The following is a 115343-nucleotide window of genomic DNA, read 5'->3' on the forward strand; positions in this document are numbered from 1 at the left end:
CTCCTCCTGCTGCAGCGCTTTCCAGTCGCCCAGTCGGGTCACTTTGCCCTCTTTGTAGGTCATGGTGCCGTAGGTGTTACCGCTATAGCGCTCATCCACGATTTCAACGCCAATCGCCAGCGCGCCACAGGCTCCCAGCTTCTCGGCAATCGGCACGACCAGATGCTCGCCGCTGGCAGAGATAATCATCACTCTGTCGCCGCGCGCCCGGTGCCACTCAATCCGCTCGCGCGCGGCCGGATAGACGCGGGGCAGGATATCGCGCTGAATGAAGCGGCGCACCCAGCCTTCAACGGTCAGCGTCGCCATACCCGCCAGTGGGGAGAGCGTTTTGTTCATATACTCTTCAATCGACAGCGTACCGGCATAGTACTGATTCATTAATGCCTGTTCCTGATCAATCAGTTCGCTGGGGGCGAATCCCTGTGATACCAGCCAGCGCAGCCACAGGCTGGTGCTGTCTTCACAAATGAGTGTTTCATCAAGATCAAAAAGGGCTAAGTCCATGGTCGGTCTCCTCGGCTGACTGGCTTTCAGGTTAACTGATATTTGTGACGGGCTTAACTCTTCTGCGAAAAATCGGAATTTAACTCAGTTTTTATAGCGACAGAATCCCGGAAAACCGGCGCGCGCGCGGCGCTTATGCCAGGGTTACTCTACTAAACTCTAAAAAACTTTACGATTCGGCGGTTTTTTTCGCTGCCGGCAACGGTTAGCGTTTGAGTGAGAATTTTCTGCCCCTGGAATTTCGATTTAACAAGGACAATCCGGCCAAGCCCATGACAAACACTCGCTTCTCATCTCGCCTGCGGCACTTTGCTGCCACCTCATTACTGATTCTTGCTCCCATCAGCGTTTTTGCTGAGCAGGCTCCTGCCGCGCCCGGCATTGATGCTAAAGCGTGGATCCTGATCGACTACGCCAGCGGTAAAGTGTTAACCGAATCCAGTGCCGATCAGCGTCTCGATCCCGCCAGTCTGACCAAGATGATGACCAGCTATGTGGTTGGTCAGGCGATCAAAGCGGGCAAGATCAAACCGGATGATCTGGTCACCGTGGGACAGGATGCCTGGGCAACCGGGAATCCTAAGCTGCGCGGCTCTTCGCTGATGTTCCTCAAACCGGGCGATCGCATTCCGGTACATGAGCTGAATAAAGGAATCGTGATCCAGTCCGGCAATGACGCCTGTATTGCGCTGGCGGATTATGTGGCGGGCAGTCAGGATTCGTTTATCGGTCTGATGAACAACTATGTGAAGGCGCTGGGACTGCAGAACACCCACTTTATGACTGTGCATGGTCTGGATGCAGAAGGGCAGTACAGCACGGCGCGGGATATGGCGCTGATTGCTCAGGCGCTGATCCGCGATGTGCCGGAAGAGTACGCGCTGAATAAAGAGAAAGAGTTCACCTTTAACAATATCCGTCAGATCAACCGCAACCGTCTGTTGTGGAGCACCAACCTCAAGGTGGATGGTATCAAAACCGGACACACCTCCGGTGCGGGCAATAACCTGGTGGCTTCCGCGACGGAAGGCGATATGCGTCTGATCTCGGTGGTACTCGGCACCGCCAGCGATGCGATTCGTTTCCGCGAAAGTGAAAAGCTGCTGACGTGGGGGTTCCGTTTCTATGAAACGGTGACGCCAATTAAAGCGGATGCACCGTTTGCGCAGCAGCGCGTCTGGTTTGGTGACAAGAGTCAGGTGAATCTGGGCGTGGCGAAAGATGCCGCGCTGACCATCCCGAAAGGGCAGATGAAGAATCTGAAGGCGAGCTTTAAACTCAATGCGCCGCAGCTTGAAGCGCCGCTGAAGAAGAATCAGGTGGTCGGCACCATCGACTTCCAGCTGGATGGCAAAACGATCGAGCAGCGTCCGCTGGTGGTGCTGCAGGATGTGCCGGAAGGCGGCTTCTTCAGCCGGATGATTGATTTTGTGATGATGAAGTTCAACGGCTGGTTCGGGAAGTGGCTGTCATAAGTGAGCAGGGACGCTGATGCGTCCCTGAGACAGTTGATTAGTGTGTTCCGTAAGCTGTAAGACAGAGCCTGCTCAGGGAACACGGTCAGATCGGAAAGACGCAAAAGCCGTCATCCCTGACATGCTCTGCCCGCGCCATCCATGGCGCGGGACGCTTTCCTCCTCTGCCCGTGTTCCCTTCGGGTTAAGCTTATCGATCGCTGTGAGATCCTGACTCAGGCTTATGAGCAGTCCCTTTATTAATTCTGTGTCCAGCCCTTACGAATCGGTAAAGCAAACAGCGCCCGATAGAGCGGGTTGATCACCGCCAGCATCCGCTCGCCATAGAACTGCCACGCCAGATGCGACGCCAGACAACTGAGCAGACCCACCAGGAACCCGCCCAGCATATCCATTGGCCAGTGAACGCCCAGGTAAACCCGCGACCAGGCGATAGCGCAACCCGCTACCATCAGCACCACACCCGACCAGAGGCGATGCCAGAAGATAAAGGCCAGCGCAAAGGTGAAAATCGTGGTGCCATGATCGCTTGGATACGAGTCATCGGCGGCGTGATGCAGGAACTGATAACCGTAACCAATGGCGAAAGGGCGGGGATGAGGCAACAGATGGCCGACACACCAGGAGATCGCCAGCGCATAAATCAGCGCCATACCGGTTTTCAGTACCAGCGCCCGCTGCGAAGAAACCTGATCGCGCGGTCCCCAGAGCCACATCGCCACAATTAACAGCGGCACAATGGCAATCAGGTCTTTAGCAATAAAGGTCGCCAGATGTATTAACCAGACGGGAGAAGCCGGTGTAGCATTGATGGCAGTAAACAGTGAGTGGTTCAGCTCTTCCATTTCGGGATAAATTCCTCAGCACAAATAGCTAACTTAACAGTCATCTATCCTGCTTTTTAAAGGGCAATTCGTCTACGGAAAGGCTCTGAATCTGATAATGAGTTGCACAATTGTTTAAGTTTTATGACCGTTTCGCGTCAGATTGTGGCGTCGTGGAGCGGGGCAGAGATGAAAAAAAGGCATAAAAAAACCCGCCGGGAAAAAGACCAGCGGGCTCCACAATTTGGGGATTTCAAAGAAAAGCAGTGGCACTTATTATGACTATCGCTTAACTATAAAGTTCTGGACGCAGGCAAAAAAATTTTATAAGGGCAATATCGGCCAGATAATCACAATCAGCGTCCCCGCCAGCGTCAGCAAAACGTTGGCGATGGCATAGGTCCCGGCATAGCCCAGCGCCGGAATGTTACTGCGTGCGGTATCACTGATGATCTCCATAGCCGGTGCGCAGGTTCGCGCGCCCATGATGGCCCCAAACAGCAGGGCGCGGTTCATCCGCAACACATAAGCCCCAAACAGATAGCAGATGATCACCGGAATCAGGCTCACCAGCAGACCGCACAGCAGCATCAGCGCGCCGTCGCTGCTCAGGCCGTGATTAATGCCGCTGCCGGCACTCAATCCCACACCCGCCATAAACACCATCAGCCCGAACTCTTTCACCATGGTGAGCGCGCCCTGCGGAATATAACCAAAGGTCGGGTGGTTGGCACGCAGGAAGCCGAGCATGATACCGGCGAACAGCAGGCCCGCCGCGTTACCGATACCAAAACTGAAATTGCTGAACTGAAAGGTGATCAGACCAATCATCAGCCCGACGATGAAGAAGGCGCAGAAGGCTAAGAGATCGGTCATCTGACTGTGAATCGCGATAAAACCAATGCGATCCGCCACGCTTTTCACCCGTCGTGCCTCGCCGCTCACCTGCAACACATCGCCTTTATTCAGCATGATGCTGTCGTCGATTGGCATCTCAATCTGACTGCGTATCACGCGGTTCAGGAAGCAGCCGTGATCGGTGAGGTTTAACTTACTGAGACGTTTGTTCACTGCGTTATGGTTTTTCACCACAATCTCTTCGGTGACGATGCGCATATCCAGCAGGTCGCGGTCAAAGACTTCTTTGCCGTTGCGGAAGCTGGGATCAAGCCGGGCGTGTGCGTCGGGATAGCCCACCAGCGAGATATCATCACCGAGCTGTAGCACCGCATCCCCATCGGGACTGGCGAGAATACCGTTGCGTCGGATGCGCTCAATGTAGCAACCGGTCTGACGATAGATGCCCAGCTCACGCAGGTTCTTGCCGCCACTCCACGCCACCAGTTCCGCACCCACGCGATAGGCACGAATCACCGGCAGGAAGACTTTACGCTGGCTGTCGGCATCCAGACCGCGTTCCCGGGCGATCTGCTGGGCGCAGGTGGGCAGATCCTGATGTTGCAGACGGGGCAGGTAGCGTGCGCCAAAAATCAGACTCACCAGGCCAATCAGATAGGTCACGGCATAGCCGAGACTCAACTGATCCTGCATCAGTGCAAGCTGCTTTGGATCGGTGATGCTTTGCCGCAGGGTATCGCCCGCGCCAACCAGCACCGGCGTGGAGGTCATCGATCCGGCCAGCATGCCAGCGGTAAGCCCAATATCCCAGCCAAAAAGTTTGCCCAGCCCCAGCGCCAGTAACAGCGCGCTGACCACCATGACGATGGCGAGCATGAAATAGTTTTTGCCGTCGCGGAAGAAAATGGAAAAAAAGTTGGGACCGGCTTCGACGCCGACACAAAAAATAAACAGCATAAAGCCCAGGCTCAATGCATCGGTATTGATCGTAAAGTGTTGCTGGCCTAATAAGAGCGAAACGACTAATACGCCAATCGAATTTCCCAGCTGAACTGAGCCAAGACGCAACTTACCCAGACAGAGGCCGAGCGCTAAAACGACAAACAATAACAAAATGTCATTTCCGCTTAACAATCCTGCGACGTTAATATTCACTGTTTAACTTCTTGTTTACATGTAAGCTATTGAAGAGTGGCCTGTTTTTCGCTATCGTGAGCAAGCCGTTGAGGTTCTGTTGTATCAACACTGCAAATGGAACCTTTACCGCGGCGCTATTCTAATCACAAAAATCTTTCACAGCCATTGGCTGTTTTCATTCGTTGCCACAGCGAACTGTTTCTTTTTATTTCCATCTGAACGCATCAGGGATATCAGCAGGTTATTGTCGGGGTTACTTTTAATCAGTGGGGTGGTATGCCGCAGCGTTCTTATCTCTGGACTACCCGCCTGTGCGGCGTGGTGCTATATAGTCTGGTGTTTGTTTTTACCTGTCATTTCTGGCAGGTCGGTCCCGGCCCGCTTCGTGGTCAGCCCGAATTACTGCTCTTTATGTTGCCCGGTATTGTGATGGCGTTGATGCAGGTGGAAAGCCCGTTAAAAAGCACGTTACTGATGGGACTCTGGGGAACGTTACTGGCAGCTCTGCTGTTAAGTAACAGCCTGTTTATTCACAGTAGCGGATTCTTCTTAGTCGCCTGGAGCCTCAGTGCGCTGTTCTGGGCAGGTTGCGGCGCGTTGCTGGTGCGGTTGATGCAGATTGTGATGGCGTCAATCAACTAAACGGTGCCGGTTGATTTGCCTCAGGCAGAGAGCAAAAAGGCGAGACAGGAAATCCTGTCTCGCCTTTTTCATTCCGGCTATCGGCGCTTACGCGACAAATCCCAGATTCTCTTTAGTCCATGCAGCAAACTCGGTGTAGCCACCGATATGTTTTTCGTCCACGAAAATCTGTGGCACGGTGCTGACCGGTTTGCCAGCGCTCGCTTCCAGGTCAGCTTTAGTAATGCCTTCTGCATTAATATCGACATACTGATAGCTAAAATCATCGCGCTCAGCGGTCAGTTTGTCGGCCAGTTCGTGGGCACGGACACAGTAGGGACAGCCCGGACGACCAAAAATAACAGCAATCATTGAGAACTCCTTGCAGCGACTATTATGTGATGTATATCACACAATGAAACAGAGAATGGCAATCATGATGCCCGCTCGTATCGCTTAAGGAAAGCAGGATTTGCCTGTTAGTCTGATGCCCGCACGCTATTGCCGCCCATTCAGGAAGCGTCTGAAATAAGAGCTTTTTCACGACGGTAGTCCGTGTATTCCGCGCAATTTTTGGGTTGTTGACCATAATTGACGCTCAGTTAGCCGCTAAGGCAGGAGGATGTGATGCAGAGTGTGGCCAGATTACCCCGGTTTGTGGTGGTGCTGGAGGCGGCTGGCGGCCTGATGATTTTAGGCGCGTTGCTGCTGATCAACCACTGGCTTCCGCTGCCAGACCTGGCTGACGTGAAAACGCTGGCTACGGTGCTGTTCATCGCTGGCGTGGTTCTGATGCTGCCTGCTGCCTGGCTATTAATGTGGCGCACCGCGAAAGCGATCGCGCCACAGCTGTTCAATCAGATTGATAAAAAAAGATAATATTGCTGGAGACTTTATGACACCGACCATTGATTTACTGTGCAGCCACCGTTCGATCCGCGCCTTTACTGACCAGCCGGTCAGCGAAGCCCAGCGTGAAGCGATTATTAATGCGGCGCAATCGGCGTCCACATCCAGCTTTTTACAGTGTTCTTCTATTATCCGTATCACCGACAAAGCGCTGCGTGACAAGCTGGTGACGCTGACGGGCGGACAGACGTGGGTCGCGGATGCGCCTGAGTTCTGGGTTTTCTGCGCTGACTTTAACCGTCACCTGCAGATTTGCCCGGATGCGCAACTGGGCCGTGCCGAGCAGTTGCTGCTGGGCTGCGTCGACACCGCGCTGATGGGACAGAATGCCATGGTCGCGGCGGAATCGCTGGATCTGGGCGGTGTATTTATCGGCGGCATTCGTAACAGCATTACGGAAGTGACCGAACTGCTGGGCCTGCCGAAATTTGTGCTGCCGCTGTTTGGTTTCTGCCTGGGGCATCCGGAATCAAAGCCGGACGTCAAACCGCGTATGCCGCATGCGATGCTGGTGCATGAGAATCGCTATCAGCCACTGGATCCGGCGGTGCTGGCAGAATACGATAGCCGCACAGAACTCTATTATCAGCAGCGCGACAGCAACCAGCGTAGCGAAACCTGGAGCGAGCTGATCCAGCGGCTGATCATTAAAGAGACGCGTCCGTTTATGCTCGACTATCTGCATCAGCAGGGCTGGGCCACGCGTTAATTCAGAAAGCGAGAGCAGCGATGAAGATAGCTATCCTGTCACGTGATGAGACGCTCTACTCCAGCCGACGGTTGCGTGACGAGGCCGCCGCGCGCGGCCACGAGGTACAAATCATCGATCCGCTCTCCTGTTATATGAATATCAATCCCGCCTCACCGGCGGTTCACTATTGTGGTGAGCCGCTGGGCCATTTTGATGCCGTTATCCCGCGCATCGGCAACGCCATTACCTTCTATGGCACGGCAGTGCTGCGACAGTTTGAGATGTGCGGCAGCTATCCCCTGAATGAGTCCGCCGCCATTACCCGCACCCGGGACAAATTGCGCTCGCTGCAGCTGCTGGCACGGGAAGGCATCGATATGCCGGTCACCGGCTTTGCCTCTTCGCCCGATGACACTGACGATCTGATCGCCATGGTCGGCGGCGCACCGCTGGTGGTTAAGCTGGTAGAGGGCACGCAGGGCATCGGTGTGGTGCTGGCGGAGACGCGTCAGGCGGCGGAGAGCGTTATTGATGCTTTTCGCGGCCTGAATGCCCACATTCTGGTACAGGAGTTTATTAAAGAAGCGCAGGGGCGGGATGTCCGCTGTCTGGTGATTGGTAATCAGGTGGTGGCAGCCATTGAGCGGGTGGCGAAAGAGGGCGATTTCCGCTCTAACCTGCATCGCGGCGGCAAAGCGTATCCGGCAGAGATTACACCGCAGGAGCGGCAGATGGCCGTGAAAGCGGCAGCCACGCTGGGGCTGGAAGTGGCTGGTGTTGATATTCTGCGCGCCCATCGCGGCCCGCTGGTAATGGAAGTGAACGCCTCGCCGGGTCTGGAAGGCATTGAAACCAGCAGTAACCTTAACATCGCCGCGTTAATGATTCAGCGGATTGAGCAGCAGGCTATCCCCGGGCTCCGTCCTAAAACCGCTGGCTGACACGCGCTTTTCAGCAGTTTTCATGGCATCGCCGCCCATTTTTCCGTAAGCTAAGTCGCCTGTTTATCACCCCACTGGGATTTTACGATGGATTCTCTTGTCGTTCCGGATATCGACCTGCTGCGTCGCTGGCTGGATCAGCAAAATATCACCTGGTTCGAATGCGATGCCTGTCAGGCACTTCATCTGCCGCACATGCAAAACTTCGATGGGGTTTTTGACGCCAAAATCGATCTGGTCGACAACGTCATTCTGTTTTCGGCGCTGGCTGAAGTGAAGCCAACGGCGCTGATTCCGCTGGTCGGCGATTTGTCGCAAATCAATGCCAGTTCACTGACGGTAAAAGCATTTATCGACATTCAGGATGATAATCTGCCGAAGCTCATTGTCTGTCAGTCAATCATCACCACTGCCGGATTAACCTTTGGTCAGTTCTCACACTTTATGAAACAGAGTGAAGAGCAGATCTCCATGGTGATCCTGGAAGCCTTTGCCAACAATCTGCTGATTGTGGGCGAAGAAGAAGAGCACGTTCCGGTGACCAGCGTTCATTCTGTGCTGCACTAAGCCCGACATGGTCGCCCACTAAGCCGTCCCTGAGACGGCTTTTTTATGCCCGCCATCCGCCCCCGCGATAATTTTTTATTCTGCACTTTGCCCTTTAACGCCAGATATTTGTCGTGGTTTATGCCATCAAAGCCGAACCTCATAGCTCAAACATGCATAAAATATCGGTTTCAGGCGTTTTTTACGCTGGGGTCTGGTGCAGTCAGACCGGGGGGGCTATGCTTGCGGGGCTGTAACAGGCGCGTAACTGCGCCTCAGCTATAGGATTTTGCTATTAAACTCCCGCTGAATAATGATTCATTGTGTCACTGACGTTTTGTCCGGAACGCAATGCAGGGATCTCTGGTTTGCAGCGTTGTAATGACCCGCTCAGGAGGATGGAAAAATATGTTCAACTCACGTCAGAAATGGCTGTCAGCTGTGGTAGCGGCTGGGCTGATGGCCGCGTCGGCCAGCAGCATGGCGGAAGATAAAACGCTGCACGTCTACAACTGGTCCGATTATATTTCGCCAGATACCGTGCCGAACTTTGAAAAGCAGTCCGGCATTAAAGTGGTCTACGATGTGTTTGACTCCAACGAAGTGCTGGAAGGCAAACTGATGGCGGGCAGCACCGGCTATGATGTCGTCGTGCCATCCTCCAGCTTCCTGGCACGTCAGCTGCAGTCCGGGGTATTCCAGCCGCTGGATAAGAGCAAACTGCCAAACTACAAAAACCTCGATCCAGCGCTGATGGAAAAAGTGGCGCAGCACGATCCGGGTAACAAATATGCCATTCCGTATCTGTGGGGCACCACCGGTATCGGCTACAACATCGACAAGGTCAAAGCCGCACTGGGTGCCGATGCGCCGGTCAACAGCTGGGATCTGGTGCTGAAGCCGGAAAACCTGGAGAAGCTGAAAAGCTGTGGCGTCTCCTTCCTGGATGCCCCGGAAGAGATTTTCGCCACGGTCCTCAACTATCTGGGCAAAGATCCGAACACCTCTGACCCTAAAGAGTATTCCGGCGCCGCCACTGACCTGTTGCTGAAACTGCGTCCGAATATCCGCTACTTCCATTCGTCGCAGTACATCAACGATCTGGCTAACGGCAACATCTGCGTCGCCATCGGCTGGTCGGGCGATATTCTGCAGGCGAAAAACCGTGCCGATGCAGCGAAAAACGGCGTGCATCTGGGCTACAGCGTGCCGAAAGAGGGCGCACTGGCCTTCTTCGATATGATGGCAATTCCGAAGGATGCGAAAAACCTCGACGGCGCATACGCCTGGCTGAACTACATCATGGATCCGAAAGTGATCGCCGATGTCTCCAACAAAATGAACTACGCCAACGGCAATAAAGCGTCGCTGCCGCTGATCAATGCCGACGTCCGCAACAACCCAGGTATCTTCCCGACGCCTGAAGCGATGTCGAAATTGTTCGTGCTGAAAGTCCAGGATCCGAAACTGGATCGTGTGCGTACGCGCGCATGGACTAAAGTAAAAAGTGGTAAGTAGTTCGTCCTTAACGGATTGACCTGTCACGCATCAGCAACAGAGGCGCAACCCCGGCCTCTGTTGTGCCATTTTTAGCGGCAAACTTTGCCGCAATGTTCCGCCTGGCTCCGGAGAGAACCCTTTGTGAACGATGCCATTCCCCGTCCTCAAAATAAAACCGCAAAGGCGTTAACGCCGCTGCTGGAAATTCGCAATCTGACCAAATCCTTTGACGGGCAGCATGCCGTGGATGATGTCAGTCTGACCATTTATAAAGGTGAAATTTTTGCCCTGCTGGGCGCTTCGGGCTGTGGTAAATCCACGCTGCTGCGCATGCTGGCCGGTTTTGAGCCGCCAACCAGTGGCCAGATTGTGCTGGATGGTCAGGATCTGTCGCACGTTGCTCCCTATCAGCGCCCGATTAACATGATGTTTCAGTCCTACGCGCTGTTTCCGCACATGACGGTGGAGCAGAATATCGCCTTTGGGCTGAAGCAGGATCGGCTGCCGAAAGGGGAGATCAACAGCCGGGTTGCTGAAATGCTGGCACTAGTGCATATGCAGGAGTTTGCTAAACGCAAACCGCATCAGCTCTCCGGTGGTCAGCGTCAGCGCGTGGCGCTGGCCCGCAGCCTGGCGAAACGACCGAAACTGCTGCTGCTCGATGAGCCGATGGGCGCACTGGATAAGAAGTTGCGCGACAGGATGCAGCTGGAAGTGGTCGATATTCTGGAGCGCGTGGGTGCCACCTGCGTGATGGTGACGCACGACCAGGAAGAGGCGATGACCATGGCGGGCCGTATCGCGATTATGAATCGCGGCAAGTTCGTGCAGATTGGCGAGCCGGAGGAGATTTACGAGCATCCTACCAGCCGCTATAGCGCGGAGTTTATCGGGTCGGTTAACGTCTTCGAAGGCTTACTGCGTGAACGTCAGGCAGATGGTCTGGTGATTGACAGTCCCGGCCTGATGCATCCGCTGAAAGTCGACTCCGATGTCTCGGTGGTGGATAACGTGCCGGTGCATGTCGCGCTGCGCCCGGAAAAAGTGATGCTGTGCGATGAAGTGCCTGCCGATGGCTATAACTTTGCGGTGGGTGAAGTGGTTCATATCGCCTATCTCGGCGACCTTTCTATCTTCCATGTCCGTCTGCATAGCGGACAGATGATCAGCGCACAGTTGCAAAACGCGCATCGCTACCGCAAAGGGTTGCCGACCTGGGGCGATGAAGTCCGCCTCTGCTGGGAAAGCGACAGCTGCGTGGTGTTGACGGTTTAAGGAGCGGCTATGAGCCAGATTTTCCAACGCGCCAAAGCGCCCGCCCGACTGGTCGGCACGCCGCTGCAGCGCTGGGCTACGCGGGTAAAAATGCAGCATGGCCGCAAGCTGGTGATCGCACTGCCTTATGTCTGGCTGGTGCTGTTATTCCTGCTGCCGTTTCTGACGGTGCTGAAGATCAGTTTCGCGGACATTGCGCGGGCGATTCCGCCTTACACCGAGCTGGTGAGCTGGGCGGATGACCAGTTCAGTATTGTGCTCAATTTCGGCAACTACTTGACGCTGACTGACGACCCGCTCTACATCGACGCCTATCTGCAGTCGCTGAAAGTGGCGGCGATCTCCACGGTAATCTGTCTGCTGATTGGCTATCCGCTCGCCTGGGCGGTGGCGCACAGCAAGCCGTCGATGCGCACCATTCTGCTGCTGCTGGTGATCCTGCCGTCGTGGACCTCATTTCTGGTGCGCGTCTACGCGTGGATGGGGCTGCTGAACAACAACGGTATTCTGAACCGCTTCCTGCTGTGGCTGGGCGTCATCGATCATCCGCTGGTGATCCTCTACACCAACACCGCGGTCTATATCGGTATCGTCTACTGCTATCTGCCGTTTATGGTGCTGCCGATCTACACCGCGCTGACCCGTATCGATTACTCGCTGGTGGAAGCCTCACTGGATCTGGGTGCGCGTCCGCTGAAGACCTTTTTCAGCGTGATTGTGCCGCTTACTAAAGGCGGCATTATCGCCGGGTCGATGCTGGTGTTTATCCCGGCGGTGGGGGAGTACGTGATTCCTGAACTGCTGGGCGGCCCGGACAGCATCATGATTGGCCGCATCCTGTGGCAGGAGTTCTTTAACAACCGCGACTGGCCGGTGGCCTCTGCGCTGGCGGTGATTATTCTGCTGATCCTGATTCTGCCGATCATCTGGTTCCATAAGCATCAAAACCGTGAAATGGGAGAGAAGGCATGAATAATTTGCCAACCATCCGATCACCCTGGCGTACCGGCATTCTGATTTGCTGCTTCCTGTTCCTCTATGCGCCGATGCTGCTGCTGGTGGTTTACTCCTTCAACAGCTCCCCGCTGGTGACGGTGTGGGAGAGCTTCTCGTTCCACTGGTATAACGTGCTGTTCCAGGACAGCGCGATGATTGACGCGGTGCTGCTGAGTCTGAGCATTGCCGGGCTGTCGGCCACCATGGCGGTGGTGCTGGGCACACTGGCGGCGGTGATCGTCGTGCGCTTTGGTCGCTTCCGTGGGCACAACGGTTTTGCTTTTATGCTGACCGCGCCGCTGGTCATGCCCGATGTCATCACCGGACTGTCGCTGCTGCTGCTGTTCGTCGCGATGGGCAACGCCTTTGGCTGGCCGAGCGAACGCGGCATGCTGACCATCTGGCTGGCACACGTCACCTTCTGTACCGCCTATGTGGCGGTGGTGATTAACTCGCGTCTGCGTGAGCTGGACCGCTCGATCGAAGAGGCAGCAATGGATTTAGGCGCCACGCCGCTGAAGGTCTTTTTCGTGATTACCGTACCAATGATTGCTCCGGCGATTGTCACCGGCTGGCTGCTGGCGTTTACCCTGTCACTCGACGATCTGGTGATCGCCAGCTTTGTGACCGGGCCTGGCGCTACCACATTGCCGATGGCGATCTTCGCCACTGTGCGTCGTGGCGTTAACCCGGAAATCAATGCGCTGGCTTCATTGATCCTGTTTGTGGTCGGTTTAGTCGGTTTTATCGCCTGGCGGTTCATGGCGCACGAAGAAAAACAGCGTTTAAGCGATATTCAGAAAGCTAAACGTGGCTGAAATCCGTAACCTTTGCCACTATATGAACGGGCCGGTTTAACCGGCCCGTTTTTCGATCAGGTGGAGTCACGGACTATGTCAGAAATCTTCAAAAGCAGCGCTACGCTCTCAGACGCACCGGTTCCGGTGACGGTTGCGGGCATTGCTATTATCGCGACTCGCTGCCTGAGCGTTCTGATGCTGGCAAACGAGCTGGGTTACAGCGAACTCGCCAACTTTGTGCACCGCAGCGCACAGTCCTGGGACTCTACACTCATCTTTATCGCCAGCCAGCTGATCTTCCTGTTCGAACTGCGCTGCGCCTTTACCCTGATGCGCGGCAGTAACCGTGGACGCTGGGGTTATGTGGCGACGCAGGGGGTTGTGCTGATCTATATGCTGTTCGCCTCGCTGGGCGGGATCTACCCGGAGATTTTCAGCATTGATGGCGACAATAACGCCCAGATTATCCACCACACCCTGTCGCAGAAAATCCCCGATCTGGTGGTGCTGATGCTGCTGTTTCTGCCTGCCAGCAGCCGCGCTTTTTTCAGGAAGCGATGATACAATCGCGCTCCGCCCGACCCCATCGTTAAGGCTTTACCATGCACTGCGCGCTTTATGACGCTAACCGTTGCCGCTCCTGTCAGTGGCTGGAAAAACCCTATCCCACACAGCTAGGCGACAAACAGTCGATGCTGGAACAGTTACTGGCTGAACAGCCGGTTGCGGTCTGGTTGCCGCCGGTGACATCACCGCAGCAGGCATTTCGTAATAAAGCCAAAATGGTGGTCAGCGGCAGTGTGGAATGCCCGGTGCTGGGCTTAATTCATCGTGATGGCGAGGCTGTCGATCTGTGCGATTGCCCGCTCTATCCTGCCAGCTTCCAGCCGGTGTTTGCGGCGCTTAAGCCTTTTATCGCCCGTGCCGGACTGACGCCCTATAACGTGGCGCGCAAACGCGGCGAGCTGAAATTCCTGCTGATTACCGAAAGCCAGCAGGGCGGCATCATGCTCCGTTTTGTCCTGCGCTCAACCGCCAAACTGGAACAGCTGCGCGCGGCATTGCCGTGGCTGCAACAGCAGTTGCCGCAGCTGGCGGTGATCTCGGCCAATATTCAGCCGGTGCATATGGCGATTCTGGAGGGAGAGGAGGAGATTGCGCTGACGCCTGCGCAGTCGCTGGCAGAAAACTTCAATGGCGTGCCGCTGTGGATCCGCCCGCAGAGCTTCTTTCAGACCAACCCGCAGGTGGCGAGTGCGCTTTATGCTACCGCGCGCGACTGGGTACGTGCGCTGCCGGTTAAGAGCATGTGGGATCTCTTCTGCGGCGTAGGCGGTTTTGGCCTGCACTGCGCGACACCGGAGATGGAGCTGACCGGCATTGAGATTAGTGCTGAGGCGATTAAATGCGCCCGACGTTCCGCTGAGATGCTGGGACTGGAAAAAGTGCAGTTTGCGGCGCTGGATTCTACGGCGTTTGCGACCGGACGCGACGCAGTGCCGCAGCTGGTGCTGGTGAACCCGCCGCGCCGTGGGATTGGTGAGGTGCTGTGTGATTATCTCAGCCAGATGGCCCCGGATTATCTGCTCTATTCAAGCTGCAATCCGCAGAGCATGGCGCAGGATATTGCCCGGCTGAGTGCGTATGAGGTTACGAAGGTGCAGCTGTTCGATATGTTCCCGCATACCGCCCATTTTGAAGTGCTGACGCTGTTAACCCGCCGTCAGCACTGAGTCCGGTAAAATCTCAGGAGTTACTCCGGGAACCATTTCTGATTAAGCTGCTGCCAGCTGCCGTTAGCTTTCAGTTCGGTCAGCGCCTGATTGAATTGATCGCGCAGCGCCGTATTGCCTTTACGCACCGCAATGCCCAGGCCGGTGCCAAAGTAATCTGCATCCGTGACATGTTCACCGACCGTGGCGAGATCCGGATTGGTCTTCAGCCACTGATTCACCACTGCGCTGTCGCCAAACACGCCATCCAGTCGGCCATTCTTCATATCCAGAATCGCATTCTGATAGCTGTCATACGCCACGACTTTCACTTCCGGATGCTTATCCTGCAGGTATTTCTGGTGGGTAGTGCCGTTTTCAACGCCGATGCGTTTGTCTTTCAGATCACCGAAGCTGCTGAATTTGCCTTTCTGCGCGATCACAATGGCGGAGTTAGCGTAATAGGGCTGGGTAAAATCGACCTGCTTGCTACGCTCAGCGGTGATATCCATGCCGGAAATGACCGCGTCATAGCGGCGGAACTTCAGTGACGGAATCAGGCTGTCGAAGGCGTTGTTGGTAAAGGTGCACTCCGCTTTCATCTGCTGGCACAGCGCTTTGGCCAGGTCGATATCAAACCCTACCAGATTATTTTCCCGATCGAGCGTTTCAAATGGCGGATAGGTTGCTGAGGCGGCGAAGCGAATTTTTTCTGCTGCCTGGGCGGTCATCGCGAGTGAGGCCAGCGCAGCGGCAATAATCCATTTTTTCATTTTATGATTCCTGTGATGTGGTCAGCCAGAGAAGGCGATACCCTGCCATAAAATGAATTTTTATGCAATTAGTGTGATTTTTCAGGCGAAAAGGGCGAGGCGCCTCGCCCGGATTTCAGTTACGCCGTTCAAAGGCCAGAGCGCGCTTTTCGATCAGGCGCATCATCAGCGTTAGCAAGCCGTTAACGCAGAGGTAAATCAGGCCTGCCGCGGCATAGACCGTGATGTCGTAGGTGCGGCCATAGAGCAACTGACCATGGCCCATGACTTCCATCAGGGTGATGGTATAGGCCAGCGAGGTGCCTTTAAACACCAGCACCACTTCATTGGAGTAGGAGGAGAGGGCGCGTTTAAATGCATACGGCAGCAGAATGCGCAGGGTATCTTTGCGACTCATGCCCAGTGCCGCGCACGATTGCCATTGTCCGGAAGGAATCGCCCGGACCGCACCGTAAAACAGCTGGGTGGTGTAAGCCGCGCTGTTCAGCGACAGCGCCAGCATCGCGCAGAGCCATGGCTGCGACAGTAAATGCCACAGCCAGGGGATCTGCTGGATCGACGGAAACTGACCCGGACCGTAGTAGATCAGGAAGATCTGCACCAGTAGCGGCGTACCGGTAAACAGCGTGATAAAGCCTTTTACCAGCGGATTAAACACCGGCGTTTTCAGCGACAGCACCACGGTGAACAGCAACGCGAGCAGCAGAGCCACCACCAGCGAGGCCGCCGTCAGCGTCAGGCTGGTGTGCAGCCCTTTCAGGAGTTCAGGCAGATAGGCCAGCATTAGCTGTTCCCCCGTTCAAAGCGGGTCGTGCGCAGTTCGATACGGCGTAACACCGCCTGACTGAACAGCGTAATCACTAAGTAGATCGCGGCCGCCACCAGGAACCAGGTAAACGGCTCCTGCGTACGGGTGGCAATACTTTTGGTTTGCAGCATCAGGTCATTAACGCTGATAAGCGAGACCAGCGCGGTATCTTTCAGCAGCACCAGCCACTGATTACCCAGACCGGGCAGCGCGTGCCGCCACATCTGCGGCATGATCAGCCGGAGAAAAATAGCTGACTTTTTCATGCCCAGCGCCTGTCCCGACTCCCACTGACCGACCGGCACCGCTTTGAGTGCGCCACGCAGCGTCTGTGAGGCGTAGGCGGCATAGAGCATCGCCAGCGCAATCACGCCGCACAGGAAAGGACTGACATCGAAGTTTTCAATCTGCATCTGAACCGGCAGCGTAAACAGCCCGAAGTTCAGCGTGAAACCGTCAGAGAGGGTGAGCAGCAGCTGTGAGGCGCCAAAATAGATAAACAGCACCACCAGAATTTCCGGCAAGCCACGGATCAGCGTCACCAGAGCGGTGCCAATCCACGCCAGCGGTCTCAGGCGCAGTGACTCCCAGCCAGCGAAAATCATCGCCAGCACCAGGCCAGCGATGAGAGCACAAACAGCAAGGCCGACGGTCATCCCGGCGGCGCTTGCGAGGGTCATCATTTCATTCATCAGAGATTACTGCTGGAACCATTTGCTGTAGATGGTTTTGTACGTGCCATCTGCTTTGATCTTATCCAGCGCGCCATTGAATTTAGTCTGCAGATCGGTGTTGCCGGTGCGTACCGCAATGCCCAGGCCAGTACCGAAGTAGGCTTTGTCCGTAACTTTGTCGCCGACGGCAGCCAGCGCAGCATTCTGCTTCAGCCACTCGTTGACCACGGCGGTGTCACCGAATACGGCATCAATACGGCCATTTTTCAGATCCAGCACCGCGTTCTGATAGCTGTCGTAAGGAACGATGGTGATGTCGCTGTGTTTATCCGTCAGGTATTTTTGATGAGTGGTACCGTTCTGCACGCCAACCCGCTTACCTTTCAGCGCTTCAACGCTGGCAACTTTGCCTTTCTGGGCAACAAACAGCGCCGAGTTGTCGTAGTAAGGCTTGGTGAACAGGACCTGTTTTTCACGATCCGGGGTAATATCCATGCCCGCCATCACCGCATCAAAACGACGGAATTTCAGGCTTGGAATCAGGCTGTCGAATGCCTGGTTGGTGAAGGTGCAGGTTGCGTCGATCTCTTTACACATTGCGTTGGCCAGATCGACATCAAAGCCCTGAATCTTGTTGTCCGCATCCACAAACTCAAAAGGAGGATAAGAGGCTTCGGTCGCAAAACGAATTGTCTGTGCCGCGGTAGCGCTCAGGCTAAAACCGGCAAGCAGTGCAGCAAGTACCATTTTTTTCATTGTTAGCATCCTGACTTAGTGCGAAAGATAGTGAGCAAACGCCTCGGTTTGCGGCTGTGTAAAGCGGCTGGCATCGCCCTGTTCCACAATGCGACCATTCTCCATGTAAACCACGCGGCTGGCCGTTTTACGTGCCACTTCCACCTCATGGGTCACAATCACCTGGGTAATGCGGGTCTGCGCCAGTTCGCGAATGATACTGACAATCTGTGCGGTAATTTCAGGGTCCAGCGCGGCCGTCGGCTCATCGAACAGCAGTACCTGAGGTTCCATCATCAGCGCACGGGCAATCGCCACACGCTGCTGCTGACCCCCGGAGAGGTGCAGCGGAAAGCGATCGCTGTAGGGTGTGAGCCGCAGACGGTCAAGCAGCTTGTCAGCACGGGCGCGGGCATCGCTTTTGCTGAGGCCCAGAACCCGGCAGGGCGCTTCGATCAGATTCTGCAGCACGGTGAGATGCGGCCAGAGATTATATTGCTGGAACACCATCCCGACGTTCTGACGCAGTTCGCGAATCGCGGCATCGGACGGTTTCTGAGTGAAGTCGAACTGATTGCCGGCAATCTGCAACTGACCTGAACGGGGCTGCTCCAGCAGGTTAAGCACCCGCAGCAGCGAACTCTTGCCTGCACCGCTTGGACCCAGCAGCACCAGGGTCTCGCCTTGCGGACACTCAAGGTTGATGTCGAACAGCGCCTGATGAGCACCGTAGAAGCAGTTTATTGCGTTTAGTTGAATACTCATGCGCCAGATTTGAATAGCTATTAGTGTCGCGGATTTTAACGTCACCAGAATAGTTATGCAAATAAGGTGGGTTAAAATTTGTAAAACAGCAGATAAACAGCGAAAGCTTAGCACAATATCATGCGCCGTCTGGCGTCAGCCCAGAGCCGGGAGGCGGGCGGTGGCAATAAAAAAAGCGCAGTCACCTGCGGAGACTGCGCTTTTCATAACCTTAAAATCTCAAATTATTTTTTTGATTTTTCAAGCATCTGGCTCAGGCTTCCACCTTCGGCATGGGCAGGGTTAGCCATGTAGCGCACGTCATCGACCACCCAGCAGGTGCCCTGATGGATCATCAGCACCTCATCCTGCCACTGCTTGCCGTCACGGCTCAGCTCGACCCGCAGCGGGATATTGCGCGCATCGCGATTCGGAATGGAGGAGGCATCGGCGACGCTGGCAGCGGTCGGACCCTGTGACAGGCTGGAGAAGAGATCGCCGTTACGCCACTGTGAGCCCGCGTTACTGCCGCTGGCCGCCTGCAGGGAGTGATAAAGCGCATCACTCAGGTAAGGGCGATATTTTGCCAGGGTGTTGCTGTCAGGCAGACCCTGTGTGGGCTGTTCGACACGCAGGTCGTAAAACTTCTGGGCTACCTGGTCAGGACCGCCTTCGATGCAGGGGGCGGTACGCGGGCCATTATCCTTAATCACTGGCTCAACGGTGGTACAGGCGCTGAGCAGCAGGGCCGCCGGGATCATTAGCGCAAACGCGTTGTTTCTCATCTCGATTTCCTTATGGTTCTCTGGCAAGGTGCCCTTTTTAGCATAGAGTATAGCCGTGCTTTTTAGTCGAAAGAGCCTTAGTCCGGTTTTCAACAAGGAGAATGCGATGAAATTTTCAACAACCCCAACACTTGAAGGTCACAGCATCAGCGAATATTGCGGCGTCGTCACCGGTGAAGCCATTCTGGGTGCCAACATCTTCCGTGATTTTTTCGCGGGCATCCGTGATGTGGTCGGTGGCCGTTCCGGTGCGTATGAGAAAGAGCTGCGCAAAGCGCGCGAGATCGCGTTTGAAGAGCTGGAAGAGCAGGCAAAAGCGCTGGGTGCCAACGCGGTGGTCGGTATCGACATCGATTACGAAACGGTCGGCAAAGATGGCAGCATGCTGATGGTCAGCGTCAGTGGCACGGCGGTGATCATTCGTTGAAACACGGGCTGTTGATGCTGCTGACACTGCTGCTGGCGGGCTGCCACTCCGGGATGGAATCCCGTGACGGCTATTGGGCCGATCTGCGGCATCCGGCGCAGGGCGCGCGACCGCGGGTGAAGGTGATTGTGATTCACTACACTGCCGAAGATTTTTCTTCGTCGCTGGCCACACTCACCGATCGAGATGTCAGCGCCCACTATCTGATTCCCCGCCAGCCGCCTCAGCGCGCCGGTAAAGGCGTCATCTGGCAGCTGGTGCCGGAGCAGCAGCTCGCCTGGCATGCCGGACCCAGTTTCTGGCGCGGCGCCAGTCGCATCAATGACACCTCGATGGGTATTGAACTGGTGAACCGGGGTTATCGGCGGACGCTGACCGGGCTCGAATGGCAGCCCTTTACCGCCGCGCAGATCACCACGCTGGAGTCGCTGGTGCGCGATATTGCCCGGCGTTACGGCATTCCACCGGAAAACATTGTCGGTCACAGTGATATCGCGCCACAGCGCAAGCAGGATCCGGGGCCGCTATTTCCGTGGCAACAGCTGGCGCAGCACGGACTCGGTGCCTGGCCCGATGCGGGTCGGGTGCAGTTTTATTTAGCGGGTCAGGATCCACACGCGCGGGTGCCCGTGCAGCCACTCATGGAAAGTCTGCAACGCTACGGTTATGCGGTGACAGCTGGGATGAGTGCGGCTGAGCAGCAGAAGGTGATTGCCGCGTTTCAGATGCACTTCCGGCCTGCGGATTATCGCGGTCAGCCCGATGCCGAAACCGCCGCGATAGTGGCCGCGCTACTGGAGAAATATGGCGCGGCGGAATAGCGGATTACTGTTGCAGAAACGCTTTCCAGTGGGCGAGAACCTGCTCCAGCGCCGCACGGTCAGCATCCAGATGGGTAACCAGTCGGGTGCGCGTTCCCACGCTGATTAACACGCCGCGTGCCTTCATCCACTCACCCAATGGTTTGACCTGGGCTTCCGGCACGGATACGAACAGCATGTTGGTCTGCTGATCGATGACGCTGACGCCCAGTTCATGCAACTGCTGTCCCAGCCAGGCGGCATTGTCATGGTCTTCCTGCAGTCGCGCCACGTTGTGTTCTAACGCGTAGAGACCTGCCGCGGCCAGAATACCGGTCTGGCGCATACCGCCGCCGGTCATTTTACGCCAGCGTCGGGCGCGCTCAATCAATGCCTCGTCGCCACACAGCAGCGAACCGACGGGCGTGCCCAGACCTTTAGAGAGACAGATGGTGAGGGTGTCGCAGTAGCGGGCAATCGCTGCCAGCGTGGTCTTCTGTGCGACTACCGCATTGAAAATACGTGCGCCATCAATGTGCAGCGCCAGCTTATGCTCGCGGGTAAAAGTCGACGCCTGTTCCAGATACGCCAGCGGCAGCACTTTTCCGTGATGGGTGTTCTCAAGACTCAGCAGGCGGGTGCGGGCAAAGTGAATATCGTCCGGTTTAATGGCGGCAGCCACTACGTCGAGCGGCAGGGTACCATCGTCGGCGGCCAGTACCGGCTGCGGCTGAATACTGCCCAGTACCGCTGCACCGCCCGCCTCATATTTGTAGTTGTGCGCCTGCTGACCGACGATATATTCATCGCCGCGTTCACAGTGGCTGAGCAACGCCACCAGGTTCGCCTGGGTGCCGGTGGGGAAAAACAGCGCTGCTGCTTTGCCGCTCAGTCGTGCAGCTTCCGCCTCCAGCGCGTTGACGGTGGGATCGTCACGGTAGACGTCATCACCGGTTTCGGCAGACATCATCGCGCTTAACATGGCGGCGCTGGGCCGGGTCACGGTATCACTGCGTAAATCGATCACCTTATGCTCCTGGATGTGGCGGAAGAGAAAAAAAAGGCGGGCATCGGGCCCGCCTGGATGGAACCTCTGTTTTACCGCAGCCAGTTGGTTTTCGCCAGTTCTACCACCTCATCCCCGCGACCATTCATGATGGCGCGCAGCATGTAGAGGCTGAAGCCTTTAGCCTGCTCCATTTTAATCTGCGGCGGCATCGCCAGCTCCTCTTTGGCGGTAATCACATCCACCAGCACCGGGCCATCATGGGCAAACGCCTGCTCCAGCGCGCCATTGAGTTCCGACGCCTTTTCCACCCGGATACCCAGAATGCCGCAGGCCTGGGCGATAGCGGCAAAGTCAGGATTCTCCAGCTCGGTGCCGTCGGTGAGATAGCCGCCGGCCTTCATCTCCATCGCCACAAAGCCCAGTACGCTGTTGTTGAAGATCACCAGTTTCACCGGCATTTTCAGCTGCGCCAGCGAGATAAAATCGCCCATCAGCATGCTGAAGCCGCCGTCGCCGCACAGCGCGACAACCTGACGATTGCGGTCGATCGACTGCGCACCCAGCGCCTGTGGCATCGCGTTCGCCATTGAGCCGTGGTTAAACGAACCCAGCAGGCGACGTCGGCCGTTCATCTTCAGATAGCGCGCCGCCCAGACTGTCGGGGTTCCGACATCGCAGGTAAAAATAGCGTCATCGCTGGCGTAGTGGCTGATCTGCTGTGCCAGATATTGCGGATGAATCGGCTGCTTGTCGTTGGGCTGCGCCAGTTCATCGAGACTTTTGCGCGCCTCGCCATAGTGTTTAACCGCACTGTCGAGATGTTTGCGATCGCTTTTGGGCGTCAGCTTTGGAAGCAGCGCCTGCAGCGTGCTTTTCACATCGCCGACATAAGCCTGATCGACGTGACAATGTGATCCCAGACTGCCCGGATTAATGTCGATCTGAATGATCTTCGCCTTTTCTGGATAGAAGGCGCGATAGGGGAACTGGGTGCCAAGTAACACCAGCGTTCCGGCATTCATCATGGCGTGGAAACCGGATGAGAACCCGATCAGGCCGGTCATGCCGACATCATAAGGGTTGTCATACTCGATGTGTTCTTTGCCGCGCAGCGCATGGACAATCGGCGCTTTCAGCGCTTCTGCCAGCGCCACCACTTCCTGATGCGCACCGGCACAGCCACTGCCGCACAGCAGCGTAATATCAGTGGCTTCGTTCAGCGTCTGTGCCAGCCGGGCCAGTTCGGCGGGCTGCGGCAGGACCTGCGGCAACTGAGGCGGATACCATTCTGCGCTCGCGCTTTCTGGCGCCGGTTTCAGCGCGATATCACCCGGCAGTACGACCACCGAGACGCCACGATTCAGAATCGCTTTACGCATCGCGATGCCCAGCACCTGCGGTAACTGCTCAGGATTCGAGACCAGCTCGCAGTAATGGCTGCATTCGCGGAACAGCTCCTGCGGATGGGTTTCCTGGAAATAGCCGCTGCCGATTTCGCTGGAGGGGATATGCGCCGCAATCGCCAGAACCGGGACGCGGTTGCGATGGCAGTCGAACAAACCGTTGATGAGATGTAAATTACCGGGTCCACAGGAACCGGCGCAGACCGCCAGTTCGCCACTGATATGGGCTTCAGCACCCGCAGCAAAGGCGGCGACTTCTTCGTGGCGTGTCGGCATCCATTCGATGGTGCCCATGCGATTAAGGCTATCGCTCAGGCCGTTAAGGGAATCCCCGGTGACGCCCCAGATGCGTTTTACGCCCGCGCTTTCCAGCGTTTTGGCGACCAGCGCCGCCACGGATTGTTTCATGCTCTTCTCCTTTGTCGGCCCGTCCTGAAGAGTGACGTGACCAGAACCGAAAAAAGAAGCGTAGACGACACGGCAGAAAAGCAGGCGTGAAAAAATGCGCTGGGCAAAGCTCAGCGCGTCTCAGAAAGGATTCAGGCAGAGAAGAGGGCGATCAGAATCGGGGCCAGCAGGCTCATCACAAAGCCGTGCACAATGGCGGCCGGGACAATCTCATTGCCGCCTGCCCGCTGCAGCACCGGCAGGGTAAAGTCCATTGAGGTGGCACCGCACAGGCCCAGTGCGCTGGAGCGATGGCGGCCAATCAGCGCCGGGATCAACATGATGGCGACCAGTTCACGCACCAGATCGTTGAAGAAGGCGGCGCTGCCGATGACCGGGCCAAAAGCTTCGGTCATCAGAATGCCGGAGAGCGAGTACCAGCCAAAGCCGCTGGCTAATGCCAGACCGGTCTTCAGCGGCACGCCCAGCAGTAACGCCGCTAACATGCCGCCGATTAGCGCGCTGACTAGCACGACGCTGGCGACCAGCATGCCGCGTCGGTTCAGGATAATCTGCCGCAGCGTCATGCCACTGCCACGCAGCTGAATGCCCACCAGAAACAGCAGGAAGATCAATGCATATTCGCTGGCGGTTGAGGCGTGGTGCAGCAGGGGCCACTGGGTCAGGCCAAGCACAAAACCGATGACGACGACGCCACACAGCTTCAGGGAGTCCAGCGCCATATGCAGCCGCGACGGCAACTTCTCCTGCCGATGCGCGTGCTGCCAGGGTGCATATTTTTCCAGCCCGCGCAGCGCCAGCAGGTTGCATAGCAGAATGCAGAACGCCGCCACCAGCGCGGTGTGAAACACCGCCAGCAGATTGCTGCTCAGATTGTCGAGAAAGGCCAGACTGATGCCCATAAAGAACAGAATGACGTAAACCATCCAGCCCAGCAGCTGATTCACGCGACGCAGGGTGGCGGTTTTACGGAACGGTAACAGCCAGCCGGCGATCAGCGGCAGCAGAATAATCAGAAGTCCGGAGTACATATCATTGCCATCCCTGGGAGAAGAGGCCACACGCTAGCGAAAAAGCGTAGCGGAGTAAACCCTGAGAAAGTGGCTTGACCGGCTGGCTGGCGACAACCATGCTGTTTATAAACTGAGGATGGACGCCTATGATTCTGGAACATATCGACATTCGCGGTTTCCGCGGCATCAATAAGCTCTCACTCCCTTTAACCCAGACCAATCTGCTGATTGGTGAGAATGCCTGGGGCAAATCCAGCCTGCTGGATGCTCTGAGCCTGCTGCTTTCGCCCCATGAACCAGCCTATGATTTTACCCAGGCTGATTTCCATTTCACGCCGGGCGATGTGACTGAACCGATGCGCCGTCTTTCGGTAGTGTTCCACTTTCGTGATGACGGCAGCGACCCGGATGCGGTGCTCTCGACCTTCTGGCAGCGTGATGCAGAGGGCCAGCGTCGGCTTTATTACAGCGTCAGTGCCACCTGGCGGGACAGCGGCATCGAAACCCGTCGCCGTTTTGTTGACGCGAATGCTCAGCTGTTGCCTGAGCAGAACTGCGCGGCGGCAATCGACCTGTTGCTGAAACGCTATCCGGTGCTGCGGCTGCGCGATGCGCGTTTCAGCAAACGGACGCGGAACAGCGCGCCGGTGTCACCGCCGCATCCGGAACTGCTGGCGGGGATGGAGACGCTGGCACGCGATCTGGAGCACCATCCGCAACAGCTCAGCGATGAGGTACTGCGACAGGGGCTGAAGACCATGCAGCAACTGATGCAGCATTACTTTCTGGTGCAGCCGCCCGGCGCGGGTGGCGAGACCCGGGCTCGGGATCCGCAGACGCGCGACGGTGTGCAGGGATGGCGGGCGCTGGATCACCTGAATCAGCTGATTGCCGGAACCGACTCCCGCAGCCGTCAGTTGATCCTGCTGCAGATGTTTACTCTGTTGATCGAAGCACGAGGTGACGTCCCGCTGGCCGCCGGGGCCCGGCCGCTGCTGCTGATTGAAGATCCGGAAACCCGCCTGCATCCGATTATGCTGTCTGTAGCATGGAACCTGCTGAAGCTGCTGCCGTTGCAGAAAATCGCCACCACCAACTCTTCTGAGCTGCTGTCACAGGTGCCGGTGGAAAACGTCTGCCGTCTGGTGCGTGAATCGTCGCGCGTAGCGGCCTGGCGCATCGGTCCGGAAGGGTTAAGTGCCGAAGAGAGTCGTCGCATCGGCTTCCATATTCGCGTTAACCGGCCTTCGGCGCTGTTCGCCCGTTGCTGGCTGCTGGTGGAGGGAGAAACGGAAGTCTGGATCATGAATGAGCTGGCGCAGCAGTGTGGTTACAACTTCGCGGCGGAAGGGGTGAAGGTGATTGAGTTTGCTCAGTCGGGCTTAAAGCCGCTGCTGAAATTTGCCCGGCGCATGGGCATCGCCTGGCATGTACTGACTGACGGCGATCAGGCCGGTAATAAATATGCCAGTACGGCACGCACGCAGTTACAGTTGGGCGATCCTGAGCCACGTTTTCTGACGCAGTTACCGGCGCTGGATATGGAGAATTTTCTCTATCAGCACGGTTTTCAGGATGTCTATCATGAGATGGCGCACCTGCCGTTAAACGTTCCGATGAGTTCCAGGCGTATTATTACCAAAGCGATTCACCAGAGCTCCAAGCCAGAACTGGCGATCGCAGTGGCTACGTCGGCGGCGGAACGCGGGCCGGAGGCCATCCCACCGTTGATGCGGCAGATGTTTGCCCGTGTGATTGGACTGGCGCAGGGCCAGGCGGACTGAGGCGTGGCAAAGATGAAAATGCCAGCGGCACTGGCTGGCATTTTTGGGTCACTGTTCAGAGGTGGGTTCAGTATCAGGCCACAGCCTGTACCTCAACAACCGGCACGATGAGGCTGGCGTGATTGCCTTTCGGACCTTCATGGACATCGAACTGAACCTGCTGGCCTGCCTTTAGCGTGCGGTAGCCTTCCATCTGAATGGTGGAGTAGTGCGCAAAAATATCTTCGCCACCGCCAACCGGACAGATAAAGCCAAAGCCTTTGGAATTATTGAACCATTTAACTGTGCCCGTCTCCATGCTTTTACTTCCCTCGCAAGACATTTTATAAGTAGGTGAGGTCTTTTAAGCTGTGAGTCGGATTTGATTAAAACTCAATCAGCCTGTGCAGGTAGAATGTAGAGAAAGCGCCGCTGGCGTCAAGCAAACCACCGGGCCAGGTGGGGAAAAAATCATCAAAATTTGAGGCAGTTAACGCTATTGCGAATTTTGTGATGCAGGTCGCGCAAGGGAATTGTTGAATAAATTTTCAGCAGCGGCCAGCAGCTTGACAGGCATGTTAAACTCTCAACATGTAGCCACTTAAAGGCTAAAAGCAAAATCTCAACGGAACACTATGGCAAACACAAACGACTGGCTTAACTTTGAACATCTGGCCGAAGATAAAGTACGCGAAGGGTTAAAGCCGCCTTCTATGTATAAAGTCATTCTGAATAATGACGATTATACACCTATGGAATTTGTTATTGACGTCGTACAAAAGTTCTTTTCTTATGATGTTGAACGTGCAACGCAGCTGATGTTGAAAGTTCACTATCACGGCAAGGCGATCTGTGGTGTATTTACTGCAGAAGTCGCCGAAACAAAAGCGGCCCAGGTGAACAATTATGCGCGGGAAAACCATCATCCGTTGCTGTGTACGCTGGAAAAAGCCTGAACCCGTCTCCATATAGGAAACAGGTAAGGGCGATAATTGGGGGAGGTGCCTAATGCTCAATCAAGAACTGGAACTCAGTTTAAATATGGCTTTCGCCAGAGCGCGTGAGCACCGTCATGAGTTTATGACCGTCGAGCATCTGTTACTGGCGTTGCTCAGTAACCCGTCGGCCAGAGAGGCACTGGAAGCCTGTACGGTGGATCTTGTGGCTCTGCGGCAGGAACTCGAAGCCTTCATCGAACAAACCACGCCGGTGCTGCCCGCCAGCGAAGAGGAGCGCGATACACAACCGACGCTCAGCTTCCAGCGCGTCCTGCAGCGTGCGGTTTTCCATGTCCAGTCATCCGGTCGCAGTGAAGTCACCGGAGCGAATGTACTGGTCGCCATCTTCAGCGAGCAGGAGTCGCAGGCGGCTTATCTGTTACGCAAACATGAAGTCAGCCGCCTTGATGTGGTGAATTTCATCTCTCACGGTACGCGCAAAGACGAGCCGGGCCAGGCGCCAGGCGCTGAAAATCCGGTTAACGAAGAGCAAGCAGGCGGGGAGGAGCGTATGGAAAACTTCACCACCAATCTAAATCAGCTTGCTCGCGTCGGTGGTATCGATCCACTGATTGGTCGCGATAAAGAGCTGGAACGAACCATTCAGGTGCTGTGCCGTCGCCGTAAAAACAACCCGCTGCTGGTGGGTGAATCGGGTGTGGGTAAAACCGCCATTGCAGAAGGTCTCGCCTGGCGTATCGAGCAGGGTGACGTACCGGAAGTGATGAAAGATTGCACGATTTACTCGCTGGATATCGGTTCGCTGCTGGCGGGCACCAAATACCGTGGTGACTTTGAAAAACGCTTCAAAGCGCTGCTGAAACAGCTGGAGTCAGACGAACACAGCATTCTGTTTATCGATGAGATCCATACCATCATTGGTGCAGGTGCCGCGTCGGGTGGCCAGGTTGATGCGGCTAACCTGATCAAACCGCTGCTTTCTGGCGGCAGAATCCGCGTCATGGGTTCGACGACCTATCAGGAATTCAGCAACATCTTCGAAAAAGACCGTGCTCTCGCGCGTCGCTTCCAGAAGATCGATATCACGGAGCCTTCTGTTGAAGAAACCGTGCAGATCCTGAATGGCCTGAAAACCAAATACGAAGCGCATCACGATGTGCGTTATACCGCGAAAGCGGTGCGTGCAGCCGTGGAACTGGCGGTGAAATATATCAACGATCGTCATCTGCCTGACAAGGCGATTGATGTGATTGATGAAGCGGGTGCGCGTGCGCGCCTGATGCCGGCCAGTAAGCGTAAGAAAACCATCAATGTCTCTGACATTGAAACCGTTGTGGCCCGCATTGCCCGTATTCCTGAGCAGAGCGTGTCAGCAACCGACCGCGATACGCTGAGAAACCTTGGCGATCGTCTGAAGATGCTGGTGTTTGGACAGGACAAAGCCATTGAGGTGCTGACTGAAGCCATCAAAATGAGCCGCGCCGGTCTGGGTCAGGATCGCAAGCCGGTCGGTTCCTTCCTGTTTGCCGGACCAACGGGTGTCGGTAAAACAGAAGTTACCGTGCAGCTGGCGAAAGCGCTGGGCATTGAGCTGCTGCGTTTTGATATGTCCGAATACATGGAGCGTCACACCGTCAGTCGTCTGATTGGTGCGCCTCCGGGGTACGTCGGCTTTGATCAGGGCGGCCTGCTGACGGATGCAGTGATTAAGCATCCTCATGCGGTGGTGTTGCTGGATGAGATCGAGAAAGCGCACCCGGATGTCTTTAACCTGCTGCTGCAGGTGATGGATAATGGCATGCTGACTGACAACAACGGTCGTAAAGCGGACTTCCGCAACGTGGTGCTGGTGATGACCACCAACGCCGGTGTGCGTGAGACTGAACGTAAGTCGATTGGCCTGATTCATCAGGACAACAGCACCGATGCAATGGAAGAGATCAAAAAGATCTTTACGCCAGAGTTTCGTAACCGTCTCGATAACATCATCTGGTTCAGCCATCTCTCACCAGAGGTGATCCATCAGGTGGTCGACAAGTTTATTGTCGAGTTGCAGGCGCAGCTGGATGCGAAAGGCGTGTCGCTGGAAGTCAGTGATGAAGCGCGCGACTGGCTGGCTGAGAAGGGCTATGACAAAGCGATGGGCGCACGTCCGATGGCGCGCACCGTGCAGGACAGCCTGAAGAAACCGTTAGCCAATGAACTGCTGTTTGGTTCGCTGGTGGATGGCGGCTCGGTGTCAGTGGCGCTGGATCGTGAGAAAGGTGAACTGACCTATCACTTCCTGAGTGCTGAAAAACGCAAAACCGAAGGCACTGTGCATTAATCACTTGCTGCAGATGTGAAAAAGGCCGGATTAAAATCCGGCCTTTTTTTTCGCTTCAAAATGCAGAGCGATGAGATTACTGCAAATTAGCGACTACGGAAGACAATGCGGCCTTTGCTCAGGTCGTACGGGGTCAGCTCAACAGTCACTTTGTCACCCGTCAGGATGCGGATGTAGTTTTTGCGCATTTTACCGGAGATGTGAGCAGTAACCACGTGTCCGTTCTCAAGTTCTACGCGGAACATGGTGTTAGGTAACGTATCCAGTACGGTACCTTGCATTTCAATATTGTCTTCTTTGGCCATCGAATCCTCTGGGTGTACTACCTTTCAGTTGAACCGGCAAGATAATGCCCAATTCAACGATTTATGTAAAGAACCGTCGGCGATTTTGCCAACGCTTTGCCGGGGTGCACGTCAGTCGCGCGCATCCGGTAAAATTAGGGTGTTTATGGTGACGTCTGCGGGGGATTAGCGGGCTAAGAATCTGTATCAACCGGTTACACGCGCACGATTGAAAACAGTTCCGAGAGTGCGTTGAGATTCCCAGCCTGGCAATTCCGGCTCGTTGTTGCGAAGCGCGGACGACATACCAAACTCGATTATTATACCACTTATGCGCCTTTATGTGTGCAAAACATCTCTGTGCAGCTAAAAAAGCGTTTGTGTCTGCCAGCAGCCATCGCTGACTGGCTGCGACGCAAGGCTTTGTACATATTGCAGATAGTCCGTGCGCGGGATCTCCTGTGCGCCTAAAGAGGCGGTATGGGGGTTAAGTACCTGACAATCCACCAGACGCCCCTGATGACGGATGAAATGCTGACAAAACACCCAAAGTGCGGTTTTAGACGCATTCTGCTGACGGCTGAACATCGATTCGCCGCAGAAGATTTGCCCCATCGCCAGCCCATACATTCCACCCACCAGCTGATGCCCGTCCCATACCTCGATGGAGTGGGCGTGCCCCAGCTCATAAAGTCGCAACCAGGCGCGCTTCATCTCAAAAGTAATCCAGGTGCCTTCCTCGCGACCGGTGGCGCAGCCCTCGATCACCTCATCAAACGACTCGTTCATCGTCACCCGATAGGGCGAGCGGTTATGGAAACGCTTCATGCTGCGACTGAGATGAAACTGCTCGGGTAACAGAACGGCACGGGGATCGGGCGACCACCAGAGAATGGGATCGCCAGGCGAGAACCAGGGGAAGATGCCGCGCTGATAGGCGTTAAGCAGCCGGGCAGGGGAGAGATCCCCACCCATCGCCAGCAGGCCGTTTGGCTCGCGCAGCGCCATCTCAGGTGGGGGAAATTGCAGAGATTCCCGTGACAGTTGTACCAGTCTCATCGCGTTAAGTTACCCAGCAGCATTTCGCTAAGACTATAACGCAATACGCTGCCGGAAACGCCAGTAGCGACCCTCTTTTGAGATTAATTCCGCGTGGCTACCCTGTTCAACAATGGCACCATTATCCATCACGCAGATGCGATCCATCTGCTCCAGGCCGCTGAGGCGATGGGTGACCATCAACATCGTCTTTCCGCTGGTCAGTTGCTGCAGCAGGGCAAGAATGTGCTGCTCGGTGGTGGCATCCAGCCCTTCGGTAGGTTCATCCAGCAGCCAGAGATCGCCGTCATGCAGTAATGCACGCGCCAGCGCCAGCCGACGCAGTTCGCCACCTGATAGCGGGCGACCGCCTTCTCCCATCCAGGCGTTTAACCCTTCCTGGCTTTCAAGCAGACGCTGTAGCCCAACGTCGTTCAGTGCGCGGGTCAACTGCTCATCGCTGGCATCGGGGCAGGCCAGCAGCAGGTTATCGCGCAGGCTCTGGCTGAAGAGGTGAACCCGCTGCGTTACGACGCTGATGCGCTGACGCAACGCTGGCTCTGACCAGGCATTAATCGGCAGGTCATTTAAATTGATAACGCCGTGCTGGCTCTCCCGGGCACGGGTTAACAGCGCCAGCAGCGTTGATTTTCCGCAGCCGGTTGGTCCCAGCAATACAATGTGTTCACCGGCGGCCACCTTAAGGGTACAGTGGTTCAGCACCTTGTCCGGACGGTCGGGATAGCTGAAGTCGAGCTGGTCGATATCGACCGCCAGAGGGCCTGGCATGGCATCTGAATGCGCCGGGAAGGTGATCGCAGGTGACTGATCGATAATGTCATTGACCCGCTGAGCGGCGTTTATCACCTGCGACATGGGCAGGAAAGCCCCGGCTACCGGTGCCAGCGCCTCAAAGGCGGCCAGGGCGCAAAACACGACCAATGCTATCAGTGAGCCGGGTAACTGCTGTTCGCTGAGGGTCGCGGCACTGAGCCAGAGCAGAAGTGTGACCGTAACGCCGCTAATCAGCAGTAGCAGACTCTGGGCTGCGGCCTGCAAACGCTGTTGCTGGCTCTGCGCCTGCTGCCAGCGCGCCTCATCCTGATCAAGTTGCTGACGCCAGCTCTGCGAAGCACTATATAAAGTCAGTTCGGCCTGAGCCGCCAGCCACTGCATCAGCTGCAAGCGCCAGCGGGCACGACCCCGGGCAATGGCGATGCCTGCGGGTGATCCCAGACGATAAAACAGCGCGGGCATCAGGACCAGTGTACACAGCATGATGCCGCCCAGCGTCAGTGCCAGCGATACATCAATGAAACTCATCCCAACGGTGACCACGATACTGACCACCAATGCGCCCAGCAGCGGCGAGATAACGCGCAGATAGAGATGATCCAGCGTATCAACATCTGCCACAAAGCGGTTGAGCAGATCCGCCTGCCGGAACCGCGAAAGCTGTCCCGGCGAAAGGGCCATCAGGCGGCTGAACGTATGGACACGCAGATGCTGAAGCACCCTGAAGGTCGCATCGTGGCTGACCAGCCGTTCAGCATAGCGTGCGGCGGTGCGAATAATGGCTGCGCCACGGACGCCTGCCGCAGGCAGCATGTAGTTGAAGGTATAGAGACCAGCGACACCCGCCATTGACGAGGCGGCCAGGAACCAGCCTGACAGCGTCAGCAGGCCAATGCTGGCCAGCAGGGTAACAATCGCCAGCACGATACCCAGCACCAGACGAAACGGGTGGCGCAGCCAGAGACGAAGAAAAGGACGTAAGGCGGACATCAGCGGATCTCCTGTTGGCGATGCTTCAGCATCTCACTGAAAGCACCCGGCTGCTGAGACAGCTGCTGCCAGTTACCCTGTTGCACCAGCTTACCCGCTTCCATCACCCAGAGAGTCTCCCAGCGACTGAGTGTATCAATCTGATGGGTAATCATCAGTGTGGTCTGCCGCGCTGCAGCCTCGTTAAGCGCCAGCATCACATGACGTTCGCTGAGTGCATCCAGACTGGCTGCCGGTTCATCGAGCAGCAAAAAATGTGAGGATTTATAGAGTGCGCGTGCGACCGCGATCCGCTGCGCCTGGCCCACCGACAGCTGATTACCGCCATCGCCAGGCTGGGTTTCAATGCCTTGAGGCAGGCGCGGCAGGAACTCGTTGATGCCGCATGATTCCAGCAGCGCTGCAAAGCGATCGCCATCCCAGGCCGCATTCATCACGATGTTGTCGCGCAAGGTGGCGGCCGGCAACTGAGGATTCTGTCCTACCCAGCTCAGTTGCTGATGCCAGTCACTCCGCCGTATATCACGCAGTTCAACGCCATTCGCTTTCAGCGAGCCCTGATAAGGCAGGAAGCCGAGCAGTGCATTCATCAGGGCCGTTTTACCCGCCCCGCTCTGACCGACCAGTGCAATCTGCTCACCGGCGGCAATGGTAAAGGTGAGCGGGCCGCACAGCACCTGGCCATCGGGCGCGCAGACGCACAACTCGTCGGCGACAAGTGCGATGGCGCGATCGGCAGTGAAAGACAGTTGGCCTTCCTGCGGTGCGGCGTCGGGCGTCGCCTGCATAAAGGCTTCAAGCGCATCGGCACCGCCCACCGCCTGGGCTTTGGCGTGATAGAACGCGCCGAGATCGCGCAGCGGCTGGAAAAACTCCGGGGCGAGGATCAGCACCAGGAACCCGGCAAACAGTGTTACACCCTGACCGTAAGCACCGAAATGCAATTCGCCCAGATAGGAGAAGCCAAAATAGACCGCCACCACGGCAATCGCTAACGAGGCAAAAAACTCCAGTACGGCGGAGGAGAGAAAGGCTAAACGCAGCACCTCCATGGTGCGCTGGCGAAAATCGGTGGTGGCGGCGGCAACAGCCTGCTGCTCTGCTTCACCACGATGGAACAGCCGCAGCGTCTCTCTGCCGCGCAGACGGTCGAGAAAGTTACCGCTCAGACGGGCCAGTACCAGGAAGTTGCGGCGGTTAGCCTCGGCCGCACCCATTCCGACCAGCGCCATAAACAGCGGAATCAACGGCGCGGTGGCAAACAGAATCAGACCTGCCGTCCAGTTCAGCGGAAAAATAGTCAGCAAAATGCAGCAGGGGATCAGCACCGCCAGCGTCATCTGCGGCAGATAGCGGGCGTAGTACTCCTGCATCTCTTCGATCTGCTCCAGCAGCAGGGTTGCCCAGCTTCCGGCTGGCTTACCCTGAATCCACGCCGGGCCCAGTTCAGATAACCGATCCAAGACCTGCTGACGTAAAGCCCGGCGGATAGCCTGCCCGGCACGATAGCCGGTCAGTTCACGGGCATAGTTAATCAGGGCACGGAGCACAAAGCAGAGTAATAATAGCAGGATGCTGATTGTCAGGGTTTCACGCGGCTGCTGGTCAATGATCAGCGCCTGCAGCAGCGAGGCCAGTAAACCCGCCTGGGCAATGATCAGCAGTGCACTCGCCATGCCCAGCAGCGTGTTAAGTCGCAACCAGCGACCGGCGAAACGACGTTGCTGACGAAGCCAGCGGGTAAGATGCTGCTGCCGCGATTTGTCCATGCGTGACCATGATAGATGTCGATGACGGGGGGAAATGGAAAGACATTTCCATCTCTTCAGGCGCAAGAATCTAGCATGAGAGCAATAAAAAAGGCGACGGAAAAACCGTCGCCTGGAACATTTGAGATCAGAGGGTTAACAACTTACTGATCGTTTTTAACCAGCCCGTCAAGAAAACGCTCAGCGTCTAACGCGGCCATGCAGCCGGTGCCCGCAGAGGTGATCGCCTGACGGTAGATATGGTCCATCACATCGCCTGCCGCAAAGACGCCAGGGATGCTGGTCTGAGTGGCGTTGCCATGCAGACCTGACTGAACTTTGATGTAACCGTTTTCCAGCGCCAGCTGACCGTCAAAGATGGCCGTATTCGGGCTGTGTCCGATAGCGACAAACAGACCCGCGACTTCCAGCGCTTCAGTCTCATCGTTCTGGGTAGAACGCAGCGTCAGGCCGGTCACACCCATCTGATCGCCTACCACTTCTTCCAGCGTGCGATGGGTGTGCAGCACGATATTGCCGTTGCGCACTTTTTCCATCAGGCGGTCAATCAGGATCTTCTCTGCCCGGAAGCTGTCACGACGGTGAATCAGGTGCACTTCAGCTGCAATGTTAGCCAGGTAGAGTGCTTCTTCGACGGCCGTGTTACCGCCACCAATCACCGCGACTTTCTGATTGCGATAGAAGAAGCCGTCACAGGTGGCGCAGGCGGAGACGCCTTTGCCTTTGAACGCCTCTTCAGAGGGCAGACCCAGGTAGCGCGCTGACGCACCAGTGGCGATGATCAGAGCATCTGCCGTATAAACACCGCTGTCCCCGGTAAGGGTGAACGGACGGTTCTGCAGATCCACGGTGTGGATGTGATCGAAAATGATCTCAGTGTTAAATTTTTCGGCATGCTCGTGCATGCGCTCCATCAGCGATGGACCTGTCAGATCGTGCGGGTCGCCCGGCCAGTTCTCCACTTCAGTCGTGGTGGTCAGCTGTCCGCCTTTTTCCAGACCAGTGATCAGCACCGGATTCAGGTTGGCGCGTGCAGCATAAACGGCTGCGGTATAACCCGCTGGGCCGGAGCCCAGAATGAGTAACTTACTGTGTTTGGCCGTACTCATGCGTTCCTCAGTTTCATTCGGCTGACATAGCCTGCGATTGTAGGGAATATCTGGCGATAATGACAAGGCTTAGCCAATTTTGTTAACGATAGCTGCAAACGGCGTAGACGATGAGCGGCGGTTTTGCCTGGTCAATGCGCCAAAAGGGGGCAAAACTCGGGCTGAACGGGTGCAATAGTGGAAAAATACTCATTTAAAAACAGATACCCAGCGGTCTGTCTGGCATCTTGTCCTGAATTTGGTGATTTTACTTTGACAATCGCCTGCGCTTTTGCGAAAACATTATCAGAAGCGAATAACATTTATCGGAACAAAACAGGTTTTCCTCGCCTGTTTTGCACTTAACGCCGAATAAAAGCAGCCTGATATGGATAATGACGCATGATGTGGACAGACAACATGCGTCATATCGATAGGAATCAGAACACAGGCTCTGTTAGCTCACTTCAGAAATGCCCCGAACAATGAGCGTTTTCAGGGCGTGGCAGGTAAAGGGAAGGAATTAAGAGAGACAATAATAATGGTAGACAATAAGAAACGCCCCGGGAAAGACCTCGACAGAATTGACAGGAACATTCTGAATGAACTTCAGAAAGATGGTCGCATTTCAAACGTAGAGCTTTCCAAACGCGTAGGCTTATCGCCTACGCCATGTCTTGAGCGCGTGCGTCGTCTCGAACGTCAGGGATTTATTCTTGGCTACACCGCGCAGTTGAACCCACACTATCTGGATGCGTCTCTGCTGGTATTCGTTGAGATTACTCTGAATCGTGGTGCGCCGGATGTGTTTGAGCAATTTAACGCCGCTGTGCAAAAACTTGAGGAAACTCAAGAGTGTCACCTCGTTTCCGGCGATTTCGACTACCTGCTGAAAACGCGCGTACCTGATATGTCTGCCTACCGTAAGCTGCTGGGCGAAACCCTGTTGCGCCTGCCGGGCGTAAACGACACGCGAACTTATGTGGTGATGGAAGAGGTCAAACAGAGCAATCGACTGGTGATCAAAACTCGCTGATGCGGGGCAGGTGCAAAACCTGTGAGATTTCGGTACACTCCTGTGAATTCATACAGGATCAGCGTCGGGCTTGCCCGACGCTGTTGCTTCTTACTTTACAGGCACCTGGAGAGTCCTCTTGAGCCAGGAATATACAGAAGATAAAGACGTTTCGTTACAATCGCTGAGCAGTGGACGTCGTCTGCTGGAAGCGTTGCTTATTCTGGTGGCGCTGTTTGCCATCTACCTGATGGTTTCACTGGTGAGTTTTAACCCTTCCGACCCAAGCTGGTCGCAAACGGCCTGGCATGAACCTATCCACAATATCGGCGGCAGCGTCGGTGCCTGGCTGGCTGACACCTTACTTTTCATCTTTGGTGTGATGGCGTACGCCATTCCTCCCGTCATCCTGGGTCTGTGCTGGATTGCTTTCCGTCAGCGCGACAGCCAGGATTATTTTGACTACTTTGCCGTCGGGCTGCGCTTAATTGGCGTCCTTGCGCTGGTGGTAACGACCTGTGGTATGGCGGCGCTGAACGCCGATGATATCTGGTACTTTGCTTCGGGCGGCGTGATTGGCAGCCTGGTAAGTAATGCGATTGCTCCCTGGTTCAGTCCGGCTGGTGGCACGCTGATGCTGCTCTGCATCTGGGCGGCGGGCATTACCCTTTACACCGGCTGGTCATGGCTCACCATCGCAGAAAGAATTGGTGGCGTGGTGATGGGCGTGCTGACGTTTGCCAGCAACCGCTCGCGTCACGATGAACCCTGGCAGGAAGAGGATGACGAGCAGGACGCGCGTGAATACGCGGAGGTGCCTGAGCTGCATGTCGCCGATCACGATGATGATGATGATGTGCTGCTTTCTGCCCCACGTGCAGCCGCCGAGCCTGCGGCGTCACAGCCGGATCCGCTGCTGGCTAAAGCGGCAGCAGCAACCAGTGCTGCAGTAGCGGCGACGACGGAAGCTGCAGAGGTCACCCTCGCACCGGCTGCTCCGTTAACGCCTGCGCCTGCCGCTGTTGCAGCACCTGCTGCTGCGGCGTTTACGGCATCGGCTCCTGCAGCGACGTCTGCATTGCCGACGACACAACCTGCGCCTGAGGCAGTACAGAGCGCGTCTGCTTCCTATGGTGCAGCGACTTCACCGACTCCGGCGCAGAGTGCTCCAGCGCCTGCGGCCTCACCACCGCTTTATCACTTTGAAATGCCGGACGAAGCCCCGGCTGCGCCGTCGTTCAATGCTTACGACGACGACGAACCTAAAATGGGTAACTGGCGTGACGCATCAGCGATCCCTGCGGCTTCAACAGCTGCGGCTGCTGCAGCCGCAGCCCAGGCGACCACGCGTACTGCTCCTGTTTTCGATTTAGCCCCTGAAACCCATCTCAACCCGCAGGTTAAGCAGGGTATCGGACCGGCGCTGCCGCGTCCTAATCCGGTAAAACTGCCTACCCGTCGCGAGCTGGCCTCTTATGGCATTAAATTGCCTTCTCAGCGCATGGCTGAAGAGAAAGCCAAATCGGAAGAAACTGAAACGGCTCCGGCTACATCGGTTTCCACTGCACCGGATGCTGAAGAGGCATTGCAGCAGGCTGAACTGCGTCAGGCTTTCGAGTCTGAACAGCAGCAGCGCTACGGAACCAGCTGGCAGCAGGACGAGGAAGATGAGCAGGATGCGCAGCAGCAGGATGCACTGGCGCGTCAGTTTGCCGAGCAGCAACAGCAACGCTATGAGCCAGAAGTCAGAAAAGAGACGGTATTTAATATTGATACCGCCTCAGCGTTTGATTTTTCACCCATGAAAGATCTGGTGGATGACGGTCCTTCTGAACCGCTGTTTACCATTGCCGCGACGCCAGAACCGGACGCCCCGGCGGTTTCACATGAACCGTGGCAGCAGGTGAGTGAGGTCTCAAGACCTCAGGCACCGGCTCAGGTTCCTGCGCCTGCCAGTTTTGCTCCGGCAGAGCCTGCCTACAGTGCGCCTTCAGCGCCTGCTGAACCGGTTTATGCTGCGCCTGCAGCACCCTCTGCACCTGCTTATGGCGCACCAGCGGCACCACAGGCTCCGGCTTATTCTTCCCCTGCTTATGGCGCGCCAGCCGCGGCGCCGGTTCAGCCGGTTGAAGAAGCGAAACCTTCACTGCACGACAGCCTGATTCATCCGTTCCTGATGCGTCATGAGCAGCCGATGGAGAAACCGTCCACGCCACTGCCTTCGCTGGATCTGCTGACCGCTCCACCTGTAGAGGAAGAGCCGGTTGATATGTTCTCGCTGGAGCAGACTGCCCGTCTGGTGGAGTCGCGCTTAGGCGATTATCGTGTCAAAGCTGAAGTGGTTGGCATCTCGCCTGGTCCGGTTATCACCCGCTTCGAACTCGACCTGGCACCAGGCGTAAAAGCAGCGCGTATCTCCAACCTGTCGCGCGATTTAGCGCGCTCACTGTCGACGGTCGCGGTGCGTGTGGTGGAAGTCATTCCAGGCAAACCTTATGTGGGTCTGGAACTGCCGAACAAACATCGTCAGACCGTCTATCTGCGTGAAGTGCTGGATTGCCCTAAATTCCGCGACAATCCGTCACCGCTGGCCGTGGTGCTGGGTAAAGACATTGCCGGTCAGCCGGTGGTGGCCGACCTGGCGAAAATGCCACACTTACTGGTTGCCGGTACCACCGGTTCCGGTAAATCCGTTGGCGTGAACGCCATGATTATCAGCATGCTCTACAAGGCGACGCCGGAAGAAGTTCGCTTCATCATGATCGACCCGAAAATGCTGGAGCTGTCGGTCTATGAAGGTATTCCGCACCTGCTGACCGAAGTCGTCACAGACATGAAAGATGCCGCCAATGCGCTGCGCTGGAGTGTCGGCGAAATGGAACGTCGCTATAAGCTGATGTCGGCGCTGGGCGTACGTAATCTGGCGGGTTACAACGAGAAGGTGGAACAGGCCGAAGCAATGGGTCGTCCGATTCCTGATCCGTTCTGGAAGCCGGGCGATAGCATGGATATGACGCCGCCAGTTCTGGAAAAACTGCCTTATATCGTGGTAATGGTCGATGAGTTTGCTGACCTGATCATGGCCGTGGGTAAAAAGGTTGAAGAGCTGATTGCGCGCCTGGCACAGAAAGCCCGTGCCGCGGGTATTCATCTGGTGCTGGCAACGCAGCGTCCATCTGTGGATGTGATTACCGGCCTGATCAAAGCGAACATCCCGACACGTATCGCCTTTACCGTTTCGAGCAAGATTGACTCCCGTACCATTCTCGATCAGGGCGGCGCGGAGTCACTGCTGGGTATGGGTGACATGCTCTATATGCCGCCAAACTCCTCGCTGCCGATTCGTGTTCACGGTGCCTTTGTTCGTGACCAGGAAGTCCATGCCGTGGTTCAGGACTGGAAAGCGCGTGGTCGTCCGCAATATATCGACAGCATTACTGCGGGCGAAGAGAGCGAAAGTGCTGGTGGTATCGACAGCGATGAAGAGCTTGATCCGCTGTTCGATCAGGCAGTTGGCTTTGTGGTTGATAAACGTCGTGCATCGATTTCCGGCGTTCAGCGTCAGTTCCGCATCGGTTATAACCGTGCGGCACGTATCATTGAGCAGATGGAAGCGCAGGGCATCGTCTCTGCACCAGGCCACAATGGTAACCGTGAAGTGCTGTCGCCGCCGCCACACGATATGTAGCGTTTAAATGTTTTGAAACACTACTCAATGAGCCAGTTCCGACTGGCTCATTGTTTTTTATACGGTTAAGCACCATATCTGAATCAGCTTTCGGTTTTTTCCTCTGTTCTGATGGCGGAACGGCGACCAGGCTTAATGCAGTTATCGATGGGAACGTTTAAATAAGGAATTGAAGCAGATGAAATTACGCGTAATCGCTCTGGGCCTGTTGGCCACCTTTTCTTCAGCCAGCGTATTGGCTGATGCTTCCAGTGATCTGCAACAGCGCCTGAACAAGGTCAGCAGCTTCCACGCCAGCTTCACCCAAAAAGTGACCGACAGCAGCGGCGCGAATGTGCAGGACGGCGAAGGCGAATTGTGGGTAAAACGTCCCAGCCTGTTTAACTGGCACATGACCGCACCGGACGAAAGTATCATCATCTCTGACGGTAAATCGCTGTGGTTCTACAATCCGTTTGTTGAGCAGGCAACCGTAAGCCGGCTGCAGAATGCTACCAGCAACACGCCGTTTATGCTGATTGCCCGCAACCAGTCAAACGACTGGAAGCAGTACAACATCAAACAGCAGGGTGACAATTTTGAACTGACACCAAAAAACAGTGACGGCAACCTGAAGCAGTTCACCATTCAGGTGACGTCCAGCGGAACCATTAACCGCTTTAGCGCCATTGAGCAGGATGGTCAGCGCAGTGATTACCAGCTGAAAAGCCAGCAGAATGGCGCTATCAGCCCGGATAAATTCACGTTCACACCGCCAAAAGGCGTAACGGTGGACGACCAACGTCAGTGAGGTCACGGTGAGTAACCTGTCCCTGGATTTTTCCTCCGAAAATTTCAAACCTCTGGCCGCGCGTATGCGGCCAGAAACATTGAAACAGTACATTGGTCAGCAGCATCTGCTGGGTGCGGGCAAACCTCTGCCACGCGCGATTGAAGCAGGGCACCTGCATTCAATGATCCTGTGGGGACCGCCCGGGACCGGCAAAACCACGCTGGCTGAGATTATCGCGCATTACGGTAATGCCGATGTGGAGCGGATATCGGCAGTGACCTCCGGCGTCAAAGAGATCCGTGAGGCGATTGAGCGCGCCCGACAGAATAAAAACGCCGGGCGGCGGACGATCCTGTTTGTGGATGAGGTCCACCGGTTCAACAAGAGCCAGCAGGATGCTTTTCTGCCGCATATTGAAGATGGCACCATCACCTTTATTGGTGCGACCACTGAAAATCCCTCTTTCGAACTTAACTCTGCATTGCTGTCACGCGCCCGCGTTTACCTGCTGAAATCCCTGACTCTCGAAGATATTGAGCAGGTGCTGGATCAGGCGATGCAGGATAAATCGCGAGGTTATGGCGACAGTGACATCGTGTTGCCGGATAACACCCGCAGGATGATTGCTGAACTGGTTAATGGTGATGCACGCCGGGCACTGAATACGCTGGAAATGATGGCGGATATGGCCGAAATCACCGCCTCGGGTCAGCGTGAACTGACGCCGCAGTTACTTAACGAAGTCTCGGGTGAGCGATCCGCGCGTTTTGATAACAAAGGCGATCGTTTTTACGATCTGATTTCGGCTCTGCACAAATCAGTGCGTGGCTCCGCGCCCGATGCGGCGCTCTACTGGTATGCGCGCATCATCACCGCAGGTGGCGATCCGCTTTATGTGGCACGCCGGTTGCTGGCTATCGCCTCTGAAGATGTCGGCAATGCCGATCCGCGCGGTATGCAGGTGGCGATTGCGGCCTGGGATTGCTTTACGCGCGTCGGTCCGGCAGAAGGGGAGCGCGCCATCGCTCAGGCCATTGTTTATCTTGCCTGCGCGCCTAAAAGTAATGCGGTCTACAACGCGTTTAAAGCGGCCATGCGTGATGCGCGCGATCATCCCGATTATGATGTGCCGGAACATCTTCGCAACGCGCCGACTAAGCTGATGAAAGAGATGGGGCTGGGCAAAGAGTACCGTTATGCCCATGACGAAACCAACGCCTATGCCGCCGGTGAAGTCTATTTTCCGCAGGAACTGGCCAGCACACGCTATTACACGCCAACCCAACGCGGGCTTGAGGGTAAGATTGGAGAAAAGCTAAGCTGGCTGGCTGAGCAGGATCAAAATAGCCCGACAAAACGCTACCGCTGAAACAGACCTTACGGTAATGTGGGCAATGTTTTCAACGCATTCCGCAGGAATGCGTCCCTTCTTTCAACCAACTTTTTATACACAGGATAAGCATGCTCGATCCCAATCTGCTGCGTAACGAGCCAGACGCAGTCGCAGAAAAACTGGCACGCCGGGGATACAAACTGGATGTGGAAACGCTGCGTTCGCTTGAAGAGCGTCGCAAAGTACTGCAGGTAGAAACAGAAAATCTGCAGGCAGAGCGTAACTCCCGATCCAAATCCATCGGTCAGGCCAAAGCACGTGGGGAAGACATCGAGCCGCTGCGTCAGGAAGTGAACGCGCTGGGCGAACGCCTGGATGCCGCAAAAGCAGAACTGGATGAACTGCAGAATCAAATCCGTGACTTCGCGCTGGCACTGCCGAACATTCCGGCAGACGAAGTGCCGCTGGGCAAAGATGACAGCGAAAACCAGGAAGTCAGCCGCTGGGGTACGCCGCGCGAGTTCAGTTTCCAGGTTAAAGATCACGTTGAGCTGGGTGAAGCGGCGAAAGGCCTCGATTTTGCGGCTGCCGTGAAACTGACCGGTTCCCGCTTTGTGGTTATGCAGGGGCAGATTGCCCGCCTGCACCGTGCACTGAGTCAGTTTATGATTGACCTGCACACTGAGCAGCATGGCTACCTTGAAACCTACGTGCCTTACCTGGTTAACCATGAAACGCTTTACGGTACAGGACAGTTGCCTAAGTTTGGCGAAGACCTGTTCCATACCCGTCCGCTGGAAGAGGAGTCAGATAGCAGCAACTATGCACTGATTCCTACTGCGGAAGTGCCGCTGACCAACCTGGTGCGTGACGAAATCCTCGAAGAGGATACCCTGCCGGTTAAACTGACCGCACATACACCGTGCTTCCGTTCTGAAGCGGGTTCTTATGGTCGTGACACACGCGGTCTGATCCGTATGCACCAGTTCGATAAAGTTGAGATGGTGCAGATAGTCACCCCGGAACAGTCAATGGATGCACTGGAAGAGCTGACTGGTCACGCTGAAAAAGTCCTGCAGCTGCTGAACCTGCCATACCGCAAGGTTTTACTCTGTACCGGCGATATGGGCTTCGGATCGACGAAAACCTACGATCTGGAAGTCTGGTTACCGGCACAGAACACCTATCGCGAGATCTCATCCTGTTCCAACATGGGTGATTTCCAGGCGCGTCGTATGCAGGCGCGTTGCCGTAACAAACAGGATAAGAAGCCGCGTCTGGTTCATACCCTGAATGGCTCGGGCCTGGCTGTCGGCCGTACCCTGGTGGCGGTGCTGGAAAACTATCAGCAGGAAGATGGTCGTATCAGTGTGCCGGAAGTTTTACGTCCATACATGAATGGCGTCGAAATTATCGGCTAAGCGATTCTGAATCATTGAACCCGGCCATGGCCGGGTTTTTTTATGCCTTGCCTCTGCGAAAAGGGATGCACGACGTCCCGATTCAATCACAAATAAACGTTATCGATAAGAGATGGACTGGAATGCTTAAAAACCTATTTTTTCATAGAGATAGCATTTAGCAGTCTGCCGCTTAACTCGATTGTAACCCACTGAAGATTAGTAAATTAAATTGTCGGACAGCAAAATGTGCTGCTGTCAAATTACGCCCGTTGACTTTAAAAAAGACAGTGGCAAACTGCGCGCAATTTCCTTCATTTTGCTCTGGTTTCTATCCCCTATGTCAACCTGGTCACGCCCCGTGATACTGCTGCTTTGCGGCCTGATGTTAATGACTGTCGCAATTGCGGTGCTGAATACGCTTGTTCCACTGTGGCTGACGCATGACTTACTGACAACCTGGCAGGTGGGCATTGTAAGCTCCTCCTATTACACCGGTAATCTGGCCGGTACGCTGCTGGCTGGCTGGTTAATAAGGCAGTACGGATTCAACCGTAGCTATTACCTGGCTACCGTCATGTTTGCCGTCGCAACCCTGTGCCTGGCGATGATGTCGGGCTTCTGGGCATGGAGTTCAATGCGCTTCATCGCCGGTGTCGGCTGTGCGCTGATGTGGGTGGTGGTTGAGAGTGCATTGCTGTGCAGCGGAACGGTCCGTAATCGCGGACAGTTGCTGGCGGCCTATATGGTTGTCTATTACATCGGCACCGTGACCGGCCAGTTGCTGGTCAGCAAACTCTCTACAGAATTACTCAGCGTCATTCCCTGGGTGACTTCGCTGGTCTTCTGCGCCGTGCTGCCGCTGGTCTTTACCCGCGTCTCCAGCAACGGTGAGGCGACAGAAGCCGCTCCTGCCCGCATCTGGCCGATGCTGCGTCGTCGTAGCTCACGCCTGGGTATCAATGGCTGCATCATCTCTGGCATCCTTCTGGGCTCGCTTTATGGCCTGATGCCGCTTTACCTGTCACATCAGGGAATGAGTGATGCCAATGTTGGTTACTGGATGGCGTTGCTGGTCAGCGCAGGCATTGTGGGCCAGTGGCCCGTCGGCCGTCTGGCCGATCGTTTTGGTCGCATGCTGGTGCTGCGGGTGCAGGTCTTTGTGGTTATCCTGGGTGCCATGGCCATGTTAACCAATGCCGCGATGGCTCCGGCGCTGTTTGTTCTGGGACTGGCGGGCTTCACTCTCTATCCGGTGGCGATGTCCTGGGCTTGTGAAACGGTTTCACACCATGAACTGGTTGCGATGAATCAGGCGCTGCTGATGAGTTATACCGTGGGCAGTCTGGCTGGACCGGCAATGACTTCTGTTCTGATGCAGAATTATTCTGACCAGCTGTTGTTCGTGATGATCGCGGCTGTGGCGCTGGTTTATCTGGTGATGCTGCTGCGCAAAGCGAATCATCAGGCTACACCAGTGGCACATGCCTGATCGCTGAACAGCAAAAAGGGAGCGCTAAGCTCCCTTTTTTGTGGGCGGTTTTCTAGTACATCACTTCGTGGCCGTAGCTGGCGAGAATGTTTTTCACGCGCTCCATCGTCTCTTTGCTCGGCGGTTTCACCCCATCCAGCTTGTACTCTTCACCCATCGCAATCCATTTATGCTTACCCAGCTCGTGATAGGGCAGTAATTCAATCTTCTCAACGTTCTCCATGTCACGCGTGAATTCGCCCAGGCGATGCGCGGTGTCGTCGTCGTCGGAATAGCCCGGTACGACGACAAAACGGATCCAGGTTCTCTTGCCTTTTTTCTGCAGATAACGCGCAAAGTCCAGTGTACGGTGATTAGAGACTCCCACCAGAATCTGATGCACGTCGTCATTCATCTGTTTCAGGTCGAGCATCACTAAGTCAGTTACGTCGAGCAGTTCATCGATCACCGGATCATAGCGGCGTACGAAGCCGTTGGTGTCCAGACAGGTATGAATACCTTCCGCTTTGCAGGCACGGAACCAGTCGCGCACAAACTCAGCCTGAAGAATCGCTTCACCGCCTGAGGCAGTGACGCCGCCGCCAGAGGCGTTCATAAAATGGCGGTAGGAAAGCACATCTGCCATCAGCGCGTCGACGCTGATCTCTTTGCCACCGTGAGTATCCCAGGTGTCGCGGTTGTGACAGTAGAGGCAGCGCATCAGGCAGCCCTGGAAGAAGGTGATGAAACGGATGCCGGGACCATCGACGGTGCCGCAGGATTCAAATGAGTGGATACGACCGTTAACTGACATTGCGATGTTTTCTCCAGTGAGTCTGCCGGGACAGACGGCGCAATCTCTGTTGCGCTCAGGGCAGGAAATCGATTCTGGTGGGAACCTTGATGGAGATGACCACCAGAACAGACTTTTGAGAAAAAGGCTCCGCGAGGAGCCTTTTTATACTGGGTTTAGCCGTGATTACAGTGACTGTGTGAAGGTACGGGTAATCACATCCTGCTGCTGCTCTTTGGTCAGTGAGTTAAAGCGCACAGCATAACCGGAAACGCGAATGGTCAGCTGCGGATACTTCTCTGGATGCTCCATTGCGTCCAGCAGCATTTCACGGTTCATGACGTTGACGTTAAGGTGCTGTCCGCCTTCGATGCTGGCTTCGTGATGGAAGTAACCATCCATCAGACCCGCAAGGTTGGTTTTACGCACGTTATCATCTTTACCCAGCGCGTTTGGCACGATTGAGAAGGTATAGGAGATACCATCTTTCGCATAGGCAAACGGCAGTTTCGCGACGGAAGTCAGTGAGGCGACAGCACCTTTCTGGTCACGACCATGCATTGGGTTAGCACCCGGTCCAAACGGTGCACCCGCGCGACGTCCATCCGGTGTGTTACCGGTTTTCTTACCATATACCACGTTTGAGGTGATGGTCAGAACAGACTGAGTCGGCACGGCATTACGATAGGTGGTCAGCTGCTGAATTTTCTTCATGAAGCGTTCAACCAGATCGCAGGCCAGGTCATCAACGCGGGAGTCGTTGTTACCGAACTGTGGATATTCACCTTCGATATCGAAGTCGATCGCCAGACCATCTTCATCACGAATCGGTTTCACTTTGGCGTATTTAATCGCAGACAGTGAATCCGCAGCAACAGAGAGACCGGCGATACCACACGCCATGGTGCGATAGACATCACGGTCATGCAGGGCCATCAGCGCCGCTTCGTAGCTGTATTTATCATGCATGTAGTGAATGATGTTCAGCGAAGTCACATACTGTTTTGCCAGCCAGTCCATGAAGTGATCCATACGCTCCATGACGGTGTCGAAGTCCAGCACGGCGTCACTGATTTTGTCGCCTTTCGGTCCAACCTGCATTTTCAGTTTTTCATCCACGCCGCCGTTGATTGCGTAGAGCAGGGTTTTCGCCAGGTTGGCACGTGCGCCAAAGAACTGCATTTGTTTGCCGACAATCATCGGGCTGACGCAGCAGGCGATGGCGTAGTCATCATTGTCAAAATCAGGACGCATCAGGTCATCGTTCTCATACTGCAGAGATGAGGTATCGATGGAGACTTTAGCGGCATATTTTTTGAAATTAATCGGCAGTTTTTCTGACCACAGAATGGTCATGTTCGGCTCAGGTGAAGGACCCATAGTGTAGAGGGTATTCAGGAAGCGGAAGGTACTTTTTGAAACCAGTGTACGGCCATCAACGCCCATACCTGCCAGTGATTCCGTTGCCCAGATTGGGTCACCTGAGAACAGCTCATCATATTCAGGAGTCCGCAGGAAGCGAACCATACGCAGTTTCATGACCAGATGGTCAATCAGTTCCTGTGCCTGTTCTTCAGTCAGTTTACCGGCTTTAAGGTCACGCTCAATGTAAACATCCAGGAAGGTTGAGACGCGGCCAAAGGACATGGCAGCACCGTTTTGTGATTTAACGGCAGCCAGGTAGCCATAATAGGTCCACTGCACGGCTTCAACGGCATTGGTTGCCGGGCCTGAAATGTCGTGGCCATATTTTGCAGCCATCTCTTTGATCTGCGCCAGTGCACGATGCTGATCCGAGATCTCTTCACGCAGACGAATAGTCGCTTCCAGATTCACGCCATTCTCTAAATCGTTCTGCAAAGACGCAAACTGAGAGAATTTATCCGCCATCAGGAAATCGATGCCGTAGAGAGCTACGCGACGATAGTCACCGATGATACGGCCACGACCATACGCATCTGGTAAACCGGTCAGGATACCGGATTTACGGCAGCGCATGATGTCCGGGGTGTAAACGTCGAACACACCCTGGTTATGCGTTTTGCGGTATTCGGTGAAGATTTTTTTCAGTGAAGGATCGAGTTCACGGCCATACACTTTGCATGAACCTTCGACCATTTTGATGCCGCCAAAAGGAATCAGCGCGCGTTTTAATGGGGCTTCAGTCTGGAGGCCAACAATTTTTTCCAGTGGCTTGATGATGTAGCCCGCATCGTGCGAGGTAATGGTTGAGGCGAGATCGGTGTCGAAGTCGACTGGCGCGTGGGTGCGGTTTTCAATTTTGATGCCTTCCAGCACGCTTTCCCACAGTTTAGTGGTCGCTTCAGTTGCGCCCGCCAGGAACGACTCATCACCTTCATAAGGGGTGTAGTTTTTCTGAATGAAGTCGCGCACATTGACGCTATTCTGCCATTCGCCTTCAGCAAATCCTTCCCATGCTGAAGCCAGTTTTGCATTAAGTTCGGTCATAATATACCTGCCTTATATGAAGAGACTTTACGGTCGGGCACAGTCTAAGTTCTGTGCCGTCAAAAATGCGTTTAATGAGCCTGGTCACCTTTACGGAGATAGATAACCCAGTAGGTCAACCCAACCAGAATGCCGCCGCCAATGATGTTACCGATGGTCACAGGAATCAGGTTGTCGAGAATAAAGTTACTGATGGTAAGCGAGTGAAACTGTGCAGCCGTGGTGCCAGCAGCCTGCCAGAACTCAGGTGCCGCGAAGTCGCGGATGACAATGGCATAAGGGATCAGGAACATATTGGCGATGCTGTGCTCGAAACCGCTGGCGACAAACATCCCAACAGGCAGAATCATCACCACCAGCTTATCAGTCAGGGTACGGCCGGAGTAACTCATCCAGACGGCGAGGCAGACCAGCAGATTCGCCAGGGTACCCAGACAAACCGCTTCGATGAAGGTGTGATGCATCTTGTGATCGGCGGTTTCCAGGACGTTCAATCCCCATGCGCCATTCGCGACCATATGTTGTCCGGCAAACCACATCAGCGCAACGAAGAAGAGGGCACCTGCAAGGTTACCGGCGTAAACGTTAATCCAGTTGCGGGCCAACTGTCCCCAGCTGATGCGACCACTGGCTTTGGCGACGACGATTAACACCGTAGAGGTAAAGAGGTCTGCGCCACAGACCACAACCAGCATTAAGCCGAGCGAGAAACAGACTCCGCCAATCAGTTTGGCTATGCCATAGGGCATCGCACCGCTGCCGGTGGTCGCGGTAATATAAAAAACGAATGCGATGGAGATAAAGACGCCAGCGTTTATCGCCAGAAAGAAGGTGGTGAAAGGATGTTTGGTGGCTTTATAGATACCGGCGTCTTCGGCGACTTTCGCCATTGCGGCTGGTAATAAAAGATTAAAAGGGTTGTCAGTTTTCACACTAACTTACTCCAGAAGTTGTCTGAAAAAATACTAACAAAGGAGTATAGGTCAGTAATTGATGTGGATCATGTTTGCCGAAGCGGTAGCAAACCTGTCACAAATAAAGAAGAGTGTTTTTATTTAAGCTGATGAATTTTAATAAATAAATAAATTTTAAAAATACAAAAATATTTTAAATTTAAATGCTGAGCCGCAATTCTCGACTGGGATTTGTTATTTATTAATGGCTTAATTGTTAATTAAATTGATGTGTTGTAATCGAAAGGAAATTTAATGCAGCTAATGTTTCATGGAAAAAGTGGAGGAATGATGGCACCCGATAGATGCGGTGCCATTTTTAATCCTTTTTTCTGATCTGACGCGTTATGACTTACGCATTCTTCCAGTAGAGACGCTTAGCCGTTTGCAGTTTTTCGTAAGCTGCAAGCAGAGACTGATGGGCCGGGAATGCCTGCAGCTCATCATCAATAGCCTGAAGACCGTTGAATGGATGTTCGCCGCTAATGGCGGCTGAAGCCGCTTCCATCGCGCTCTCACCGTACATACGCAGGAAAGCGTGATGATACTGCAGCGGATCGCGCTCATCTTCCATTGCCAGTAACAGCAGAGTCTGCAGGCAACGATAGTAGTTAGCCCGCTCTGGCGTGAAGATTGAGCTGTTGAACTCCATAGTCCACTCGGTCCAGATCAATGCCTGATCCAGATCGCCGCCTGCCAGCGCCAGCATCGCTTTTAATTCGCCAACACGCAGTGTGTACCAGCCGTTGTCTTTACCCGTCGCCAGACCCAGCAGTTCACGAACGCGGGTGAAGTCATCAAAACCTTCATCATCAAGCTGACCAATCAGATCCAGATACTCTTCCGGGTTCCAGTTGCTGTCAGGCAGGGCTAACAGGGTTTCACGCATGCCCGCACCCATGCTGTTATTCGCCAGGAAGAGATCTTCCGCCGGATAGATATCAGACATGCCAGGTACGATGATGCGGCAGGCATAGACGCCCAGATGCTCATAGTCAGCAATATAAACTTCCTGATCTTCCGAGGCGAAAATTGCCATCAGCGTGGCAAACTCCTGCTCGGTGCTGCCTGCAAATGACCAGTCGACAAAGGGATAATCCGCCGTCTCTTTGAACAGATCCCAGGAGATCAGGCCGCTTGAATCGATGAAGTGTGTTTCAAGGTTGGCATGCTCAGCCACTTCTTCGTCATCAAAAGTCGGTGGGGTAAAGACATCCAGATCTTTAAGGCTGCGGCCCTGCAGCAACTCGGTGACGGTACGCTCCAGTGCCACACCGAAATCAGGATGCGCACCGAATGAAGCAAAACAGGTTCCGTTGGTCGGGTTAAACAGCACCACACAGATAACCGGATATTTGCCGCCCAGCGAGGCGTCGTAAGCGAAAATCGGGAAGCCTTCCGCTTCAAGGCGGGTAATCGCCTCGATCACTTCAGGATAACGCTGCATCACCTCATCAGGAATCGCTGGCAGGCTGATCGCTTCCGCAATAATGCGGTTTTTAATGTAGCGCTCAAACACTTCAGACAGTCCCTGAACACGCGCTTCATTCGCGGTGTTGCCCGCTGACATGCCGTTTGAGACATAGAGGTTGCCGATAATATTCATCGGGATGTAAACGGTTTGCTGATCGGACTGGCGGGTAAATGGCAGGGCGCAGATACCACGCTCAGCATTGCCAGATTGCAGATCAATCAGGCCGGACGCCGTCAGAGCATTGTCGGGATCGTAAAACGCGTGCAGGCGCGCATCCAGGATGCCTTCTGGTAAGGACTCATCCTCAGGTAATGCAAACCATTTTTCATTTGGGTAATGAACAAAGTCGCCATTAGCGATCTTTTTCCCCAGCCAGAAGTCTGCAAAAAAGTAGTTAGTTGAGAGACGCTCAAAATACTCGCCCAGAGCAGAGGCCAGTGCCGCTTTTTTACTGGCGCCCTTGCCGTTGGTAAAGCAGAGCGGGCAATCGCGGTCGCGGATATGCACTGACCAGACGTGGGGAACAGGATTCAGCCAGGAAGCTTCTTCAATGTTAAAGCCAAGATCCTGCAGCTTGTTCTGGAAACGCGCAATGGAGTCTTCCAGTGCGGCATCTTTGCCCGGGATAAATGTTTGCGTCATAGTGCCGCTCTCTCAGTTGTCATAGGGTGCGTAAAGCGCGCAATGATACGGATTTTGCTAACAGACCGCTATCAGGGCGGGACTTTTTTACCGGCTTAGTTTTTATCACATCGGCTCTCAGGCCAAACGCGGATTAATGGTGCTGGATGAAGCCTCACAAAATTCCGCGCTGGTTTGCATTGGTAACATAACCTCCGGCGAGCCGGATTCAGAAAATGTGACCGCGCCCTGATTTATGATTGCAGCTATCAGAATGCAGTGATAAAACCGGATGGTTATTCATAACCGTTCGATATGACAGTGGTGAGGGGAAATGACGCAAGTTTATAATTTTAGCTCTGGCCCGGCGATGCTACCGGTTGAAGTGCTTCGTCGTGCAGAACAGGAACTGACGAACTGGCGCGGTCTGGGTACCTCTGTAATGGAGATCAGTCACCGCAGTAAAGAGTTTATTCAGGTGGCTGAAGAAGCTGAGCAGGACTTCCGTGATCTGCTAAAAATACCGTCTAATTACAAAGTTTTATTCTGTCATGGCGGAGCGCGTGCGCAGTTCGCTGCTGTACCGGGTAATCTGCTGGGTCAGGCGACCAGCGCCGACTATGTTGATGGTGGTTACTGGGCGCATAGCGCAATCAAGGAAGCAGAAAAGTATTGTTCCCCCCGCACGCTGGATGTCAAAACCACCCGCGACGGTAAACGTGCCATCCTGCCGATGAGCGAGTGGCAGGTAAGTGAAGCGTCCGCATACCTGCATTTTTGCCCGAATGAAACCATTGATGGCATCGCTATTGATGAACAACCCGACTTTGGCAATAAAACCGTTGTGGCTGATTTCTCATCCACCATTCTGTCTCGCCCGATCGATGTCAGTCGCTATGGTGTGATTTATGCAGGTGCGCAGAAAAATGTGGGTCCGGCTGGATTAACCCTGGTCGTCGTCCGCGAAGATCTGCTGGGCCAGGCGCATGCGTCAGTGCCATCAATCCTCGATTACAAAGTGCTGGCCGATAACGATTCGATGTTTAACACTCCGCCGACATTTGCGTGGTATCTCTCAGGGCTGGTGTTTAAATGGCTTAAAGAGAAGGGCGGTGTCGCTGAGATAGATCGTATTAATCAGGCAAAATCTGACCTGCTTTATGGCGTCATCGATCACAGTGGCTTCTATCGCAATGATGTGGCGACAGAAAACCGCTCACGCATGAATATTCCTTTCCAGCTGGCGGATGCGTCACTTGATGCGCTGTTCCTGGAAGAGTCATTTAAGGCGGGATTACATGCGCTCAAAGGACATCGTGTAGTAGGCGGTATGCGCGCCTCTATTTATAATGCGATGCCGCTGGAAGGTGTGAAGGCGCTGACCGATTTCATGGTCGATTTTGAACGTCGTCACGGTTGATTACTAAGATATCAGCATTGATGCTGATGCCAGACCTCGTCACATGGCGAGGTCTCTGTATTTTTTGAGGATTTCGTTTCACATGCAGGACTCCCTGACTCTCCAACCGATTGCGCGCGTCAATGGCACCGTAAATCTGCCTGGCTCAAAGAGCGTTTCTAATCGCGCATTGTTGCTGGCTGCGCTGGCTAAAGGCACCACCCGTCTCACTAATCTGCTCGACAGCGATGATGTGAAGCACATGCTGAATGCGCTGACCGCGCTGGGCGTAAGCTATACGCTTTCCAGCGATCGTACCGTGTGTGAAGTCACGGGAAATGCCGGACCACTGCATACCTCTCAACCGCTATCACTGTTTCTGGGCAATGCCGGCACCGCAATGCGTCCGCTGGCCGCGGCACTTTGTCTGGGCGAGCACGATATCGAACTGACCGGTGAACCCCGCATGAAAGAGCGGCCAATCGGTCATCTGGTTGACGCGCTTCGTCAGGGTGGAGCAACCATCGAGTACCTGGAAAACGAAAACTATCCGCCGTTGCGTTTACGCGGTGGTTTTACCGGCGGTGAAGTCAGTGTGGATGGCAGCGTCTCCAGTCAGTTCCTGACGGCACTGCTGATGACCGCGCCGCTGGCGCAGCAGGATACCTGCATCACCATCAAAGGTGATTTGGTTTCCAAACCTTATATCGATATCACTCTGAATCTGATGCAGTGCTTTGGCGTCGACGTCGAGAATCAGAACTATCAGCGATTCCTGATCAAAGGCCAGCAGCAGTACCAGTCACCGGGTGATTACCTGGTTGAAGGCGATGCCTCTTCCGCCTCCTATTTCCTGGCTGCTGCCGCCATAAAAGGTGGAACGGTTCGCGTCACCGGTATCGGACGTCAGAGTGTGCAGGGTGACATCCGTTTTGCTGATGTGCTGGAAAAAATGGGTGCGACGATTGAGTGGGGCGATGATTACATTGCCTGCACGGCAGGAAAGCTGCAGGCCATCGATATGGACATGAACCATATCCCGGATGCCGCAATGACCATCGCAACCACCGCGCTGTTTGCTGAAGGAACCACCCAGCTACGCAATATTTATAACTGGCGGGTAAAAGAGACCGATCGCCTGAGCGCCATGGCTACAGAACTGCGTAAAGTGGGTGCCGAAGTCGAAGAAGGTCATGACTTTATCCGTATTACACCGCCAGCGACGCTGATTCATGCTGACATTGGTACTTACAACGACCACCGCATGGCGATGTGTTTTTCTTTAGTTGCCCTTTCCGATACGCCAGTGACCATTCTTGATCCTGGCTGTACGGCAAAAACCTTCCCGGACTATTTCGTTCAGCTGGCTAAAATCAGCCAGAGCGCCTGATACCTCCCTTTCCGGTGCGATTCCGCACCGGATCTCCCCCGATTTAATCTGGCTGTAACGGCCCAGAGATCCTCTGAATTAACTCACATTACGAACCCCGTTAGTGCGAAAGGGTAACCAAGCCGCGCTATGCAGCGTATAATGCTAGTCATTAATGGTGACCGAAAGGTCAGGAAGCACGCAGCAACAGGAGGGAATAATGACAGTAACTGCCCCGGTCATAACTATTGATGGGCCAAGTGGAGCGGGAAAGGGAACCCTGTGCAAAGCGATGGCGGAATCGCTGCAATGGCATCTGCTGGACTCCGGTGCTATTTATCGCGTGCTGGCGTTAGCCGCATTGCATCATCAGGTGGACATTGAATCTGAAGAGTCGCTGGTGCCGATTGCTGCACACCTCGATGTGCGCTTTGTGTCACAAAACGGTGAAATGCAGGTCATACTTGAAGGTGAAGATGTTACCGGTGAAATCCGTACTCAGGAGGTCAGCAACACCGCCTCACGTGTCGCTGCCTTTCCCCGGGTGCGCGAGGCACTACTGCGCCGCCAGCGCGGTTTCCGCGAGATGCCGGGCCTGATTGCGGATGGACGTGATATGGGCACCGTGGTTTTCCCGGATGCACCCGTGAAAATTTTCCTTGATGCCAGCCCGGAAGAGCGTGCTCAGCGCCGTATGCTACAGTTGCAGGACAATGGCTTTAATGTTAACTTTGACCGCCTTTTAGCCGAGATAAAAGAACGCGACGACCGCGATCGTAACCGCGCAATCGCACCTTTAGTAGCCGCTGGCGATGCATTGGTTCTGGACTCTACTGAGATGTCTATCGATCAAGTCATTGAAAAAGCGCTACACTATGCCCGCGAGAAGTTGGGCATTCCGGCTTAACTGAATTTATCACCCTGTACCATGGATCAGGTGCCGGGCATGTGAAACAACCCCATCCGACATGAAGTCAGATGGACGTTAAATTGAAGAATCCTGAAGATTATCAATATGACTGAATCTTTTGCTCAACTATTTGAAGAATCCTTAAAAACAATCGAAACCCGCCCGGGTTCTATCGTTCGTGGCATCGTCGTTTCTATCGACAAAGATGTCGTTCTGGTTGATGCGGGTCTGAAATCTGAATCTGCAATTCCTGCAGAGCAGTTCAAGAACGCAGCCGGCGAACTGGAAATCCAGGTAGGCGACGAAGTTGATGTTGCTCTGGATGCAGTGGAAGACGGCTTCGGTGAAACCCTGCTGTCCCGTGAGAAAGCTAAGCGCCATGAAGCATGGATCACGCTGGAGAAAGCTTACGAAGACGCTGAAACTGTTACCGGTGTTATCAACGGCAAAGTTAAAGGCGGCTTCACAGTTGAGCTGAACGGTATCCGTGCGTTCCTGCCAGGTTCACTGGTAGATGTGCGTCCGGTGCGCGATACGCTGCACCTGGAAGGCAAAGAGCTTGAATTCAAAGTGATCAAGCTGGATCAGAAACGCAACAACGTCGTGGTTTCACGTCGTGCGGTTATCGAATCCGAAAACAGCGCAGAGCGCGATCAGCTGCTGGAAAACCTGCAGGAAGGCATGGAAGTTAAAGGTATCGTTAAGAACCTCACTGACTACGGTGCATTCGTTGATCTGGGCGGCGTTGATGGCCTGCTGCACATCACTGACATGGCGTGGAAGCGTGTTAAGCATCCAAGCGAAATCGTTAACGTTGGCGACGAAATCACCGTTAAGGTGCTGAAGTTCGACCGCGAGCGTACCCGTGTTTCTCTGGGTCTGAAGCAGCTGGGCGAAGATCCATGGGTTGCTATCGCTAAACGCTATCCGGAAGGCACCCGCCTGACCGGTCGTGTTACCAACCTGACTGATTACGGCTGCTTCGTGGAAATCGAAGAAGGCGTTGAAGGTCTTGTACACGTGTCTGAAATGGACTGGACTAACAAAAACATCCATCCGTCTAAAGTTGTTAACGTAGGCGATGTTGTTGAAGTTATGGTTCTGGACATTGACGAAGAGCGTCGTCGTATCTCCCTGGGTCTGAAGCAGTGTAAATCTAACCCATGGCAGCTGTTCGCTGAGACGCACAACAAAGGCGATCGTGTTGAAGGTAAAATCAAGTCAATCACTGACTTCGGTATCTTCATCGGCCTGGACGGCGGCATCGACGGTCTGGTTCACCTGTCTGACATTTCCTGGAACGCGACTGGCGAAGAAGCCGTTCGTGAGTACAAAAAAGGCGACGAAATCGCTGCCGTTGTACTGCAGGTTGATGCAGAGCGCGAGCGTATCTCACTGGGCGTTAAACAGCTGGCAGAAGATCCGTTCAACAACTACATCACTTTGAACAAGAAAGGTGCCATCGTCACCGGTAAAGTGACTGCAGTTGATGCTAAAGGTGCTACAGTTGAATTAGCAGACGGCGTTGAGGGTTACCTGCGCGCTTCTGAAGCTTCACTGGACCGCATTGAAGATGCAACTCTGGTTCTGAACGTTGGCGACGACGTTGAAGCTAAGTTCACCGGCGTTGATCGTAAAAACCGTGTCGTAAGCCTGTCTGTCCGTGCGAAAGACCAGGCTGATGAGAAAGAAGCTATCAATACTGTTAACACCAAACAGGAAGAAGGCAATTTCTCTAGCGCTATGGCTGAAGCGTTCAAAGCGGCTAAAGGCGAGTAATCGACCTGAAGCACCGGGTGGGCAACCACCCGGTTTCGGTAAAAGCTGTCATACATTCCAACAGGGATAAACCGGAGGTTACATGACCAAGTCAGAACTGATCGAAAGACTGGCGGGACAGCATACTCACATACCGGCGAAAGTCGTTGAGGATGCAGTAAAAGAGATGCTGGAGCACATGGCCACTACGCTGGCCCAGGGCGAACGCATCGAAATCCGGGGATTCGGCAGCTTTTCTTTGCATTATCGCGCTCCGCGTACTGGACGTAACCCGAAAACGGGTGACAAAGTGGATCTGGAAGGTAAGTACGTTCCCCACTTTAAGCCAGGCAAAGAACTGCGCGATCGCGCAAATATCTACGGCTAAGCTGATACCGAACCAGATAAACGACATCTCCGGATGTCGTTTTTTTTGCCTGCTATTCAGGTTGAGACCTGACATCCAGATTGCGCTGATCAACACTGCAATGCCGCGCTCTCCTTGCGAGACGGCTCCAGCCTCACTCATCGTCCACTGTTAATTTCTCCCCAATTGCTCAGAATAATCGAACTGAATCAATGGATATGATTATGCTGACATGGACCGTTCTGGCGCGACTGGCGATCGTTGCAACGTTACCGCTACTGCTGATGGCGAGGCTGCCATCAGGTGAGGCTATTCTGCTGCTGGTCCTCGTGGGTCTGGCTCTGCTGCATTGCGCTTACCCGCCGCTTCGTCTGACCGGTATCACTCTGCTGTTTCTGGCATGGGCCAGTAACGACGCGCGTCTGATGGTGCGGAATATCGAACAGCTCTCCGCACGGCCCGCCACCTTTACCCTTCAGATTGATGAACTGCGAAAAGAGCGGAAGCAAATCCGGGTTCGTCTGCTGGAAGAGCAGGGCAGGATGATATTTCCGCCTCGCTTTGCCTGGCTCTTTTTCGATACTGATCCGGAGATTTACTGTCCGGGTCAGCGCTGGACCATGCAACTCCGTCTGCGACCGGTCCATGCCCGCCTTAATGAAGGTGACTTTGATGCGCAGCGTTTTGCACTGGCTAATAATACGCCGCTGCAGGGGCGGATCCTTAAACAGGCTGCCGTCAGCGAACACTGTGATGGCCGCTGGCGATTTATTGTATGGCACCGTGAAAGAACCCGGGAAATGCCTTTTCGTGCCACGCTGGAGGCGCTGGCGTTTGGCATCAGGGATGAGATGAGCCAGCAGACACGTCAGCTACTGCGTGATACAGGCACCGCGCATCTGATGGCGATATCGGGCATGCATATCGCCCTGGCCGCCAGCACTGGCTGGGTGATTGCGCGTGGGGTGCAATTTATCCTGCCAGCGCGCTTCATCGGCTATCTTTTCCCCCTCATCGTGAGCTGGCTATTTGCTGCAGTCTACACCTGGCTCTCTGGAGCACAGCCGCCTGCAGCCCGTTCACTGCTGGCCCTGTCACTATGGGCAATAACCCGGTTTGCGGGGGTTCAGCTGAATAGCTGGCAGGTCTGGACGTTCTGTATTGCATTGCTGCTGGTGACCGATCCGCTGACTGTGCTGTCCGACAGCTTCTGGCTCTCGGTTCTGGCTGTTGGGATGTTACTGGTCTGGTACCACTGGTTCCCGCTGCCTGCAAGATTCCGTCATCAACGGCGCTGGATTCCGGTACAACTGCTGCATTTGCAGGCAGGCATGATGATTTTGATGGTGCCGTTGCAGGTGGCGATATTTAACGGGATTAGCCTGACCGCACTGGTAGCAAATGTTGTCGCTATCCCGGTCGTCTCGTTTATCACCATGCCATTAGTGACACTTGCCATGCTGTTGCCGGTGGCCCATATATCGGGCTTCTTCTGGGGCGCGGCCGATCTCTCGTTGCGTTCTCTGTTTCACTGCCTGACGTTGCTGCCGCCGGGCTGGTGGCCGCTGAGTGGCACAACCTGGTTTACGGTAATGGTATGGGGCGGTTTGATTCTCTGGCGTGCGCAGTTCTTCTTCTCTCTGCCCTTAAGCAGCTGTGCGTTAGCGCTGGCGATGATACTGAGTCGCCAGCCACAACAGGAACAGGGCTGGCGCATCGATATGCTGGACATCGGGCATGGACTAAGCCTGGTGATCAGTCAGGGCGATGAGGCAGTGATGTATGACACCGGACCTCGCTGGCAGAATGATAATGCGGGTAGTCGGGTGATCATTCCGTGGCTGGAGCGCAGACAGCTGCGATTAAAACAGGTCATCCTCAGTCATAAGCATCTTGATCATACGGGCGGGCTGGAGGCGATCACGCAACGCTGGCCCGCGGTCGAAGTCAGAAGCGCACTGGCAGATAAGGGGCATTTACCCTGTGTACGTGGCACGCAGTGGCGCTGGCGGCGGCTCCATTTTAGGGTCGTATGGCCGCTGACGGCACCTTTACCGGGTGGGAATAATGACTCCTGTGTGGTCATCGTCGATGATGGCCAGGTCCGGCTGATGTTAACCGGCGATATTGAGGCTAAAGCAGAACGCCAGCTGGTGGCGCTGGAGAAGCTGGGTCTGAAAGTTGATATTCTGCAGGTGCCGCACCATGGTAGCCGGACGTCGTCGACCTCTCTGTTGCTGCGCAAAACAGAAGGGCACACTGCTATCGCCTCTCTGGCGCGCTACAATGCCTGGCGCATGCCCGCGAAAAATGTGCTGGAAAATTACCGAACGGCCGGATTTCAGTGGCTGGATACGGGCCAGTCAGGACAGATCAGTATCAGGATAGAGCAGGGCAGAGTGCAGGTTTCTACCCTGCGGGAACAATTAATGCCCCGTTGGTATCATCAGTGGTTTGGCGTCAAACGCGAATCCAGGTAGAATGGCCGGCTATTTCCAACAGCGTGAATAAATAATGCATCAAGATAAAGATCTCTCTACGTGGCAGACGTTTCGCCGACTCTGGCCGATGATCGCGCCTAATAAAGCGGGATTAATCGTGGCCTCTGTCGCCCTGATTATTAATGCTGCGGGCGACGCCTTAATGCTCTCCCTGTTGAAACCGTTACTGGATGATGGCTTTGGTAAAGCTGACAGGTCGGTGATGCTATGGATGCCATTGGTGGTTATTGGCCTGATGGTGGTACGCGGAATAACCAGTTATATCTCCAGCTACTGCATCTCCTGGGTCTCTGGCAACGTCGTGATGAATATCCGCCGTCGGCTGTTCAGCCATATGATGGGCATGCCGGTTTCGTTTTTTGACCAGCAGTCCACCGGTACCCTGTTGTCGCGCATTACCTACGATTCTGAGCAGGTCGCCTCCTCTTCTTCGGGCGCACTGGTCACCGTCGTGCGTGAAGGTGCCTCGATTATTGGCCTGTTCATCATGATGTTCTACTACAGCTGGCAGCTGTCGTTGATCCTGATTGTACTGGCTCCTATCGTCTCATTTGCAATCCGCACCGTGTCCAAGCGTTTCCGCACCATCAGCAAAAGTATGCAGAACACCATGGGGCAGGTGACAACCAGCGCCGAGCAGATGCTGAAGGGTCACAAAGAAGTGCTGATTTTTGGCGGTCAGGAAATTGAATCGGAGCGTTTTTCCCGCGTCAGTAACCGCATGCGTCAGCAGGGAATGAAACTGGTTTCAGCCTCGTCCATTTCTGATCCAATTATTCAGCTGATCGCGTCGCTGGCCCTGGCTTTTGTCCTCTATGCCGCCAGCTTCCCAAGCGTAATGGATACCCTGACAGCCGGTACGATCACCGTCGTCTTCTCCTCGATGATTGCCCTGATGCGCCCGCTTAAGTCTCTGACCAACGTCAATGCCCAGTTCCAGCGTGGCATGGCGGCCTGCCAGACCCTGTTCTCGATTCTGGATAGCGAGCAGGAAGTGGACAACGGCACACGCGAAATCACCCGTGCTAAAGGGGATATCGAATTCCGTGATGTGACCTTTACCTACCCGGGCCGTGATATTCCGGCACTGCGTAATATCAATCTGTCGCTGCCGGCAGGTAAAACAGTGGCGCTGGTGGGCCGTTCAGGTTCCGGTAAGTCTACGATGGCGAGCCTGCTGACCCGCTTTTATGACATTCAGCAGGGCGAAATCCTGCTGGACGGTCATGACCTGCGTGAGTACAGCCTGCGCTCGCTGCGTAATCAGGTAGCACTGGTCTCGCAGAATGTGCATCTCTTCAACGACACCATTGCTAATAACATCGCTTATGCCCGCAGTGAGCAATATAGCCGTGCAGAGATCGAGCAGGCGGCCACCATGGCGCATGCCATGGACTTTATCAATAAAATGGACAAAGGCCTGGATACGGTGATTGGCGAGAATGGCGTGCTGTTATCTGGCGGTCAGCGTCAGCGTATCGCCATCGCCCGTGCACTGCTGCGCGATTGCCCGATTCTGATCCTGGATGAAGCGACCTCTGCGCTGGATACCGAGTCAGAACGCGCCATTCAGTCGGCACTGGATGAATTGCAGAAGAACCGTACCTCGCTGGTCATTGCGCATCGGCTCTCTACCATCGAGAAAGCGGATGAGATCGTCGTGATTGAAGATGGTCAGATTGTTGAACGTGGTACGCATCAGGTGTTGTTAGCAGAACGCGGCGCCTATGCACAGCTGCACAAGATGCAATTCGGCCAATGATTGAACGTATCTGGAGTGGTCGCTCACCGCTATGGCTGCTGCTATGGCCATTCAGCCTGCTTTATGGTGCGATCACCACCCTGATACGTTTCAGTTACCGGCGCGGCTGGCGTAAAAGCTGGCGCGCACCTCTGCCGGTCGTGGTGGTGGGTAACCTGACTGCCGGTGGCAATGGAAAGACGCCGGTTGTCATCTGGCTGGTCGAGGCATTGCAGCAGCGCGGCCTGCGCGCTGGCGTGGTCTCCAGAGGGTATGGCGGCAAGGCGGATCACTATCCCTTGCTGGTCACCGCACAGACCAGCACGGAACAGGCCGGTGATGAGCCGGTTTTAATCGCCCAGCGAACCGGGGCGCCGGTCGCGGTGGCTCCCAAAAGGCGACAGGCGATTGAGGCGTTACTGCAACAGGGTTCGCTGGATGTGATCATCACTGATGATGGCCTGCAACATTACGCCCTGCAGCGCGATCGCGAAATTGTGGTGGTTGATGGGGTACGTCGCTTTGGGAATGGCTGGTGGTTACCTGCGGGTCCGATGCGCGAACATGCTGATCGTCTGAAGCAGGTCGATGCCGTCATTATTAACGGCGGCGAAGCGCTGCCCGACGAGATTGCCATGCAACTTCAGCCCGGTGTGGCCACCAATCTGCTGACCGGTGAAACCTGCCCGCCTGAGCAACTGGGTGCGGTAGTTGCTATGGCGGGTATTGGTCATCCTCCTCGTTTTTTCACCACGCTTAAACAGCAGGGAATCACGCCGGACGCCGAGATCGCCTTTGCCGATCATCATGCTTACAGCGAGGATGAGCTGACCCGATTACTCCAGCCGGGTCAGCAACTGCTGATGACCGAAAAGGACGCGGTCAAATGCCGTCACTTTGCCCGGTCGGACTGGTGGTATCTGCCGGTCGATGCCCATTTAACCGGTAAGGCTGTTATGCCTTTACTGACTGATATCGAACAACTCTGCCGCCGCACTCCCTGATACCCGCACCCATTCAGGCAAAGCCTGATAAGGAAGAGGATGAACAGCCCGCATTCACTTTCGTTACAGCAAGCCCGTCACCTTCATCTCGCCGCGCAGGGCCTGCTACGTGCGCCGGCAAAACGCGCGGTTTACCAGGATCTGATTAACTGCATCTCCCGCATGTCGCTGCTGCAAATCGACACCATCCATGTCGTGGCCCGCAGTCCCTATCTGGTGCTGTTCAGCCGTCTGGGAAACTATCCTCAAACATGGCTGGAACAGGCGCTGGTCCAGGGTGAACTCTTCGAGTACTGGGCGCACGAGGCCTGCTTTATTCCCCGCGCCGATTACAGACTTCTTCGTCATCGCATGCTGTCGCCGGAACGTCTGGGCTGGAAATACAATGCGCAATGGGTCGCTGACCACCAGCAGGCGATTGCTGAACTACTGCAGCAGATTCGGGAACACGGCCCGGTGCGCGCCGCTGATTTTGCTCACGCCGATAATCCGAAATCAGGCTGGTGGGACTGGAAACCCCACAAACGCCATCTGGAGAATCTTTTCAGCGCCGGTGAGCTGATGGTTACCGAACGCCGTAATTTTCAGCGCGTCTATGATTTGCGCAACCGCGTGATGCCCGACTGGCAGGATGAAATACATGGCATCAGTGAAGCCGAAGCAACCCGTCAGATGCTGATGAACAGTGCCCGCAGCTTAGGGATTTTCCGCACGGCCTGGCTGCCGGACTACTATCGCCTGAAGCGGGCACCCCTGAACGACTTTATCGCTGATGCGCAGGCTGCCGGCGATCTGGTCGCCGTCAATACAGAGGGGCTGGGTGAGATGTGGCTGCATCGTGATTACCTGCCGTTGCTGGAGACGCCGCTGCAGGCTACGCATAGCACACTGCTGTCGCCGTTTGATCCGGTGGTCTGGGATCGCAAACGTGCGCGGGAGCTGTTCAACTTTGACTATCGTATCGAGTGCTACACCCCCGAGGAAAAACGCAAATTTGGCTATTTTGTGTTGCCGATCCTCCATCGCGGTCAGATAAAAGGACGGCTTGATGCCCGCATGCTGCGTCAGGTAAAACAGCTGGAGATTAAAAACATCTGGCTGGAAGAGAAGACCCGCATTACGGCGCGCTTTGTCGCGGATATCCGGCGTGCGATTGAACGTTTCGCCGCCTGGCAGGGGGCAGAAAGCGTTGCCATCCTGCAGGCACCCGATGCGCTTAAAGAGCACTGGCCAGCCCTGTGGAGGCTGGATTAATCAATTTTGCGGCAGCCGCAGCGGGATGGCGTTTTACCCCATCCCGCATGCGCCACGCTATGGTATGCTTGAACCCTTAAGCATTCGGTCCCTGATGGAGGACATATGGATCATCGTTTACTCGAAATCGTTGCCTGCCCAGTGTGCAATGGCAAACTTTACTTCAACAATGCTCAGCAGGAGCTGATCTGCAAACCTGATGGCCTGGCCTTCCCGGTTCGTGACGGCATTCCGGTCCTGCTGGAAACGGAAGCCCGCACGCTGTCAGTGGAAGAGATTCATCCATGAGTTTCACTGCCATCATTCCTGCGCGCTATGCGTCAACCCGCTTACCCGGCAAGCCGCTGCTCGATATTCATGGTAAACCGATGGTCGTGCATGTGATGGAGCGCGCCCGTGAATCGGGTGCCAGTCGGGTCATTGTTGCCACCGACCATCCCGATGTGGCGCGGGCAGTGGAGGCGGCAGGCGGAGAAGTCTGCATGACACGTGCCGATCACCAGTCCGGCACGGAGCGGCTGGCGGAAGTGATCGAAAAATATCAGTTTGCGGATGACGAAATCATCGTCAACGTGCAGGGTGATGAGCCGATGATTCCGGCAGAGATTGTGCGCCAGGTGGCGACCAATCTGGCTGGCTCGGCGGCCGGAATGGCGACGCTGGCGGTACCGATCACCGATGCGGAAGAAGCCTTTAATCCGAACGCGGTGAAAGTCGTCATGGATGTGAATGGTTACGCGCTCTATTTCTCACGGGCTACCATTCCGTGGGATCGTGAACGCTATGCCGCCTCGCGTGAGCAGATCGGTGACACGCTGCTGCGCCACATTGGCATCTACGCTTATCGTGCCGGTTTTATTCGCCGCTATGTTGCCTGGGCGCCTTGTCCTCTGGAACAGATTGAGCTGCTCGAGCAGCTGCGTGTTTTGTGGTACGGCGAAAAAATTCATGTCGCCGTGGCGAAAACCATCCCCAGTGTGGGTGTGGATACGCCAGACGATCTGCAACGCGTTCGTCTTGCCATGCAGGCCTGAAAACCGGGGAGCCAGTCTCCCCGTTTCAGTACCACGTTATTGATCCGCCGCTAAACTTATCTCCAACACTTCCTTCAGGATATTACGATACTCATCTGAGGAGGATGCCGCATGGAACAGCTTAAATCGGAACTCACGCTGGCGCTGGGTGAAACCATCAGCCGCCTCGAAATGATCAGTGAACATCCACCCACCCGTCTTTATGCGTTGTACGATCGGGAAGGTCTCCCCATGCCGGTGGTGGCGAAATATTTTCGTCATCAGGGCCGGGCAGCGATGGAAGCCAGAAAGCTGGCATTACTGGGACAGGCCGGGCTGGTCGCCGTGCCAGCGGTCTATGGTCTGGTGCTGAGCCAGCAGCCGCCGGTGCATGAAATGCTCTTAATGGCACGACTGAATGGCGTGACGGCGGAAGCTCCTGCGCGGGATGCTCAGCGCTGGCAACAGTTTTGCGAACAGGTGGTGGAGGGACTGCTGGCCTGGCACCGGCTCGATAGCCACGGTCTGGTCGGCACGGTGGACAGCACGCAGCAGAACCGCTGGCCTGCCTGGTATGCACAGCGGATTGAGGTGTTGTGGGCGACGCTGAGCTATCTGCGTCCGCCCGCCTTTACGCTGGAAGATCGCCAGATTCTGTTTCGCTGCCGCGCGCGTCTGGCACATCTGTTTCGCGGCTTCGATGATTCCTGCGTGATGGTTCACGGCAACGTGCGGCTGCAGAGCATGCTGAAAAACAGCCGCAGTGACCAGTTAATCGCGATGACACAGCCGGGCACGATTCTCTGGGCACCCCGCGAATATGACCTGATCCATCTGGATGAGTCGCCTGCCGAAACGGCGCTGCTGCACCATTATCTGCAACGGGCGCCGGTTTCAGAAGGCTTTATCTGGCGTCGGTGGGTTTATCAACTGTGGGATTGTATCGACAGTCTGATTCAGACCGGCACTTTTGATCGTCCGCGCTTTGACTATGCACGCGCACAATTACTCCCCTGGCTCGGCTGAGCCTTCCCCACCTTTAAGTCGCTGCAGTAACGTGCCCAGCGTTTCGTACACGGCACGTTCGCTGTGACTCAGCCAGATCGATGACGGTATCGCCCGTTCCCAGCCATTCAGTGGTGAGGTAACCGCCAGCTGATTGGCAGGCGCGGCAATAGGCTTCAACCCGACCGCATGGAAAAAGCGAATGGCCCGTGGCATATGATTCGCTGAGGTCACCAGCAGCAACGGATGCTCGCCCACCACAGCTTTGACTGCCTGCGCTTCATCCGCCGTGTCACGTGGCTGGTCGAGAATCTGAATATGTTGGGGCGGCACGCCCAGACTCTCTGCGACCTGTGCCGCCACCCAGGCGCTGCTCTTCGGATTGGTGCCGCCCGCTGCGCCGGTAAAAATCAGCGTCGACTGCGGATTACGCTGCCACTGACGAACGCCTTCTGCCACACGCGGCAGACTGTTATTCAGCAGGTTCGAGCTGGGCGCCCATTCCGGGTTAAAAGTATAGCCTCCGCCCAGCACCACAATGTAGTCCACCTTCTCTGAGCCGTTCCAGGTCGGATAGCTTCTATCCAGTGGCAAAAGCAGCCGATCGGCCAGCGGTTGCAGGCTTAGCAGCAGCAGTAACAGCCAACTGACGGAGATCACGGTTTTGCCGCTTTTCTGCCAGCCGGTAAACCAAACCAGTAAAATGCCAAGCGCCATTAGCAAAAGCAGAAACGGCAGGGGTAAAAGCAGCCCGCCGATGACTTTTTTCAGGGTAAATAACATCAAAAAAGAGTCCTGTTGTCCGAAAATAGAGCACCCGGAAGGGAAGATGGGGATGAAAGGTTCATTCTTCTGGTGCCTGTGACAAAATAGCACAAGTCTCACCGCAGCATACCGGAGCGCATGCCATGCAGGATCGTAACTTTGACGATCTCGCGGATAAATTTTCGCAAAACATTTACGGCACCACCAAAGGGAAGATACGCCAGGCCATCCTCTGGGATGAGCTGGAGAAGATACTGCCCGGGCTGTCGCCACACCCTCTGTCGGTGCTGGACGCTGGCGGCGGTGTCGGCCAGGTCTCCAGCGGGCTTGCTGCACAGGGCCATCAGGTTCTGCTGTGCGATCTCTCTGGTGAGATGCTGCGCCGGGCAGAGGAGAATGCGGCGGCGCTGGGTGTGAGCCACAACATGCAATTCAGACAAATTAGCGCTCAGCAGGTGGGCGGACATTTGGATAAGCCGGTGGATCTGGTATTGTTCCACGCTGTGCTTGAGTGGGTCGCTGAACCGGAGAAGGTGCTGAAAGCATTGTTCGATCTGCTGCGGCCGGGGGGCGTCATGTCGCTGATGTTTTACAATCTGCACGGCCTGACATTGCGCACCTTAACGCTGGGTAACTTCGGCTATCTGCGCACCAACCTGACCAAACGCAAAAAGCGAACGCTGTCGCCGGACTATCCGCGCGACCCCGAGCAGGTCTATCGCTGGCTGGAAGAGTGTGGCTTTGTGATTGAGCAGCGTGCCGGGATCCGGGTGTTCAGTGACTACATGAAGCCGCCCAAGGGCGAGCCGAAGAGCGACGACGAAATTATTGAGATGGAGCGGCGTTACTGCCGTCAGGAACCCTTTTTGAGCTTAGGGCGTTACATCCACGTGACCGCGCGTAAACCCGGGCAGAAGGACGAATTATGAGTGAATTTTCCCAGACGGTACCTGAACTGGTCTCCTGGGCGCGCAAAAATGACTTTTCCCTTGCGCTGCCAGTGGAACGTCTGGCCTTTTTGCTGGCTATCGCCACCCTGAATGGTGAGCGGATGGATGGCGAAATGAGCGAAGGCGATCTGATTGATGCATTCCGTCACGTCAGTAAAGCTTTCGAACAAACCCATGAAACCGTGTTGGTTCGCGCCAACAACGCCATCAACGATATGGTGCGACAGCGCCTGCTTAATCGCTTTACAAGCGAACTCACCGAAGGCAACGCCATCTATCGCCTGACGCCGCTGGCGATCGGCATCACCGACTATTACATCCGTCAGCGTGAGTTTTCGACACTGCGCCTGTCGATGCAGCTGTCGATTGTGGCCAATGAGCTGAAGCGGGCCGCCGACGCAGCACAGGAAAACGGTGATGAGTTCCACTGGCATCGCAATGTTTTCGCGCCGCTGAAATATTCGGTGGCGGAGATCTTCGACAGTATCGATATGACCCAGCGTCTGATGGATGAACAGCAGCAGGCGGTTAAAAACGATATTGCTGAACTGCTGAACAAAGACTGGCGCGCGGCTATCTCCAGCTGTGAAATGCTGCTCTCTGAAACCTCAGGGACGCTGCGTGAACTGCAGGATACGCTGGAAGCCGCGGGCGACAAGCTTCAGGAAAACCTGCTGCGCATTCAGGATGCCACGCTGGACAGCCCGGACCTGGGCTTCGTCGATAAGCTGGTGTTTGACCTGCAAAGCAAACTCGACCGTATTACCAGCTGGGGCCAGCAGGCGATCGACCTGTGGATCGGCTATGACCGCCACGTCCATAAATTCATTCGTACCGCCATCGACATGGATAAAAACCGCGTCTTTGCGCAGCGCCTGCGGGTATCGGTACAGAATTACTTCGACGCGCCCTGGGCACTGACCTACGCCAACGCTGACCGCCTGTATGACATGCGTGATGAAGCGCTGACGCTGCGGAATGACGAAGTGATGGGCGAACTGCCGCCGGAAATGGAATACGAAGAGATCAACGAAATCCGCGAACAGCTGGCAGCGATGATTGAAGAAGCGCTGCAGGTCTATAAATCGCAACAAAAACCGCTCAACCTCGCGTCAGTGATGCGCGACTACCTGGCCCAGTATCCACGCGCCCGCCATTTCGATCTGGCGCGCATTGTGGTGGATCAGGCGGTACGCCTTGGCGTAGCGGAAGCTGATTTAGCCGGTTTGCCTGTGGAATGGCAAGCCATCAATGATTACGGAGCCAAGGTGCAGGCACATGTCATCGACAAATATTGAACAAGTGATGCCGGTTAAGCTGGCACAGGCACTGGCCAACCCGATTTTTCCCGCGCTGGACAGCCAGTTACGCGCCGGACGCCATATCGGTATCGAAGAGCTGGATAACCACGCTTTTCTGATGGACTACCAGTCGTTTCTCGAAGAGTTCTACAGCCGCTATAACGTTGAGTTAATTCGTGCGCCGGAAGGCTTCTTCTATCTGCGTCCGCGTTCAACCACGCTGATCCCACGTTCCGTGCTCTCTGAGCTGGACATGATGGTCGGGAAGATTCTCTGCTATCTCTACCTCAGCCCGGAACGTCTGGCCAATGAGGGGATCTTCACCCAGCAGGAGCTGTATGACGAGCTGCTCTCGCTGGCCGATGAGAACCGTCTGCTGAAGCTGGTTAACCAGCGTTCAACCGGTTCGGATCTGGATCGCACCAAACTGCAGGAGAAAGTGCGCGCCTCCCTGAGCCGCCTGCGTCGTCTTGGCATGGTGTGGTTTTTCGGCAACGACAGTAGCAAATTCCGCATCACGGAGTCGGTGTTTCGCTTTGGAGCCGACGTGCGCAGCGGTGATGATGCCCGTGAAGCGCAGCTTCGCCTGATTCGTGATGGCGAAGCCATGCTACTGGAAAACGCGACAGCAGCGGTCGACACCGATGACGGTGAAGGGCAGGAAGGCGACGCGAGTGAGAACGCAGAGGAAGAACAGGCATGATTGAGCGCGGAAAGTTTCGTTCGCTTACGCTGATCAACTGGAACGGCTTTTTTGCCCGTACCTTTGATCTCGATGAATTAGTGACCACGCTGTCAGGCGGTAACGGTGCGGGTAAGTCCACCACCATGGCGGCATTTGTCACCGCGCTGATCCCCGATTTAACGCTGCTGCACTTCCGTAACACCACCGAAGCGGGCGCGACATCGGGATCCCGTGACAAAGGTCTGCACGGTAAACTGCGTGCCGGCGTCTGCTACTCCATGCTGGATGTGGTGAACTCACGCCATCAGCGTGTGGTGGTCGGTGTGCGTCTGCAACAGGTCGCCGGACGCGATAAAAAGGTCGATATCAAGCCTTTCAGTATCCATGGCCTGCCAACCGACACCAACCCAACCGATATGCTGACGGAAGTGCTTAACAGCCGTCAGGCACGCGTGCTGCCGCTGAACGAGGTGAAAGAGCGGGTTGAGGCGCAGGAAGGCGTGCAGTTCCGCGCCTACAACTCGGTTACCGATTATCACGCCATGATGTTTGATCTGGGCGTGGTGCCGCGTCGTCTGCGCTCTGCCAGCGATCGCAGCAAGTTTTACCGCCTGATTGAAGCCTCGTTGTATGGCGGTATTTCCAGCGCGATCACCCGATCGCTGCGTGATTACCTGCTGCCAGAAAACAGTGGCGTGCGCAAAGCATTCCAGGACATGGAAGCCGCGCTGCGCGAAAACCGCATGACGCTGGAGGCGATCCGCGTCACCCAGTCTGACCGCGATCTCTTTAAGCATCTGATCTCCGAGGCGACCAGCTACGTTTCGGCTGACTACATGCGTCACGCCAACGAGCGTCGGGGACACCTCGACAGCGCGTTACAGCTGCGAGGTGAGCTGTTCAGCAGCCGTAAACAGCTCGCCACCGAGCAGTATCGTCATGTTGAGATGGCGCGCGAACTGGCTGAGCACAGTGGTGCAGAGAACGATCTCGAAGTCGATTATCAGGCCGCCAGCGATCACCTGAACCTGGTGCAGACCGCAATGCGCCAGCAGGAGAAGATTGAGCGCTACGACGCGGATATCGAAGATCTGACGCTGCGCCTGGAAGAGCAGACCGAAGTGGTCGCCGAAGCGCGTGAAATTCAGGAAGAGAATGAAGCGCGTGCCGAAGCGGCTGAGCTGGAAGTGGATGAGCTGAAAAGTCAGCTGGCCGATTTCCAGCAGGCGCTCGACGTGCAGCAAACCCGCGCGATCCAGTATCAGCAGGCTTTGCAGGCGCTGGAACGCGCCCGCACGCTCTGCCAGTTGCCGGATCTGAGCATCGACAATGCCGCCGAATGGCAGGAAAGTTTCCAGGCGAAAGAGGAAGAGGCGACAGAACGCCTGCTGCGTCTGGAGCAGAAGCTGAGCGTGGCGGAAGCAGCACACAGTCAGTTCGAACAGGCGCTGGCGCTGGTGACCAGCATTGCCGGTGACGTCACCCGTCAGGATGCCTGGCAGACCGGCCGCGAACTGCTGCGTGATGCCAGCAATCAGCGTCATTACGCCGAGCAGCTCTCGTCGCTACGTCTGCGGCTGAATGAGCTGGAACAGCGCCTGCGCGAGCAGCATGAGGCGGAGCGTCTGCTGGCCGAGTTCTGCAAGCGTCAGGGGCAGCACTACGAAGCGGATGCGCTGGCTGGCCTGCAGCAGGAGCTTGAAGCCCAGATTGAACAGCTGAACAGCAGCGTCTCAGACGCCGGTGAGCAGCGTATGATGATGCGTCAGGAGCTGGAACAGCTGCGCGAACGCATCACCAGCCTGACCGCCCGCGCGCCACACTGGCTGGCGGCGCAGGAGATCCTGACGCAGCTCAGCGAACAGACCGGCCAGGCGCTGAACAGCAGCCAGGACGTCACTGAATATATGCAGCAGCTGCTGGAGCGTGAGCGTGAAACCACCGTCGAGCGCGACGAAGTGGCCGCACAAAAGCGTGATATCGAGCGGCAGATTGAACGTCTCAGTCAGCCGGGTGGTGCGGAAGATGCGCGCCTGACTCAGCTGGCGGAACGTTTTGGCGGCGTATTACTCTCTGAAATCTATGATGATGTGACGCTGGATGATGCACCGTACTTCTCGGCGCTCTACGGTCCGTCACGTCATGCGATTGTAGTGCCGGAACTCTCCCGCGTGCGTGAGTTGCTGGATGGACTGGAAGATTGTCCGGAAGATCTCTACCTGATCGAAGGTGATCCGCAGTCGTTCGATGACAGCGTCTTCGGCGTGGATGAGCTGCAGAATGCGGTGGTAGTGAAGGTCGCTGAGCGTCAGTGGCGCTACTCCCGCTTCCCGAAAATCCCGCTGTTTGGCCGCGCGGCACGTGAGAATCAGCTGGAGCAGCTGCACCTTGAGCGCGACAAGCTGGCCGAACGCTATGCCACGCTGTCGTTCGACGTGCAGAAAACCCAGCGTCTGCATCAGTCATTCAGCCGCTTTATCGGCAGTCATCTGGCTGTGGCCTTTGACGCCGATCCGGAAGCGCAGATCCGACAGTTGGGCGCGCGCCGGGGTGAACTGGAGCGGGCACTGAATCAGCATGAGAGCAATAACCAGCAGCAGCGTCAGCAGTATGAGCTGGCGAAAGAGGGCGTGTCGCAGTTAAACCGACTGCTGCCACGCGTCAACCTGCTGCTGGACGATACGCTGGGCGATCGCTGCGAAGAGATCCGTGAGCAGGTCGATGCGGCACAGGAAGCGGCGCGCTTCCTGCATCAGCATGGCGCTAAGCTGGCGAAACTGGAGCCGATCCTCGCCGTATTGCAGAGCGATCCGGAACAGCACGAGCAGTTACAGGCGGATTATCAGCAGGCACAGCAGCAGCAGCGAAATGCGCGTCAACAGGCCTTTGCGCTGACAGAAGTAGTGCAGCGTCGCGCCCACTTCAGCTATGACGACTCGGCCAGCATGCTCAACGGCAACAACGACCTCAGCGATAAGCTGCGTCAGCGTCTTGAGCAGGCTGAAGGTGAACGCAGTCGCAGCCGTGATCGCCTGCGTGAACATCAGGCGCAGCTGACGCAATACTCACAGGTGCTGGCTTCACTGAAAAGTGCTTACGACGCCAAGCGCGACATGCTGAAAGAGTTGCAGCAGGAGATGCAGGACATTGGCGTCCAGGCTGACAGCAGCGCAGAAGCGCGTGCACGCGTTCGCCGTGACGAGCTTTACACTGCACTGAGCCACAACCGCGCCCGCCGCAATCAGCTGGAGAAGCAGCTCACCTTCTGCGAAGCGGAGATGGATAACCTGCAGAAGCGACTGCGTCAGCTGGAGCGTAACTATCATCAGGTGCGTGAGCAGGTGGTCAGCGCCAAAGCGGGCTGGTGTACCGTCCTGCGCCTGGTGAAAGAGAATGGCGTTGAGCGTCGTCTGCATCGCCGTGAACTGGCTTACCTGAGCGGCGATGAGCTGCGTTCTATGTCGGATAAAGCGCTGGGTGCGCTGCGTCTGGCGGTGGCGGACAATGAACATCTGCGCGACGTGCTGCGGCTGTCGGAAGATCCAAAACGTCCGGAACGTAAAATTCAGTTCTTTATCGCGGTCTATCAGCATCTGCGCGAGCGTATTCGTCAGGATATTATTCGTACCGACGATCCGGTCGAAGCGATTGAGCAGATGGAAATCGAACTCAACCGTCTGACCGAAGAGCTGACGGCGCGTGAGCAGATGCTGGCGATCAGTTCGCGCAGTGCGGCGAACATCATCCGTAAAACTATCCAGCGCGAACAGAACCGCATCCGCCAGCTCAACCAGGGCCTGCAGACCGTCAGCTTTGGTCAGGTGCGCAGCGTGCGGCTTAACGTGAACGTGCGTGAAACCCACGCCATGCTGCTGGATACGCTGTCGGAAGAGCACGAGCAGCATCAGGATCTGTTTAACAGTAACCGCCTGACCTTCTCTGAGGCGCTGGCGAAACTCTATCAGCGTCTTAATCCGCATATCGACATGGGGCAGCGCACGCCGCAGACCATCGGTGAAGAGCTGCTGGACTACCGCAACTATCTGGCGATGGAAGTGGAAGTTAACCGGGGTTCCGATGGCTGGCTGCGCGCAGAGAGCGGTGCGCTTTCAACCGGTGAAGCGATCGGTACCGGTATGTCCATTCTGGTGATGGTGGTGCAGAGCTGGGAAGAGGAATCCCGTCGTCTGCGCGGCAAAGATATTTCCCCATGCCGACTGCTGTTCCTGGATGAAGCGGCGCGTCTGGATGCCCGCTCCATCGCCACACTGTTCGAACTGTGTGAGCGACTGGAGATGCAGCTGGTGATTGCCGCGCCGGAGAACATCAGTCCGGAGAAAGGCACCACTTACAAACTGGTGCGTAAGGTGTTCAATAACACTGAGCATGTGCATGTGGTTGGGCTGCGTGGTTTTGCTGCCGATCCTTCGCCGGTGAGAGCGGAGAGCGAAGCGGATGCGCTACCGGATTTGACCGCTGAAAAATCGCAGGCGGAAACGTAGTCAAAAACTGAACCATTCGTTAATCTGGTTACGGCATTTGTCGCATGAGGCAAATGCCGTTTTTGTTTGTATACTCACATGATGAGTCACGGCGCGGTCGCAGCGGATACAGGGAACGCTGCGAAGTTGAAAAATAAGGGGGCAGGGATGTTGCTGGTAAAAAAATTAAATCATCATCGCGTTGTATCATTGTTAGCGCTGGCGCTAACCGTTGTTCCATTTACGCACCCGCAGGCCGCTGTCATCGCCGCTTTGCCCGGAACCACGCAGGCGGCAACGTCCGTTGCCGAAAGTCAGCAACGCATCCGGCAGGCTTTTTCCAGCGCCGATCAGCCTTTCTATCTGGGACCGCTGGCGACGCTCTATGCGTCCCGTCATATGCAGCCGCTCTGGCAGGATGCTCAGGCGGTACAGAAGTTTCAGCAGCAGTTGGCTGAGGTGGCGCTTTCTGGCGTCCAGCCACAGTTCACGCGTTGGATTGAGCGTCTGACCAATCCGGCCATTACCGGCTTTGCCCGGGATGTGGCGCTGTCCGATGCGATGCTGGGCTATCTGCAGTTTGTTTCGAATGTGCCGACCCAGGGTGAAACCTGGCTTTACAGCAATGTGCCTTACAGACTGACTCAGCCATCTGTGGCGGTAGTCAATCAGTGGCAGAACGCGGTCAATGCAGGATCGGATGATACTTTTATTGCGTCGCTGCAGCCGCAGCACCCGCAGTATCAGCCGATGCACGCCGCGCTGAAAACCCTGCTTAGCGATAAGCAACCCTGGCCGCAGCTGAAAAGTAGTGAAACGCTGCGTCCGGGCCAGGTCAGTGATGATGTTCCGGCACTGCGTGAAATTCTGCAGCGCAGTGGCATGCTCACGGCGCAGGTTAATGCGCCAGCACCGGATGACGATGCGGTGCCTGTGGCGCCCTCGCCGGTGACTCACAGCGATCAGCCGGTCGCGGTCAGTCCTTCTGCCGCACCGGTCGGTGATTTGCCCGCGCCGCCGCTGCAATCACCGGGTAACGTTCAGAGTCAGACGCTGGAAGGCAATACCGCCAATGTCTATGACGAGACGCTGGTGGCGGGGGTGAAGCGTTTCCAGCAGTGGCAGGGACTGGATGGCGATGGGGCTATCGGTGCCAGAACGCGGCAGTGGCTTAACGTCTCGCCACAGATGCGCGCTTCGCTGCTGGCGCTGAACATTCAGCGACTGCGCCTGCTGCCGGATGATATGCACAACGGCATCATGGTGAACATCGCCAACTACTCGCTGATTTACTACAACAACGGCAACAAGATCCTCTCATCCAGGGTCATCGTCGGTCGTCCCGACCGTAAAACGCCGTTGATGCGCAGCGCGCTGAACAATGTGGTGCTCAACCCACCATGGAATGTGCCGACGACGCTGGTGCGCAAAGATATCATTCCTAAGGTGAAGCAGGACCCGACCTATCTCTACAAGCATGGTTATACCCTGCTGTCGGGCTGGAGTGCTGACGCTGAAGTGATTGATCCCAGCATGATCGACTGGCGCATGGTTACCGCTTCTTCGTTCCCGTACCGCCTGATTCAGGCACCGGGTGAGGCGAATGCGCTGGGGCGTTATAAATTTAATATGCCAAGCTCAGATGCGATCTACCTGCATGACACGCCAAATCATAACCTGTTCCAGCGTGATATCCGCGCCCTCAGCTCTGGCTGTGTCCGCGTGAATAAAGCGTCTGAGCTGGCCGGTTTATTACTGCATGACGCGGGCTGGAACGACTCACGTATTTCCAGCACGCTGAAAGAGGGTGACACCCGTTATGTGCCGATTCGCCATCGGATTCCGGTCAATCTCTATTATCTGACGGCCTGGGTAGCCGATGATGGCAAACCCCAGTTCCGCACAGATATTTACAATTATGATGTCACCGCCCGTTCGGGCAGTCAGGCACTGAGTCGCGCTGAGCAATTGCTGCTCTAGTGATTGATTTTAAATCGTTAGCGGCGTGCCGGTAATTAACAAAAATCTTATCAAATGGCGATCCCTGCGGGGATCGCCTCGCAAACTATGGGCAGATGGGTTGACGCTTCTCTGAGAGAAAGTTATGGTTCGGCCTGTGCGCTTTTTGCACATTTCTATGGCTTCACTCTTAGGTAAATCGTTACATGTCTACTATTGATTCTTTTCGTCGCAAACTACTGCTGTGCGGTAGTGCCGCCGCCGGACTGGCATTATTGCCAGCTTCTGCAAGGGCCTCGCTTTCTACGTCTCGCCCGCGTGTATTGATGCTTAATAATCTTCACACCGGTGAAACCCTTAAAACTGAGTTTTTTAATGGTAAGAGTTACGACAAGGATGAGTTGTCACGATTAAATCACTTTTTCCGCGACTATCGCGCCAATAAAGTGAAAAGCATCGATCCGCACCTGTTTGACCAAATCTTCCGCCTGCAGGCGCTGCTGGGCATGCGTAAACCGATCCAGCTGGTTTCCGGCTACCGTTCACTGGCAACCAACAACATGTTACGCGAGAGCGGTCCTGGTGTGGCTAAGCACAGCTATCACACCAAAGGTCAGGCGATGGATTTTCATATCGAAGGCATTTCATTAGCGAATGTACGCAAAGCGGCGTTATCTCTGCGTGCCGGTGGTGTAGGATATTATCCCCGCAGTAACTTTGTACATATTGATACCGGGCCGATCAGGCACTGGTAATGACACCGGCAACGCTGCGTGAGCCGGTCATGGAGCGTTATGAATTACCACATTATTCCTGTTACCGCTTTTGCCCAGAACTGTTCAGTGATCTGGTGCGAGTCCACTCGTGAAGCCGCGCTGGTCGATCCGGGCGGCGATGCCGATCTGATTAAACAAACGCTGGAACAGCTCAGACTTAAACCCGCTCAGATTCTGCTGACGCATGGACACCTTGATCACGTTGGTGCTGCCGTCGAACTGGCTGCGTTTTATCAGATTCCAATTGTCGGGCCGCAGAAGCGTGATGCGTTCTGGCTTGAAGCACTGCCAACTCAGAGCCGGATGTTCGGACTTGATGAGTGTGCGCCATTTACCCCCGACCGCTGGCTGGAAGAGGGAGAGAGCGTGCAGGTCGGATTGACCACGCTGGAGGTCCTGCACTGTCCGGGACATTCACCTGGGCATGTGGTGTTCTTTGATCGTGCGGGACGGTTACTGATTTCAGGCGACGTGATTTTTAATGGCGGCGTTGGACGCACAGACTTCCCGCAGGGCGATCATCAGCAATTAATTGATGCTATCCGCACCAAATTACTGCCGCTGGGTGATGATGTGACTTTTCTTCCGGGTCACGGCCCGATCTCAACGCTGGGTCATGAACGCGTCAGCAATCCTTTCCTGCAATAAAAAATGGGCCATCAGGCCCATTTTTGTTTCGTCATCTGCGTTACAGTACCGCAACAATCGCTTCGCACAGCGCTGACATATTGTCTGGCGTCATGCCCGCCACATTCACCCGGCCTGAGTTGACGGCATAGACACCGAACTCTTCGCGCAGGCGAACCACCTGGTCTTTGGTTAAGCCACTGAACGAGAACATACCGTTCTGCTTAATGATGAAGCTAAAGTCACGCTGAGCGCCTTTCTCTGCCAGGGTGTTCACAAACAGCTGACGCATGCGCTGAATGCGCTGGCGCATATCTGACAGCTCCTGCTCCCAGATGGTACGCAGCGTATCGTTGCCCAGAATTGTGGCGACGATAGCGGCCCCATGTGCGGGTGGATTGGAGTAGTTAGCGCGAATAGTGTACTTCACCTGACTGAACGCCGTATCTGCCACGCTGGCTTCAGCAGCCACCACGGTGATGGCACCGACACGCTCGTTATACAGACCAAAGTTTTTGGAGTAAGAGCTGGCGACGATCAGTTCCTGATGCGAGGCGGCAAAAATGCGCAGGCCTTCTGCATCTTCATCCAGACCACGGGCAAAACCCTGGTAGGCGAAGTCGAACAGTGGCAGCCAGCCATTGGCCTTTGACAGTTCTGCCAGCTGTTGCCACTGCTCAGCGGTCGGGTCGATACCGGTCGGGTTATGGCAGCAGCCGTGGAACAGCACCACGTCGCCAGGCTGAACCTGCTGCAGCGACGTCAGCATCCCCTCAAAATCGAGTGTATGGTTTGCCGCGTCATAATAGTGGTATTCACAGACTTCAAGACCGGCAGCGTTGAACACGTTGTTATGATTCGGCCAGCTCGGATTGCTGATCCAGACCCGCTTCACGGAGGTCTGCGTAGCGAGGAAATCTGCTGCTACACGCAATGCACCTGTGCCGCCCGGCGTCTGAGCCGTACGCGCACGGCCTGCAGTGATCAGCGGGCTTTGATTGCCGAACAGCAGGGCCTGTGTGCAACGCGCGAAATCAGCCAGACCATCAATGCTGAGATAGTTTTTCGTGGTTTCGTTTTCCAGCAGGTATTGCTCAGCTTTTTTAACACTGGTCAGTACCGGGGTCTTGCCGGTTTCGTCTTTATAGACACCGATACCCAGATTAATTTTTTCAGGGCGGTCATCAGCACGAAACAGATCGGCCAGCCCAAGAATAGGATCGGCGGGTGCAGCAGAGATCGATTCAAACATGTGTCAGGTCCATTAGCGTGAACTTTAGCGGAAAGAGCTCTCAGGTTAGCGCCCGGCCAGGCAAATGCCAACCGTTTGCGAGACAAATTCATATATTTTGCAGTGCGGATTACGCGACGGGAAAATAGATAGGGTTAAGCGGGGTAACGGGGCGGGGAGAAACGCAGTTCTGGGGAATCGCAGCCATAAAAAAACGGGACCTGAGCCCCGTTTTTAAACATATTTAAGCGGAATCAGAACTGGTATGTCAGGCCAACACCAACCACGTCGTCTGTGTTCAGACCCAGGGGGTTGTTGTCATCCAGCTGGTTGATTTTGTAATCAACATAGGTAGACATGTTTTTGTTGAAGTAGTAAGTCGCGCCAACGTCGACATATTTGTACAGGTCAGCATCGCCGATACCTTCGATATCTTTGCCTTTCTGCTGCACGTAGGCGATGGATGGACGCAGACCGAAGTCGAACTGGTATTGAGCAACTAACTCAATAGTCTGGCTCTTATTGGCATAAGCAGTGGCACGATCGGTTGAGTTAGGAACAACAATGCCGATAGGGCTAGAGTTACGGCCTTCGCCATACATCGCTGCCAGGTAAACGTTGTTCGCATCATATTTCAGCGCGGTTGCCCAGTTCTCAGCACGTTTGCCCTGACCGACTACATTACCATTAACATCGGTAACACCGGCAGACTGTGTATCAGTACGGTCGCTGTTGCTGTATGCACCAACGATACCAACACCAATTGGTGAGGTGTATGAAGTTGAGAACGCATAGCCGTCACCGTTTGCACGACGCTGTGCGTCGGTGTTGTCAGGGTTGCGCTCGTTTTTACCCTGATACTGAGCAGCAAAGTCCCAGCCATCAACCAGGCCGAAGAAGTTGGTGTTGCGGTAGGTCAGCAGACCGCCGCTACGACCATTCATGAAGTTATCTGAGCTACCCCAGTCGCCACCAAATACTGGCAGCATATCGGTCCAGCCGATTGCATCATAAACCAGACCGTAGTTACGACCGTAGTCGATTGAGCCCGCATCACCGAATTTCAGACCCGCAAAGCCCAGACGGGTTTTATTGCCGTCTTGTGCGTCCCCACCTTCAGAGTTGTTCGCCTGAATGTTGTATTCCCACTGACCGTAGCCGGTCAGCTGATCATTGATCTGGGTTTCGCCTTTGAAGCCGAAGCGCACATAAGACTCATCGCCATCATCGCCAGTGCTATCAGAGAATTGGTGACGCGCATCCACTTTACCGTACAGGTCCAGTTTGTTGCCGTCTTTGTTATAGATTTCTGCAGCGTTTGCTGCGCCAGCTACTAACAGAGCAGGGATAACCACTGCAAGAATATTGCGCTTCATCATTATTCATTACCCTCATTGGAGTTATTTGTACACCTGCCACTGCCGTCAGGAAATCTTTACGGGAACCCTGAACGAAGTTTGGTGTCTTCCTGTGTCTGCACGCATCTTTCCATCCCACCCGCCTTAATTCTAGCGCTTAAATGCTACTAAACTCGTAATCTTGTTTCAGGAGGAAAATATGTATTACAATATGTAAAAAACACGGAACTTTGTGAGACAACTCAAAATTTACAAAAATAAAAAAAGGCCGGCAGTGCCGACCTCGTTATATATATGAATTTCTTATATTTAATGCCGAAATCAGAAACTCGCGTTGCGTGGCGTGCGTGGGAAGGGGATAACATCCCTTACATTTTGTACGCCTGTGACATAGGCGATTAAACGTTCAAAGCCCAAACCAAATCCAGAATGTGGCACGGTACCGTAGCGACGCAGGTCACGATACCACCAGTAATCTTCTTTATTCAGACCCATCTCTTCCAGACGCGCATCCAGCACATCCAGACGTTCTTCACGCTGTGAACCACCGATGATCTCACCAATGCCAGGCGCCAGAACATCCATTGCCGCCACGGTTTTGCCATCTTCGTTCAGGCGCATGTAGAACGCTTTGATGTCTTTCGGATAGTTTTTCACCACCACCGGCGCTTTAAAGTGTTTCTCTGCCAGGTAACGTTCATGCTCAGAGGAGAGGTCGATACCCCAGGAAACCGGGTTCTCAAACGTCTGACCGCAGTTCATCAGAATTTCAACCGCGTCGGTATAGTCGACCTGGGCAAAATCGGTAGTGATGAAACGCTGCAGGCGCTCTACAGCCTCTTTATCCACGCGCTCAGCGAAGAAGGCCATGTCATCGGCACGCTCTTCCAGCACCGCATTAAACACATACTTCAGCATCGCTTCCGCCAGGGCGGCGGCATCATCCAGTGAGGCAAATGCAATTTCCGGCTCCAGCATCCAGAATTCCGCCAGATGACGGCTGGTGTTGGAGTTCTCTGCGCGGAACGTCGGACCGAAGGTGTAGATCTTCGACAGGGCGCTGGCATAGGTTTCGCCGTTCAGCTGCCCGGACACGGTCAGGAAAGCTTCTTTACCAAAGAAGTCTTCACTGAAATCGACTTTGCCCTGATCGTTACGCGGCAGATTTTCCATATCCAGCGTTGAGACACGGAACATTTCACCGGCACCTTCGGTATCGGAGGCGGTAATCAGCGGGGTGGAAACCCAGAAATAGCCATTTTCATGGAAGAAGCGATGCAGCGCCTGCGCCAGGGTATGGCGAACGCGGGCAACCGCGCCAATGAGGTTGGTGCGCGGACGCAGGTGCGCCACTTCACGCAGATACTCAATGCTGTGGCGTTTCGCCGCCATCGGGTAGCTGTCCGGATCTTCGACCCAACCCACCACTTCCAGGCTGGTGGCCTGAATCTCAAACGCCTGGCCCTGACCCGGCGAGGCCACCACTTTACCGGTGACGATAACGGAACAGCCCGTGGTCAGACGCAGCACTTCATCCTGATAATTATTCAGAGAATTATTGACGACAGCCTGAACGGGATTAAAGCAGGAGCCGTCATAGACAGCGATGAAGGAAAGACCGGCTTTGGAATCTCTTCGGGTACGCACCCAACCACGTACGGTGACTTCACTGTCAACCGCGACGCGACCGTGCAGTACGTCCGCTACAGGCACTACGCTCATAAATATCTCTCTATATAGAAGAAGTGAGTTAAAAGTTGCCCCATCCGGGGTTTTGCTATGTTACTTGCGAGTCTTCAGGAAACAAGCAAAATTCAGGGGGAAAGCAGATTTATTACAGCAGAGGCGGGGCGCATCAACGCCCCGATAAGAAGAGGTTTAACTCGCTTTTTTCACCAGCGGCAGATCAAAGGCTTTTCGCAGGGCTCTGACAAAGGCTTTATCCTGGCAGATGGTTTTGCCCGGGCTGTCTGAGAGTTTCGCCACCGGCTTGCCGTTGCACTGCACCAGCTTGATGACGATGTTCAGTGGCGTCACGCCCGGAATATCGCAGGTCAGGCGGGTACCGATGCCGAACACGACATTCGTCCGCTGGCCAAAGTGGCGATACAGCGCCAGCGCCTTGTCGAGATTTAAGTTGTCAGAAAAGACCAGGTGTTTGCTTTGCGTATCAATCCCCAGCTTCTGATAGTGAGCGAGCGCTTTCTCGCCCCATTCAACCGGATCGCCGGAGTCGTGTCGCAGTCCCTGGTAGCGGCGGGCAAACACCGGACCGAAATCGCGCAGGAACGCATCCATAGCAATACAGTCGGTCAGCGCGATACCCAGCTGATCGTCATACTCGTCCAGCCACGCCTGCAGCGCGGCGCGCTGGCTGTTGGCGAGAACCGGGCTGATCTGCTGGAAGGCCTGGAACCACTCATGTGCCTGGGTACCTACTGGCGTCAGTGACAGACGGCGCGCCAGATCATAGTTACTGGTACCAATCAGCCACGGGAAATCCTGTTTCAGCGTTGAGACGATCGACTGCTGCACATCCTGCGAATAGCGACGGCGGGTGCCGAAATCCATAAGGCGGAAGCGGGACATATCAAGGTCTGCCACCTGGGTCTTAAAGTCGCCGAGTTTCTGATGTAAATGGTCAATCGCCTGCTGGGTGGTAACCTGCGGCGTGCGATGACGATGCACAATCTCGCTGATCAGCGCCAGCAACGGCACCTCCCACAGAATCACTTCGCGCCACGGCCCCTGAATACGAAGTTCCAGCTTGCCGTGGTGATTGCGCACTTCAACCTGATTCGGGTTATAGCGGAACTGGCGTAACCAGCTGAGGTAATCCTGCTTAAAGAAGGGAAGGCGAGACAACCAGGTCGCTTCTTCTTCAGTCAGCGCCAGGTGTTGCATTGCGGTTATTGCGTCACGAATTTCGTCAGCGTAGAGACCCAGCAGTTCGTCGCCGCGGCAGCGAAACTCCGCCGCCACCGTTACGTCATGGTAGCGGTGGAAAACGGCCTGCTGCATATGGAGCTTATAGGCGTCCGTATCCAGCAGCGAGGTCAGTATCGGGGAAGCATGTCCTGTCATGGCGCGTTTCAGCATCCTGTTCGGTGGCGCAGAGCCCGGTGTTGTACACAGTCATAAAGACGCAAAAGTATAATTCACTATCTGAAGCCGATCACAGCATATTTCAGTCGGGCGGGTCGAGGCCAATCTGTGCCTTTGTTAACAAACTGTAGCCATTTCACCCTTTAGGTGCATTGAGCGTGGCAAGCTTCTGGTAACAAGCTTAGACTTTGCCGGTAAACTTATAACAACGCGAGACGCAATATGACGCAACAGCCCCAAATCAAGTATCGCCACGACTACTGTGCGCCCGATTACACCATCACCGATATCGATTTAACCTTTGAACTGGATGCGTCGACTACCCGCGTTACGGCCATCAGCCAGGTTAAACGACTGGGCGACAGCCAGGCTGAGCTGCGCCTGGACGGCGAAGCGTTAACGCTGATTGCGCTGGAGGTCGACGGACAACCCTGGACCGCCTACCGTGAAGAAGAGGGCGCACTGGTCATCAGCCAGCTGCCGGACAGCTTCACCCTGAAAATCATCAATGCGATTCATCCGGATCAGAACACCGCGCTGGAAGGGCTGTACAAATCGGGCGAGGCGCTCTGCACCCAATGTGAGGCTGAAGGCTTCCGTCATATTACCTGGTATCTCGATCGCCCGGACGTGCTGGCGCGCTTTACCACCACCATTTATGCCGACGGTGAACGCTATCCGTTCCTGCTCTCCAACGGTAACCGCATTGACAGCGGCCGGGATGAGCAGGGTCGCAGCTGGGTGAAGTGGGAAGATCCGTTCCCGAAACCCTGCTACCTGTTTGCGCTGGTGGCGGGCGATTTCGACGTGCTGCGCGACAGCTTCACCACCCGTTCAGGCCGTGATGTGGCGCTGGAGATCTTCGTCGATCGCGGTAACCTCGACCGTGCCGACTGGGCGATGACTTCGCTGAAAAACAGCATGAAGTGGGATGAAGAGCGTTTCGGGCTGGAGTATGACCTCGACATCTTTATGATCGTGGCGGTGGACTTCTTCAACATGGGCGCGATGGAGAACAAAGGTCTTAACGTCTTCAACGCCAAATATGTGCTGGCGAAAGCGGAAACGGCGACCGATAAAGATTACCTCGGCATTGAAGCCGTCATCGGCCACGAATATTTCCACAACTGGACCGGCAACCGTGTGACCTGCCGCGACTGGTTCCAGCTCAGCCTGAAAGAGGGACTGACGGTGTTCCGCGATCAGGAGTTCAGCTCTGATCTGGGTTCACGTGCGGTGAACCGCATTGATAACGTGCGTATCGTGCGCGGCGCGCAGTTCGCCGAAGATGCCAGCCCGATGGCACACCCGATCCGTCCGGATCAGGTTATTGAGATGAACAACTTCTACACCCTGACGGTGTATGAAAAAGGATCAGAAGTGATCCGCATGATGCACACCCTGTTGGGTGAAGAGAATTTCCAGAAGGGCATGAAGCTCTACTTTGATCGCCACGACGGCAGCGCCGCGACCTGTGATGACTTTGTGCAGGCGATGGAAGATGCCTCAAACGTTGATCTGTCGCAGTTCCGCCGCTGGTACAGCCAGTCCGGTACGCCGGTACTGACGGTGCGCGACGATTACAATCCCGAGCTGGAGCAGTACACGCTGCACGTCACACAGCACACGCCAGCCACTGCCGATCAGAAAGAGAAGCTGCCACTGCATATCCCGCTGGATATTGAACTCTATGACGGTGAAGGCAAGGTGATCCCGCTGCAGAATAACGGCCATCCGGTGCATCATGTGCTGAATGTCACCGAAGAGTTCCAGACCTTTATCTTTGATAACGTCTACTTCCAGCCGGTACCGTCGCTGCTGCGTGAATTCTCTGCGCCGGTGAAGCTCGATTACAAATGGAGTGATGCTCAGCTCACCTTCCTGATGCGCCATGCACGCAACGACTTCTCCCGCTGGGACGCGGCTCAGAGCCTGCTGGCGACTTACATCCGTCTGAACGTCGCCCGTTACCAGCAGGGCCAGCATCTGTCGCTGCCGCTACATGTCGCCGACGCCTTCCGCGCTGTGTTGCTTGATACCGACTGCGATCCGGCCCTGACGGCGTTGATCCTGACGCTGCCGTCGGAAAATGAGATTGCCGAGCTGTTCGATACTATCGATCCGCAGGCGATTGCACTGGTGCGTGACGCACTGCAACGCACGCTGGCACGTGAACTGGCCGATGAGTTTTTTGCCATTTACAACGCCAATCAGCAGCCTGAATACCGCGTGGAGCATGACGCGATTGGTCAGCGCAGCCTGAAAAATATCTGCCTGACCTATCTTGCCTTCAGCGATGCGCAACTGGCGGACAAACTGGTGCAGACGCAATATCACAAGGCGACCAACATGACCGATGCGCTGGCGGCGCTTTCTGCGGCTGTCGCGGCTCAGTTACCGTGCCGTGATGCACTGCTGGCGGCTTACGATGAGCGCTGGCATCAGGATGGTCTGGTGATGGATAAATGGTTTGTGCTGCAGGCGACCAGTCCGGCTGCCAATGTGATGCGCAATGTGCGTCAGCTTCTGACTCATCGCTCCTTCACCATGAGCAATCCGAACCGCGTGCGTTCGCTGGTGGGTGCTTTTGCCTCGGCTAACCCGGCCGCGTTCCATGCTCAGGATGGCAGCGGTTATAAGTTCCTGGTGGAGATGCTCACCGACCTTAACACCCGTAATCCGCAGGTTGCGGCACGGATGGTGGAGCCGCTGATTCGTCTGAAACGTTATGACGAAGGCCGTCAGGCGATGATGCGCCAGGCGCTGGAACAACTGCTGGAGCTGGATAAACTCTCTGGCGATCTCTACGAGAAAATTACCCGGGCACTGAACGCCTGATAATAAAAAAAGGGAGCGTCTGAGACGCTCCCTTTTTTCAGCGCTGCTGTGCGAACCGTAACGGTTGCGGTCGTTCCGTGCGCTGCATTACCCGATCCAGCACCTCCGCTTCCAGCTCAGCCAGTCGCGCAGACCCCCGACGCCGCGGACGAGGTAAATCCACCAGCAGATCCAGACCGATCTCACCCTCTTCGATCAACAATACGCGATCCGCCATTGCCACCGCCTCACTGACATCGTGCGTAACCAGCAGTACGGTAAAGTGATGCTGCTGCCACAGTGACTCAATCAATCCCTGCATTTCAATGCGGGTCAGGGCATCCAGCGCGCCCAGCGGTTCATCCAGCAGCAGTAAACCAGGCCGATGGATCAGCGCCCTGGCCAGCGCCACACGCTGTTTCTGACCGCCAGAAAGTGCGGCCGGCCACTCATCGGCCCGATCGGCCAGTCCCACCGCTGCCAAAGCGTCCATCGCCGCGCTACGCCATTCGCGTCCGCGCAGGCCCAGACCGACGTTATCGATCACTTTTTTCCACGGCAGCAGTCGCGCATCCTGAAACATCAGGCGGATATCGTCACGCGCCGACTGCAGCGGTGCATTGCCCGCCAGCAGTTCACCGCTGGAGCTCTGTTCCAGACCGGCGAGCAGGCGCAGCAGGGTGCTTTTGCCACAGCCGCTGCGACCCACCACCGCCACAAACTGACCTGAAGGAATATGCAGGTCGATCTTATTGAGAATGGTGCGACTGCCATACTGTTTGCTGACGCCATTGACGCCAACCGGCGTACCGGTGTTGAGGCGTGCCGGTGAGAAAGTCTGGCTCATGCGTTCTCCTCCTTCAGTTGATAAGCGGGATGCCAGCGCAGCCAGACACGTTCCAGTAACAACGCGGCGACATCTGCCAGTTTGCCGAGCAGGGCGTAGAGGATAATGGCCACGACCACCACATCGGTCTGCAGGAATTCACGTGCATTCATCGCCAGATAGCCGATGCCAGAACTGGCAGAGATGGTCTCGGCGACAATCAGCGTCAGCCACATCAGACCCAGCGCGAAACGCACGCCGACCATGATGTTTGGAAGCGCACCGGGCAGAATCACCTGGATAAACAGGCTCCAGCCGGAAAGGCCATAGCTGCGCGCCATCTCAACCAGCCCGCGATCGATGTTGCGGATGCCGTGATAGGTATTCAGGTAGATCGGGAACATCGTGCCCAGCGCCACCAGAAAGATTTTGGCGGACTCATCAATGCCGAACCAGAGGATCACCAGCGGGATCAGCGCCAGATGCGGCACATTACGCAGCATCTGAAGTGAGGTATCCAGCAACCGCTCACCCGTTTTTGAGGTGCCGGTAATCAGGCCCAGCAGCAGGCCAATTGAACCGCCGATGCTGAAGCCGATCAGCGCCCGCCAGCTGCTGATCGCCAGGTGCTGCCAGAGTTCACCGCTGGCGGTCAGCTGCCAGAAGGTGGTCACAATTTTCTCCGGCGCGGGCAGAATGCGATTCGATAACCAGCCGGTCTGCGAGGCAATCTGCCACACCACGACCAGCAGCGTCGGCAGCAGCCACGGTATCAGCGCATCAGCAAGGCGTTTTCGGGTTCTGGCCATCATGCTCTCCTTAGCCCCGGGCGACTTTTTTCTCAGGGGTAAAATCGTTGGCGACTGCTTCACCGTGCGCCTGAACGACGCGCGGCTGAGGCACCAGAGGAACCTGCAGATCCAGATGCGGGAACAGCAGCTCGCCGACGCGGTAAGCCTCTTCCAGATGCGGATAACCTGACAGGATAAAGGTCTCGATGCCCAGCGCTTCATACTCTTTGATGCGTGCGGCAACCGTCGGACCATCGCCGACCAGTGCGGTACCGGCTCCGCTGCGTACCAGACCTACGCCTGCCCACAGGTTCGGGCTGATTTCGAGCTTGTCGCGGCGACCGCCGTGCAGTGCAGCCATCCGGCGCTGACCCACAGAATCTGCCCGCTGGAACGCGGCCTGCGCTTTCGCGATAGTCGCGTCATCCACATTGGCAATCAGCCGGTCAGCGGCCTGCCACGCCTCTTCATTGGTTTCGCGCACAATCACATGCAGACGGATGCCGAAGCGCACGGTGCGTTCCTGAGCGGCCGCTTTCGCGCGCACCTGCTCAATCTTCTCTCTGACCTGTGCAGGCGGCTCACCCCAGGTGAGATAAACATCGACCTGTTCAGCCGCCAGCTCCTGGGCCGGTTCAGAAGAGCCACCAAACCAGAGGGGAGGACGAGGCTGCTGCACCGGTTTAAACATCAGACGCGCGCCGCGAACCTTCACGTGCTTACCTTCGTAATCGACGGTTTCGCCTTCCAGCACCCGACGCCAGACGCGGGTGAACTCGGCGGATTCTGCGTAACGCTCACGGTGATCCAGGAACACACCGTCGCCCGCCAGCTCTTCCGGATCGCCGCCGGTCACCAGATTGAACAGCGCGCGGCCATTGGAGAGGCGATCCAGGGTAGCCGCCTGACGCGCCGCCTGAGTCGGTGAAATCACGCCAGGACGCAGCGCCACCAGGAAGCGCAGGCGCTGCGTCACCGGAATCAGCGAGGCGGCAACCAGCCAGGCATCTTCACAGGAGCGGCCGGTTGGGATTAATACACCACCAAAGCCGAGACGGTCAGCGGCCTGCGCCACCTGTTGCAGATAGGCGTGATCAACCGGTCGCGCCCCTTCAGCCGTACCAAGATAGTGGCCGTCGCCATGCGTCGGCAGGAACCAGAAAATAGATACGCTCATTGTTGCTCCTTACTGCGTTACGGTATGCGGTTGCCAGATGCGATCCTGAATCGTCACTTTGACTGGCAACAGATGATTGGCATAGAACAGGTCAGCGGTGCGCTGCTGAGCTGCGGCCGTTTCGGCACTGACCGGCGAAATCCGGGTGGGCGGCCGATGGCTGAGATAACTGGCGATGACCGGCTCAGGAAGGCCCATCGCCTGCGCCAGCAGCGTGGTGCTCTCCTGACGCTGGCTGATGGTCAGCGCGTCGGCCGTGCTGAAAGTGTCGAGCACCTGCTGGATAAAGGCGCCGTGGGCATCGGCATAGTTGCGGGTCGCTAAATAGAACGAGCCGGTCAGATTCAGTGAGCTGCCATCAATCAGCAGGCGTGAATTACCCTGCAGCAGAACTGAGGAGTAGTAGGGATCCCAGATTGCCCAGGCATCAACGTCACCCTGCTGGAAGGCGGCGCGTGCATCGGCGGGCGTCAGATAGACCGGCGTAATGTCTTTAAAGCTCAGCCCCGCCTGCTGTAAGGCGCGCAGCAGTAAGTTGTGGGAGCTGGAGCCTTTCTGGAAAGCGACTTTCTTGCCTTTCAGATCCGCCACCTGTTTCAGAGGGCTGTTTTTCGGCACCAGAATCACTTCTGCTTTGGGTTTTGGCGGCTCGGAGCCGACATAAAGCAGATCCGCGCCAGCGGCCTGGGCAAACAGCGGCGGAAGGTCACCGGTACTGCCCAGGTCGATACTGTTGATGTTCAGCGCTTCCAGCATTTGTGGGCCCGCCGGGAACTCGATCCACTTAATCTGAGTATGAGGAAAACGCTTCTCCAGTAACCGATGTGACTTCGCCAGCACCATGCTGACCGAGCCTTTCTGATAGCCGATACGAATCTCAGCCGGATCCGATTCGGCGGCCTGAACCAGAGGGGCGATGAGTAAAAGTCCTGCCACCAGCCACTTTCCAACTATTTGCTTCATCGAACTCTTCCTTATACCGCCTGCGCAACGGGGTGATGGTGACGGGTCAGTGCCAGCCAGAACGCGTCGACGGCTTCATCCAGGCGCTGTGACAGGGAATCCTGTAAAACCGGCTGACGATCGTAATGGGTAATCTGGCTGTCCTCGGCATAAACACCGTGCAGGATCTCCTGCGCCTTTAAGGCGTTAAGAACCGGCTTCAGGGCGTAATCCAGCGCGAGCATGTGACCGGCACTGCCGCCGCTGGCCAGTGGCAGCACGACTTTATGCTCAAGAGCGCGCTCTGGCAGCAGATCGAGCAGAGTCTTCAGCGCGCCTGAAAACGACGCTTTATAAACAGGTGTCGCCACGATCAGGCCATCAGCCGAGGCCAGATCTTCGCGCAGAGCCAGCAGGGCAGGCGCATCAAAACGCGCATTGATCAGATCGTCAGGCTGAAAGTTGTGAATATTCCATGGAATGACTTCGATGCCTCGTGCCTCCAGCTTGTGCTGACATAGCGTCAGCAATGAGGTGGAGCGGGAGGGAAATCGTGGGCTGCCTGCCAGCGTAATAACTCGCATCATCACTCCTTATAACTAAAAGTTATTGATTATCTAAAGTTGAGAACTAATGCCTTCATACTGTCAGAGCAGGGGAGTGGGCTTAAATGATTTATCCGGCAAAGCAAGGGTGAAAACCGCAAATAGAAGCCGCAGCGGCAATAGAGAATCTCGCCTCTTCCGATAATTCTTAAATTAGGGGCTGGCAGCAGAAGAATTCATTAAGGGGTGTGATACGAGATCGTCAGATTGGGGTGGTTGAGCAGAAAAATTCTCTTTCGTCTGATTGCTTAATCAATCTTCCTGAGAATGGCGAGGTGTTAAAGCGAAACGGCTGAGAAAATACGCCTTCAAAGCGGCACAGAGTCAGCATATCTCCGGCCATATTCGCCAAAGATTAGGACTAATTGCAGAAAGGAAACTGTAATAAAAATGAAGGAATAGTGAAGATATTCACCTTTTAAGATGTTCGCTTACAGATTTCTGAATCTGGTTACGTCTGCTCTGCAGGGCTATTTTAAATGGATCATCAACGGTTTTAACATTAACACGGGCTTTAGATGCACTTTCGTTAACAGTGATTCTCAGGTGAAACGTTAAGATAATTTTTACGACTGGTCTTTTTTCGCATTACCGGTTTAAGATAATCAGGCTAAAGGAAAGCCATCATAATATTAGCGCATTACTCTTTTCGACGTTTCGCCTCTGGTCAGGCCCTGCATCTGGCGGGTGAATCGTATTGTCTTTTTTCTAACAGCAGAGAATTGCCTATGTCTGACACTCTATTATCCGTAATTATTCCAACTTACAATGTAGAAAAATATATTGTGGAGTGCGTTGATTCATTATTACGTCAGGTTAAAGCGCCCAATGAAATACTCATTGTGAATGATGGCTCCACCGATGGAACATTAGCCTTACTTGAACAGAATTATGCGCATCTTTCTCAGGTGAAAATAATTACCACCGAAAATGGCGGTGCCGGCCATGCACGTGATGTGGGTATTGAGCGGGCTAAGGGGCAGTTTCTCTTTTTCTGTGATCCGGATGATGTCGTGGCAGATGGGCTGGTCGCTGAGCTGGCCATGGTGGCGGAAAAGCATCCTGAAACCAACCTGTTCTGTTTTAACTCCTGCGTCTATCGCGATGGTCAGATAGAGATCACCTCGCCAAAAGTCAGACACGAACACTTCGGCCAGCAAAAATCGCAGGACGTCTTATTGGGCCTGCTGCGTAACGGCAGCTATACCTCTGCGGCCTGGAGCTATGTCATCAGTAAACGCGTTATTGAGCAGCATCAATTACGCTTTGTTAAACGCGTTCATGAAGACCACAATTTTACACTCTCCTGCTTTATGAACAGTCAGCAGGCCTGGGTCAGTCATCAGGTCTATTATAAACAGCGTATTCGCAACGGCTCACTGACCAACAGTACCAAAAGCAATGAGTTTTTCTATCAGCGCTATGATGCCTTTATGAACGCCTATAACACCTTAACCCGTTCTCAGGTTAAATCAGCGTGGCGCGATACGCTGGAAAAGGCCTATTTAGTGCACTCGTTTCGTTTGATGATCTATTTATCACTCTATAACCGCACCCCCGTTCCGGAATATGTGCTTAATGCTATTCGCTTTATGGGCCGTAATGTGAAAGCAGAGAACTTTAAAGAGTGGTTATTGTTTAATCGCCCTGAACTGTTTATTGCACTGCAGCATTACAAGGTTAAAAAAGAGCTGAAAAACGCAGCCTGATTCTGAAAAACAGCCTGATTCTGAAAAATGTTTAGCGATATTGTTTATGCCTTTACGAAATGAGAAGGTGAGACATGCAATGTGTATAAGGTTGTTGCGTCATGGCAAAAGTACTCGATAAAAGTCTGGTTATTAATATTTTCTCGCTGCTGGCATATCGCGGCGCGTCGTTCCTGTTCCCGCTGGCCACGCTGCCTTACCTTGCCCGTGTTCTGGGCGTAGAGCAGATGGGTACGCTGGCGCTGGCGATCGCCTGCGTGCTCTATTGCAGCACCATCTCCGACTGGGGATTCAACGTTTTTACTACCAAAGATATTGCTCACCATCGTGATGACAAAGAACGCGTCAGTCAGCTCTTCTGGTCAACGTTCAACGCCAAGCTGATGCTGCTGGTGGTGACCAGCGGCACGCTGCTGACGGCGACCTGGTTTAACCCTGCCTGGCATCCGCTGTTCTTTATCATCCTGGCGAACTGCACCACGCTGATAGGCTCGCTGTTTTCATTCGGCTGGCTGATGCAGGGCTTTGAAAAGCTGGGTAAGACGGCGATGATCGCCACCTTTGGTAACTTCTGTGCGATTCCACTGACCTTTTTGCTGGTGAAATCCCCGCAGGATACCTGGCTGGCTGCCCTGATCCCGGGCACTGTCTCCATCATTAGCGCGGCGATTACGCTGAAGTTCGTGCTGGAGATGAAGGTCATTGGCCGCTACCGCTTTGAACCGCGTGAAATCAAACAGCGCATCACCGACAGCATGGATGTCTTTATTGCCATCGCCGGTGCCAATCTGTTTAACAGCGTCAACGTCGTGATCCTCGCCTCCTTCACCTCCACCTATATGGTCGGGATCTATAACGGTGCAGATCGCTTGCGTAAAGCGGCTAACTCAGTGCCAGAACAGATCGGCAGCGCCTTCTTCCCGCGCGTCAGTCACCTGTTTGCCCGCGATAAACGCGCTGCGATTGCAGCGACGCGTAAAAGCCTGCTGCTGTCGTTTTCCCTGAGTCTGTCGATTGTGATCTTCACCTGGTTCTTTGCTGATCTGGTGGTCTCTATTCTGCTGGGTAAAGACTTCATCCCGTCAGCGGACGTGCTGCGTGTGTTCGTGCTCTGCTTCCTGTTTGGCAACATTGCCTATCCGGCCGGATTGCAGATTCTGATCCCACATGGTTTAGCGCGTCAGCGTATGTGGGTGATGATGGCCGCGGGTGTGATTAACGTGCCGCTGTGCTGTTTCCTGGCGTGGAAGTTTGGTGCGATTGGTGCCGCATGGTCGATGGTCGGAGCTGAAGCGTTCGTCTGCATCGGTATTTTTGGCATCATGCAGCGTCACGGCATCCTGCGGGATTATCTGTTCCCTTCACGGGTGGAAAATCACCCCGTAAACGATTCCGCGGCGTAAGATCAAAGCATTTTCACTTAACTTCACGCATCCCCGCAGTTCGATTTACTTTTGCGCCAGAGCACTTTACCATTCTGGCGCACATTTCCCCGTGCACCGACTTCCACGATCGCTTCCGTCCTTCAGGAGAGTGCATGTTTTATCCTATCGTCCGACCGGCGCTGTTTAAACTCGATCCCGAACGCGCACACGAACTCACCTTTCAGCAACTGCGTTTTATGAACGGCACCCCGCTGGAGATGTTTTATCGCCAGAATCTGCCATCGCGTCCGGTCACCTGTATGGGACTGACCTTTAAGAATGCCCTGGGCCTGGCTGCGGGTCTGGATAAGAACGCTGAGTGCATTGATGCCTTTGCGGCAATGGGCTTTGGTTTTGTTGAAGTCGGCACTGTTACGCCGCGCGCTCAGGCAGGAAATGATAAGCCGCGCATGTTTCGTCTGGTGGAAGCGGGCGGAATTATCAATCGGATGGGATTTAATAATCTGGGCGTTGATCACCTGGTTGAGAACGTGAAGAAAGCGCGTTTTAACGGCGTGCTCGGGATTAATATTGGTAAAAATAAAGATACGCCAGTCGAGCAGGGCAAAGATGATTATCTGATCTGCATGGAGAAGGTCTATGCCCACGCCGGTTATATTGCCATCAATATTTCTTCACCGAACACCCCAGGTTTACGTTCGCTGCAATATGGTGAGGCGCTGGATGATCTGCTCTCAGCGATCAAACAGAAACAAAAAGAGCTGGAACAGCGTCATCTTAAATATGTTCCGCTGGCCGTAAAAATTGCGCCCGACCTCTCTGAAGAAGAGTTAATTCAGGTCGCAGACAGTTTAATTCGTCATCAGATTGATGGCGTTATTGCCAGTAATACCACGCTTGATCGTTCGCTGGTGAGTGGTCTTAAACATGCTGAGGAAGCGGGCGGATTAAGTGGCCGGCCAGTGCAGTCTCGCAGCACAGCGGTTATCCAGCGCCTCTCTCAGGAACTGCAGGGCCGCCTGCCCATTATCGGCGTTGGCGGCATCGATTCTCTGACGGCAGCGCGTGAAAAAATCGCCGCAGGGGCAACACTGGTTCAGATTTATTCAGGCTTTATTTATCAGGGGCCAGGATTAATTAAAGATATCGTCACGCATCTCTAAGACAATTCTCACAATGATTGGCCGGGGGGTTTATTTATCTCCTCGGCTCGTTTATATTTTGTCCTGTTACACGCTTTTTCAGCTTTTCCTTATGTTTCTTTTTTCGCTGAATTCTGCGCGATTTTTGGCGCAGCGGTAAATACAGGGCACACGATGAAAATTAAACCCGATGATAACTGGCGTTGGTATTTTGACAGCAGCCACGACCGGATGATGCTCGACCTGGCAGACGGTATGCTTTTTCGTTCCCGTTATTCCCGCAAAATGCTCACGCCGGATGCTTTCACTGAATCGGGTTTTTGTGTCGACGATGCCGCCCTTTATTACACCTTTGAAGAGACCTGCCGTCATTGCAAACTCAGTGGCAGCCATCGTGCTGAGCTGGTGTTAAACGCGCTGGTCGCTGCCCGCTTCCTCAAGCCACTGATGCCGAAAAGCTGGCATTTCACCTCGTATGCTCCGGCAATGCAGCCCCGTCCTGGCGAAATGGTACAGGTTACGCTGGCCGAAGAGGGAACGCTGGCCCGTCTGCTGGTAGTGGAGAGTGGTGATAATGCGGCGCTCTGCCTGCTGGCACAGCCAGGATTAACGCTGGCCGGAAAAAACATGGTGCTCGGCGATGCCATCAAGGTGATGAACGATCGCCTGCAGCCCTGGCATCAGGACGTCGCGCCGCGTTACGCACGCGCCGTCTGATCACTTCAGTTTAGTTCGAGATCCCCTGCCGGAATACAGCTACAGCTTAACAGCGTGCCGTCCTTACGCAGGGCACTCTGTTTCAGCGCCTTTACCTCACCCGCGACCAGATTAAGCTTGCAGCTGCCACACAGTCCCGCCCGACAGGAGTAGGGGATGCGGAAGCCCTGCATCTCCAGTTGATCCAGTAACACCTGCTGATTATCTCCGGTGAACGTCTGACCCTGGTAAGTGATGGTAACGGCATCGGGTGCCTGCTGCGCGGGTTTCAACGTTTCGACGACTTCACCGGCCCCATAGCTGCGCGGTGCATGACGTTTCAGAACAACCATTTCATCGCCGGCACGCACCACGCCACTGTTGCGTGCCACTAAGTTCAGACCAAAATCGATATCACCACTGCCATCCTGGGCGGTGCGGAACGTCTGCAGCGTCGCCAGCGGATGACCGGTGGGATGCTTAACGCCGGTCTCGGTGCTGACCGTCGTGAGCACGCAGCGACTACAGGGCTTAGGCACCTCGAATATCACGTCGCCAATCTGAATCTCCGCCCAGTTATCTTCATCCCACGCGGCAGCACCGCTGACGACCAGATTCGGGCGAAACTGTTCGGCCCGGACGCTGGCCGGGCAGCGCTGTTGCAGATCATGCAGCGACGCGTTGTTGATCAGTAAAAACGGAAAGCCATCGGCGAAGCTCAGCGGAATATGATCAAACTTTTTGACCCGGCGGCTGGGTTGCGGCCCGACCCAGCGCAGTTGAACCTCGCGCGGGAAGAACTGGCTCAGCCACTGGTTTATCGCTAGCGGCGCGATGCGCGCGGTAAAATGATTGCCCCAGACTTCGGTGGGATGATTCTGCTCATCGAAATCGCTGAAGCGGATCAGGGACTGACTGCCATCCGGGGCCGCCAGCAGCAGGCCATCCGGCAGAATAGCCGGCGTGAAGCGCACCATCTCCGGGTACTGCCGGGCGGTAATAAAGGTGCCATCAGGTTCGGTCACCATGAACAGACGATCAAACGCGAGTCCGCTGTCAGTGACCAGCGCGTGTGATAAGGCTAATCCCCGCATCGACTTCACAGGATGAATAAATAAGCGGGAAAGCGTGATCATGGTGTTCTCCTTGAACCCGACGCGCGACACAAAAGAAGCTAACTTTATGACATAGGTCTCCGATTCGCTATAATGCGCGACAATTTTCTCAAGAGTTAAAAAGTGACGATATGAATTCTCTGTTTGCCAGCACGGCGCGTGGGCTCGAAGAGCTGTTAAAAAGTGAGCTGGACGCGCTGGGCGCGCAGGATTTGCAAGTGGTGCAGGGAGGCGTTCACTACGAAGCCGACGATCGCGCCATGTACCAAAGTCTGATGTGGAGTCGTTTAGCATCACGCATCCTGTTGCCGCTGGGAGAGTTTGGCGTCTACAGCGATCTCGATCTCTATTTGGGTGTGCAGAGCGTGGACTGGCCGTCGATGTTCGGCAGCGACAAAACCTTTGTGGTCCATTTCAGCGGTACCAACGACTCGATTCGTAACAGCCAGTTCGGCGCGCTGAAAGTAAAAGATGCCATCGTGGACAGCTTTACCCGTCAGAACCTCGAACGGCCGAATGTCGATCGTGAGCAGGCGGATATCCGTGTTAACGTCTGGCTGAATGACGATCGCGCCAGCATTGCGCTGGATCTCAGCGGCACCTCACTGCATCAGCGCGGTTATCGCCAGCAGACCGGTCAGGCACCGTTGAAAGAGACCCTGGCGGCGGCAATTGTGCTGCGTTCTGGCTGGGAGCCGACCACGCCGTTGATCGACCCGATGTGTGGTTCCGGTACGCTGCTGATCGAAGCGGCGCTAATCGCCTGCGATCGCGCGCCTGGCCTGCTGCGTAAGCACTGGGGCTTCACCGCATGGAGCCAGTTTAATGCTGCGCTGTGGCAGGACGTGAAAGCCGAGGCGCAGGACCGTGCCCGTGCAGGGACGGCCGCTACTCAGGCGCGCTTCTTTGGCTACGACAACAACGGTCGGGTGCTGGAGTGGGCGCAGGCGAATGCCCGTCGCGCTGGCGTCTTTGAACTCTTTACCTTTGCCCAGCAGGACCTGCTGAAGCTGACCAACCCGGTCGATCCGGCAGTTCACGGCACGGTACTGAGCAATCCACCTTATGGTGAGCGTCTGGAAAGCGAACCTGCCCTGATTGCGCTTCACAGCCAGCTTGGGCGTCTGATGAAGCAGCATTTCGGCGGCTGGAACCTGTCGCTGTTCAGTGCCTCTCCAGAACTGCTGAGCTGCCTGCAACTGCGTGCCGATCGCCAGTTTAAAGCGAAGAACGGTCCGCTGGATTGCGTGCAGAAAAACTATCAGCTGGCGGTTAACAGCCATGAAAGCGCCGGACAGATTGCGGAAGATTACGCGAACCGTCTGCGTAAAAACGTGAAGAAGCTGGAGAAGTGGGCGCGTCAGGAAGGCATTGAATGCTACCGCATTTATGACGCCGATCTGCCAGACTACAACGTTGCTGTCGATCGCTATGGCGACTGGGTGATTATCCAGGAATACGCGCCACCGAAAACCATCGATCCAAACAAAGCGCGTCAGCGCCTGTTCGATGTGATCAGCGCGACCCTGAGCGTGCTGGAACTGCCTGCCGACCGTCTGATCATGAAAACGCGTGAGCGCCAGAAAGGCAAAGCGCAGTATCAGAAGCTCAGCGAGAAGGGCGACTATTTCGAAGTTAAAGAGTTTAATGCGCATTTCTGGGTGAATCTGACCGACTATCTCGATACCGGCCTGTTCCTCGATCACCGCATTGCCCGTAAAATGCTTGGCCAGATGAGTCAGGGCAAAGATTTCCTGAACCTGTTTGCCTACACCGGCACCGCCAGTGTGCATGCCGGTCTGGGTGGGGCGCGTTCAACCACCACGGTAGATATGTCGCGTACCTATCTGGAGTGGGCGGAGCGTAACCTGCGTCTTAATGGACTGACCGGGCGCCAGCACCGTCTGATGCAGGCGGACTGCCTGAGCTGGCTGAATGAGAGTGACGAGAATTTTGACCTGATCTTTATCGATCCGCCAACCTTCTCCAACTCAAAACGTATGGAAGAGAGCTTTGACGTTCAGCGCGATCATATGATGCTGATGCGTAACCTGAAGCGCCTGCTGCGTCGCGGCGGCACCATCATGTTCTCCAATAACAAACGCGGTTTCAAAATGGACATGGATGGCCTGAAAGCACTGGGCCTGCAGGCGCAGGATATTACCCAGAAAACGCAGTCGCAGGACTTCGCGCGTAACCGTCAAATTCACAACTGCTGGCTGATCACTCACGCCGGTAAGGAATAAGATTACATGTCATTAATCAGTATCCACGGCGCTTATCTCTCCTTCAGCGATGCGCCGCTGTTAGACAATACCGAACTGCACATCGAAGAGAACGAACGCGTCTGTCTGGTGGGCCGTAACGGTGCGGGTAAATCCACGCTGATGAAAATCATCAATGGCGAACAGCCACTGGATGATGGCCGCATTATTTATGAAACCGACCTGGTCGTGGCGCGTCTGCAACAGGATCCGCCGCGCAATATTACCGGCTCGGTCTATGACTTCGTGGCTGAAGGCGTTGAAGAGCAGGCTGAGCATCTGAAAGCCTATCACGCCATTTCCCATGTGGTGATGGAAGATCCCAGCGATAAAAACCTCAATGAGATGGCGCGTCTGCAGACCATTCTCGACCATCAGAACCTGTGGCAGCTGGAAAGCCGCATCCATGATGTGCTGGAGCAGATTGGTCTGCAGCCTGATACCGAGCTGTCGTCGCTCTCTGGCGGCTGGCTGCGTAAAGCGGCGCTGGGTCGTGCGCTGGTGAGTAACCCGCGCGTACTGATGCTGGATGAGCCAACCAACCACCTCGATATCGAAACCATCGACTGGCTGGAAACCTTCCTGAAGAACTTCAGCGGCAGCATCGTCTTTATTTCCCATGACCGTTCGTTTATCCGCAACATGGCGACGCGCATTGTCGATCTCGACCGTGGCAAGCTGGTCTCCTGGCCGGGCAACTACGATCTCTATCTGGAAGGCAAAGAAGAAGCCCTGCGCGTTGAAGAGATGCAGAACGCTGAATTCGACCGCAAGCTGGCGCAGGAAGAGGTCTGGATCCGTCAGGGCATCAAAGCCCGTCGTACCCGTAACGAAGGCCGTGTGCGTGCGCTGAAAGCGCTGCGTCGCGAACACTCAGAACGTCGCGAAGTGATGGGCAAAGCCAACATGCAGGTCGGCGAAGCATCCCGCTCCGGCAAGATCGTATTTGAGCTGGAAAATGTCGACTACGCAGTCGATGGCAAAGTGCTGGTGAAGGACTTCTCAACCCAGGTTCAGCGTAGCGACAAAATTGCGCTGATCGGGCCGAACGGCTGCGGTAAAACCACGTTACTGCGCCTGATGCTGCAGCAGCTGAAAGCCGATCATGGCCGCGTGCACTCCGGCACCAAGCTGGAAGTGGCCTACTTTGACCAGCATCGCGCTGAGCTGGATCCGGATCGCACCGTGATGGACAACCTGGCCGAAGGCAAGCAGGAAGTGCTGGTCAACGGCAAACCGCGCCACGTGCTGGGCTATCTGCAGGACTTCCTGTTCCATCCAAAACGTGCGATGACGCCGGTACGTGCGCTCTCCGGTGGTGAACGTAACCGCCTGCTGCTGGCGCGACTGTTCCTGCGTCCCAGCAACCTGATGATTCTGGATGAACCGACCAACGACCTCGACGTCGAAACGCTGGAACTGCTGGAAGAGCTGATTGATGGTTATCAGGGCACCGTCTTACTGGTGAGCCACGATCGTCAGTTCGTCGACAATACCGTCACCGAGTGCTGGATTTTCGAAGGCAACGGCGAAATCGGTACCTTTGTTGGCGGTTATCACGACGCTCAGCAGCAGCGCGCCGCTTACCGGCAGCACAGAGCTGCGGCCCCCGCGAAAGCGACGGGCAATACTGCTAAGCCAGCCGCAGAGAAGGGTGAGGCTAAGCGTAACGTGAATAAGCTCAGTTACAATCTGGCGCGTGAGCTGGAACAGCTACCGCAAAAACTGGAGCAGCTGGAAGCACGCATCGGTGAACTGCAGGCTAAAATGAGTCACCCGGACTTCTTCAGTCAGGCACACGATCAGACGCAACCGGTGCTGGATAATCTGGCGCAGGCTGAGCAGGAGCTGGAAACCGCTTTTGCGCGCTGGGAAGAGCTTGAGTCACTGAAAAACGGCGCGTAAGGCAGGGCTAACGGATGTGTTCAGCAGTGAAAAGTAACGCGTGGATGCTTTGTCCACAATGCGATTTAATGATTAAGCTGCCGGACATTCCCGTGGGCAGCCGTGCGTCATGCCCGCGCTGCCACACCTCCCTGACGGCCAACTGGCACGAGCCGCGCAAGCGGCCGACGGGCTATGCGCTGGCAGCCCTGTTTATGCTGCTGCTGGCCAACCTGTTTCCTTTCGTCTCAATGAAGGTTGCGGGGCTGACCAGCCAGATTACCCTGGCGCAGATCCCTCAGGTGATGGTGACGGAAGATTACAGCAGCCTGGCGACGCTGTTTCTGCTGTTTGTGCAGGCGGTTCCGGCCTTCTGCATGATCACCATTATTCTGCTGGTCAATCAGGTCCGCTTGCCGAAGCACCTGAAAATCGGTCTGGCACGCATCCTGTTTCAGCTGCGTAACTGGGGCATGTCAGAAATCTTTATGGCGGGCGTGCTGGTCAGCTTCGTCAAACTGATGGCCTATGGCGAGATCGGCCTGGAGACCAGTTTCTGGCCGTGGGTGCTGTTCTGCCTGCTGCAACTGCGGGCTTTTCAGTGTGTTGATCGGCGCAGCTTGTGGGACACTCTGTCACCCCGACCCGCGCTGCCTCATCCGCCCGAAGTGGGTGTCAGTGGTTTAGAGCAGGGACTGCGCTCCTGTCCCTGCTGTACCGCCATTCTGCCTGAAGCTGAGCATACGTGTTCGCGCTGCGGCGTCACGGCCCAGGCTCGGCGTAAGCACAGCCTGCAATGGACGCTCGCGCTGTTGTTCACCTCTATTCTGCTTTATATCCCGGCCAACCTGTTGCCAATCATGGTGACGGAAACCCTCGGTACGGCCTATCCCTCCAATATTATGGCCGGGGTGATTGTACTGTGGGGCGATGGTTCTTACCCGGTAGCGCTGGTGATCTTTATCGCCAGCATCATGGTGCCGACGCTGAAAATGCTGGCGATTGGCTGGCTCTGCTGGGATGCCAGCGGACGCGGACAGCGTGACAGCCACAGGATGCACAAAATTTATGAAGTGGTCGAATTCGTTGGCCGCTGGTCAATGATCGACGTGTTTGTCATTGCCGTGCTCTCTGCGCTGGTGCGCATGGGGCAATTAATGAATGTTTATCCCGCGTGGGGGGCAGTACTCTTTGCGATGGTGGTGATTATCACCATGATTGCTGCCATGACCTTTGACCCGCGGTTAACCTGGGATCGTGTACGCGAAAACAATATGAAGGAGTCGCGCCTTGACGGAAACTAACCACGGCCATGCAAAGGTGGAACAGATTAAGCGCTGGTCGCCGGTCTGGATTGTCCCCATCGTTACGCTGTTAATCGGCGGATGGATCCTGTTTTATCACTTCAGCCATCAGGGGCCGGAAGTCACCTTAATCACCGAAAACGCCGAAGGCATTGTTGCGGGTAAAACCACGATTAAAAGCCGCAGCGTGGATGTCGGTGTGGTGGAGAGCGCGGTGTTAAGCGACGATCTTCACCATGTGGAAATCAAAGCGCGCCTCAATTCAGGCATGGAAAAATTGCTGCATAGCGACAGCGTTTTCTGGGTCGTAAAACCGCAGATTGGTCGTGAAGGGATCAGCGGTCTTGGCACACTCTTGTCAGGTGCCTATATCGAACTGCAGCCCGGCACCAAAAAACAGCCACCCGAGCAGTATCAGCTGCTTGATGCTCCACCGTTAGCGCCACCGGATGCTAAAGGTATTCGCATTGTGCTGGACAGCAAGAAAGCGGGTCAGCTTAATCCGGGCGATCCGGTGCTGTTCCGTGGCTATCGCGTGGGCACGGTCGAGACCAGTGTGTTTGATACTGACAAACGTATGATGACCTATCAATTATTTGTGGCCGCGCCTTATGACCGCCTGGTGACCACCAACGTGCGTTTCTGGAAGGACAGCGGCATCGCCGTGGATATGTCTGCCTCCGGCATGCGGGTGGAAATGGGCTCGCTCACCACGCTATTCAGTGGCGGCGTCAGTTTTGACGTGCCGAGTGGCTGGGAGCTGGGTCAGCCTGCGCAGAACAAGTCTGACTATCATCTGTTTGACGATCAGCGCAGCATTCAGGACTCACTTTACACCAACCATGTCGACTACGTGCTGTTCTTCACCGACTCGATTCGTGGTCTGCAGGCAGGTGCGCCGGTTGAGTTCCGTGGTATTCGTCTGGGCACCGTCTCCGAAGCGCCATTGATGAAAGCGGGTCTGGTTCAGGCACTGAATAATGATTACCGCGTGCCGGTGCTGATTCGCATTGAGCCGGATCGCTTCCTCAGCCGACTGGGCGAGAACTTCGACCTGGAGCAGCATCTGCAGGATGGTAAAAAACGTGGCCTGCGTGCCACGCTGAAAACCGGCAACCTGCTGTCAGGCGCGCTCTATGTCGATCTCGACTTCTATGACAATGCTCCGCCTTACAAAGGTCCGCAGAAAGTCTCTGGTTATGAAGTGATCCCAACGGTCAGTGGTGGCCTGAGCCAGATTCAGCAGAAGCTGATGGCGGCACTGGATAAGATCAACAGTCTGCCACTGAACGGTATGGTCAATGAAGCGACAGGAACGCTGAAAGAGAGCCAGAAAACGATGCGTGATCTGCAGCGTACCATCGACAACATCAACAAAGTCACCGGCAGTCCGGCGATGAAAACCCTGCCGGAAGATCTGCAGCAGACATTGCGCGAACTGAACCGCAGCATGAAAGGCCTGCAGCCAGGTTCGCCAGCCTACACCAAAGTGGTGGGAGATATGCAGCGCCTGGATCAGGTACTGCGTGAGCTTCAGCCGGTGCTGAGAACGCTGAACAACAAGAGCAATGCGCTGGTATTTGAGGCGAAACCGGGACAGGATCCCCAGCCGAAGAGGGCGAAACAGTGAAAAAAGGATTGATACTTTGTGCCGCGCTGGTGTTGAGTGCGTGCAGTAGCAGCGTTGACAATACCTGGTATCAGCTGCCCTCCGGGGCGGCGTCCATGCAGGTCACCAGCAGTCAGCTGAATGAAGCACAGCCGATGTTATGGGTGCAGCAGGTGACGGTGCCGGACTACCTGGCAGGCAATGGGCTGGTTTATCAGACCAGTGATGTGAAATATGTCATCGCCACCAATAATCTCTGGGCCAGCCCGCTGGATCAGCAGTTGCAGCAGACGCTGATCACTAACCTGAGCAAGGCGCTGCCCGGACGGCTGGTGGCAGGTTCACCTTTAGGTGCGCAGCACGATACACTGAATGTGACCGTCACAGGCTTCCAGGGTCGCTACGATGGCAAAGCGACCGTCAGTGGCGAATGGACGCTGGAACATCAGGGCCGTCTGACGAAACAGGCGTTTAACCTGGTCGTGCCGCAGACCGAAGATGGCTATGATGCGATGGTCCGGACGCTGGCAGCGGGCTGGCAACAGACGGCGCAGAAGATTGCTAATAGTGTGGTTGCGTTAAATTAAGATTGATGTGAATAAATAAGCTAAGCCCCTGACCGATTGTCGTCTTTTTTCGATATTGTTCAGGGGCTTTTTTATTAGCTTATTCAGAAAGATAGTGTTGTCGAATGCTTCACAAAATAGCCTTAATCTTACCGATTAAGGTCACATTTATGACACTGACATGAAGATTGGGCATTGATCTTTGGGAACGCAGGGGGTAGAACATAAGGGTGGTTGAACATTAATTCACCACATTTCTTTCCACCAGATTCCACAGACCTTACATGAGGGACACGGAGTATGAAGAGACAGAAACGAGACCGCCTCGAACGCGCCCATTCACGTGGTTATCAGGCAGGCATTACTGGACGCTCAAAAGAGATGTGTCCGTATCAGTTGATTGACGCTAAGTCTCACTGGTTGGGAGGTTGGCGACAAGCCATGGAGGACAGGTCGGTAGCTGCATAACCGGATGTCACTGAAAAGGGAATATAACCTCCGCCATGCGCGGAGGTTTTTGTTTCCGGGGGAAACGTTTAGAAAGCGGCGGTATCTTTAAACAGGCCGACTTTCAGATCGCTGGCGGTATAGATCAGATTACCGTCAACCAGCACTTCACCATCTGCCACGCCCATTACCAGTTTACGGTTGATCACGCGTTTGAAGTGAATGCGGTAAGTGACTTTCTTCGCGTCTGGCAGGACCTGACCGGTGAATTTCACTTCACCCACGCCCAGCGCACGACCTTTACCTTCGCCGCCCAGCCAGCCCAGATAGAAACCGACCAGCTGCCACATGGCATCCAGGCCAAGGCAACCCGGCATCACCGGATCGCCAATAAAGTGGCAACCGAAGAACCAGAGATCGGGATTGATATCCAGCTCCGCTTCAACAAAGCCTTTGTCATATTTGCCGCCGTCTTCGGTCATTTTGACCACGCGGTCCATCATCAGCATGTTGCCAGATGGAAGCGGCGGACCATTTTCGCCAAACAGTTCACCACGACCCGACAGAATCAGATCTTCTTTGGTATAGGATTCGCGTTTATCTACCATGTTTTCAATAAGCCTTGTTTTAGTGAATCACGAATATTAGCGAACAGTTGTACGCTGAGCAAATCGGATTAACGGTGGTTGAACCAGTTAAGCCAGCGCAGCGCCCAGGGACGTTGCGGACCGTCCGGCTGGTTGAACAGGCTAATGCGTTCCTGGATGGTATTCAGCAGGCAATCGCCCAGACCATCCTCGGTACTCCAGATTTTTCCAGTCAGCAGCGGCAGCGCTTCCTCAGCCTGGTCAATGGCCCAGATATGGAAGCGACCCTGCTCAACCGCACTCACAACCGCCTGATTCAGGCTGAGATGACGCACATTGCAGGCGGGAATAATCACACCCTGCTGGCCCGTCAGTTCGCGCTGATGGCAGATATCAAAGAAACCTTCAATCTTCTCATTCAGCCCGCCCACCGGTTGTACGTTACCGAACTGATCGACTGAGCCGGTCACGGCAATCTGCTGATTGATCGGCTGATTAGCCAGTGCACTGATTAAGGCACAGAGTTCAGCCAGCGAGGCGCTGTCACCATCCACCTCGGAATAGGATTGCTCAAACACCATTGAGGCCGAGAAGGGCAGTTGCTGGTCGAGTTCCAGCTCTGCAGTCAGGTAAGCCTGCATTATCATCATGCCCTTGGCGTGGATGTTACCGCCCAGCTCCGCTTTGCGCTCAATATCCATGAACTCACCATCGCCGGGATGGACCACGCAGCTGATGCGCGAGGGATCGCCCCAGGCGCGGGGATGACCAGGATATTCAACTACCGACAGACCATTAATCTGACCGACCACTTCACCTTCGGTTTCAATCAGGATCTGTCGCAGCAGGATTTCGTCACGCATTCGTTCGTTGAGATAATTCTCACGCCACAGGCGGGCTTCCAGCGCATCACGCAGCGCTTCAGCATTAAGTTCATCGCCCATCAGAGCTGACTCGCGCATCTGGCGTTGTAGCCAGCGAGGGCAGAGTGGCAGGGTATCCTGATCGCCGCTGTAACGGACCCCTTCTTTGATTAGCTCAGGCCAGAAGTCCTCTTCCGGCAGAGGCAGACCTGCCTGTTGCGCCAGTTCAGCATTCCAGCGACACCAGGCGAGCATGTCATCTTCATCCAGAATCTGAATGTTCTCTTCAAATTCAGTATAGATGGCCATTTCGTGAGCTTCAGGGTCGAGCTCCTGAAAATCTGCCAGCGCTTCCCGGTCGCCACACAGGACCAGGTTGAGGCTGAGTGGTAATGGAGGAATCGAGACAGGCAGCGGCCGGCGTTCATCCTGAGATGTCCACTCAACATAGCCTTGCTCAATACACTTTTTCAGGCGCAGCCAGAGAATCGGCTGTGTCATCAGACTACGCAGTGACAGCACCAGCGTACCGCCATTGGCGCGATGGATCAGGCCCGGTTCGAGCTGGATGCGATCTTTATACTGGCGCACGCAGCCAAATAATTGCTCCATTTCAGTCCATTCAGCAAAGTGAATACCACCCTGACTGGTGAACGGACGTTGAGGATCGGAGGGGGGCTGAAGCGTGACGTTGTCAGCCATGATATGGTAATCACCGCCGAACAGGGTGGTACTGTCTGCCATGACCCGCTGAGCGGCCTGGGTAATGAAGGTCAGATAGTCGCGATTCTCCTGGCTACGAACCAGCAGTAACGGGAAGCCTTGCGTCTGGTGGTGTAAATGCGCCAGTGCATTCAGCAACCGGGGCTGTACCGTTGCCAGAGCATCAGTTTCTTCATCAGCAATTCGGGAGAAAACGGATTGGTATTGCGCGCTATCCGGCTGTAAGGTCTGCCACGTAAGTTGGGTGCTGGTCAAAATAATCGCATTTGTCTGTATTAAGAAAAGCGAGATTATACAGGATTCACCCTTGTTAAGCACTGCTGACTTCCTGTTGAAGATGTGACGATGGCAGCATGTTTTTCGTTGCTGCATCCAGGAAAAAAGCTGTTATTCTTAGTTCGTTACGTGATCACGATGAGATTCCGATGAAATACCAGCAACTCGAAAATCTTGAATGTGGATGGAAGTGGAAATACCTGGTGAAAAAACATCGGGAAGGTGAACTGATCACGCGTCACCTTGAATTAAGCGCGGCGCAGGCGGCAGTCGATAAGCTGCTGGCGATGGAAAATAATCCGGTAACGGTCAATGAATGGATTGCAGAACATATTCATTCTGATCTTGATAACCGACTGAAGCAGACCATCCGTGCCCGGCGGAAACGCCATTTCAATGCTGAACATCAGCATACCCGTAAAAAATCGATCGACCTGGAGTATCTGGTCTGGCAACGACTGGCAGGTCTGGCGCAGCGACGCGGCTGCACGCTCTCTGAAACCATTGTTCAGCTGATAGAAGATGCAGAACGCAAAGAGAAATATGCGACTCAGATGTCGAGTCTGAAGCAGGATTTGCAGGCCATTCTGGGTAAATCGGGTTCAGAAAGCGAATAACCGGGCAGGGCAATAATACTCTTTATGCTCAAGTCCGGTTTTCTACCGGCATAAAAAAACCCCGCTTTAGCGGGGTTTTTTATTACGTTTAACTTAAGCCTGTGGCTGAGTTACAACGTCTTTGATGCCTTTAACATCGATTTCTACGCGACGGTCCGGAGACAGGCAGTCGATCAGGGCATTACGGCCTTTCACGCTGTCACAGGTGTTGCCGGTAACTGGGTTAGATTTACCCATGCCACGTGCAGAGATCTTGTTAGAAGGGATACCTTTAGATACCAGGTAATCTACGACTGACTGAGCACGTTTCTCAGACAGTTTCTGGTTGTACTGCTCTGAACCGATGCGATCGGTGAAGCCCAGTACGACAACGGAACCATCTTTAGGATCCATTGAGCTCAGCTGGCTGTACAGCTGATCCAGAGCCTGCTGGCCTTCTGGCTTCAGGGTAGATTTGTTGAAGGTGAACAGAACGTCAGACTTCAGAGTGAAACGCTTGGTTTCAACAACTGGAGCTGGTGCTGGAGCCGGAGCCGGAGCTGGTGCAGCGACATCATCCTGACCGAAGCGGTATGAAACGCCTACGCTCAGCATGCCGTTGTCTGGACGAGTACCAACGGTCTGTGCATCACCGATGTTGTTAACCCACTGGTAATCCAGACGGGTAGCCCAGTTTTTGGTCAGCGCATATTCAACACCAACAGCAGCCAGCGGAGAAACGCCGGTGTCGTGGTCGCTGATGCGGCCAGTAGTTGGGTTAGTCTGCGTTGCATCTGCACGCCATACCATGCCGCCCAGACGAGTATACACGTCCAGATCGTCATTGATTGGGTAGCTCAGTTTAGCAGCCAGCTGTACGCCCTGTGCTTTGAATGCGCCGTTAGTCACATTGCCTTTGTTAGGCATGCGGCCCAGCCAGTCATAGCCCATCTCGAAGCCCAGGTATGGGTTTGCCTGATAACCAACGAACGCACCTGCGCCCAGCTGGCTTTCATGAGTTGGACCGTCATTGTTCTCGTAACCGTTACCGTAGTAACCAGTGTCGTGATACTGAGACCAGCCCAGTTTAGCACCGGTGTACCAGGTGTTATCTTTCGGAGCGGCCTGCGCTACGGTAGCGAAGCCAGCCAGTGCCACTGCAATTGCGATAGCTGTCTTTTTCATTTTGCGCCTCGTTATCATCCAAATAGGCAATGAGCAAAAAGGTTGCTCTTGGTTTAAATCCTTCGCCGGGTCAAAACGCTCGCTTATGACTCTACCGCAAAAAACGGAGGTTATTGAGCACCCTGGCGAGCTAAAGTCTACAACGAGATTGGAAACTTACAAGTATGATGTGAGGCACTTCTGTAAAGAAACAGCGATTTATACATAATTTCTAACAATTAGAGTGGCCGTATTGTCGCGATAAAAAGGCCCAAAAACCCGCTAAACCATTGTCACAGCTCGAACTAACAGAATCAGTGGTTTAGCGGCGAGAGATAAGAAAAATAGCTTGGGAAACTTCTGATTTTTACTTAATGAAACAAATCCGACTGAATTTTTATGGAACTTTGCGGTCTGAGAGGCGCTTCCGATGTTCCGCTTGCCCGTAAAATCAAACCCAGCGCTTCGCCCTCAGCGGCCGCATTTTCGAGTTGACGTCGCTCATCTTCATCCAAATCGTATGGAATCCATGCCAGAACGACACTGTAATTTCCAGTTCGCAACGCCTTGACCATCGCTTCAACGGCATTCAGACGTTCAGAATCGGCGATATGCATACTTTTATCCAGTGGTAATCCCGATTCCTGCATCCAGGTGCGATTCAGTTTATGCGCTGGTGTTAACCACAACTGCCAGCGAGACTGCTGACTCAGCTGCTGCAATAAAGGCAACAGCATCATCTGCATCATACCAGGCTGCTCGCTGTAACGTAACTCAGTAATTCCACCACCCTGAGAGGCGGGAACGGAAGAGGACGCATAATGATGAGCATAGCGTGCATTATTAGGATGTTGTGTTCGCATAAGTTAATCACCAGCAGTGGACTGTATGAATATACAGTACTGTCATCCTGGATAAAGATCAACCCAAATTTCTGAAAACGCCTCGCAAAAACGCGACAAGGTTAGTTGAAGCACTATTTATTCATTGAACCCGCTGACGCTTTTTTCTATCTTCTAATTACCTGATACCCAAGGTAATTTACGAGATATTTCTTACATGGAGGTGGTGCAATGAAAAAGGTAAATCCGGTCGTAGAGCGCTCCAGAGCGCACCTGGCCCCGTTAGGAACCATAGAGTCCCGTACCCAGTTTGGTGGATACGCGCTGGCTGTTGAAAGTGTGGTTTTTGCCTTAATAAATAAAGACGAACTCTACCTGCGCGCCAGTGAACCTTTGCGGGAATACATCACCGATCGTCCGCTGCAACCCCTGATTTTTCGCAAGAGAGGCAAATTGGTGAGCCTCAATTATTTTCGGGTCGATGAAACATTATGGCGCGATCCTGACCATTTGCTGGCGCTCTCTGCGGCCTCGTTAGAGACGGCGCAGCTGGAGTTACGGGACAGACAATCCTCTCCACGATTGAAAGATCTGCCGAATCTCAGCGTTCGCATGGAGATGATGCTGTACGAGGCCGGTATCATGACCGTGAATCATCTCTATCAGATGGGGGCCAAACAGTGCTGGCTGAGGCTGAAAGCGATCAACCAGCATGTTGGGTTTCAGACACTGCTGGCGCTGCAGGGGGCGATCACAGGCCATCATGCCGCCGCGCTACCGCTGGCTACCCGGGCTGAGCTGAATGCGTGGTTCAAGCGCACACTTTTATCAAACCCTGAACTGAGAAGCAGCGAAGGCTAATCAGTAATGAGCGTGCGGCGCAGGCGAGCCACATCGGGCATCAAGGCGACCAGCAGACCGAGTTGCTGGAGCACCAGCGGCGCACGCGTATCCGCATCTGCAGCCAGCTGGCTGATGCGCTGAGCCAGTTGCTGGCGCATCGTCTCAACATGCTCATCGCTGACCACGTCCGTCTGGAGCACATCCTCAACGTAGCACACCGTATCATCCAGCAAAGTCAGTAACTCCGGCGCGGTAATTTTGTCACGGTGCGCGCCCAGCGCAGAAATGTAACTCAGGAATGAGTGGTTAGAGCAAAGCAGCTGAAAAGCCGATTCGCGTAGCTTCTGGCTGGTGCGACTTTCACTGCTCATATTTGAAACCACCGACGCCAGCTCAGCATCTGCATTGTGCGCATCCCGGCGGGCAATGCGATAGGCGAGACGGTTATCCTTGCCCTGATGATACTGTTCCATGATCGCGTCCAGATAACGACAGTTCGCTTTCAGGGTGCGTTCTGCCACCGCCGGTAACTGGCGAAAGCGCCAGTCAGGCCAGATAAACGCGACAGCCAGCCAGGCAAGGCCACAGCCGAGTAAGGTATCTACTACTCGTGGCAGGGCGACCTCAAAACCTTCCCCTAACAGGTTAAAGCAGAGCAGCACCAGCAGGGTGATAAACAGTGTGGCCTGCGCATACTGCACCTGCCTGAAAGCGAAAAACAGCACGCCAGCGATCACAATCAGGATTAACTGACCTTCAATGGAGGGCACCAGCCATAAAACCGGCAGACCGATTGCAATCCCTGCCAGCGTTCCGCCGATACGTAAGGCAAGCCGTCGCTGCGTGGCGTTATAGTTGGGCTGGCAAACAAACAGGCTGGTCAGCAGAATCCAGTATCCACGCTGCAGCCCGGTGATTTGAATGAAACCATAGCCAATACAGAGCACTACTGACATGCGAACCGCATGCCGGAACAGTGCCGAAGAGGGCGAGAGGTGACGACTGAAGCGCAGACGGATATCACTCCAGCCACTCAATCCTTCGCGTGACAGCAGATTATCACTGTGCTGAGGATCTTCACCGGCCAGCGTCTGTTCAGATTCAATGGAGGCGAGCTGAGCATCAATGGCGCGCAGGTTACGCAGCAGCCAGAACAAAGCACGGGTATGTGTCGCCTCAGGCTCATGCTGTTCCAGACGTTCTATCGCTTTCTGTAATCGTTCAAACGCGCGCTCAAAACGGCTGTCATGAACCCATCGTTCACGCATCAGAATGCAGTGGGCCAGTTGACGACAGGCCTGCGCCTGCATATTCAGCAGGCGCTGAAAGCGAAACAAAATTTCGTTATAGCGCCAGTCGCCGCGCAGCAGATGATATTGCAGATGGGAAGAGCTGGCCCGTTCGTGAATATCCTGCGCCACAAAGTAGTAGTGCAGACTGCGTCGGGTGCCGCGTGAGCCGCGATCGCCGCGCAGGCGACTCTGCAAAGTGGTCTTGGTCAGGTTGAGCTGCGCCACCAGCTGGCTGTTAACCATCGCCGCATCGATAAACGCCGCGTCATCCTGTTCGCCCGCATCCGGATCGAAGAGATTCGCTTTGGCATCAAGGTAACGCGCCAGTTGTGAAAAACTGCCGGCAAGCTGTTCCTGCACCGGCCGGACGGGGAACATCAGATGGCCCAGCAGCGTCAGCAGGTTGTACCATAGCGCGCCGACCAGCAGCAGCATCGGCTGCATATACCACTGGCTGAACAGTCCGATGCCGAGCATGGTATAGACCGCGATCAGCAGCGCACCGAAGGCGATGGTGGCGTAGCGCTGCCCCAGTGCACCCAGCAGAATAAAGCCCCAGGTCGAGATCGCCAGCCCGACAATAAAGGCAAAGGGATAAGGAAACAGTAACTCCACTGAAACCGAGGCGATGCAGAAGCAGAGCAGGGTAATCAGCAGGTTTTTCAGGCGACCGGCCAGGCGATCATCGAGATCGGCCAGCGCAGCCGCGACCACTCCCAGCGTTAAGGGAATCGTCCACTCAATCTGATGCAGCCACCAGGGAATGGCAGCGCAGCCACTCAACGCAAACAGGATCCGCAGCAGATAGCGCCAGGTACTGTTAAACAGATATTTTCGCCAGCCTGGCACTGCATCCGACATCATATTAATAGCGGCGGGCATTGGCTTCGCGCGCAGCTCGCGCCTCTTCCACTGAGACCACCCGGCGTCCAACCGGCCAGAGCGCAATAGCGGCGATCTTAAAGTTCGCAATCCCTACCGGAATACCGATGATGCTGATGCACTGCACGATGCCCACAGAGATGTGCGAAAGGCAGAGCCACCAGCCGAAGAAAATCAGCCAGAAGATGTTCAGAAAGGTGCCGCCGGTATTCAGAATATGACTCTTACTTTCAGGACGAAGCACATCAACATGCACCGCCTCGTTGCCAAACGGTAGCAGCGAAAGTTTAGTGATTTCCCAGCAGGAGCGGGTCAGCGGCAGGGTGAAAACCAGCACGACGCTGATTAACGTGGCAAACAGCCAGCTCAGGGTGGTGAAAAAGCCGCCCAGAACAAAATTCAGAATATTTAAAACGGTGCGCATGATCTTCTTTTCCTTTTGCATTCCGCAAGATGTGACGCCAAGTTTAGCCTGTTTTAAGGCTGGAGCGCCAAGGGTCTGACAGGTAAACTCCCCTTAATCCTGTTATCTGACGTTGGTGTCGGCGTGGAACTGAAAGCAACCTCGATGGGCAAACGGCTTGCCCAGCATCCTTACAATCGTGTCCGCCTGATGGCGGCAGGCGTCCAAGTCAGTGGCGATAAGCACGAGTATCTGATCCCCTTTAACCAGTTACTGGATATCGCCTGCAAACGTGGGCTGGTATGGGGCGAGCTGGAATTTTTGCTCGCCGATGAAAAAGTGGTCCGCCTGCACGGAACGGAATGGCAGGAGACCCAGCGCTTTCACCACTATCTGATGCAGGCCTGGCAGAACTGGAGTCTGGAGATGAGCGTGGTGTGCCGCGAGGTACTCCAGTCGCTACGTGAAGAAATCGAGACGTTTGGCGCGCAGGATCGCTGGCTCAACCGCCATGAGTTACAGGCGCTGAAAACAAAAATTCTCAAACAGTTCGATGCGTTACCGATGCCTCTCACCCGCTTAAAAGATTTTGCTGACTGCCGCGAAAACTGGGCGTTCTGCCAGCGCTGGCTGGATCAGGGCGAGGTGGCTTTGCGTCAGCGAAACCGCGACTGGACTGCCGCCATGCTGACCCGCTATCAGGCATTCTTCGCCAGCGTCGAGAGCACGCCGCTCAATCAGTCTCAGTGTGAGGCGGTGGTTAATGGCGAGGATTCTCTGCTGGTGCTGGCCGGAGCGGGTAGCGGTAAAACCTCGGTGCTGGTAGCGCGTGCAGGCTGGTTGATGCAGCGCAGGCTGGCCAGCGCCGACCAAATCCTGCTGCTGGCATTTGGCCGCCAGGCCGCAGAAGAGATGAACGATCGTATCCAGTCACGCCTCTCCGCCGGTGATATTCAGGCGCGAACCTTCCATTCTCTGGCGCTGCATATTATCCGCGAAGGCAGTAACAAGCAGCCGGTTATCAGCAAGCTGGAGAGCGATGCCGATGCGCGTCGCACATTACTGATCAAGGAGTGGCGGCAGCAGTGCCATGAGAAGAAAGCGATGGCAAACGGCTGGCGTCAGTGGCTGCGGGACGAACTGCAGTGGGAGTTACCGGAGGGGCCATTCTGGGAGGATGACAGGCTGGCAAACCGGCTGGCGTCACGACTGGAGCGCTGGCTCGGTCTGATGCGTATGCATGGTGGCGCTCAGGCGGCCATGATCGCGGATGTACCGGAAGAGGTCAGGGATCTCTTCAGTAAACGCATCAGACTGATGGCCCCGCTACTGAAAGCGTGGAAGAGCGCCTTAAAAGAGGAGGGCGCAGTCGATTTTTCCGGTCTGATTCATCAGGCCATCGCCATTCTGGAAAAAGGACGGTTTATCAGTCCCTGGAAGCACATACTGGTGGATGAGTTCCAGGATATCTCGCCTCAGCGTGCCGCGTTGCTCAGCGCATTGCGCCAGCAGAATAAGCGCACCGCACTGTTTGCTGTCGGTGATGACTGGCAGGCTATCTATCGCTTCAGCGGTGCAGAGATGACGCTGACCACCGCATTTCATCACTATTTTGGCGAGGGCGACCGCTGCGTGCTGGACACCACCTACCGCTTCAACGATCGCATTGGCGATATTGCTAATCGGTTTATCCAGCAGAATCCGCAGCAGCTGGCAAAACCGCTCAATAGTGTCACCAAAGGTAATAAGAAGTCGATTTCACTGCTGGCGGAGGATCAGCTGGAACCCCTGCTGAACAAACTCAGCGGTTATGCGAAACCTGATGAGCGCATTCTGCTGCTGGCGCGTTATCACTATCTGCGACCGGACTTACTGGATAAAGCCAGAACCCGCTGGCCAAAACTCAATCTGGAATTTATGACGATCCATGCCAGCAAAGGTCAGCAGGCGGATTACGTTATTCTGTTGGGATTGCAGCAGGGCAAAGAGGGCTTCCCGGCGGAAGTCCGTGAGTCGATTATTGAACAGGGCCTGTTACCGCAGCCGGAAGCGTTCCCGGATGCGGAAGAGCGGCGTCTGGCCTATGTGGCGCTGACGCGTGCGCGCCAGCAGGTCTTTCTGATGTTCGATAAAGCAGCGCCGTCACCTTTTGTCGATCATTTCCGCCAACTCGGCGTGCCGGTGCTGCGTAAAGCCTGAGTTACTTCAGGCGATCGGCCAGATAGCGCTGATAGTCCGGGATCATAATCTCTACGCTTTGCGCAAACAGCGGAGACTGAATAATAAAGTCCGCTGTGGAACGGTTCGTGGCGACCGGGATATTCCAGACGGTCGCCAGACGCAGCAGCGCTTTCACATCCGGATCGTGCGGCACGGCGTTGAGCGGATCCCAGAAAAAAATCAGCGCATCAATTTTCCCTTCCGAAATCAGCGCGCCCACCTGCTGATCGCCGCCCATCGGGCCGCTCAGCATGGCTGTTACATTCAGGCCGGTATCACGATTAATCAGATTTCCGGTGGTCCCGGTGGCATAGAGGATGTGCGATTCCAGCGCGGGCTGGTTTTGTTTCACCCAGTCAAGCAGGGCGGCTTTGCAGTGGTCATGGGCGACCAGCGCGATATGTTTTATGGTGCCAAGGGTACGAACAGTCTGTTCCATAAA

Annotated in this window: 97 protein-coding genes (1 of these 97 cut by a window edge); 56 read left to right on the forward strand and 41 right to left on the reverse strand. The window is 55.0% G+C overall.

Annotated elements, in window-relative coordinates:
- A protein-coding gene (locus tag ACN1CO_RS02235) for an HAD family hydrolase (RefSeq protein ID WP_419137343.1) crosses the window boundary here: on the reverse strand, positions 1-507 show its 5' portion. It extends 150 nt beyond the left edge of the window; 507 of the gene's 657 nt are visible here — the first part of the coding sequence; its start codon is at positions 505-507; the stop codon falls past the left edge of the window.
- A 272-nt stretch (positions 508-779) separates the two neighbouring features.
- Between ACN1CO_RS02235 and ACN1CO_RS02240 the strand changes: the two genes are divergently transcribed.
- The gene (locus ACN1CO_RS02240; protein ID WP_419137345.1) at positions 780-1982 is read left to right on the forward strand and encodes a serine hydrolase; all 1203 of its coding nucleotides are present in this window, start codon (positions 780-782) and stop codon (positions 1980-1982) included.
- A 239-nt stretch (positions 1983-2221) separates the two neighbouring features.
- Here ACN1CO_RS02240 and ybjG read toward each other — a convergent pair whose 3' ends face one another.
- Both ybjG and ACN1CO_RS02250 read right to left on the reverse strand, forming a co-directional pair.
- The gene (gene ybjG / locus ACN1CO_RS02245) at positions 2222-2827 is read right to left on the reverse strand and encodes an undecaprenyl-diphosphate phosphatase (RefSeq protein ID WP_419137347.1); all 606 of its coding nucleotides are present in this window, start codon (positions 2825-2827) and stop codon (positions 2222-2224) included.
- Positions 2828-3130: 303 nt separating this feature from the next.
- Positions 3131-4819, reverse strand: coding sequence for an aspartate:alanine antiporter (locus tag ACN1CO_RS02250; protein WP_090962679.1), 1689 nt, complete (start codon positions 4817-4819; stop codon positions 3131-3133).
- Between the two features lie 258 nt (positions 4820-5077).
- Between ACN1CO_RS02250 and ybjM the strand changes: the two genes are divergently transcribed.
- Positions 5078-5443: an inner membrane protein YbjM gene (gene ybjM, locus ACN1CO_RS02255; protein WP_419137349.1), complete on the forward strand. Its 366-nt coding sequence runs from the start codon at positions 5078-5080 to the stop codon at positions 5441-5443.
- Between the two features lie 87 nt (positions 5444-5530).
- On the opposite strand, the gene ACN1CO_RS02260 is transcribed toward ybjM, so the two are convergent.
- Positions 5531-5794, reverse strand: coding sequence for a GrxA family glutaredoxin (locus ACN1CO_RS02260; RefSeq protein WP_003849263.1), 264 nt, complete (start codon positions 5792-5794; stop codon positions 5531-5533).
- Between the two features lie 255 nt (positions 5795-6049).
- Here ACN1CO_RS02260 and ACN1CO_RS02265 point away from each other — a divergent pair, with 255 nt between their 5' ends.
- The 10 genes from ACN1CO_RS02265 (at position 6050) to rlmC (ending at position 14813) form a co-directional block, all read left to right on the forward strand.
- A complete protein-coding gene (locus ACN1CO_RS02265) occupies positions 6050-6301 on the forward strand; it encodes a DUF1418 family protein (RefSeq protein ID WP_419137351.1) in 252 nt (83 codons plus the stop codon).
- Between the two features lie 16 nt (positions 6302-6317).
- Positions 6318-7040: an oxygen-insensitive NADPH nitroreductase gene (gene nfsA / locus ACN1CO_RS02270; protein ID WP_419137352.1), complete on the forward strand. Its 723-nt coding sequence runs from the start codon at positions 6318-6320 to the stop codon at positions 7038-7040.
- A gap of 20 nt (positions 7041-7060) precedes the next feature.
- Positions 7061-7963 (forward strand): 30S ribosomal protein S6--L-glutamate ligase, encoded by a 903-nt coding sequence (gene rimK / locus ACN1CO_RS02275; protein WP_419137354.1) that lies wholly within the window; start codon positions 7061-7063, stop codon positions 7961-7963.
- 87 nt (positions 7964-8050) lie between these two features.
- Positions 8051-8530, forward strand: a complete 480-nt coding sequence (locus ACN1CO_RS02280; RefSeq protein WP_033779502.1) for a YbjN domain-containing protein — start codon at positions 8051-8053, stop codon at positions 8528-8530.
- 387 nt (positions 8531-8917) lie between these two features.
- Positions 8918-10027 carry a spermidine/putrescine ABC transporter substrate-binding protein PotF gene (gene potF, locus ACN1CO_RS02285; RefSeq protein ID WP_419137356.1) on the forward strand — a complete coding sequence of 370 codons (1110 nt, stop codon included), beginning with the start codon at positions 8918-8920 and terminating at the stop codon, positions 10025-10027.
- A gap of 123 nt (positions 10028-10150) precedes the next feature.
- The gene (potG, locus tag ACN1CO_RS02290) at positions 10151-11284 is read left to right on the forward strand and encodes a putrescine ABC transporter ATP-binding subunit PotG (protein ID WP_003849280.1); all 1134 of its coding nucleotides are present in this window, start codon (positions 10151-10153) and stop codon (positions 11282-11284) included.
- Between the two features lie 9 nt (positions 11285-11293).
- Positions 11294-12256 (forward strand): putrescine ABC transporter permease PotH, encoded by a 963-nt coding sequence (potH, locus tag ACN1CO_RS02295; protein WP_003849283.1) that lies wholly within the window; start codon positions 11294-11296, stop codon positions 12254-12256.
- Entirely contained in the window at positions 12253-13098 is an 846-nt protein-coding gene (potI, locus tag ACN1CO_RS02300) for a putrescine ABC transporter permease PotI (protein WP_419137359.1), read from the forward strand. Before potH ends, potI begins: the two co-directional genes overlap by 4 nt.
- A gap of 75 nt (positions 13099-13173) precedes the next feature.
- Entirely contained in the window at positions 13174-13641 is a 468-nt protein-coding gene (locus tag ACN1CO_RS02305) for a YbjO family protein (protein WP_419137361.1), read from the forward strand.
- A gap of 41 nt (positions 13642-13682) precedes the next feature.
- Positions 13683-14813: a 23S rRNA (uracil(747)-C(5))-methyltransferase RlmC gene (rlmC, locus tag ACN1CO_RS02310; protein WP_419137363.1), complete on the forward strand. Its 1131-nt coding sequence runs from the start codon at positions 13683-13685 to the stop codon at positions 14811-14813.
- Positions 14814-14833: 20 nt separating this feature from the next.
- On the opposite strand, the gene ACN1CO_RS02315 is transcribed toward rlmC, so the two are convergent.
- The 6 genes from ACN1CO_RS02315 to ACN1CO_RS02340 all read right to left on the reverse strand — a co-directional run bounded on the left by ACN1CO_RS02315 (position 14834) and on the right by ACN1CO_RS02340 (position 19311).
- Positions 14834-15565 (reverse strand): arginine ABC transporter substrate-binding protein, encoded by a 732-nt coding sequence (locus ACN1CO_RS02315; protein WP_419137365.1) that lies wholly within the window; start codon positions 15563-15565, stop codon positions 14834-14836.
- A gap of 115 nt (positions 15566-15680) precedes the next feature.
- A complete protein-coding gene (gene artM / locus ACN1CO_RS02320; protein ID WP_179896261.1) occupies positions 15681-16349 on the reverse strand; it encodes an arginine ABC transporter permease ArtM in 669 nt (222 codons plus the stop codon).
- Positions 16349-17065, reverse strand: a complete 717-nt coding sequence (artQ, locus tag ACN1CO_RS02325; protein WP_419137367.1) for an arginine ABC transporter permease ArtQ — start codon at positions 17063-17065, stop codon at positions 16349-16351. The genes artM and artQ overlap by 1 nt, the downstream gene beginning before the upstream one ends.
- Before the next feature lie 6 nt (positions 17066-17071).
- Positions 17072-17803, reverse strand: a complete 732-nt coding sequence (gene artJ, locus ACN1CO_RS02330) for an arginine ABC transporter substrate-binding protein (RefSeq protein ID WP_283545832.1) — start codon at positions 17801-17803, stop codon at positions 17072-17074.
- Positions 17804-17818: 15 nt separating this feature from the next.
- Entirely contained in the window at positions 17819-18547 is a 729-nt protein-coding gene (artP, locus tag ACN1CO_RS02335) for an arginine ABC transporter ATP-binding protein ArtP (RefSeq protein WP_090962649.1), read from the reverse strand.
- A gap of 224 nt (positions 18548-18771) precedes the next feature.
- The gene (locus tag ACN1CO_RS02340) at positions 18772-19311 is read right to left on the reverse strand and encodes a lipoprotein (protein ID WP_419137370.1); all 540 of its coding nucleotides are present in this window, start codon (positions 19309-19311) and stop codon (positions 18772-18774) included.
- 106 nt (positions 19312-19417) lie between these two features.
- Between ACN1CO_RS02340 and ACN1CO_RS02345 the strand changes: the two genes are divergently transcribed.
- Together ACN1CO_RS02345 and ACN1CO_RS02350 are read left to right on the forward strand one after the other, a co-directional pair.
- Positions 19418-19738 carry a heavy metal-binding domain-containing protein gene (locus tag ACN1CO_RS02345; protein WP_003849304.1) on the forward strand — a complete coding sequence of 107 codons (321 nt, stop codon included), beginning with the start codon at positions 19418-19420 and terminating at the stop codon, positions 19736-19738.
- Entirely contained in the window at positions 19735-20559 is an 825-nt protein-coding gene (locus ACN1CO_RS02350) for an N-acetylmuramoyl-L-alanine amidase (protein WP_419137372.1), read from the forward strand. The genes ACN1CO_RS02345 and ACN1CO_RS02350 overlap by 4 nt, the downstream gene beginning before the upstream one ends.
- 4 nt (positions 20560-20563) lie before the next feature.
- On the opposite strand, the gene ltaE is transcribed toward ACN1CO_RS02350, so the two are convergent.
- The 3 genes from ltaE to ACN1CO_RS02365 form a co-directional block, all read right to left on the reverse strand.
- Positions 20564-21565, reverse strand: a complete 1002-nt coding sequence (ltaE, locus tag ACN1CO_RS02355; RefSeq protein WP_419137374.1) for a low-specificity L-threonine aldolase — start codon at positions 21563-21565, stop codon at positions 20564-20566.
- Between the two features lie 71 nt (positions 21566-21636).
- Complete coding sequence (gene poxB / locus ACN1CO_RS02360; RefSeq protein WP_419137376.1) at positions 21637-23358, reverse strand: ubiquinone-dependent pyruvate dehydrogenase; 1722 nt, start codon at positions 23356-23358, stop codon at positions 21637-21639.
- A gap of 131 nt (positions 23359-23489) precedes the next feature.
- On the reverse strand, positions 23490-24389 hold the full coding sequence (locus ACN1CO_RS02365; RefSeq protein ID WP_419137378.1) for a lysine exporter LysO family protein: 900 nt from the start codon (positions 24387-24389) through the stop codon (positions 23490-23492).
- Positions 24390-24517: 128 nt separating this feature from the next.
- Between ACN1CO_RS02365 and ACN1CO_RS02370 the strand changes: the two genes are divergently transcribed.
- A complete protein-coding gene (locus ACN1CO_RS02370; RefSeq protein ID WP_419137380.1) occupies positions 24518-26155 on the forward strand; it encodes a DUF2813 domain-containing protein in 1638 nt (545 codons plus the stop codon).
- 73 nt (positions 26156-26228) lie between these two features.
- Here the strand turns inward: ACN1CO_RS02370 and cspD are convergent, their stop codons facing one another.
- A complete protein-coding gene (cspD, locus tag ACN1CO_RS02375) occupies positions 26229-26453 on the reverse strand; it encodes a cold shock-like protein CspD (RefSeq protein WP_003849316.1) in 225 nt (74 codons plus the stop codon).
- 316 nt (positions 26454-26769) lie between these two features.
- On the opposite strand from cspD, the gene clpS reads away from it, so the two are divergent.
- Positions 26770-27090, forward strand: coding sequence for an ATP-dependent Clp protease adapter ClpS (gene clpS, locus ACN1CO_RS02380; RefSeq protein ID WP_003849318.1), 321 nt, complete (start codon positions 26770-26772; stop codon positions 27088-27090).
- 52 nt (positions 27091-27142) lie between these two features.
- The gene (gene clpA, locus ACN1CO_RS02385) at positions 27143-29419 is read left to right on the forward strand and encodes an ATP-dependent Clp protease ATP-binding subunit ClpA (protein WP_283545824.1); all 2277 of its coding nucleotides are present in this window, start codon (positions 27143-27145) and stop codon (positions 29417-29419) included.
- 86 nt (positions 29420-29505) lie between these two features.
- Here clpA and infA read toward each other — a convergent pair whose 3' ends face one another.
- The 5 genes from infA to trxB form a co-directional block, all read right to left on the reverse strand.
- A complete protein-coding gene (infA, locus tag ACN1CO_RS02390; protein WP_002211347.1) occupies positions 29506-29724 on the reverse strand; it encodes a translation initiation factor IF-1 in 219 nt (72 codons plus the stop codon).
- A 345-nt stretch (positions 29725-30069) separates the two neighbouring features.
- Positions 30070-30762, reverse strand: coding sequence for a leucyl/phenylalanyl-tRNA--protein transferase (aat, locus tag ACN1CO_RS02395; RefSeq protein ID WP_419137384.1), 693 nt, complete (start codon positions 30760-30762; stop codon positions 30070-30072).
- 33 nt (positions 30763-30795) lie between these two features.
- Positions 30796-32526, reverse strand: coding sequence for a heme ABC transporter ATP-binding protein/permease CydC (gene cydC / locus ACN1CO_RS02400; protein WP_419137385.1), 1731 nt, complete (start codon positions 32524-32526; stop codon positions 30796-30798).
- Complete coding sequence (gene cydD / locus ACN1CO_RS02405) at positions 32526-34295, reverse strand: heme ABC transporter permease/ATP-binding protein CydD (RefSeq protein ID WP_419137387.1); 1770 nt, start codon at positions 34293-34295, stop codon at positions 32526-32528. The genes cydC and cydD overlap by 1 nt, the downstream gene beginning before the upstream one ends.
- A 143-nt stretch (positions 34296-34438) precedes the next feature.
- Positions 34439-35404 carry a thioredoxin-disulfide reductase gene (gene trxB, locus ACN1CO_RS02410; RefSeq protein WP_283545820.1) on the reverse strand — a complete coding sequence of 322 codons (966 nt, stop codon included), beginning with the start codon at positions 35402-35404 and terminating at the stop codon, positions 34439-34441.
- A 520-nt stretch (positions 35405-35924) separates the two neighbouring features.
- Here trxB and lrp point away from each other — a divergent pair.
- From lrp to ACN1CO_RS02440, 6 genes are all read left to right on the forward strand, one after another.
- Positions 35925-36419 carry a leucine-responsive transcriptional regulator Lrp gene (gene lrp, locus ACN1CO_RS02415; protein ID WP_006118610.1) on the forward strand — a complete coding sequence of 165 codons (495 nt, stop codon included), beginning with the start codon at positions 35925-35927 and terminating at the stop codon, positions 36417-36419.
- 118 nt (positions 36420-36537) lie between these two features.
- Positions 36538-40086, forward strand: coding sequence for a DNA translocase FtsK 4TM domain-containing protein (locus ACN1CO_RS02420; RefSeq protein WP_419137391.1), 3549 nt, complete (start codon positions 36538-36540; stop codon positions 40084-40086).
- A gap of 178 nt (positions 40087-40264) precedes the next feature.
- Entirely contained in the window at positions 40265-40876 is a 612-nt protein-coding gene (gene lolA / locus ACN1CO_RS02425) for an outer membrane lipoprotein chaperone LolA (RefSeq protein WP_283545818.1), read from the forward strand.
- Between the two features lie 7 nt (positions 40877-40883).
- Entirely contained in the window at positions 40884-42227 is a 1344-nt protein-coding gene (locus tag ACN1CO_RS02430) for a replication-associated recombination protein A (protein ID WP_419137394.1), read from the forward strand.
- A 92-nt stretch (positions 42228-42319) separates the two neighbouring features.
- On the forward strand, positions 42320-43612 hold the full coding sequence (gene serS / locus ACN1CO_RS02435; protein WP_419137396.1) for a serine--tRNA ligase: 1293 nt from the start codon (positions 42320-42322) through the stop codon (positions 43610-43612).
- 319 nt (positions 43613-43931) lie between these two features.
- Positions 43932-45083, forward strand: a complete 1152-nt coding sequence (locus tag ACN1CO_RS02440) for an MFS transporter (protein ID WP_419137398.1) — start codon at positions 43932-43934, stop codon at positions 45081-45083.
- 52 nt (positions 45084-45135) lie between these two features.
- Here the strand turns inward: ACN1CO_RS02440 and pflA are convergent, their stop codons facing one another.
- The 4 genes from pflA to ycaO form a co-directional block, all read right to left on the reverse strand.
- Positions 45136-45876 carry a pyruvate formate lyase 1-activating protein gene (gene pflA / locus ACN1CO_RS02445; RefSeq protein ID WP_419137399.1) on the reverse strand — a complete coding sequence of 247 codons (741 nt, stop codon included), beginning with the start codon at positions 45874-45876 and terminating at the stop codon, positions 45136-45138.
- A 165-nt stretch (positions 45877-46041) separates the two neighbouring features.
- Positions 46042-48324, reverse strand: a complete 2283-nt coding sequence (gene pflB / locus ACN1CO_RS02450) for a formate C-acetyltransferase (RefSeq protein ID WP_179896225.1) — start codon at positions 48322-48324, stop codon at positions 46042-46044.
- A gap of 71 nt (positions 48325-48395) precedes the next feature.
- A complete protein-coding gene (focA, locus tag ACN1CO_RS02455; RefSeq protein WP_419137401.1) occupies positions 48396-49256 on the reverse strand; it encodes a formate transporter FocA in 861 nt (286 codons plus the stop codon).
- 373 nt (positions 49257-49629) lie between these two features.
- Positions 49630-51393, reverse strand: a complete 1764-nt coding sequence (gene ycaO / locus ACN1CO_RS02460) for a 30S ribosomal protein S12 methylthiotransferase accessory factor YcaO (RefSeq protein WP_419137403.1) — start codon at positions 51391-51393, stop codon at positions 49630-49632.
- 313 nt (positions 51394-51706) lie between these two features.
- On the opposite strand from ycaO, the gene serC reads away from it, so the two are divergent.
- The 12 genes from serC (at position 51707) to ACN1CO_RS02520 (ending at position 65714) form a co-directional block, all read left to right on the forward strand.
- On the forward strand, positions 51707-52792 hold the full coding sequence (gene serC, locus ACN1CO_RS02465) for a 3-phosphoserine/phosphohydroxythreonine transaminase (protein WP_419137405.1): 1086 nt from the start codon (positions 51707-51709) through the stop codon (positions 52790-52792).
- 82 nt (positions 52793-52874) lie between these two features.
- Positions 52875-54161, forward strand: coding sequence for a 3-phosphoshikimate 1-carboxyvinyltransferase (gene aroA, locus ACN1CO_RS02470; RefSeq protein ID WP_419137407.1), 1287 nt, complete (start codon positions 52875-52877; stop codon positions 54159-54161).
- A 199-nt stretch (positions 54162-54360) separates the two neighbouring features.
- Positions 54361-55047, forward strand: coding sequence for a (d)CMP kinase (gene cmk, locus ACN1CO_RS02475; RefSeq protein WP_419137409.1), 687 nt, complete (start codon positions 54361-54363; stop codon positions 55045-55047).
- A 108-nt stretch (positions 55048-55155) separates the two neighbouring features.
- Positions 55156-56829 carry a 30S ribosomal protein S1 gene (rpsA, locus tag ACN1CO_RS02480; RefSeq protein WP_003849352.1) on the forward strand — a complete coding sequence of 558 codons (1674 nt, stop codon included), beginning with the start codon at positions 55156-55158 and terminating at the stop codon, positions 56827-56829.
- Positions 56830-56911: 82 nt separating this feature from the next.
- Positions 56912-57196: an integration host factor subunit beta gene (gene ihfB, locus ACN1CO_RS02485; RefSeq protein ID WP_003849360.1), complete on the forward strand. Its 285-nt coding sequence runs from the start codon at positions 56912-56914 to the stop codon at positions 57194-57196.
- Positions 57197-57399: 203 nt separating this feature from the next.
- Positions 57400-59655, forward strand: a complete 2256-nt coding sequence (locus ACN1CO_RS02490) for a DNA internalization-related competence protein ComEC/Rec2 (protein WP_419137412.1) — start codon at positions 57400-57402, stop codon at positions 59653-59655.
- 34 nt (positions 59656-59689) lie between these two features.
- Entirely contained in the window at positions 59690-61438 is a 1749-nt protein-coding gene (gene msbA / locus ACN1CO_RS02495) for a lipid A ABC transporter ATP-binding protein/permease MsbA (RefSeq protein WP_419137413.1), read from the forward strand.
- Positions 61435-62421: a tetraacyldisaccharide 4'-kinase gene (gene lpxK, locus ACN1CO_RS02500; protein ID WP_419137415.1), complete on the forward strand. Its 987-nt coding sequence runs from the start codon at positions 61435-61437 to the stop codon at positions 62419-62421. The genes msbA and lpxK overlap by 4 nt, the downstream gene beginning before the upstream one ends.
- 39 nt (positions 62422-62460) lie before the next feature.
- Positions 62461-63675 carry a winged helix-turn-helix domain-containing protein gene (locus ACN1CO_RS02505; RefSeq protein ID WP_419137417.1) on the forward strand — a complete coding sequence of 405 codons (1215 nt, stop codon included), beginning with the start codon at positions 62461-62463 and terminating at the stop codon, positions 63673-63675.
- Between the two features lie 105 nt (positions 63676-63780).
- Positions 63781-63963, forward strand: a complete 183-nt coding sequence (locus ACN1CO_RS02510) for a Trm112 family protein (RefSeq protein ID WP_003849374.1) — start codon at positions 63781-63783, stop codon at positions 63961-63963.
- Positions 63960-64709 carry a 3-deoxy-manno-octulosonate cytidylyltransferase gene (gene kdsB, locus ACN1CO_RS02515; protein WP_419137419.1) on the forward strand — a complete coding sequence of 250 codons (750 nt, stop codon included), beginning with the start codon at positions 63960-63962 and terminating at the stop codon, positions 64707-64709. Before ACN1CO_RS02510 ends, kdsB begins: the two co-directional genes overlap by 4 nt.
- 111 nt (positions 64710-64820) lie before the next feature.
- Entirely contained in the window at positions 64821-65714 is an 894-nt protein-coding gene (locus ACN1CO_RS02520; protein WP_419137421.1) for a phosphotransferase, read from the forward strand.
- Here the strand turns inward: ACN1CO_RS02520 and elyC are convergent.
- On the reverse strand, positions 65694-66476 hold the full coding sequence (gene elyC / locus ACN1CO_RS02525; RefSeq protein WP_419138955.1) for an envelope biogenesis factor ElyC: 783 nt from the start codon (positions 66474-66476) through the stop codon (positions 65694-65696). The genes ACN1CO_RS02520 and elyC overlap by 21 nt on opposite strands.
- 125 nt (positions 66477-66601) lie before the next feature.
- On the opposite strand from elyC, the gene cmoM reads away from it, so the two are divergent.
- From cmoM to ACN1CO_RS02560, 7 genes are all read left to right on the forward strand, one after another.
- Entirely contained in the window at positions 66602-67387 is a 786-nt protein-coding gene (gene cmoM / locus ACN1CO_RS02530; protein ID WP_419137423.1) for a tRNA uridine 5-oxyacetic acid(34) methyltransferase CmoM, read from the forward strand.
- Complete coding sequence (gene mukF, locus ACN1CO_RS02535; protein WP_003849384.1) at positions 67384-68706, forward strand: chromosome partition protein MukF; 1323 nt, start codon at positions 67384-67386, stop codon at positions 68704-68706. Before cmoM ends, mukF begins: the two co-directional genes overlap by 4 nt.
- Complete coding sequence (mukE, locus tag ACN1CO_RS02540) at positions 68687-69412, forward strand: chromosome partition protein MukE (RefSeq protein WP_419137426.1); 726 nt, start codon at positions 68687-68689, stop codon at positions 69410-69412. The genes mukF and mukE overlap by 20 nt, the downstream gene beginning before the upstream one ends.
- A complete protein-coding gene (mukB, locus tag ACN1CO_RS02545; protein ID WP_419137428.1) occupies positions 69409-73896 on the forward strand; it encodes a chromosome partition protein MukB in 4488 nt (1495 codons plus the stop codon). Before mukE ends, mukB begins: the two co-directional genes overlap by 4 nt.
- A gap of 147 nt (positions 73897-74043) precedes the next feature.
- Positions 74044-75855 (forward strand): L,D-transpeptidase, encoded by a 1812-nt coding sequence (gene ldtD, locus ACN1CO_RS02550; protein ID WP_419137430.1) that lies wholly within the window; start codon positions 74044-74046, stop codon positions 75853-75855.
- Between the two features lie 185 nt (positions 75856-76040).
- On the forward strand, positions 76041-76589 hold the full coding sequence (locus tag ACN1CO_RS02555; protein WP_013357329.1) for a YcbK family protein: 549 nt from the start codon (positions 76041-76043) through the stop codon (positions 76587-76589).
- A 39-nt stretch (positions 76590-76628) separates the two neighbouring features.
- Positions 76629-77258, forward strand: coding sequence for an MBL fold metallo-hydrolase (locus ACN1CO_RS02560; protein ID WP_419137432.1), 630 nt, complete (start codon positions 76629-76631; stop codon positions 77256-77258).
- A 40-nt stretch (positions 77259-77298) separates the two neighbouring features.
- Here ACN1CO_RS02560 and ACN1CO_RS02565 read toward each other — a convergent pair whose 3' ends face one another.
- The 4 genes from ACN1CO_RS02565 to pncB all read right to left on the reverse strand — a co-directional run bounded on the left by ACN1CO_RS02565 (position 77299) and on the right by pncB (position 82910).
- Positions 77299-78489, reverse strand: coding sequence for an amino acid aminotransferase (locus ACN1CO_RS02565; protein ID WP_419137434.1), 1191 nt, complete (start codon positions 78487-78489; stop codon positions 77299-77301).
- A gap of 233 nt (positions 78490-78722) precedes the next feature.
- Complete coding sequence (gene ompF / locus ACN1CO_RS02570) at positions 78723-79847, reverse strand: porin OmpF (protein WP_419137436.1); 1125 nt, start codon at positions 79845-79847, stop codon at positions 78723-78725.
- A 300-nt stretch (positions 79848-80147) separates the two neighbouring features.
- On the reverse strand, positions 80148-81548 hold the full coding sequence (gene asnS, locus ACN1CO_RS02575) for an asparagine--tRNA ligase (protein ID WP_419137438.1): 1401 nt from the start codon (positions 81546-81548) through the stop codon (positions 80148-80150).
- A 156-nt stretch (positions 81549-81704) separates the two neighbouring features.
- Positions 81705-82910, reverse strand: coding sequence for a nicotinate phosphoribosyltransferase (gene pncB, locus ACN1CO_RS02580; RefSeq protein ID WP_419137440.1), 1206 nt, complete (start codon positions 82908-82910; stop codon positions 81705-81707).
- 243 nt (positions 82911-83153) lie between these two features.
- Here pncB and pepN point away from each other — a divergent pair, with 243 nt between their 5' ends.
- A complete protein-coding gene (gene pepN / locus ACN1CO_RS02585; protein ID WP_419137442.1) occupies positions 83154-85769 on the forward strand; it encodes an aminopeptidase N in 2616 nt (871 codons plus the stop codon).
- A gap of 37 nt (positions 85770-85806) precedes the next feature.
- Here the strand turns inward: pepN and ssuB are convergent, their stop codons facing one another.
- Genes ssuB through ssuE form a run of 5 tightly spaced genes read right to left on the reverse strand, consistent with a single transcriptional unit; the run spans position 85807 to position 90068 of the window.
- Complete coding sequence (ssuB, locus tag ACN1CO_RS02590; protein WP_419137444.1) at positions 85807-86595, reverse strand: aliphatic sulfonates ABC transporter ATP-binding protein; 789 nt, start codon at positions 86593-86595, stop codon at positions 85807-85809.
- Positions 86592-87383: an aliphatic sulfonate ABC transporter permease SsuC gene (ssuC, locus tag ACN1CO_RS02595; protein ID WP_419138956.1), complete on the reverse strand. Its 792-nt coding sequence runs from the start codon at positions 87381-87383 to the stop codon at positions 86592-86594. The genes ssuB and ssuC overlap by 4 nt, the downstream gene beginning before the upstream one ends.
- A gap of 10 nt (positions 87384-87393) precedes the next feature.
- Positions 87394-88542 (reverse strand): FMNH2-dependent alkanesulfonate monooxygenase, encoded by a 1149-nt coding sequence (gene ssuD, locus ACN1CO_RS02600; RefSeq protein WP_419137446.1) that lies wholly within the window; start codon positions 88540-88542, stop codon positions 87394-87396.
- 9 nt (positions 88543-88551) lie between these two features.
- Positions 88552-89505: a sulfonate ABC transporter substrate-binding protein gene (locus ACN1CO_RS02605; protein WP_419137448.1), complete on the reverse strand. Its 954-nt coding sequence runs from the start codon at positions 89503-89505 to the stop codon at positions 88552-88554.
- 11 nt (positions 89506-89516) lie between these two features.
- Positions 89517-90068, reverse strand: a complete 552-nt coding sequence (gene ssuE, locus ACN1CO_RS02610) for an NADPH-dependent FMN reductase (RefSeq protein WP_419138957.1) — start codon at positions 90066-90068, stop codon at positions 89517-89519.
- Positions 90069-90817: 749 nt separating this feature from the next.
- On the opposite strand from ssuE, the gene ACN1CO_RS02615 reads away from it, so the two are divergent.
- From ACN1CO_RS02615 to ACN1CO_RS02630, 4 genes are all read left to right on the forward strand, one after another.
- The gene (locus ACN1CO_RS02615) at positions 90818-91798 is read left to right on the forward strand and encodes a glycosyltransferase family 2 protein (RefSeq protein ID WP_419137450.1); all 981 of its coding nucleotides are present in this window, start codon (positions 90818-90820) and stop codon (positions 91796-91798) included.
- Between the two features lie 101 nt (positions 91799-91899).
- The gene (locus ACN1CO_RS02620; protein ID WP_419137452.1) at positions 91900-93201 is read left to right on the forward strand and encodes a flippase; all 1302 of its coding nucleotides are present in this window, start codon (positions 91900-91902) and stop codon (positions 93199-93201) included.
- Positions 93202-93335: 134 nt separating this feature from the next.
- Positions 93336-94346 carry a quinone-dependent dihydroorotate dehydrogenase gene (gene pyrD, locus ACN1CO_RS02625; RefSeq protein WP_419137454.1) on the forward strand — a complete coding sequence of 337 codons (1011 nt, stop codon included), beginning with the start codon at positions 93336-93338 and terminating at the stop codon, positions 94344-94346.
- 153 nt (positions 94347-94499) lie between these two features.
- Positions 94500-95042: a cell division protein ZapC gene (locus tag ACN1CO_RS02630; RefSeq protein ID WP_283545786.1), complete on the forward strand. Its 543-nt coding sequence runs from the start codon at positions 94500-94502 to the stop codon at positions 95040-95042.
- A 5-nt stretch (positions 95043-95047) separates the two neighbouring features.
- Here the strand turns inward: ACN1CO_RS02630 and ACN1CO_RS02635 are convergent, their stop codons facing one another.
- Entirely contained in the window at positions 95048-96157 is a 1110-nt protein-coding gene (locus ACN1CO_RS02635) for a YcbX family protein (RefSeq protein ID WP_419137456.1), read from the reverse strand.
- Between the two features lie 110 nt (positions 96158-96267).
- Here ACN1CO_RS02635 and rlmKL point away from each other — a divergent pair, with 110 nt between their 5' ends.
- From rlmKL to rmf, 6 genes are all read left to right on the forward strand, one after another.
- Positions 96268-98382, forward strand: a complete 2115-nt coding sequence (gene rlmKL / locus ACN1CO_RS02640; protein WP_419137458.1) for a bifunctional 23S rRNA (guanine(2069)-N(7))-methyltransferase RlmK/23S rRNA (guanine(2445)-N(2))-methyltransferase RlmL — start codon at positions 96268-96270, stop codon at positions 98380-98382.
- Between the two features lie 6 nt (positions 98383-98388).
- Positions 98389-100305: an ABC transporter ATP-binding protein gene (locus ACN1CO_RS02645; RefSeq protein ID WP_419137460.1), complete on the forward strand. Its 1917-nt coding sequence runs from the start codon at positions 98389-98391 to the stop codon at positions 100303-100305.
- Positions 100306-100319: 14 nt separating this feature from the next.
- Positions 100320-101588 (forward strand): membrane integrity-associated transporter subunit PqiA, encoded by a 1269-nt coding sequence (gene pqiA / locus ACN1CO_RS02650; protein WP_419137462.1) that lies wholly within the window; start codon positions 100320-100322, stop codon positions 101586-101588.
- Positions 101575-103218, forward strand: a complete 1644-nt coding sequence (gene pqiB, locus ACN1CO_RS02655) for an intermembrane transport protein PqiB (protein ID WP_419137464.1) — start codon at positions 101575-101577, stop codon at positions 103216-103218. The genes pqiA and pqiB overlap by 14 nt, the downstream gene beginning before the upstream one ends.
- On the forward strand, positions 103215-103784 hold the full coding sequence (gene pqiC / locus ACN1CO_RS02660) for a membrane integrity-associated transporter subunit PqiC (RefSeq protein ID WP_419137466.1): 570 nt from the start codon (positions 103215-103217) through the stop codon (positions 103782-103784). The genes pqiB and pqiC overlap by 4 nt, the downstream gene beginning before the upstream one ends.
- Before the next feature lie 279 nt (positions 103785-104063).
- Positions 104064-104231 carry a ribosome modulation factor gene (rmf, locus tag ACN1CO_RS02665; RefSeq protein ID WP_008925875.1) on the forward strand — a complete coding sequence of 56 codons (168 nt, stop codon included), beginning with the start codon at positions 104064-104066 and terminating at the stop codon, positions 104229-104231.
- A 68-nt stretch (positions 104232-104299) separates the two neighbouring features.
- Here the strand turns inward: rmf and fabA are convergent, their stop codons facing one another.
- Positions 104300-104818, reverse strand: a complete 519-nt coding sequence (fabA, locus tag ACN1CO_RS02670) for a bifunctional 3-hydroxydecanoyl-ACP dehydratase/trans-2-decenoyl-ACP isomerase (RefSeq protein ID WP_009091047.1) — start codon at positions 104816-104818, stop codon at positions 104300-104302.
- A gap of 68 nt (positions 104819-104886) precedes the next feature.
- Positions 104887-106755 (reverse strand): AAA family ATPase, encoded by a 1869-nt coding sequence (locus ACN1CO_RS02675; protein WP_419137469.1) that lies wholly within the window; start codon positions 106753-106755, stop codon positions 104887-104889.
- 53 nt (positions 106756-106808) lie between these two features.
- Here ACN1CO_RS02675 and matP point away from each other — a divergent pair, with 53 nt between their 5' ends.
- On the forward strand, positions 106809-107276 hold the full coding sequence (gene matP, locus ACN1CO_RS02680) for a macrodomain Ter protein MatP (protein WP_143813132.1): 468 nt from the start codon (positions 106809-106811) through the stop codon (positions 107274-107276).
- Positions 107277-107369: 93 nt separating this feature from the next.
- Here matP and ompA read toward each other — a convergent pair whose 3' ends face one another.
- Positions 107370-108440, reverse strand: a complete 1071-nt coding sequence (gene ompA, locus ACN1CO_RS02685) for a porin OmpA (protein ID WP_090962456.1) — start codon at positions 108438-108440, stop codon at positions 107370-107372.
- Between the two features lie 350 nt (positions 108441-108790).
- Positions 108791-109282, reverse strand: coding sequence for an SOS-induced cell division inhibitor SulA (sulA, locus tag ACN1CO_RS02690; RefSeq protein WP_419137472.1), 492 nt, complete (start codon positions 109280-109282; stop codon positions 108791-108793).
- Between the two features lie 210 nt (positions 109283-109492).
- Between sulA and ACN1CO_RS02695 the strand changes: the two genes are divergently transcribed.
- Complete coding sequence (locus tag ACN1CO_RS02695; protein ID WP_419137474.1) at positions 109493-110122, forward strand: TfoX/Sxy family DNA transformation protein; 630 nt, start codon at positions 109493-109495, stop codon at positions 110120-110122.
- Here ACN1CO_RS02695 and yccS read toward each other — a convergent pair.
- Positions 110119-112278 (reverse strand): YccS family putative transporter, encoded by a 2160-nt coding sequence (gene yccS, locus ACN1CO_RS02700; RefSeq protein WP_419137476.1) that lies wholly within the window; start codon positions 112276-112278, stop codon positions 110119-110121. The two genes, ACN1CO_RS02695 and yccS, sit on opposite strands and share 4 nt — an antisense overlap.
- Positions 112262-112702: a YccF domain-containing protein gene (locus ACN1CO_RS02705; protein ID WP_283545775.1), complete on the reverse strand. Its 441-nt coding sequence runs from the start codon at positions 112700-112702 to the stop codon at positions 112262-112264. Before ACN1CO_RS02705 ends, yccS begins: the two co-directional genes overlap by 17 nt.
- Positions 112703-112825: 123 nt before the next feature.
- Here ACN1CO_RS02705 and helD point away from each other — a divergent pair, with 123 nt between their 5' ends.
- Positions 112826-114880, forward strand: a complete 2055-nt coding sequence (helD, locus tag ACN1CO_RS02710; protein ID WP_419137478.1) for a DNA helicase IV — start codon at positions 112826-112828, stop codon at positions 114878-114880.
- Between the two features lies 1 nt (position 114881).
- Here the strand turns inward: helD and mgsA are convergent, their stop codons facing one another.
- A complete protein-coding gene (mgsA, locus tag ACN1CO_RS02715; protein WP_090962438.1) occupies positions 114882-115340 on the reverse strand; it encodes a methylglyoxal synthase in 459 nt (152 codons plus the stop codon).
- Between the last annotated feature and the right edge of the window lie 3 nt (positions 115341-115343).

Origin of the sequence: Pantoea sp. R13S299, from assembly GCF_048515925.1 — a bacterium.
Classification (GTDB): domain Bacteria; phylum Pseudomonadota; class Gammaproteobacteria; order Enterobacterales; family Enterobacteriaceae; genus Pantoea.

Excerpts from the sequence above, each read along its gene's own strand:
- ACN1CO_RS02240 (WP_419137345.1), top strand. The coding sequence starts at position 780 with ATGACAAACACTCGCTTCTCATCTCGCCTGCGGCACTTTGCTGCCACC.
- ybjG (WP_419137347.1), bottom strand. The coding sequence starts at position 2,827 with ATGGAAGAGCTGAACCACTCACTGTTTACTGCCATCAATGCTACACCG.
- ybjM (WP_419137349.1), top strand. The coding sequence starts at position 5,078 with ATGCCGCAGCGTTCTTATCTCTGGACTACCCGCCTGTGCGGCGTGGTG.
- ACN1CO_RS02260 (WP_003849263.1), bottom strand. The coding sequence starts at position 5,794 with ATGATTGCTGTTATTTTTGGTCGTCCGGGCTGTCCCTACTGTGTCCGT.
- ACN1CO_RS02265 (WP_419137351.1), top strand. The coding sequence starts at position 6,050 with ATGCAGAGTGTGGCCAGATTACCCCGGTTTGTGGTGGTGCTGGAGGCG.
- nfsA (WP_419137352.1), top strand. The coding sequence starts at position 6,318 with ATGACACCGACCATTGATTTACTGTGCAGCCACCGTTCGATCCGCGCC.
- rimK (WP_419137354.1), top strand. The coding sequence starts at position 7,061 with ATGAAGATAGCTATCCTGTCACGTGATGAGACGCTCTACTCCAGCCGA.
- ACN1CO_RS02280 (WP_033779502.1), top strand. The coding sequence starts at position 8,051 with ATGGATTCTCTTGTCGTTCCGGATATCGACCTGCTGCGTCGCTGGCTG.
- potF (WP_419137356.1), top strand. The coding sequence starts at position 8,918 with ATGTTCAACTCACGTCAGAAATGGCTGTCAGCTGTGGTAGCGGCTGGG.
- potH (WP_003849283.1), top strand. The coding sequence starts at position 11,294 with ATGAGCCAGATTTTCCAACGCGCCAAAGCGCCCGCCCGACTGGTCGGC.
- potI (WP_419137359.1), top strand. The coding sequence starts at position 12,253 with ATGAATAATTTGCCAACCATCCGATCACCCTGGCGTACCGGCATTCTG.
- ACN1CO_RS02305 (WP_419137361.1), top strand. The coding sequence starts at position 13,174 with ATGTCAGAAATCTTCAAAAGCAGCGCTACGCTCTCAGACGCACCGGTT.
- rlmC (WP_419137363.1), top strand. The coding sequence starts at position 13,683 with ATGCACTGCGCGCTTTATGACGCTAACCGTTGCCGCTCCTGTCAGTGG.
- ACN1CO_RS02315 (WP_419137365.1), bottom strand. The coding sequence starts at position 15,565 with ATGAAAAAATGGATTATTGCCGCTGCGCTGGCCTCACTCGCGATGACC.
- artM (WP_179896261.1), bottom strand. The coding sequence starts at position 16,349 with ATGCTGGCCTATCTGCCTGAACTCCTGAAAGGGCTGCACACCAGCCTG.
- artQ (WP_419137367.1), bottom strand. The coding sequence starts at position 17,065 with ATGAATGAAATGATGACCCTCGCAAGCGCCGCCGGGATGACCGTCGGC.
- artJ (WP_283545832.1), bottom strand. The coding sequence starts at position 17,803 with ATGAAAAAAATGGTACTTGCTGCACTGCTTGCCGGTTTTAGCCTGAGC.
- artP (WP_090962649.1), bottom strand. The coding sequence starts at position 18,547 with ATGAGTATTCAACTAAACGCAATAAACTGCTTCTACGGTGCTCATCAG.
- ACN1CO_RS02340 (WP_419137370.1), bottom strand. The coding sequence starts at position 19,311 with ATGAGAAACAACGCGTTTGCGCTAATGATCCCGGCGGCCCTGCTGCTC.
- ACN1CO_RS02345 (WP_003849304.1), top strand. The coding sequence starts at position 19,418 with ATGAAATTTTCAACAACCCCAACACTTGAAGGTCACAGCATCAGCGAA.
- poxB (WP_419137376.1), bottom strand. The coding sequence starts at position 23,358 with ATGAAACAATCCGTGGCGGCGCTGGTCGCCAAAACGCTGGAAAGCGCG.
- ACN1CO_RS02365 (WP_419137378.1), bottom strand. The coding sequence starts at position 24,389 with ATGTACTCCGGACTTCTGATTATTCTGCTGCCGCTGATCGCCGGCTGG.
- ACN1CO_RS02370 (WP_419137380.1), top strand. The coding sequence starts at position 24,518 with ATGATTCTGGAACATATCGACATTCGCGGTTTCCGCGGCATCAATAAG.
- cspD (WP_003849316.1), bottom strand. The coding sequence starts at position 26,453 with ATGGAGACGGGCACAGTTAAATGGTTCAATAATTCCAAAGGCTTTGGC.
- clpS (WP_003849318.1), top strand. The coding sequence starts at position 26,770 with ATGGCAAACACAAACGACTGGCTTAACTTTGAACATCTGGCCGAAGAT.
- clpA (WP_283545824.1), top strand. The coding sequence starts at position 27,143 with ATGCTCAATCAAGAACTGGAACTCAGTTTAAATATGGCTTTCGCCAGA.
- infA (WP_002211347.1), bottom strand. The coding sequence starts at position 29,724 with ATGGCCAAAGAAGACAATATTGAAATGCAAGGTACCGTACTGGATACG.
- aat (WP_419137384.1), bottom strand. The coding sequence starts at position 30,762 with ATGAGACTGGTACAACTGTCACGGGAATCTCTGCAATTTCCCCCACCT.
- cydC (WP_419137385.1), bottom strand. The coding sequence starts at position 32,526 with ATGTCCGCCTTACGTCCTTTTCTTCGTCTCTGGCTGCGCCACCCGTTT.
- cydD (WP_419137387.1), bottom strand. The coding sequence starts at position 34,295 with ATGGACAAATCGCGGCAGCAGCATCTTACCCGCTGGCTTCGTCAGCAA.
- trxB (WP_283545820.1), bottom strand. The coding sequence starts at position 35,404 with ATGAGTACGGCCAAACACAGTAAGTTACTCATTCTGGGCTCCGGCCCA.
- lrp (WP_006118610.1), top strand. The coding sequence starts at position 35,925 with ATGGTAGACAATAAGAAACGCCCCGGGAAAGACCTCGACAGAATTGAC.
- lolA (WP_283545818.1), top strand. The coding sequence starts at position 40,265 with ATGAAATTACGCGTAATCGCTCTGGGCCTGTTGGCCACCTTTTCTTCA.
- serS (WP_419137396.1), top strand. The coding sequence starts at position 42,320 with ATGCTCGATCCCAATCTGCTGCGTAACGAGCCAGACGCAGTCGCAGAA.
- ACN1CO_RS02440 (WP_419137398.1), top strand. The coding sequence starts at position 43,932 with ATGTCAACCTGGTCACGCCCCGTGATACTGCTGCTTTGCGGCCTGATG.
- pflA (WP_419137399.1), bottom strand. The coding sequence starts at position 45,876 with ATGTCAGTTAACGGTCGTATCCACTCATTTGAATCCTGCGGCACCGTC.
- pflB (WP_179896225.1), bottom strand. The coding sequence starts at position 48,324 with ATGACCGAACTTAATGCAAAACTGGCTTCAGCATGGGAAGGATTTGCT.
- ycaO (WP_419137403.1), bottom strand. The coding sequence starts at position 51,393 with ATGACGCAAACATTTATCCCGGGCAAAGATGCCGCACTGGAAGACTCC.
- serC (WP_419137405.1), top strand. The coding sequence starts at position 51,707 with ATGACGCAAGTTTATAATTTTAGCTCTGGCCCGGCGATGCTACCGGTT.
- aroA (WP_419137407.1), top strand. The coding sequence starts at position 52,875 with ATGCAGGACTCCCTGACTCTCCAACCGATTGCGCGCGTCAATGGCACC.
- cmk (WP_419137409.1), top strand. The coding sequence starts at position 54,361 with ATGACAGTAACTGCCCCGGTCATAACTATTGATGGGCCAAGTGGAGCG.
- rpsA (WP_003849352.1), top strand. The coding sequence starts at position 55,156 with ATGACTGAATCTTTTGCTCAACTATTTGAAGAATCCTTAAAAACAATC.
- ihfB (WP_003849360.1), top strand. The coding sequence starts at position 56,912 with ATGACCAAGTCAGAACTGATCGAAAGACTGGCGGGACAGCATACTCAC.
- ACN1CO_RS02490 (WP_419137412.1), top strand. The coding sequence starts at position 57,400 with ATGCTGACATGGACCGTTCTGGCGCGACTGGCGATCGTTGCAACGTTA.
- msbA (WP_419137413.1), top strand. The coding sequence starts at position 59,690 with ATGCATCAAGATAAAGATCTCTCTACGTGGCAGACGTTTCGCCGACTC.
- lpxK (WP_419137415.1), top strand. The coding sequence starts at position 61,435 with ATGATTGAACGTATCTGGAGTGGTCGCTCACCGCTATGGCTGCTGCTA.
- ACN1CO_RS02505 (WP_419137417.1), top strand. The coding sequence starts at position 62,461 with ATGAACAGCCCGCATTCACTTTCGTTACAGCAAGCCCGTCACCTTCAT.
- ACN1CO_RS02510 (WP_003849374.1), top strand. The coding sequence starts at position 63,781 with ATGGATCATCGTTTACTCGAAATCGTTGCCTGCCCAGTGTGCAATGGC.
- kdsB (WP_419137419.1), top strand. The coding sequence starts at position 63,960 with ATGAGTTTCACTGCCATCATTCCTGCGCGCTATGCGTCAACCCGCTTA.
- ACN1CO_RS02520 (WP_419137421.1), top strand. The coding sequence starts at position 64,821 with ATGGAACAGCTTAAATCGGAACTCACGCTGGCGCTGGGTGAAACCATC.
- elyC (WP_419138955.1), bottom strand. The coding sequence starts at position 66,476 with ATGTTATTTACCCTGAAAAAAGTCATCGGCGGGCTGCTTTTACCCCTG.
- cmoM (WP_419137423.1), top strand. The coding sequence starts at position 66,602 with ATGCAGGATCGTAACTTTGACGATCTCGCGGATAAATTTTCGCAAAAC.
- mukF (WP_003849384.1), top strand. The coding sequence starts at position 67,384 with ATGAGTGAATTTTCCCAGACGGTACCTGAACTGGTCTCCTGGGCGCGC.
- mukE (WP_419137426.1), top strand. The coding sequence starts at position 68,687 with ATGTCATCGACAAATATTGAACAAGTGATGCCGGTTAAGCTGGCACAG.
- mukB (WP_419137428.1), top strand. The coding sequence starts at position 69,409 with ATGATTGAGCGCGGAAAGTTTCGTTCGCTTACGCTGATCAACTGGAAC.
- ldtD (WP_419137430.1), top strand. The coding sequence starts at position 74,044 with ATGTTGCTGGTAAAAAAATTAAATCATCATCGCGTTGTATCATTGTTA.
- ACN1CO_RS02555 (WP_013357329.1), top strand. The coding sequence starts at position 76,041 with ATGTCTACTATTGATTCTTTTCGTCGCAAACTACTGCTGTGCGGTAGT.
- ACN1CO_RS02560 (WP_419137432.1), top strand. The coding sequence starts at position 76,629 with ATGAATTACCACATTATTCCTGTTACCGCTTTTGCCCAGAACTGTTCA.
- ACN1CO_RS02565 (WP_419137434.1), bottom strand. The coding sequence starts at position 78,489 with ATGTTTGAATCGATCTCTGCTGCACCCGCCGATCCTATTCTTGGGCTG.
- ompF (WP_419137436.1), bottom strand. The coding sequence starts at position 79,847 with ATGATGAAGCGCAATATTCTTGCAGTGGTTATCCCTGCTCTGTTAGTA.
- asnS (WP_419137438.1), bottom strand. The coding sequence starts at position 81,548 with ATGAGCGTAGTGCCTGTAGCGGACGTACTGCACGGTCGCGTCGCGGTT.
- pncB (WP_419137440.1), bottom strand. The coding sequence starts at position 82,910 with ATGACAGGACATGCTTCCCCGATACTGACCTCGCTGCTGGATACGGAC.
- pepN (WP_419137442.1), top strand. The coding sequence starts at position 83,154 with ATGACGCAACAGCCCCAAATCAAGTATCGCCACGACTACTGTGCGCCC.
- ssuB (WP_419137444.1), bottom strand. The coding sequence starts at position 86,595 with ATGAGCCAGACTTTCTCACCGGCACGCCTCAACACCGGTACGCCGGTT.
- ssuC (WP_419138956.1), bottom strand. The coding sequence starts at position 87,383 with ATGGCCAGAACCCGAAAACGCCTTGCTGATGCGCTGATACCGTGGCTG.
- ssuD (WP_419137446.1), bottom strand. The coding sequence starts at position 88,542 with ATGAGCGTATCTATTTTCTGGTTCCTGCCGACGCATGGCGACGGCCAC.
- ACN1CO_RS02605 (WP_419137448.1), bottom strand. The coding sequence starts at position 89,505 with ATGAAGCAAATAGTTGGAAAGTGGCTGGTGGCAGGACTTTTACTCATC.
- ssuE (WP_419138957.1), bottom strand. The coding sequence starts at position 90,068 with ATGCGAGTTATTACGCTGGCAGGCAGCCCACGATTTCCCTCCCGCTCC.
- ACN1CO_RS02615 (WP_419137450.1), top strand. The coding sequence starts at position 90,818 with ATGTCTGACACTCTATTATCCGTAATTATTCCAACTTACAATGTAGAA.
- ACN1CO_RS02620 (WP_419137452.1), top strand. The coding sequence starts at position 91,900 with ATGGCAAAAGTACTCGATAAAAGTCTGGTTATTAATATTTTCTCGCTG.
- pyrD (WP_419137454.1), top strand. The coding sequence starts at position 93,336 with ATGTTTTATCCTATCGTCCGACCGGCGCTGTTTAAACTCGATCCCGAA.
- ACN1CO_RS02630 (WP_283545786.1), top strand. The coding sequence starts at position 94,500 with ATGAAAATTAAACCCGATGATAACTGGCGTTGGTATTTTGACAGCAGC.
- ACN1CO_RS02635 (WP_419137456.1), bottom strand. The coding sequence starts at position 96,157 with ATGATCACGCTTTCCCGCTTATTTATTCATCCTGTGAAGTCGATGCGG.
- rlmKL (WP_419137458.1), top strand. The coding sequence starts at position 96,268 with ATGAATTCTCTGTTTGCCAGCACGGCGCGTGGGCTCGAAGAGCTGTTA.
- ACN1CO_RS02645 (WP_419137460.1), top strand. The coding sequence starts at position 98,389 with ATGTCATTAATCAGTATCCACGGCGCTTATCTCTCCTTCAGCGATGCG.
- pqiA (WP_419137462.1), top strand. The coding sequence starts at position 100,320 with ATGTGTTCAGCAGTGAAAAGTAACGCGTGGATGCTTTGTCCACAATGC.
- rmf (WP_008925875.1), top strand. The coding sequence starts at position 104,064 with ATGAAGAGACAGAAACGAGACCGCCTCGAACGCGCCCATTCACGTGGT.
- fabA (WP_009091047.1), bottom strand. The coding sequence starts at position 104,818 with ATGGTAGATAAACGCGAATCCTATACCAAAGAAGATCTGATTCTGTCG.
- ACN1CO_RS02675 (WP_419137469.1), bottom strand. The coding sequence starts at position 106,755 with ATGCAGCAACGAAAAACATGCTGCCATCGTCACATCTTCAACAGGAAG.
- matP (WP_143813132.1), top strand. The coding sequence starts at position 106,809 with ATGAAATACCAGCAACTCGAAAATCTTGAATGTGGATGGAAGTGGAAA.
- ompA (WP_090962456.1), bottom strand. The coding sequence starts at position 108,440 with ATGAAAAAGACAGCTATCGCAATTGCAGTGGCACTGGCTGGCTTCGCT.
- sulA (WP_419137472.1), bottom strand. The coding sequence starts at position 109,282 with ATGCGAACACAACATCCTAATAATGCACGCTATGCTCATCATTATGCG.
- ACN1CO_RS02695 (WP_419137474.1), top strand. The coding sequence starts at position 109,493 with ATGAAAAAGGTAAATCCGGTCGTAGAGCGCTCCAGAGCGCACCTGGCC.
- yccS (WP_419137476.1), bottom strand. The coding sequence starts at position 112,278 with ATGCCCGCCGCTATTAATATGATGTCGGATGCAGTGCCAGGCTGGCGA.
- ACN1CO_RS02705 (WP_283545775.1), bottom strand. The coding sequence starts at position 112,702 with ATGCGCACCGTTTTAAATATTCTGAATTTTGTTCTGGGCGGCTTTTTC.
- mgsA (WP_090962438.1), bottom strand. The coding sequence starts at position 115,340 with ATGGAACAGACTGTTCGTACCCTTGGCACCATAAAACATATCGCGCTG.